114 protein-coding genes and 2 tRNA genes (2 of these 116 only partly in view) are annotated in these 111025 nt (G+C 69.2%); 48 read left to right on the forward strand and 68 right to left on the reverse strand.

All coding sequences use genetic code 11. From position 1 onward, the window contains the following. Positions 1–1136, reverse strand: partial view of an MFS transporter gene (locus AB0B91_RS39260; RefSeq protein ID WP_358331087.1) — the 5' portion only. It extends 127 nt beyond the left edge of the window; only the first 1136 of its 1263 coding nucleotides appear in the window; it begins with the start codon at positions 1134–1136; its stop codon lies off the left edge, out of view. Positions 1137–1207: 71 nt separating this feature from the next. Here AB0B91_RS39260 and AB0B91_RS39265 point away from each other — a divergent pair, with 71 nt between their 5' ends. Beyond that, on the forward strand, positions 1208–2155 hold the full coding sequence (locus AB0B91_RS39265) for a helix-turn-helix domain-containing protein (RefSeq protein ID WP_358331090.1): 948 nt from the start codon (positions 1208–1210) through the stop codon (positions 2153–2155). Positions 2156–2320: 165 nt separating this feature from the next. Here AB0B91_RS39265 and AB0B91_RS39270 read toward each other — a convergent pair whose 3' ends face one another. Genes AB0B91_RS39270 through AB0B91_RS39280 form a run of 3 tightly spaced genes read right to left on the reverse strand, consistent with a single transcriptional unit; the run spans position 2321 to position 5260 of the window. Continuing rightward, the gene (locus AB0B91_RS39270) at positions 2321–3085 is read right to left on the reverse strand and encodes a class II aldolase/adducin family protein (RefSeq protein WP_358331093.1); all 765 of its coding nucleotides are present in this window, start codon (positions 3083–3085) and stop codon (positions 2321–2323) included. A 25-nt stretch (positions 3086–3110) separates the two neighbouring features. Then, positions 3111–4598, reverse strand: a complete 1488-nt coding sequence (locus AB0B91_RS39275) for an FAD-dependent monooxygenase (RefSeq protein WP_358331096.1) — start codon at positions 4596–4598, stop codon at positions 3111–3113. After that, positions 4595–5260, reverse strand: coding sequence for a TetR family transcriptional regulator (locus AB0B91_RS39280; protein ID WP_358331099.1), 666 nt, complete (start codon positions 5258–5260; stop codon positions 4595–4597). Before AB0B91_RS39280 ends, AB0B91_RS39275 begins: the two co-directional genes overlap by 4 nt. A 586-nt stretch (positions 5261–5846) precedes the next feature. Here AB0B91_RS39280 and AB0B91_RS39285 point away from each other — a divergent pair. Next, a complete protein-coding gene (locus AB0B91_RS39285; protein WP_358331102.1) occupies positions 5847–6554 on the forward strand; it encodes a hypothetical protein in 708 nt (235 codons plus the stop codon). Between the two features lie 156 nt (positions 6555–6710). On the opposite strand, the gene AB0B91_RS39290 is transcribed toward AB0B91_RS39285, so the two are convergent. The 4 genes from AB0B91_RS39290 to AB0B91_RS39305 form a co-directional block, all read right to left on the reverse strand. Further along, entirely contained in the window at positions 6711–7160 is a 450-nt protein-coding gene (locus AB0B91_RS39290; protein WP_358331104.1) for a group II truncated hemoglobin, read from the reverse strand. A gap of 121 nt (positions 7161–7281) precedes the next feature. Continuing rightward, on the reverse strand, positions 7282–8196 hold the full coding sequence (locus tag AB0B91_RS39295; protein ID WP_358331107.1) for a hypothetical protein: 915 nt from the start codon (positions 8194–8196) through the stop codon (positions 7282–7284). A gap of 89 nt (positions 8197–8285) precedes the next feature. Continuing rightward, a complete protein-coding gene (locus tag AB0B91_RS39300; protein ID WP_358331110.1) occupies positions 8286–8912 on the reverse strand; it encodes a hypothetical protein in 627 nt (208 codons plus the stop codon). After that, positions 8909–9745, reverse strand: a complete 837-nt coding sequence (locus AB0B91_RS39305; protein WP_358331113.1) for a hypothetical protein — start codon at positions 9743–9745, stop codon at positions 8909–8911. The genes AB0B91_RS39300 and AB0B91_RS39305 overlap by 4 nt, the downstream gene beginning before the upstream one ends. 148 nt (positions 9746–9893) lie before the next feature. Here AB0B91_RS39305 and AB0B91_RS39310 point away from each other — a divergent pair, with 148 nt between their 5' ends. The 3 genes from AB0B91_RS39310 (at position 9894) to AB0B91_RS39320 (ending at position 11879) form a co-directional block, all read left to right on the forward strand. Next, positions 9894–10622: a DUF2625 family protein gene (locus tag AB0B91_RS39310; RefSeq protein ID WP_358331116.1), complete on the forward strand. Its 729-nt coding sequence runs from the start codon at positions 9894–9896 to the stop codon at positions 10620–10622. A gap of 256 nt (positions 10623–10878) precedes the next feature. Further along, a complete protein-coding gene (locus AB0B91_RS39315; RefSeq protein ID WP_358331119.1) occupies positions 10879–11412 on the forward strand; it encodes a nucleotidyltransferase domain-containing protein in 534 nt (177 codons plus the stop codon). Then, complete coding sequence (locus AB0B91_RS39320; protein ID WP_358331122.1) at positions 11409–11879, forward strand: hypothetical protein; 471 nt, start codon at positions 11409–11411, stop codon at positions 11877–11879. Before AB0B91_RS39315 ends, AB0B91_RS39320 begins: the two co-directional genes overlap by 4 nt. A gap of 302 nt (positions 11880–12181) precedes the next feature. Here the strand turns inward: AB0B91_RS39320 and AB0B91_RS39325 are convergent, their stop codons facing one another. The 4 genes from AB0B91_RS39325 to AB0B91_RS39340 form a co-directional block, all read right to left on the reverse strand. Continuing rightward, entirely contained in the window at positions 12182–12391 is a 210-nt protein-coding gene (locus tag AB0B91_RS39325) for a hypothetical protein (RefSeq protein WP_358331124.1), read from the reverse strand. Between the two features lie 218 nt (positions 12392–12609). Continuing rightward, positions 12610–15648, reverse strand: coding sequence for a S8 family serine peptidase (locus tag AB0B91_RS39330; RefSeq protein WP_358331127.1), 3039 nt, complete (start codon positions 15646–15648; stop codon positions 12610–12612). A gap of 135 nt (positions 15649–15783) precedes the next feature. Further along, positions 15784–16677, reverse strand: a complete 894-nt coding sequence (locus AB0B91_RS39335; RefSeq protein WP_358331130.1) for a CU044_5270 family protein — start codon at positions 16675–16677, stop codon at positions 15784–15786. After that, positions 16674–17309 carry an RNA polymerase sigma factor gene (locus tag AB0B91_RS39340; protein ID WP_358331133.1) on the reverse strand — a complete coding sequence of 212 codons (636 nt, stop codon included), beginning with the start codon at positions 17307–17309 and terminating at the stop codon, positions 16674–16676. The genes AB0B91_RS39335 and AB0B91_RS39340 overlap by 4 nt, the downstream gene beginning before the upstream one ends. Positions 17310–17810: 501 nt before the next feature. Between AB0B91_RS39340 and AB0B91_RS39345 the strand changes: the two genes are divergently transcribed. Further along, positions 17811–18731: an ABC transporter ATP-binding protein gene (locus tag AB0B91_RS39345; protein ID WP_358331462.1), complete on the forward strand. Its 921-nt coding sequence runs from the start codon at positions 17811–17813 to the stop codon at positions 18729–18731. A 175-nt stretch (positions 18732–18906) separates the two neighbouring features. Here AB0B91_RS39345 and AB0B91_RS39350 read toward each other — a convergent pair whose 3' ends face one another. Both AB0B91_RS39350 and AB0B91_RS39355 read right to left on the reverse strand, forming a co-directional pair. Beyond that, complete coding sequence (locus tag AB0B91_RS39350; RefSeq protein WP_358331136.1) at positions 18907–19374, reverse strand: SRPBCC family protein; 468 nt, start codon at positions 19372–19374, stop codon at positions 18907–18909. Continuing rightward, entirely contained in the window at positions 19371–19583 is a 213-nt protein-coding gene (locus AB0B91_RS39355; RefSeq protein ID WP_358331139.1) for a hypothetical protein, read from the reverse strand. The genes AB0B91_RS39350 and AB0B91_RS39355 overlap by 4 nt, the downstream gene beginning before the upstream one ends. A 218-nt stretch (positions 19584–19801) precedes the next feature. Between AB0B91_RS39355 and AB0B91_RS39360 the strand changes: the two genes are divergently transcribed. Further along, entirely contained in the window at positions 19802–20269 is a 468-nt protein-coding gene (locus AB0B91_RS39360; RefSeq protein WP_358331142.1) for a hypothetical protein, read from the forward strand. A gap of 739 nt (positions 20270–21008) precedes the next feature. Here AB0B91_RS39360 and AB0B91_RS39365 read toward each other — a convergent pair. Next, positions 21009–21623, reverse strand: a complete 615-nt coding sequence (locus AB0B91_RS39365; RefSeq protein ID WP_358331145.1) for an MBL fold metallo-hydrolase — start codon at positions 21621–21623, stop codon at positions 21009–21011. A gap of 401 nt (positions 21624–22024) precedes the next feature. Here AB0B91_RS39365 and AB0B91_RS39370 point away from each other — a divergent pair, with 401 nt between their 5' ends. Together AB0B91_RS39370 and AB0B91_RS39375 are read left to right on the forward strand one after the other, a co-directional pair. Beyond that, on the forward strand, positions 22025–22258 hold the full coding sequence (locus AB0B91_RS39370; RefSeq protein WP_358331148.1) for a helix-turn-helix transcriptional regulator: 234 nt from the start codon (positions 22025–22027) through the stop codon (positions 22256–22258). 180 nt (positions 22259–22438) lie between these two features. Next, positions 22439–23263, forward strand: a complete 825-nt coding sequence (locus AB0B91_RS39375) for an alpha/beta fold hydrolase (RefSeq protein WP_358331151.1) — start codon at positions 22439–22441, stop codon at positions 23261–23263. Here AB0B91_RS39375 and AB0B91_RS39380 read toward each other — a convergent pair. After that, positions 23260–24441, reverse strand: coding sequence for a hypothetical protein (locus tag AB0B91_RS39380; protein ID WP_358331154.1), 1182 nt, complete (start codon positions 24439–24441; stop codon positions 23260–23262). The genes AB0B91_RS39375 and AB0B91_RS39380 overlap by 4 nt on opposite strands. A 501-nt stretch (positions 24442–24942) precedes the next feature. Here AB0B91_RS39380 and AB0B91_RS39385 point away from each other — a divergent pair. Further along, positions 24943–25413, forward strand: a complete 471-nt coding sequence (locus AB0B91_RS39385) for an ATP-binding protein (RefSeq protein WP_358331157.1) — start codon at positions 24943–24945, stop codon at positions 25411–25413. 59 nt (positions 25414–25472) lie between these two features. On the opposite strand, the gene AB0B91_RS39390 is transcribed toward AB0B91_RS39385, so the two are convergent. Further along, entirely contained in the window at positions 25473–25742 is a 270-nt protein-coding gene (locus AB0B91_RS39390) for a hypothetical protein (protein ID WP_358331159.1), read from the reverse strand. A 361-nt stretch (positions 25743–26103) separates the two neighbouring features. On the opposite strand from AB0B91_RS39390, the gene AB0B91_RS39395 reads away from it, so the two are divergent. Further along, positions 26104–26457 carry a hypothetical protein gene (locus tag AB0B91_RS39395; RefSeq protein ID WP_358331162.1) on the forward strand — a complete coding sequence of 118 codons (354 nt, stop codon included), beginning with the start codon at positions 26104–26106 and terminating at the stop codon, positions 26455–26457. A gap of 644 nt (positions 26458–27101) precedes the next feature. On the opposite strand, the gene AB0B91_RS39400 is transcribed toward AB0B91_RS39395, so the two are convergent. From AB0B91_RS39400 to AB0B91_RS39415, 4 genes are all read right to left on the reverse strand, one after another. Next, positions 27102–27174: transfer RNA gene (locus AB0B91_RS39400), tRNA-Ala, on the reverse strand. A gap of 156 nt (positions 27175–27330) precedes the next feature. Continuing rightward, the gene (locus AB0B91_RS39405) at positions 27331–28851 is read right to left on the reverse strand and encodes a von Willebrand factor type A domain-containing protein (RefSeq protein WP_358331165.1); all 1521 of its coding nucleotides are present in this window, start codon (positions 28849–28851) and stop codon (positions 27331–27333) included. Positions 28852–28945: 94 nt separating this feature from the next. After that, the gene (locus AB0B91_RS39410) at positions 28946–29449 is read right to left on the reverse strand and encodes an isoprenylcysteine carboxyl methyltransferase family protein (protein WP_358331168.1); all 504 of its coding nucleotides are present in this window, start codon (positions 29447–29449) and stop codon (positions 28946–28948) included. Beyond that, positions 29446–30501, reverse strand: coding sequence for a 3-oxoacyl-[acyl-carrier-protein] synthase III C-terminal domain-containing protein (locus AB0B91_RS39415; RefSeq protein ID WP_358331171.1), 1056 nt, complete (start codon positions 30499–30501; stop codon positions 29446–29448). The genes AB0B91_RS39410 and AB0B91_RS39415 overlap by 4 nt, the downstream gene beginning before the upstream one ends. A gap of 6 nt (positions 30502–30507) precedes the next feature. Here AB0B91_RS39415 and AB0B91_RS39420 point away from each other — a divergent pair, with 6 nt between their 5' ends. Continuing rightward, positions 30508–31482 (forward strand): helix-turn-helix domain-containing protein, encoded by a 975-nt coding sequence (locus tag AB0B91_RS39420; protein ID WP_358331174.1) that lies wholly within the window; start codon positions 30508–30510, stop codon positions 31480–31482. Here the strand turns inward: AB0B91_RS39420 and AB0B91_RS39425 are convergent. Together AB0B91_RS39425 and AB0B91_RS39430 are read right to left on the reverse strand one after the other, a co-directional pair. After that, positions 31479–32576, reverse strand: a complete 1098-nt coding sequence (locus tag AB0B91_RS39425) for a class I SAM-dependent methyltransferase (protein WP_358331177.1) — start codon at positions 32574–32576, stop codon at positions 31479–31481. The genes AB0B91_RS39420 and AB0B91_RS39425 overlap by 4 nt on opposite strands. Before the next feature lie 15 nt (positions 32577–32591). Next, entirely contained in the window at positions 32592–33257 is a 666-nt protein-coding gene (locus tag AB0B91_RS39430) for a helix-turn-helix domain-containing protein (RefSeq protein ID WP_358331180.1), read from the reverse strand. Between the two features lie 52 nt (positions 33258–33309). On the opposite strand from AB0B91_RS39430, the gene AB0B91_RS39435 reads away from it, so the two are divergent. Beyond that, positions 33310–33717: a hemerythrin domain-containing protein gene (locus AB0B91_RS39435; protein WP_358331183.1), complete on the forward strand. Its 408-nt coding sequence runs from the start codon at positions 33310–33312 to the stop codon at positions 33715–33717. Here AB0B91_RS39435 and AB0B91_RS39440 read toward each other — a convergent pair. Continuing rightward, positions 33714–34235: a helix-turn-helix domain-containing protein gene (locus AB0B91_RS39440; protein WP_358331186.1), complete on the reverse strand. Its 522-nt coding sequence runs from the start codon at positions 34233–34235 to the stop codon at positions 33714–33716. The two genes, AB0B91_RS39435 and AB0B91_RS39440, sit on opposite strands and share 4 nt — an antisense overlap. A 79-nt stretch (positions 34236–34314) precedes the next feature. On the opposite strand from AB0B91_RS39440, the gene AB0B91_RS39445 reads away from it, so the two are divergent. Further along, entirely contained in the window at positions 34315–34995 is a 681-nt protein-coding gene (locus AB0B91_RS39445) for an SDR family NAD(P)-dependent oxidoreductase (RefSeq protein WP_358331189.1), read from the forward strand. Between the two features lie 27 nt (positions 34996–35022). Here the strand turns inward: AB0B91_RS39445 and AB0B91_RS39450 are convergent, their stop codons facing one another. The 3 genes from AB0B91_RS39450 to AB0B91_RS39460 form a co-directional block, all read right to left on the reverse strand. Further along, positions 35023–35415, reverse strand: coding sequence for a DUF3224 domain-containing protein (locus tag AB0B91_RS39450; RefSeq protein WP_358331192.1), 393 nt, complete (start codon positions 35413–35415; stop codon positions 35023–35025). A 36-nt stretch (positions 35416–35451) separates the two neighbouring features. Next, positions 35452–36180, reverse strand: coding sequence for an LLM class flavin-dependent oxidoreductase (locus tag AB0B91_RS39455; protein ID WP_358331195.1), 729 nt, complete (start codon positions 36178–36180; stop codon positions 35452–35454). A 90-nt stretch (positions 36181–36270) separates the two neighbouring features. Beyond that, entirely contained in the window at positions 36271–37473 is a 1203-nt protein-coding gene (locus AB0B91_RS39460) for an FAD-binding protein (protein ID WP_358331199.1), read from the reverse strand. Positions 37474–37590: 117 nt separating this feature from the next. On the opposite strand from AB0B91_RS39460, the gene AB0B91_RS39465 reads away from it, so the two are divergent. Next, entirely contained in the window at positions 37591–37935 is a 345-nt protein-coding gene (locus AB0B91_RS39465) for a PLDc N-terminal domain-containing protein (RefSeq protein WP_358331201.1), read from the forward strand. Here the strand turns inward: AB0B91_RS39465 and araA are convergent. The 9 genes from araA to AB0B91_RS39510 form a co-directional block, all read right to left on the reverse strand. Further along, on the reverse strand, positions 37932–39386 hold the full coding sequence (gene araA / locus AB0B91_RS39470) for an L-arabinose isomerase (protein ID WP_358331203.1): 1455 nt from the start codon (positions 39384–39386) through the stop codon (positions 37932–37934). The two genes, AB0B91_RS39465 and araA, sit on opposite strands and share 4 nt — an antisense overlap. Further along, positions 39383–40030, reverse strand: coding sequence for an L-ribulose-5-phosphate 4-epimerase (locus AB0B91_RS39475; RefSeq protein ID WP_358331205.1), 648 nt, complete (start codon positions 40028–40030; stop codon positions 39383–39385). Before AB0B91_RS39475 ends, araA begins: the two co-directional genes overlap by 4 nt. Then, positions 40027–41673, reverse strand: coding sequence for a ribulokinase (araB, locus tag AB0B91_RS39480; RefSeq protein WP_358331207.1), 1647 nt, complete (start codon positions 41671–41673; stop codon positions 40027–40029). The genes AB0B91_RS39475 and araB overlap by 4 nt, the downstream gene beginning before the upstream one ends. 42 nt (positions 41674–41715) lie before the next feature. Beyond that, positions 41716–42699, reverse strand: a complete 984-nt coding sequence (yjfF, locus tag AB0B91_RS39485) for a galactofuranose ABC transporter, permease protein YjfF (protein WP_358331209.1) — start codon at positions 42697–42699, stop codon at positions 41716–41718. Then, the gene (locus AB0B91_RS39490) at positions 42696–43709 is read right to left on the reverse strand and encodes an ABC transporter permease (protein ID WP_358331212.1); all 1014 of its coding nucleotides are present in this window, start codon (positions 43707–43709) and stop codon (positions 42696–42698) included. Before AB0B91_RS39490 ends, yjfF begins: the two co-directional genes overlap by 4 nt. Then, positions 43706–45217: a sugar ABC transporter ATP-binding protein gene (locus AB0B91_RS39495; protein ID WP_358331215.1), complete on the reverse strand. Its 1512-nt coding sequence runs from the start codon at positions 45215–45217 to the stop codon at positions 43706–43708. The genes AB0B91_RS39490 and AB0B91_RS39495 overlap by 4 nt, the downstream gene beginning before the upstream one ends. Positions 45218–45278: 61 nt before the next feature. Beyond that, complete coding sequence (locus AB0B91_RS39500; RefSeq protein WP_358331218.1) at positions 45279–46256, reverse strand: ABC transporter substrate-binding protein; 978 nt, start codon at positions 46254–46256, stop codon at positions 45279–45281. A 74-nt stretch (positions 46257–46330) separates the two neighbouring features. Beyond that, complete coding sequence (locus AB0B91_RS39505) at positions 46331–47314, reverse strand: LacI family DNA-binding transcriptional regulator (protein WP_358331465.1); 984 nt, start codon at positions 47312–47314, stop codon at positions 46331–46333. Positions 47315–47641: 327 nt separating this feature from the next. Continuing rightward, positions 47642–48649 carry a LacI family DNA-binding transcriptional regulator gene (locus AB0B91_RS39510; RefSeq protein ID WP_358331221.1) on the reverse strand — a complete coding sequence of 336 codons (1008 nt, stop codon included), beginning with the start codon at positions 48647–48649 and terminating at the stop codon, positions 47642–47644. A gap of 124 nt (positions 48650–48773) precedes the next feature. Here AB0B91_RS39510 and AB0B91_RS39515 point away from each other — a divergent pair, with 124 nt between their 5' ends. The 6 genes from AB0B91_RS39515 to AB0B91_RS39540 all read left to right on the forward strand — a co-directional run bounded on the left by AB0B91_RS39515 (position 48774) and on the right by AB0B91_RS39540 (position 58196). Continuing rightward, positions 48774–50039 (forward strand): sugar ABC transporter substrate-binding protein, encoded by a 1266-nt coding sequence (locus AB0B91_RS39515; RefSeq protein ID WP_358331224.1) that lies wholly within the window; start codon positions 48774–48776, stop codon positions 50037–50039. Continuing rightward, entirely contained in the window at positions 50036–50950 is a 915-nt protein-coding gene (locus AB0B91_RS39520) for a sugar ABC transporter permease (RefSeq protein WP_358331227.1), read from the forward strand. The genes AB0B91_RS39515 and AB0B91_RS39520 overlap by 4 nt, the downstream gene beginning before the upstream one ends. Next, on the forward strand, positions 50947–51711 hold the full coding sequence (locus tag AB0B91_RS39525; protein WP_358331230.1) for a carbohydrate ABC transporter permease: 765 nt from the start codon (positions 50947–50949) through the stop codon (positions 51709–51711). The genes AB0B91_RS39520 and AB0B91_RS39525 overlap by 4 nt, the downstream gene beginning before the upstream one ends. Next, positions 51704–53914: a beta-L-arabinofuranosidase domain-containing protein gene (locus AB0B91_RS39530; RefSeq protein WP_358331233.1), complete on the forward strand. Its 2211-nt coding sequence runs from the start codon at positions 51704–51706 to the stop codon at positions 53912–53914. Before AB0B91_RS39525 ends, AB0B91_RS39530 begins: the two co-directional genes overlap by 8 nt. A gap of 20 nt (positions 53915–53934) precedes the next feature. Beyond that, positions 53935–57942 carry an Ig-like domain-containing protein gene (locus AB0B91_RS39535; protein ID WP_358331236.1) on the forward strand — a complete coding sequence of 1336 codons (4008 nt, stop codon included), beginning with the start codon at positions 53935–53937 and terminating at the stop codon, positions 57940–57942. 65 nt (positions 57943–58007) lie between these two features. Continuing rightward, entirely contained in the window at positions 58008–58196 is a 189-nt protein-coding gene (locus AB0B91_RS39540; RefSeq protein ID WP_358331239.1) for a DUF4236 domain-containing protein, read from the forward strand. A gap of 51 nt (positions 58197–58247) precedes the next feature. Here AB0B91_RS39540 and AB0B91_RS39545 read toward each other — a convergent pair whose 3' ends face one another. Beyond that, positions 58248–58493, reverse strand: coding sequence for a hypothetical protein (locus AB0B91_RS39545; RefSeq protein ID WP_358331242.1), 246 nt, complete (start codon positions 58491–58493; stop codon positions 58248–58250). A 149-nt stretch (positions 58494–58642) separates the two neighbouring features. Here AB0B91_RS39545 and AB0B91_RS39550 point away from each other — a divergent pair, with 149 nt between their 5' ends. From AB0B91_RS39550 to AB0B91_RS39560, 3 genes are all read left to right on the forward strand, one after another. Continuing rightward, the gene (locus tag AB0B91_RS39550; protein ID WP_358331245.1) at positions 58643–60025 is read left to right on the forward strand and encodes an amidase; all 1383 of its coding nucleotides are present in this window, start codon (positions 58643–58645) and stop codon (positions 60023–60025) included. 173 nt (positions 60026–60198) lie between these two features. Continuing rightward, positions 60199–60579 carry a ChbG/HpnK family deacetylase gene (locus AB0B91_RS39555; protein WP_358331468.1) on the forward strand — a complete coding sequence of 127 codons (381 nt, stop codon included), beginning with the start codon at positions 60199–60201 and terminating at the stop codon, positions 60577–60579. A gap of 13 nt (positions 60580–60592) precedes the next feature. After that, complete coding sequence (locus tag AB0B91_RS39560) at positions 60593–61111, forward strand: hypothetical protein (protein WP_358331248.1); 519 nt, start codon at positions 60593–60595, stop codon at positions 61109–61111. A gap of 6 nt (positions 61112–61117) precedes the next feature. Here AB0B91_RS39560 and AB0B91_RS39565 read toward each other — a convergent pair whose 3' ends face one another. Further along, positions 61118–61834, reverse strand: a complete 717-nt coding sequence (locus tag AB0B91_RS39565) for a phytanoyl-CoA dioxygenase (RefSeq protein ID WP_358331251.1) — start codon at positions 61832–61834, stop codon at positions 61118–61120. Positions 61835–61924: 90 nt separating this feature from the next. Here AB0B91_RS39565 and AB0B91_RS39570 point away from each other — a divergent pair, with 90 nt between their 5' ends. Then, entirely contained in the window at positions 61925–62434 is a 510-nt protein-coding gene (locus AB0B91_RS39570; RefSeq protein WP_358331254.1) for a type II toxin-antitoxin system prevent-host-death family antitoxin, read from the forward strand. A gap of 2 nt (positions 62435–62436) precedes the next feature. On the opposite strand, the gene AB0B91_RS39575 is transcribed toward AB0B91_RS39570, so the two are convergent. After that, entirely contained in the window at positions 62437–63294 is an 858-nt protein-coding gene (locus AB0B91_RS39575) for an intradiol ring-cleavage dioxygenase (protein WP_358331257.1), read from the reverse strand. A gap of 185 nt (positions 63295–63479) precedes the next feature. Here AB0B91_RS39575 and AB0B91_RS39580 point away from each other — a divergent pair, with 185 nt between their 5' ends. From AB0B91_RS39580 to AB0B91_RS39595, 4 genes are all read left to right on the forward strand, one after another. Further along, positions 63480–64292 (forward strand): SAM-dependent methyltransferase, encoded by an 813-nt coding sequence (locus tag AB0B91_RS39580; protein WP_358331260.1) that lies wholly within the window; start codon positions 63480–63482, stop codon positions 64290–64292. Positions 64293–64339: 47 nt separating this feature from the next. After that, positions 64340–65083: a hypothetical protein gene (locus AB0B91_RS39585; RefSeq protein ID WP_358331263.1), complete on the forward strand. Its 744-nt coding sequence runs from the start codon at positions 64340–64342 to the stop codon at positions 65081–65083. A gap of 345 nt (positions 65084–65428) precedes the next feature. After that, positions 65429–66100, forward strand: coding sequence for an aquaporin (locus AB0B91_RS39590; protein WP_358331266.1), 672 nt, complete (start codon positions 65429–65431; stop codon positions 66098–66100). Positions 66101–66193: 93 nt separating this feature from the next. Then, positions 66194–66727, forward strand: a complete 534-nt coding sequence (locus AB0B91_RS39595; protein ID WP_358331471.1) for a GtrA family protein — start codon at positions 66194–66196, stop codon at positions 66725–66727. Here the strand turns inward: AB0B91_RS39595 and AB0B91_RS39600 are convergent. Then, positions 66705–68600, reverse strand: a complete 1896-nt coding sequence (locus tag AB0B91_RS39600) for a protein-arginine deiminase family protein (protein WP_358331269.1) — start codon at positions 68598–68600, stop codon at positions 66705–66707. The two genes, AB0B91_RS39595 and AB0B91_RS39600, sit on opposite strands and share 23 nt — an antisense overlap. A gap of 79 nt (positions 68601–68679) precedes the next feature. On the opposite strand from AB0B91_RS39600, the gene AB0B91_RS39605 reads away from it, so the two are divergent. Next, a complete protein-coding gene (locus AB0B91_RS39605; protein WP_358331272.1) occupies positions 68680–69297 on the forward strand; it encodes a TetR family transcriptional regulator C-terminal domain-containing protein in 618 nt (205 codons plus the stop codon). Positions 69298–69396: 99 nt separating this feature from the next. Here AB0B91_RS39605 and AB0B91_RS39610 read toward each other — a convergent pair whose 3' ends face one another. The 4 genes from AB0B91_RS39610 to AB0B91_RS39625 all read right to left on the reverse strand — a co-directional run bounded on the left by AB0B91_RS39610 (position 69397) and on the right by AB0B91_RS39625 (position 71907). After that, a complete protein-coding gene (locus AB0B91_RS39610) occupies positions 69397–69759 on the reverse strand; it encodes a DUF1304 domain-containing protein (RefSeq protein ID WP_358331275.1) in 363 nt (120 codons plus the stop codon). A gap of 10 nt (positions 69760–69769) precedes the next feature. After that, the gene (locus tag AB0B91_RS39615; protein ID WP_358331278.1) at positions 69770–70033 is read right to left on the reverse strand and encodes a hypothetical protein; all 264 of its coding nucleotides are present in this window, start codon (positions 70031–70033) and stop codon (positions 69770–69772) included. A gap of 76 nt (positions 70034–70109) precedes the next feature. Continuing rightward, positions 70110–71453 carry an MFS transporter gene (locus AB0B91_RS39620; RefSeq protein ID WP_358331281.1) on the reverse strand — a complete coding sequence of 448 codons (1344 nt, stop codon included), beginning with the start codon at positions 71451–71453 and terminating at the stop codon, positions 70110–70112. Between the two features lie 28 nt (positions 71454–71481). After that, a complete protein-coding gene (locus AB0B91_RS39625) occupies positions 71482–71907 on the reverse strand; it encodes a hypothetical protein (protein ID WP_358331283.1) in 426 nt (141 codons plus the stop codon). A gap of 353 nt (positions 71908–72260) precedes the next feature. Between AB0B91_RS39625 and AB0B91_RS39630 the strand changes: the two genes are divergently transcribed. Next, complete coding sequence (locus AB0B91_RS39630; protein ID WP_358331286.1) at positions 72261–74054, forward strand: helix-turn-helix domain-containing protein; 1794 nt, start codon at positions 72261–72263, stop codon at positions 74052–74054. 80 nt (positions 74055–74134) lie between these two features. On the opposite strand, the gene AB0B91_RS39635 is transcribed toward AB0B91_RS39630, so the two are convergent. From AB0B91_RS39635 to AB0B91_RS39650, 4 genes are read right to left on the reverse strand one after another with little or no spacing between them, the layout of a single operon-like run. Then, positions 74135–75349 carry an SGNH/GDSL hydrolase family protein gene (locus AB0B91_RS39635; RefSeq protein ID WP_358331289.1) on the reverse strand — a complete coding sequence of 405 codons (1215 nt, stop codon included), beginning with the start codon at positions 75347–75349 and terminating at the stop codon, positions 74135–74137. Positions 75350–75362: 13 nt separating this feature from the next. Next, positions 75363–76667, reverse strand: coding sequence for an FAD-binding oxidoreductase (locus AB0B91_RS39640; RefSeq protein WP_358331292.1), 1305 nt, complete (start codon positions 76665–76667; stop codon positions 75363–75365). A 21-nt stretch (positions 76668–76688) separates the two neighbouring features. Continuing rightward, on the reverse strand, positions 76689–77393 hold the full coding sequence (locus tag AB0B91_RS39645) for an SDR family oxidoreductase (protein WP_358331295.1): 705 nt from the start codon (positions 77391–77393) through the stop codon (positions 76689–76691). Then, positions 77387–77839 carry a carboxymuconolactone decarboxylase family protein gene (locus AB0B91_RS39650; RefSeq protein WP_219532075.1) on the reverse strand — a complete coding sequence of 151 codons (453 nt, stop codon included), beginning with the start codon at positions 77837–77839 and terminating at the stop codon, positions 77387–77389. The genes AB0B91_RS39645 and AB0B91_RS39650 overlap by 7 nt, the downstream gene beginning before the upstream one ends. Before the next feature lie 205 nt (positions 77840–78044). Here AB0B91_RS39650 and AB0B91_RS39655 point away from each other — a divergent pair, with 205 nt between their 5' ends. Together AB0B91_RS39655 and AB0B91_RS39660 are read left to right on the forward strand one after the other, a co-directional pair. Beyond that, positions 78045–80888 carry a tetratricopeptide repeat protein gene (locus AB0B91_RS39655; RefSeq protein ID WP_358331298.1) on the forward strand — a complete coding sequence of 948 codons (2844 nt, stop codon included), beginning with the start codon at positions 78045–78047 and terminating at the stop codon, positions 80886–80888. 186 nt (positions 80889–81074) lie between these two features. Then, positions 81075–81923 carry an LLM class F420-dependent oxidoreductase gene (locus tag AB0B91_RS39660; RefSeq protein ID WP_358331301.1) on the forward strand — a complete coding sequence of 283 codons (849 nt, stop codon included), beginning with the start codon at positions 81075–81077 and terminating at the stop codon, positions 81921–81923. Between the two features lie 17 nt (positions 81924–81940). On the opposite strand, the gene AB0B91_RS39665 is transcribed toward AB0B91_RS39660, so the two are convergent. After that, entirely contained in the window at positions 81941–82330 is a 390-nt protein-coding gene (locus tag AB0B91_RS39665; RefSeq protein WP_358331304.1) for a hypothetical protein, read from the reverse strand. A gap of 33 nt (positions 82331–82363) precedes the next feature. Here AB0B91_RS39665 and AB0B91_RS39670 point away from each other — a divergent pair, with 33 nt between their 5' ends. Both AB0B91_RS39670 and AB0B91_RS39675 read left to right on the forward strand, forming a co-directional pair. Next, positions 82364–82741 carry a hypothetical protein gene (locus AB0B91_RS39670; RefSeq protein WP_358331307.1) on the forward strand — a complete coding sequence of 126 codons (378 nt, stop codon included), beginning with the start codon at positions 82364–82366 and terminating at the stop codon, positions 82739–82741. An 87-nt stretch (positions 82742–82828) separates the two neighbouring features. Next, positions 82829–83515 carry a Pr6Pr family membrane protein gene (locus tag AB0B91_RS39675; protein WP_358331310.1) on the forward strand — a complete coding sequence of 229 codons (687 nt, stop codon included), beginning with the start codon at positions 82829–82831 and terminating at the stop codon, positions 83513–83515. Positions 83516–83608: 93 nt separating this feature from the next. On the opposite strand, the gene AB0B91_RS39680 is transcribed toward AB0B91_RS39675, so the two are convergent. The 4 genes from AB0B91_RS39680 to AB0B91_RS39695 form a co-directional block, all read right to left on the reverse strand. Beyond that, entirely contained in the window at positions 83609–84544 is a 936-nt protein-coding gene (locus tag AB0B91_RS39680) for an NADP-dependent oxidoreductase (RefSeq protein WP_358331313.1), read from the reverse strand. A 97-nt stretch (positions 84545–84641) separates the two neighbouring features. Then, on the reverse strand, positions 84642–85241 hold the full coding sequence (locus AB0B91_RS39685) for a TetR family transcriptional regulator (RefSeq protein ID WP_358331316.1): 600 nt from the start codon (positions 85239–85241) through the stop codon (positions 84642–84644). Then, on the reverse strand, positions 85241–86251 hold the full coding sequence (locus tag AB0B91_RS39690) for an aldo/keto reductase (protein WP_358331319.1): 1011 nt from the start codon (positions 86249–86251) through the stop codon (positions 85241–85243). The genes AB0B91_RS39685 and AB0B91_RS39690 overlap by 1 nt, the downstream gene beginning before the upstream one ends. A 675-nt stretch (positions 86252–86926) precedes the next feature. Then, positions 86927–86999, reverse strand: a tRNA-Ala gene (locus tag AB0B91_RS39695). 76 nt (positions 87000–87075) lie between these two features. On the opposite strand from AB0B91_RS39695, the gene sigJ reads away from it, so the two are divergent. Next, a complete protein-coding gene (sigJ, locus tag AB0B91_RS39700) occupies positions 87076–87969 on the forward strand; it encodes an RNA polymerase sigma factor SigJ (RefSeq protein WP_358331322.1) in 894 nt (297 codons plus the stop codon). Between the two features lie 7 nt (positions 87970–87976). Here sigJ and AB0B91_RS39705 read toward each other — a convergent pair whose 3' ends face one another. From AB0B91_RS39705 to AB0B91_RS39715, 3 genes are read right to left on the reverse strand one after another with little or no spacing between them, the layout of a single operon-like run. After that, positions 87977–88507 carry a Clp protease N-terminal domain-containing protein gene (locus AB0B91_RS39705; protein WP_358331325.1) on the reverse strand — a complete coding sequence of 177 codons (531 nt, stop codon included), beginning with the start codon at positions 88505–88507 and terminating at the stop codon, positions 87977–87979. Positions 88508–88511: 4 nt separating this feature from the next. Next, a complete protein-coding gene (locus AB0B91_RS39710; protein ID WP_219532065.1) occupies positions 88512–88727 on the reverse strand; it encodes a helix-turn-helix domain-containing protein in 216 nt (71 codons plus the stop codon). 53 nt (positions 88728–88780) lie between these two features. Next, complete coding sequence (locus tag AB0B91_RS39715) at positions 88781–89200, reverse strand: MarR family transcriptional regulator (protein ID WP_358331329.1); 420 nt, start codon at positions 89198–89200, stop codon at positions 88781–88783. A gap of 48 nt (positions 89201–89248) precedes the next feature. Here AB0B91_RS39715 and AB0B91_RS39720 point away from each other — a divergent pair, with 48 nt between their 5' ends. Beyond that, complete coding sequence (locus AB0B91_RS39720) at positions 89249–89995, forward strand: dienelactone hydrolase family protein (RefSeq protein WP_358331332.1); 747 nt, start codon at positions 89249–89251, stop codon at positions 89993–89995. Here the strand turns inward: AB0B91_RS39720 and AB0B91_RS39725 are convergent. From AB0B91_RS39725 to AB0B91_RS39750, 6 genes are all read right to left on the reverse strand, one after another. Continuing rightward, the gene (locus AB0B91_RS39725) at positions 89982–90806 is read right to left on the reverse strand and encodes a metal-dependent hydrolase (RefSeq protein ID WP_358331335.1); all 825 of its coding nucleotides are present in this window, start codon (positions 90804–90806) and stop codon (positions 89982–89984) included. The genes AB0B91_RS39720 and AB0B91_RS39725 overlap by 14 nt on opposite strands. Continuing rightward, positions 90803–92041 carry an MFS transporter gene (locus AB0B91_RS39730; RefSeq protein WP_358331338.1) on the reverse strand — a complete coding sequence of 413 codons (1239 nt, stop codon included), beginning with the start codon at positions 92039–92041 and terminating at the stop codon, positions 90803–90805. Before AB0B91_RS39730 ends, AB0B91_RS39725 begins: the two co-directional genes overlap by 4 nt. A 126-nt stretch (positions 92042–92167) precedes the next feature. Next, a complete protein-coding gene (locus tag AB0B91_RS39735; RefSeq protein ID WP_358331341.1) occupies positions 92168–92803 on the reverse strand; it encodes an SRPBCC family protein in 636 nt (211 codons plus the stop codon). Between the two features lie 31 nt (positions 92804–92834). After that, complete coding sequence (locus tag AB0B91_RS39740; RefSeq protein WP_358331344.1) at positions 92835–93215, reverse strand: hypothetical protein; 381 nt, start codon at positions 93213–93215, stop codon at positions 92835–92837. Continuing rightward, positions 93212–93574 carry a hypothetical protein gene (locus AB0B91_RS39745; protein ID WP_358331347.1) on the reverse strand — a complete coding sequence of 121 codons (363 nt, stop codon included), beginning with the start codon at positions 93572–93574 and terminating at the stop codon, positions 93212–93214. The genes AB0B91_RS39740 and AB0B91_RS39745 overlap by 4 nt, the downstream gene beginning before the upstream one ends. A gap of 10 nt (positions 93575–93584) precedes the next feature. Beyond that, on the reverse strand, positions 93585–94274 hold the full coding sequence (locus AB0B91_RS39750; protein ID WP_358331350.1) for a TetR/AcrR family transcriptional regulator C-terminal domain-containing protein: 690 nt from the start codon (positions 94272–94274) through the stop codon (positions 93585–93587). Positions 94275–94328: 54 nt separating this feature from the next. Here AB0B91_RS39750 and AB0B91_RS39755 point away from each other — a divergent pair, with 54 nt between their 5' ends. Beyond that, entirely contained in the window at positions 94329–95513 is a 1185-nt protein-coding gene (locus AB0B91_RS39755) for a DHA2 family efflux MFS transporter permease subunit (protein ID WP_358331353.1), read from the forward strand. Continuing rightward, on the forward strand, positions 95483–95977 hold the full coding sequence (locus tag AB0B91_RS39760; protein WP_358331356.1) for a DUF523 domain-containing protein: 495 nt from the start codon (positions 95483–95485) through the stop codon (positions 95975–95977). Before AB0B91_RS39755 ends, AB0B91_RS39760 begins: the two co-directional genes overlap by 31 nt. Here the strand turns inward: AB0B91_RS39760 and AB0B91_RS39765 are convergent. Beyond that, the gene (locus tag AB0B91_RS39765) at positions 95953–96333 is read right to left on the reverse strand and encodes a hypothetical protein (RefSeq protein ID WP_358331359.1); all 381 of its coding nucleotides are present in this window, start codon (positions 96331–96333) and stop codon (positions 95953–95955) included. The genes AB0B91_RS39760 and AB0B91_RS39765 overlap by 25 nt on opposite strands. An 81-nt stretch (positions 96334–96414) precedes the next feature. After that, a complete protein-coding gene (locus tag AB0B91_RS39770; protein ID WP_358331362.1) occupies positions 96415–96669 on the reverse strand; it encodes a hypothetical protein in 255 nt (84 codons plus the stop codon). 312 nt (positions 96670–96981) lie between these two features. Between AB0B91_RS39770 and AB0B91_RS39775 the strand changes: the two genes are divergently transcribed. The 4 genes from AB0B91_RS39775 (at position 96982) to AB0B91_RS39790 (ending at position 101695) form a co-directional block, all read left to right on the forward strand. Continuing rightward, complete coding sequence (locus AB0B91_RS39775; protein ID WP_358331365.1) at positions 96982–97659, forward strand: response regulator transcription factor; 678 nt, start codon at positions 96982–96984, stop codon at positions 97657–97659. Continuing rightward, positions 97656–98957, forward strand: coding sequence for a HAMP domain-containing sensor histidine kinase (locus tag AB0B91_RS39780; protein ID WP_358331368.1), 1302 nt, complete (start codon positions 97656–97658; stop codon positions 98955–98957). The genes AB0B91_RS39775 and AB0B91_RS39780 overlap by 4 nt, the downstream gene beginning before the upstream one ends. A gap of 41 nt (positions 98958–98998) precedes the next feature. Further along, positions 98999–100018 (forward strand): lytic polysaccharide monooxygenase, encoded by a 1020-nt coding sequence (locus AB0B91_RS39785; RefSeq protein WP_358331474.1) that lies wholly within the window; start codon positions 98999–99001, stop codon positions 100016–100018. 174 nt (positions 100019–100192) lie between these two features. Continuing rightward, positions 100193–101695 carry a M28 family peptidase gene (locus tag AB0B91_RS39790; RefSeq protein WP_358331371.1) on the forward strand — a complete coding sequence of 501 codons (1503 nt, stop codon included), beginning with the start codon at positions 100193–100195 and terminating at the stop codon, positions 101693–101695. Between the two features lie 35 nt (positions 101696–101730). On the opposite strand, the gene AB0B91_RS39795 is transcribed toward AB0B91_RS39790, so the two are convergent. Next, entirely contained in the window at positions 101731–102378 is a 648-nt protein-coding gene (locus tag AB0B91_RS39795; protein ID WP_358331374.1) for a TetR/AcrR family transcriptional regulator C-terminal domain-containing protein, read from the reverse strand. Positions 102379–102633: 255 nt separating this feature from the next. On the opposite strand from AB0B91_RS39795, the gene AB0B91_RS39800 reads away from it, so the two are divergent. From AB0B91_RS39800 to AB0B91_RS39815, 4 genes are all read left to right on the forward strand, one after another. After that, on the forward strand, positions 102634–103503 hold the full coding sequence (locus AB0B91_RS39800; protein ID WP_358331377.1) for a hypothetical protein: 870 nt from the start codon (positions 102634–102636) through the stop codon (positions 103501–103503). A gap of 187 nt (positions 103504–103690) precedes the next feature. Next, positions 103691–105487 (forward strand): Na+/H+ antiporter NhaA, encoded by a 1797-nt coding sequence (gene nhaA, locus AB0B91_RS39805; protein ID WP_358331380.1) that lies wholly within the window; start codon positions 103691–103693, stop codon positions 105485–105487. Positions 105488–105551: 64 nt separating this feature from the next. After that, positions 105552–106046: a hypothetical protein gene (locus AB0B91_RS39810; RefSeq protein ID WP_358331382.1), complete on the forward strand. Its 495-nt coding sequence runs from the start codon at positions 105552–105554 to the stop codon at positions 106044–106046. 2 nt (positions 106047–106048) lie between these two features. Next, positions 106049–106819, forward strand: a complete 771-nt coding sequence (locus tag AB0B91_RS39815; RefSeq protein ID WP_358331385.1) for a hypothetical protein — start codon at positions 106049–106051, stop codon at positions 106817–106819. On the opposite strand, the gene AB0B91_RS39820 is transcribed toward AB0B91_RS39815, so the two are convergent. Beyond that, positions 106806–107258: a hypothetical protein gene (locus AB0B91_RS39820; protein ID WP_358331388.1), complete on the reverse strand. Its 453-nt coding sequence runs from the start codon at positions 107256–107258 to the stop codon at positions 106806–106808. The two genes, AB0B91_RS39815 and AB0B91_RS39820, sit on opposite strands and share 14 nt — an antisense overlap. A gap of 45 nt (positions 107259–107303) precedes the next feature. Between AB0B91_RS39820 and AB0B91_RS39825 the strand changes: the two genes are divergently transcribed. After that, entirely contained in the window at positions 107304–108275 is a 972-nt protein-coding gene (locus tag AB0B91_RS39825; protein WP_358331391.1) for a YafY family protein, read from the forward strand. A gap of 49 nt (positions 108276–108324) precedes the next feature. Here the strand turns inward: AB0B91_RS39825 and AB0B91_RS39830 are convergent, their stop codons facing one another. Both AB0B91_RS39830 and AB0B91_RS39835 read right to left on the reverse strand, forming a co-directional pair. Continuing rightward, positions 108325–109260: a GNAT family N-acetyltransferase gene (locus AB0B91_RS39830; RefSeq protein WP_358331394.1), complete on the reverse strand. Its 936-nt coding sequence runs from the start codon at positions 109258–109260 to the stop codon at positions 108325–108327. Positions 109261–109377: 117 nt separating this feature from the next. Beyond that, on the reverse strand, positions 109378–111025 hold the 3' portion of the coding sequence (locus AB0B91_RS39835; RefSeq protein WP_358331397.1) for a beta-galactosidase. The gene runs 1196 nt beyond the window's last position; 1648 of the gene's 2844 nt are visible here — the last part of the coding sequence; the start codon falls outside the window, past its right edge; the stop codon is at positions 109378–109380.

Genomic DNA, 111025 nt, shown 5'->3' on the forward strand with positions numbered 1-111025 from the left:
GCGAACGCGGCGCCGATCTGGTGCGCGCCGAACACCCAGCCGAACACCACCGCCCCGTCCGCCCCGTAGATCCGGCGGCACAGCGCCACGGTCGGCGGCACGGTCGCCACCCAGTCCAGCCCGTAGAACACGATGAAGATCAGCATGCTGGGCTCGGTGGTCGCCGCGAACAGGCCGGGCAGCACCATCAGCGACAGGCCGCGCAGCCCGTAGTAGACACCGAGCAGGACCTTCGGATTCACCTTGTCGCTGAGCCAGCCGGAGGCGATCGTGCCCGCGACGTCGAAGATCCCGATGACCGCGAGCAGTCCCGCCGCGACCGGCTCGGCCATGCCATGGTCGTGCGCGGCGGGGATGAAGTGGGTGCCGACCAGGCCGTTCGTGCTGGCCCCGCAGATGGCGAAGCCGCCCGCCAGGAACCAGAACGCCCGGGTCCGCGCCGCCGACCTGAGCACCGTGACCGCTCTGACGGCCGCGTTCACCTGGACGGGCGGGGTACGGACCGTGCCGGGCTCCGCCCCCAGCGCCGTGGTGCCCACGTCCTCCGGATGGTCGCGCAACAGCCACCACACGAACGGCACCACGGCCAGCGCGGCTCCCGCCACGGTCAGCGAGGCCACCCGCCAGCCCGGCCCTTCGGCCAGCTGGGCGAGCAGTGGAAGGAAGACCAGCTGCCCGGTGGCGCCCGCCGCGGTGAGCACGCCGGTGACGAGCCCACGGTGCCTGACGAACCAGCGGTCGGTCACCGTCGCCACGAACACCAGCGCCATGGACCCCGTGCCGAGCCCGACGAACACGCCCCAGAACAGCAGCAGCTGCCAGCTCGCCGTCATCAGCACCGTGAGCCCGCTGCCGGCGGCCACCAGCAGCAGCGCCAAGGACACCACTCGCCGCATCCCGAACCGGTCCATCAGCGCGGCCGCGAAGGGCGCGGTCAGCCCGTAGAGCACCAGGTTCACCGACACCGCGAGCGAGATCGTGCCCTTGGTCCAGCCGAACTCCTCCTGGAGCGGGTTGATCAGCACGCCGGGGGTGGCGCGGAACCCGGCGGCGCCGAGGATGGCCACGAACGCGACGGCCGCGACGAACCAGGCCCGATGCAGCCGCCTGGTACGGGTGGTGGTGCTTATGGTCATCCGCTAATCCTGATTTATCCTCACCTGGTGCCGCGAGTGGCCGGAAAGCCAATATATGCAAGAATCCGGCCATGGCCCATCGCATCGCGGTCCTCGTCCTGAACCACTTCGCCCCGCTCGACCTGGGCGTTCCCGGTCAGGTCTTCTGGTCGGCGGAGTCACCGGCGGGCGAGAAGCTCTACGAGGTCGTCACCTGCTCCCCCGGTCGCGAGCCGGTCCGCTGCACGGCCGGATACAGCGTCCTGCCCGACCACGACCTGGACGTGCTGGACACGGCCGACACCGTTCTGGTCCCCGGCATCCACGCGGGGCGCGCGATGAAGGACGGCACGATCCCGCCCTACCTGCGTGAGGCGCTGCACGGCCACGAGCGGATCATGTCGATCTGCACGGGCGCGTTCGTCCTGGCCGCGGCGGGCCTGCTGGACGGCCGCCCCGCCACCACGCACTGGCGCGAGGCCCCCCGCTTCGCCGAACTGTTCCCCAAGGTCAAGCTGGACCCCTCGGTCCTGTTCATCGACGACGGCGACGTCCTCACCTCGGCGGGCGTGGCGGCCGGCCTGGACCTCTGCCTCCACGTGATCAGGCGCGACCACGGCACCGAGGTGGCCAACCGGGCGGCCCGCCGCTGCGTCATGCCTCCCTGGCGGGAAGGCGGCCAGGCCCAGTACATCGACCGCCCCTTCCCCGGCCCGGCGGGCACCAGTACGGCGCCGACCCGCACGTGGATGCTCGCCCACCTGGACCAGCCGCTCGACCTGGAGGCCCTGGCCGAGCACGCGAGGATGAGCGTCCGCACCTTCACCAGGCGCTTCCGTGAGGAGACCGGCATGAGCCCGTCGCGATGGCTGACGAAACAACGCGTCGACCACGCCAGGCACCTCTTGGAGACCACGGACGCGGGTGTGGAAGAAGTGGCCCGCAGTGCCGGTTTCGGCACCACGGTCTCGCTCCGGCAGCACCTCCACGCCGCGGTCGGGGTCGCCCCGCTGACCTATCGGCACACCTTCCGGCGCTAGGGAAGCCACGGTCAAGTGGACGCACGTAACGGCGGCCGGCCCCGTGCGGGTTCAGCGGCCGTTTTCCTGGAGGCCCTCAGCCACGTGCGGCGGGTGGCGGTGGGGGCGGCTTTGCCGTAACGGAAAGAAGGGGTTTTCCAGAAAGCCCAGCCACGTGGGGCCGGATCACTCGAAGAGATCGGGCTGTTCGCGGGTGATCTGGTCGTGCAGGGGCTGGTAGTTGATCCAGCCGACCAGGTCGTTGCCGATCTGCCGGTGGGTGAGCGCCGCGTTGTCCGGCTCGATGGGCACCACCTGCCCCGCCGCCTGAGCGACGAGCTGCACCTGCGCCGAGCGTTCCATCGTGATGAACCACCACGCCGCCGCGTCCACGCTGTCGCCCACGGTCAGCAGCCCGTGGTTACGCAGGACGACGGCCTTGTTGCCGCCCAGCGCGGCGGCGATGCGCTTACCCTCCTCCAGGTCCGTCACCACACCCGTGTAGTCGTCGAAGAGCGAAACGTCACCGTAGAAGGCACAGGCGTCCTGCGTGATCGGCTCGATGACCCGCCCGAGCGCCGACAGCGCGCGCCCGTACACGGAGTGGCTGTGCGCGGCCGCCACGACGCCGGGCCTGGCCTGGTGCACCTGCGAGTGGATGGCGAAGGCCGCCTCGTTGACGGGGTAGCGGCCCTCGACGACCTTGCCCTCGTGGTTGACGAGGATCAGATCGCTCACCCGGACATGCTTGAACGACATGCCGAACGGGTTCACCCAGAAGTGGTCGGTCAGCTCGGGGTCGCGGGCGGTGATGTGCCCCGCGACGCCCTCCTCGAAGCCGAGCTTGCCGAAGATCCGCAGGGCGGCGGCGAGACGTTCCTTGCGATGCCGCCGCTCCTTCTCGACCGTCTCGAACGTCGGCGGCAGGCGAAAGATCAGGTTCTCCGGCATGAGCCCTCCTAGAGTCCGGATCAGGTTAACCGAACCAGGTTCTGACGGCCTCGTCCAGCGAGTCGTCCGGGGTGCCCGCCCAGGCCACGTACCCGTCCGGGCGGATCAGCAGCGCGTCGGCGGGCGGCGCCACGCACTTGGCCGTGACCACGTCGATCCGGTCGCCCCACGTGTCCGCCCGAAGCGGACCTCCGGCGAGGTCGAGCAGCAGCGGCCGGCCCGTCCGCATGAGCGTGGCGAGGGACACCGGCTCCAGCTCAAGGTCCGGGACGAATCGGCCGGTCAGCGGGTGCGCGTTGGCGGCCGTGGGATAGGCGACATCGGCACCCGACATAAGCGCAGATATCCGGCTACGGGCGCTCTTGTCCTGAAGGAGCTCACCGAACACCTCGCGCAGCGCCGTCACCTCCGGCCCCGGCGACATGAGCGCGAGCTGGGCCTTGCTGTGCATGGTCACCCGTTCGGCGGCCAGGTGGCGCTCCCGCTCGTAGCTGTCGATCAGGCCGGGCGGCGCCGTGCCGCGCACCGTGGCCGCCAGCTTCCAGCCGAGGTTCGCCGCGTCCTGGAGGCCCAGGTTCAGCCCCGGTGCGCCGATCGCCGCGTGCACGTGAGCGGCGTCCCCGGCCAGCAGCACCCGGCCCGCGCGGAAGCGGTCGGCCACCCGGGTGTTGCGCCCGGATTGGCGGCGCAGCAGGTGCGGCCCCGGGCCCGGCGGGGCGGCCATCGGGATGTCGGCCCCCACCACCCTGGCCAGGCTCTCGCGCAGCTCGCCGAGCGTCATCTCGACCTCCTCCCCGGGATCGTCGCCGCCCCATTCGACGGAACTGATCGTCAGAACCTCGGAGCTCATCGGCAGCAGGGCGTACGCGCCACGCTCGGTGCGATGCCAGGCGTAGAGACCCATCGTGCCCACACCGGGCAGGTCGAGCTCGGCACGGTCCATCCGGATCGTCGCGGTCGGTAAGACGACGTGGGCGGCACGCGAGGTGACGGCGGCCGAGTTCACGCCGGGGAAGCCGATGCCCGCCTGCTTCCTGACCGTGCTGTGGGCGCCGTCGCAGCCGACCAGGTAGCGGGTGCGCAGCTGCTCGCCGCCGTCCAGTTCGAGCGTCATGCCCTCCTCGTCCTGGGTGAACGCGGTCAGCTCCCGCCCACGCCTGATCTCGACACCCAGCTCGCGGGCCCGCTCCTCGAACAGCTCCTCCAGGCGGGCCTGCTTGACGCCCATGGCGTACATCGTGTTGCCCTCGATCCCGGCCAGGTCGAGCGGCAGCGCGCCGAACAGGAACATCGGAATCGGCCGTGGCGGCTCCGTGACACCCAGGAAGCGACGGTAGAGGCCGCGCTGGTCGAGCAGCCTGACGACCTGCCCGACGATGCCGTTGGCCTTGGGCGCCTGACTCCGCTCCGGCAGACGCTCCAGCACGATCGGCCGTACTCCGGCCAGGGCCAGCTCACAGGCCAGCATCAGCCCGTTGGGGCCACCACCGGCGATGACAACATCCGCGGTCATTGGGGCTCTCCTTGTCCTTGCGTCGTCGGGTCGGGCTGTGTGGATCGACCGGGCTGTGCGGACGGGTCGGGGAGGCCGGCGGCGAGTTGCCGCAGCGCCTCTTCGATCAGGGGCAGGAGCGGCACGGCGGGCTCGGCGCGCAGCCAGTGGCGGACGGCGGCCTGCGTGGCCACGATCACCGCCGTGGCGACCAGCTGCGGGTAAAAGTCGCGTTCGGGGTCGGTCCCGGTGCGCTCGGCGACGGCCGCGGCCAGCTCGCCGTCGGCGGAGAAGAGCAGCCGCAGCGACTCCCCCTCCATGGCGGGCGCACTGGTCAGCAACCGCAGGGGCTCCCGCACCTCGGGGCCGGGCGGCAGCGTGGTGCGGCCCGCGCCCTCCCACGGCGCCAGCATGGCCCGCGTCAGCGCCTCCCACAGCGGCTCGCCCGGCGGCCTGTCGCGCAGCACCTGTGCCGAATGCCTGGTCCGGTCGGTGTGGCGGGCGGCGAGCGCCTCGTACTTGCTGGAGAAGTAGTTGTTGAACGTCCGCGGTGACACTCCGGCCGCCTCGGCGATGTCCTCGACCCGCACGTTGTCGAGACCACGCTCCAGAGCGAGCTGGAGCGCGGCCGTCATCAGAGCGTCGCGGGTCGCCTGCTTCTTGCGTTCGCGTAGCCCGGTCATGGCTCCCAGGCTACAGAATTTTGCGGACTAGGCAAGTTTTCTGAGTACGCAAAATTTTGGTCGTCGCGGGGGTGCCTGGCACCAGACGGCGTCACGGCGACAGGACCCCTCAAGACGGAGGGTGGCCCGGCGGCTGAGATCAATAGGCAATCTTTCGATCACAAAGAAGCGGGAAAGGGTATTCCCGAACATCAACGTGAATGAAGCTCACCCTCGCCACCCATGTCACACCTGGCACCCCAGAGGACATAACCACCCAGTCGACTTCCTCTCCCGCAAACGCGAAGAGATTACGCGATACATATGCGATCATCGGCTAGGATCAAGCGTCACTTCATTAAACCGTGAAGAATGACGCTTTATAAGCACATGGGCGAACTATGCACACATTACCTTGGTGTCCATTTTGTTCGCATACGCAGATGATCGACAGAATGCCATTCTAGGAGATGGACATACGCCCCACCAAGGGGTGGATTTCCACAAAACGGGACAGGCGCGCTAACCAACTCGGCCGCTTCGGAGTCGGCGCCTGGGGGGCCTGAACAGCCGGTCAGTACCACTACGAAGATCGAAAGGCAGCCTAGTGGCCATCACCTCCCGATGCCTTGGAACGCCAAGGAAAGAGAATCTCGGGCCGACAAAGCTCCACCGCGAGCAACTGGAGCAGCTCGCCAAGATATTCGAGCAGACCGGGGCCTATTCCAGCATCTGGACCGACTCCAACTACGTTGTGTACGAATCCACCTCCTCGGCGGACATCGCCGACCTCGGTTCGAAGATGACCCCGAGCCTGAAGATAGTGAGGATGATCCGGCGCGACCCCGTGACCAAGGACAAGATCATGGACTTGACGCTCTCCTCGGCGACGGCTCTGCTGCTCCGCTACCGAGTGGACGAGACGGCCAACGACGCAGCCCGGATCAGGGAGATCTGCAAGGAGAGAAAGCGCACCTGGGCGCAGTTCGCCCATATCCCCGGCCTGGCCGTCGGAACTGTCGCGGCGATCGTCGGCGCGGCGATCGCGAGCCGCTTCCTCGGCTCGTCCTCGAGCCCGGTGTGGTTGAGCCTGCTCCCGGTCACGATGGCTCCGCTGGCCCTCGGGCTGGGAATCAAGTACCTGTGGAAGCGGCTCGGGGCCGGCCTCACGCAGGCGGTCATCATCAACGTTCCGGAAGGCTCGCAGGGCGGGCTGCTGTCACGGAAGCGCGATGACCTGATCGTCGCGGTGACCATGTTCATGCTCAGCACGGCCACCAACGTGTTATTCACCCTGCTGCTACAGCGCAGGTAGGGTTCGCGGCGAAGGCCACGGGCTCTGCGCTGATCGCAGTTGCGCGGAAACCCCCCGCCCAGGCCCCGTCCTGGGCGGCTGCCACCCTTTCGACGACTTCTCAAGAGAGCTATTCACCTACCGCTCAGGTGACGGAAGAACTGGCGACAGTCGAAACTACTGACTCGGCTCGGACCACCCCCACTGCGGAACCTCCCGAAGCGGGTGAAGCTGGTCGTCGGTTTCGGCGTGAGAGTTCTGCATCGCCACCTTCGACCCGAACTCCACATGGGACCGCAGCGCCTCCCGGAAAGGCACGTCGTCGGGCAGCCCCGCCTGGTCGGCGGCCGCCATGTACAGCTCGACGAACCGCCGACGCTGCGCCTCCGTGATCTTCAGCCCCCGATGCGCATCGATCAGCATCGAAAACCCGCCCATTTCCAGGGAGAAAGTGTCGGGCCCGCCGAAGGTCTCGGCGGTGAAGGCCGTCAGATGCGCCACGTGTTGCGGAAGTCCCTCGCCGAACAATGGCTGGAGTAGTGGGTCGGATAAGAGACTTCCGTAGAAGATGTCGATGAACCTGTGGAGCCCTTCTTGGCCGCCTGCGTGCTCAAAGAGAGTTTCCATGATTACATCATTACACGACCCTTAGCCCAAGCGCTAGATTGGTCTCGGACTTGCGGCGATGCCCCAGAGACTGCCGTACGGAGCAGGCGGTCGAGCCCATCGCCTGCCAGGCGGCCCGCGCTCAGCCCACTTCGTCGAACAAGCCTTGAAGGGTCTGGGTGGTGGCCGCTCGGGCAAGCCACGTTTCGAGTTGGGCAAGGTCCGCGCAGGTGGTGATCCGGTCGCGAATGTCGTCGGGAACGTTGAAGCCACGGGCAGCCAGCACGAGCAGCACCGACCTGCCAGCCTCTTCCGCTTGACCCTCTGCCTTGCCGCGGCCGAAGTGCTCGCGGGCGAAGGGGCTGTAGACCGGCCATTCGGTGGACGCGGACTTCATGATCTCCTCCATCAGACGGCGGATCTCGGGCGCGGACATACTGTAAGCGTATTCGAAGTAATCCGGAGCGTGTTCATCGGTCACGTCCGCCAGCGCGGTGGCGAACGCCTCGACGACCTTACGGTTGTGGCCGTGGACCATGACCGACATGGCCGCGAGCTCCGGGTGGGCGGCGGCCTCGTGAGGGTCGATGATGGCCGGGATGCTATCCGGCCCCAGCACCCAGGGCCGCAGGCGATAGCCGGTCAGCCCGGACTCGACCGGCTGCGCGTAGTAGTCCGCCACTATCCGGCTGGGGCAGATGACCAGGACCGAGACGTCGCAGCCCAGCATCAACCACAGGGCGGCGGCGTAGCGGGCGAACTGCCGGGGTTCCTTGGACTTGTCCTGCTGGATCTCCACGATGATCGCGTGGGCGGGCGGCCGTGGTGGCCCCAGCACGACGACCAGGTCGGCCTCGATATCGTCGGAAGGGCGGGTGTTGAAGGTGCTCTTCTCCACTCGGACCAGCGGGGTGTCGGGCAGGTTCACCCCCAGGAAGTCACGCATGATCTCCACCGCCAGTTGAGGGCGGTAGGAGAACAGCTTGACGAGGGTGTCATGTGGGGGGGATGGCATGACGCTCATTGTTACACTACGAACACGGAAAGTGATGGTCATTCGCATACCTTCGGCCCGGCGCCTGACCGGACATCGAAGCTACCGCAGCGTGGCGACTATCCCCTCGCTGATCAAGCCCCTTCCACCCACTAACGCGAAGCGCTGGGAGGCGAAGCCGATGGTGACCCGACAGACCGCACCCTGATCTCGCCGAGTGTGGCGTGGCTGGCCCGGATGTCGGAGATCAGCACATACGCGACCAGCAACAGCCCAAGACAGAGGGCATCGGCCGCCCACCAGGGGATCTCGGCGAGCAGCAGATAGCCGTCACCGTCGCTCAGCGACCTGATCACCACCGTGACCGCGGCCACCACCACGGTGACCATCAGCCAACTCCGCAGCCGCGGCAGATTCCCGTTGTTCCACAGCCGGATCCGCCAGGTCATGAACACGGTGAGCACACCGAGCAGAGCGCAGAACCCGATCAGCCACCAGGGCAGAGCGAAGGCGGTCTGCTCGGCGATCTGCGCCTGTGTGGTGCGGAGCTCGGCCTCGGCCTTCTGCCTGGCCACCACGGCGGCGTCGAGTTGCTTCTTGAGCTGGGCCACGCTCTTCTCCTGCCGCGCGGGCGGCGAGGCGACGTCCGTCGGCAGCATCCGAGCCACGACGGTCAGCATGATCGCCACGAAGGACAGTGCCAGGACGATGGCCATGAACAGGTCGATGAAGCGCAGGTCGAGCGGCGGTGCGAACGATCGGACGGGTCGCTTCCTCACTTCTCCCTCACCAGGGTGTACTTCTGCGGCCGGCTCTCGGCGGCGCTCAGCCGTTCCACCGCGGTGCGCAGCGCGTCCAGGCCTTTGACGAGCTCTTCGGTCCTGCCTCTGGACTGGGCCAGTTCCTGGGTGAGCCCGTGCATGGCGGGAGCCGCCTGCTTCGCGGGCAGGCGCGCGATATAGATGAGGAACACCTCATCGGCGGCCACCACACTGGCCCGCTCCGCCCGTTCGGTCAGGGCCATCGCACCGAACGCGAGCACGCTCAGGAACAGCGCGATCAGGGTGACGCCGAACGCGGACGCCAGCTCGGGCAGTACGTGCTGCTTGAGCGCGGTGATCAGTACGCCGGGGTCGCCCTGGCTGTCCAGGGCGTTCGAGAACGCGCTGACCATCGCGGCCATCGTCAGGGCGGTGCCGATGAATCCGAACACCGGCAGCGCCCAGATGAGCGCGTGGTCCAGGTGGTGCTTGTTGGCCATCTCACTGTCGTCCAGCGCGGACCGGGCGCTCAGCACCGCCTCGCAGTCGTTCCCGGCCTCGGCCGCCTCCTTGAACAGCTTGAGCCGCCGCCCCACCAGCGTGTCCTCGGTCGGCTTCACCGCCTGGACGTTCGCCACGGCCCGCGCCGTCGCGGCACTCTCCCGCCGGATGTCCGGTACGGCCCTGGCGATCCTGAGCACGGTGGTCACGAACACCGCGAAAATAAGCGTGACCACGAGCTCCGCGGCCGGCGGGGCCGTGGTCGCGCCCACGGACTCCAGCAGGGCTCCCACCACTCCGGCCATCAGCAGCAACGCGGAGAGCAGCAAGCCCACCACAGGCGCGAACACCGTGTGACGCCAACCGTACCTTGACACCCTTTAACCCCACTCCGGCACACAAACTGTCAAAGGTCCACCTAAGCACACGTAGAGCAATTATTGGTTACGGTGAGGTCAGGTTGGCCACCTGTGCTTCGAGCGGTGCGACGATGTGCGGATGCGGGAGCTCAGTGAACTGATCCACGGGGACGATCCGGCGTGGCCGGTGTTGCAGAAGGAGTTCGCAACCACATCCGTGCCGCTGAAGGTGCTTCCCGGCGATCCTGAGCAAGGTCGTTCCTGCTTGTTACAGCTTCAGGTCAGCGTGGAGTCGTATCTCGGTGCGCTGGCTCTGCACTCCGGTGGGTTGATCTTGGACGGAGGATGGCTGCGGGTGTTCGGCGGCTCGACGATGACTGGTGCTGATGCGCTGCCTGGCCTGGCCCAGGTGAATCGTTTTCCTGCCGCCTTTGACCCGGAATGGCGCCCCGCCAACGGACTGATCGTGGGACAGGACGTCCTCGGCGGCGTCTTCGCGCTGAACGGGCACGATGCGGCCGAAGCTGGGCGACCGGGTACTCCTGGGCAAGTGATCTACTTCGCTCCGGAATCCCTGGAGTGGCAGGCACTGGAGATGGGGTACGGCGCGTGGCTGACCTGGCTGTTGACCGGTCGCCTGGAGCAGTTCTATGGCAGCCTGCGCTGGCCCGGGTGGCGAGCCGAGGTTCGCGCGTTGCCCCCGGCTCAAGGGATCGCCTTCTACCCTTTCCTGTGGTCCGACGAGGCCCATGCCAACCTGGCAGCCACCAGTAGAAGGCCGGTCCCAGCGAGGGAACTGCTCCGCATGAGCGCTGACTTCTGTCAGCAACTTGGGCTGAAGAGTCCGGGTTTTCTCGGCAGCGCCTAACCCCAATGGTTGAACGGATTCGGAGCCGCGTCCAAGTGGGTCCCTGAAAGCGATCACGAGTTGCAGACCAGTCAGGGGCCACTCCGTCCTAGCCATCGACCAGGTAATCTGTCAAAGAGTCAGAATATCCTGGCTTTTTGACAGTACTCTACTGAGCGTGATCAGCCTGTCACGCATGCCTCTGACGAAGGACCCAGGCATGCAACAACCACCGCCGTCGATCTTCCCGATCTTCCGGTCTCGGATCACATGTGCTGTGCTGACGCACACATACGTGGGCGATGCGGAGAACTCCGTCGGCGAGCTGGCCGAGGCCGCCGGGACCGACAGCGGCACCATGGCCCGCGAGGTGTCCCGGCTCGAACAAGCCGGCGTCCTCAGTTCGCGTCACGTGGGACGCACCAAACTGGTCCGGGCCAACCAGACGGCCCCCTTCTACGGGCCGCTGCGCGACCTGGTCACCATCATCCTGGGTCCCGCTCAAGTCCTCGCCGAAGAGCTGTCCCACCTCAACGGGATCGAGGAAGCCGCTGTCTTCGGCTCGTGGGCGGCACGCATGCGCGGGGAGCCCGGCCCCGCCCCGGTCGACATCGACCTTCTCGTCATCGGCCGTCCCGATCGCGACGATCTCCACGAGGCCACCGCCCGCGCAAGGTCCAGACTCGCACGCGAGGTCAACACGGTGGTCATCACTCGCGCCCGGTGGGAAGCCAACGAGGACGGGTTCATCCGCGAGCTGCACAACCGCCCGCAGGTGCCTGTACCGATCCCCCCAGGAGATGGCGAATGACGAGTTGGGCGCGCGGGAGAGACGAGATCATCGGCATGCTTCAACGACGCGAACTCACCCAGGTCGTCGCGAATGCCGAACTCGCCGAGCGGATGCTCTCGACCGCCCGGCAGCACCTGGTCAGCGCTGAAGCACTTGCCCGCACAGATCCGTATCTCGCATACGCGGCCCTGCATGACGCGGTCCGCAAGTCCTTGGCGGCGCTTCTCCAGATCCAGGGCCTGCGGGCGACGACAACCGGTGGCCATGTGGCGGTGCAGCATGCCGCCCGTGCGCAGTTCGGCGCTTCCATGGGAGCGATCCTCCGGCCGGTTGATCGCATCCGTACGACCCGACACGAGAGCGAGTATCCGACTACGACGACCTGGATCGACGAGGACAGCGTCCGCGATGACCTCCCGGCCGCGACCGCGGTGGTAGACGCGGCAGACAAGGCACTTCATCACCTGTCCCCGTTCGTCCTGTGAAACCGTTCACCGAGCTATCAATGATCCTCGGTGATTCGTCCGTTGCAGGGCGAAGGTCCCCGTCTGACCCTTGCCGACCAAGAGGCCCTTCACCGATTTCCCCCAGCACTCACACGCTGGGCAACAAACAAGCCACAGAGGTTGCGAAGCGCTGGAATCCCGGGCGGTGAAGTTGTTACAGGCGTTTGGAACCCTTTGCGGACATCCGGAGAAGTACAGTCGCGAGAAGGCGGTTCGCGAGTTAATGTCCCTTTGGTCGCTTGCGCTGCGGGAGGAGAGCTGGTCACGGGCTCGTTGCCGGGCTACGGGCGCGGCTGAGTGAGCAATCCCGGCTCGGTCTCCGCGGGAATGCCGAGGCTGACCAGGCGTTTGAGCTTGGCGCGGGTGTTCTCGATGTTCTCACGCTCCAGGGGCAGGTCCAGGGGCAGGCAGAGGTCACGTGCTCGCGTGGGCTGGCCGATGCCGGTCACGAGGGCGAGAATCTGCTGGTAGACGGGGTGATCAGGGACCACGGGAGCCGATCCGGCACCGGTGCCGGATCGGGCTCGGCGGCAAGGACGCGCAGGGTCTTGCGGGCGATCCGGAGGTGATCGAGATCTTGATCGAGTTCCCGCAGGCGACTGGCCAACTCCTCGATCTAGGCTTGAGTCTGTTCGATCTGGCTGGTCAGGGCCTTCTCGCGGCTTGCCGGAACGGTGAGGCCGCCTCGGGGCGCCCTCACCGTTGCGGATCAGCCGACGGCGTACGCGCGGGTGATCGTCTGGGTCACCCCGTCGCCGGCGGAGTCGGTGACCGTCGCGCGGAGGGAGACGAATCCGGCCGCGGGAGGGTTCGTCAGCATGGCGGTCCAGCCCGAGCCGGTGCGGGTGACTGGGACACCACGCCAGGTGGCGCCGTCGTCGGCGGACATCTCCAGCCGGATCGATTTCACCCCCGCCTTCGGGGAGCCGGGGTTGCGCTCAACCCACACAGGCATGCGGGTCGTGCTGCCCGGCCTGGCACGGTTGAAGTCGTCCAGGCCCTCGGGGCTGTAGCGGACGGCCATCAGGGGCAGCGGCTGTTCCTCGGCCGTGGTAGCGGATGGGAACGTCCAGACCGATTTCACCTCCGTGGAGAGCGTGGCCTGCCGGCGCATCGACGCCGTCAGCGTGTAGGTGCCGGATCCGGCGGGCAGGTTGGCGCGCAGTTCGCAGCTCTGCGGCTGGTGGGCGTCGCAGTTGGCGAGGTCGGCGGTGGCCAGCACCTTGCCGTCCTCGGCGAAAGTGGCAGTGCCGTTGGCGGCGGCGTCCGAGCCGGTCCTGCCCGGCTGCCCGTCGGCGAACATCCCCGTCCCGGCGAAGGTCAGGCTGTCGCCGGTACGGTGGCCGGCCGGCAGCAGGAACGACGGCCCGGTGACGGCGGCGTTCCACACTTCGCTGGTGTGACCTCGCTTCATGAGCTTGCCGCCGTCGGAGGTCAGCGCGGTGCCGACCTCGAGGGCGCTCTCGAAGACCAGACCAGGGGTCCGATAGTGGACGAGCCGGCCGGGCAGCGCGATGCCGCCGACCGACGATACCGGGAAGGCTCCCAGCGAACCGCCGACATGCAGCCCGACCAGGAAAGCGCCCGTGGCAGCCGCTCCGGAGGCCCGGTTGGTCGCGGTGACCTCGGCCAGCTCCTTCTGCTCGGCGTGGTAGGTGGGATCGTCCGGAAGACCGCCGCTGCGCCGGTCGACCAGGGTGTAGACGTACGGGCTGGGCGAGACGTCCTTGCTGAGCCACGTGGTCGCCAGGGTGTAGGTCAGACCTGGTGACACGGCGGGAATGACGAAGACCTGGGAGTTGGCGTCAAGGCCGAACACGTGGGTCCAGAGGCCCCACGCGCCGTGGTCCAGCCCGAGGGAGAGAACGCGCTGGAGTTGGGCGCTCGGATCGTCGATGGTGGTTTTCGTCGGCTTGCCCTGACGCGTGTCCACGGTGAACCGCTGGTCGCTGCCGTCAACCTTCAGCGGGGAGTCGGCGATCGTCAGCACAGGCTGCCCGTCGATCTTCTCGCTGGTGCTGGTATAGAGGTTCCAGTCGCCTTTGGGCAGTCGTACCGTAGCCTTCCCCTCCTGGAAGGACAGCGCGTGGAGGGCCCCGGTCTCGGCGTCGTAGACCTCTCCCTCCTGGGGGTTCACCGGCAGGCCCTGCCTGCCGACGACGGTGATGGTGACGTCGTAGGACTCCTGCTCGACGTACGCGCCGGCCAGCGTGCGGATCACCGTCTCGCCCGACCTGGCGGTGACCGTTCCCGGGTAGTCACCCGGGGCCTGCCTGCTCGCGTCGATGGCGAGCGTGACCGACGCCTCGCCCATGGCCGGGACAGTGACCTGGTCGGACGGCAGTTTCAGCACCTCACTGTCCGCCGACAGCTCGAGGGTGACCGGTGCGTCGCCCGCGTTGGCGTAGGTGATCGTCCTGGTCGCCGTCCGGCCGCCGGTGCCGTTCCAGGGGAAGGCCGCCCACACGTTGGCCTGCTTGGGCACGACCTGCTGCCGCAGCGCGCGTACCAGGTCGATCGTCCCGGCACCCTGCTGATAGAGCGTCGCGTCCTGGACCGGGGCGGCGCTGCCGATCAGCGCCGACTTGATCTGCGCGCCGGTCCAGTCCGGGTGGCGCTGGGCCAGGATCGCCCCCGCTCCCGCCACGTGCGGAGTGGCCATCGAGGTGCCGCTCATCACCCGGTAGCCGCCCCCGACGGCGGCGGCCGTGATGTCGACCCCGGGCGCGGTCACGTCGGGTTTGATCGCGTGGTCGCTCACGCGCGGCCCCTGGCTGGAGAAGCCGGCCATCCGGCCCTGCTTGTCCACCGCGCCCACAGTGAGTGCCGCCTCGGCGCTACCGGGACTGAGCACACTGGCCTCGATGCCGTCGTTTCCCGCCGCCGCGACGAACAGTGTGCCGGTCTGTTCCGACAGCGTGTTGACCGCCTGCTCCAGCGGATCCAGCCCGGGGCCGTCGGGACCGCCGAAGCTCATGTTGACGATCTTGGCCTTCACCTCGACGGCGGCCCACTCCATACCGGCAAGGGCCTCAGATTCGGTCAGGCCCGCAGCTCCGCCCACCTTCCCGATGGCCAGGCTCGCCTCCGGGGCCACGCCCCGGTACTTCTCGCCTCTGCCCGCCACGATCGAGGCGACGTGGGTGCCGTGGCCGTTGTTGTCGCTCATGTCCGGTTCGTCGCTGAAATTCCCCTCCCGTACGACCGCGTCCTTCAGGTCCGGATGGTTGGGATCGTAGCCGGAGTCGAGGACCGCGACCGTGACGCCCTTGCCCGTGAAGCCCTGCTGCCACGCCTGCGGCGCGCCGATCTGCTTGACGCTCTCGTCCAGCGAGAAGCTCCTGCGGCCGTCCAGCCACACCTTGGTACGGCCCGCGGCCAGGGTGCGGGCTCCGGTGAGAGTCCGCCAAGTCTGCGCGGCGTTCGCCTTGGACACACGTGCCGCGCTCATGCCCAGACTGGATAACCGCCGCACCCGCGCGGAACCCAGTGACGTGGTGATGCCCTGTTCGATGACGGGAATGTCGGGGGTGCCGGCGTCGCCGTACCCCCAGGCCAGGAGCTGGGTGACGTCGAACAACCGCTGGTCCAGCACGCCCTGCGCGAGCAACGGCGCGGCGTCCGACGGGATCACATACAGGTGGCCCCTGCGCACCTGGCTGGAGAAGCCGACCTGCCTGCCAGGCCCTGGCTCAACCCGATGCCCCTGACCGGTGACCACCACCCGGTCACCGGTGATCAGGGTCACCCCGTTCACCTGCTGAGATGGAGTCGGTGATGCCGGTGCCTGTAGGGGTGTGACACCGATCGTTCCCGCCAGCCAAGCGGCGAGGAGCGACTTGCCTAAAGTCATGATCTACCTCACGTACGTAGGAGAAGGGCCTTAGCGGGGAAGCTGGTCCGTCCAACCTGTGGTCAGCTTGATGAGGCCGTCCTTCGAACCCGCCACCCCTCCGTCAGCGGTGGGGAGCCGATTGGTACGGATCACCCGGGAAGTCGCGGGATCAACGACCAGCCTGACCTCCCGGCCGCCGTTGATGACCATCAGCTCCTCCCCGCCCTCGACCGTGCCCAGCCGCTGCACGCCCGGGAGTTCGGCGAGCGCGCGGAACGCCGCCGAGCGCACGTCCGCGGGCGCGGGCAACTCCGCGATCAGCGAGAGCAGCGGCAGGAAGGCGATGTCGTAGTCCCCGATGGGACCACCCGTCTGCATCTCGGCGACCTTCTGCCGCAACGCCGCGGGGTCTGTCGGCAACTCCTCGAGATCCTCCATGGAGACCTTGGTATCGCCGTCCGCGGGCCCGAGCCAGAACGCGCCCGAGGGCTCCTTCACCACGCCGGGCCCGCTGCCCAGCATGCCCCTGCTCCACCGCTGCCCGTCGCGCGTGGTCCAGCTCTCGCCCCAGAAATGCCGGCCATCTTCGCTCTCCCGTTTGATGTGCCAGTACGTCCCAGAACCCTGTGGCGCACGCTCCGCGCTGGCGGCGGCCACGAGCAGGATGTTCCTGGCAGAGGTCATCGGCAGGACGTCACCGGCAGAGGGCGGTGGCTTGGCGGGCGCGGCGGCCTGACCCATGGCGATCACGACGGCGACGGCCGCCGCGACCGCGGTAGCGGCAAGGCCCGTGACACGCACGGTCAAAGGCCGCCGGGACCGCCGAGGAGCCGCCGTGCGGGCCATCACGGCCAGCAGTCGCCCCCGCGCGCCGGTCAAGGCGTCCGGGTTGGTTTCCGCCACCTCCGAGCGCAGATGCTTGATCAGCTCAAGGTCGTTCATCGTTCGTCCTCTCTCGTCTCAACCGGATTGACGCCGCCCAGAGCGCGCGCGACCTTGCGGCGGGCGCGTGACAGGCGTGATCGGACCGTGCCGATGGGCACCCGCAGCGCCTGTGCCGTCTCCTCGTACGTCAGATCGCCCCAGGCGATCAGCAGCAGCACGTCCCGCTCACCGCGGCCGAGTCTCGCCAGCGCGGCGGCCAGGTGTTGCCGGGTGGCCGATGCGGAGACCCGCGCGGCCACCCGCTCGTCGAACGCCGCGACAACCGGATCCTCACCCGTGCGGGCCAGGGCCCGGTAACCGCGCATTTCGGCACGCCGGTGCAGGCCGATGACGTTCGTGGTGATGCCGTACAGCCAGGGCAACGCCTCTGTACGGCCGAACTCGTACCGGTGGCGCGTCTCGAAAGCCCTGGTGAACGCCTCGGCCACCACGTCTTCGGCCTGGTCGAGCCCAAGGCGCCGCGCGGCGTAGCGGTGCAACGCGGCGGCATGGCGATCGAAGAGCGCGGCGAAGCACCCCGGTGTGCGCAGCGATGCTTCGATGATGGAGGAGTCGTCCCGGTCGTCCGCCAGCCCCGTTTGTCCGCCTACCGATAGCTGATGGCCACTTGGAAGTGGGGGGTCCGTCAAGACGAGCTCCCGTTCTGAGGTGGTTGTCACGACCGTCTTTATCCGTAGGGCGCCTCAGAGTTCCCGGTAGACGTTCCGAACGGGTCGAGGCCGTCCCCAGGTGCCCGTACCGATCCCCATTGGAGACGGCGAATGACGAGTTGGGCGCGCGCGGGAGAGACGAGATCATCGACATGCTTCACGACGCGAACTCACCCAGGTCGTCGCGGATGCCGAACTCGCCGAGCGGATGCTCTCGACCGCCCGGCAGCACCTGGTCAGCGCTGAAGCACTTGCCCGCAAAGATCCGTATCTCGCATTCGCGCCCCGTAGATGCTCGCCAGGCCAGGGTGCTGCCCCTTGCGCTTGCCGGTGGGGATGATCAGGTCCGGGCGGATGTCCTCCACCGGCTCGCCGTTCGCGGCGGAGCACGGTGTGCAGCATGTCGTCGGTGATTACCGGCGGGCGTCCGCCGTGGTTTCCTTGTGGGTGCGGCATTCAACGGCGGATCGGACAGTGAGGATGTTCGGCGGTGGATCCGGTGAGCTCACCGCCCCCGCGCAGAGCCCGACGGCTCTGGAGGCCATAAGGCTCGCCAAGCGATATCGGGGCACGTGGGCGTTGCGCGACTGCACGTTGTCCGTCCCCGTCGGCCGGGTCGTCGCACTCGTTGGACCGAACGGCGCGGGCAAGTCCACGTTCCTGCACGTGGTCGCCGGACTGATCGCCCCCACCCGGGACAGCGTGCGTGTCTTCGGCGAACCGGTCGGGCAGCGCGCTGCGGCCCTCGCGCGGGTGGCGTTCCTGGCCCAGGACAAACCCCTCTACAACGGCTTTACCGTCGCTGAGATGCTCCGGTTCGGACACCATCTCAATCCGGGGTGGGACGACGCCCCAGCCCGGCAGCGACTGGCGGAACTGGACATCCCGTTGAACCGCAAGGTCGGCAAGCTTTCTGGAGGTCAGCAGGCACAGGTCGCGCTGACCATCGCCGTGGCCAAGCGGCCGGATCTGCTGGTCATGGACGAACCGCTCGCCAACCTCGACCCAGTGGCCCGGCACGACGTCATGCGCTCCCTGATGGCGGCGGTGGCCGAGACTCAGATGACCGTCGTGTTGTCCTCCCATGTGGTGTCCGACCTGACCAACGCCTGCGACTGGCTGGTGGTGCTCAACCGCGGCCAGGTCCAGATCAGCGGCGAGGTCGACGAGCTGCTCGCCACCCACCAGATGCTGTCCGGCCAGGCCGAGCTCGCCGACGGGATGGCGGCCCGGATGCCGGTGATCAGCGACAGCCGCAGCGAACGGCAGGCCGACCTGCTGGCTCGCACCGGCCCGGGAACTCCGTTGCACGACCCGCGATGGAGCGCGTCCGGCGTGAGCCTGGAGGAGCTGGTGCTGGCCTACCTGCGCCGCCCCGACACCACCTCACTGCCGCCCTGACCATTTCCTGATGTCGGCGTACAGGCTCAAGTGCAGAGGCGAGTACGACTAAACGTGCAGAGATGATCTGCGAGTCGGTCGCAATGACGAGTCTTTTGAGCGGGGGGCCTTGCCCGGGGTGGTGCTGAGCACCTCGGAGCGGCTCCGAGGTGCTCGTCCCTGGCGATGCGCCCGTTTACGACTGGGCGGCCGCGCTCGGTGGCCGGGCCCCGAGATGGCGGGCGATCTCCTCCTCCCACGACTGCAGGAAGTCCGGATAGCGCTCGGCGAACTCGTGCAGAGGCCCCTGGCTCTCTGGCGTGAGTGCGGTCAGGGCGTACGTGACCCGTACCGTGCTGCCGCCCTGCCCATCCGCATCCACCTCGACGGTGACGGTCCCGGCCCGGGAACCGGGTGTGACCCTGGCGTACGAGACGCGCCGTTCAGGCTCGCGCTCGACCACCACCCAGATGGTCCGCTCGCTGTGCGCGCCGGTTTCGAAGACCGTGCCAGGGGCGGAGTCGTCATGGGTCTTCACCGGGAAACGGGGCTGCCACCCGGCCACCCACTGCTCCTCGCCGCGCGGCGTGAACAGCGTGAATGCTTCCTCGGGCGGCAGCGCGACCGCCAGCCGACCGGTGAGCGTGTATTGCGCGCCGCTCATCGCTCGGTCAGCCGATGCGCGTCGGCGGATGTCAGCGTCAAGCCGTACACGGCCTTGAGTTGCTCGATTTTGTCGAGGGTTGCGGGCGTGAAGGGCGCCTTGCCGTCGAAGGAGTGCAGCGCGATGCCTTCCACCAAGTCGCCCAGCGAGATGTCGAGGTATTCGGCCAGTCCCTTGAGTACCTTGAGCACGTTCTTCTCGAGCCGCAAGCCTGTCTGTGTGCGTTCGACTGTTACCATGGTAACAATGTACACCTGTCGGCGACGCTACACGGCGCGGCACGCTCCCGTGATCCGCCCGAGGGAGGCCGCGATGCGCTGCAGGTCGTTGCCAAGCACAGTGCTTCTGGCAGCTCTGCACGTTTACTCGTACTCGCCCCTGCACATCAGGCAGTACGCCGACACCTGACCGCTAAGGAGACATAGAAGTGTTGTGGCTTACCTGGCGGCAGCACCGCATGCAGGTGCTCCTCACCACGGCGCTGCTGGCCGTCCTCGGCGTAGTTCTGCTCATCAGCGGTCTGGGCGCGGCCGACTTTGCCGCCCAGAACGCTCCGGCGACCGACTGCGTGACCGACACGCCCGCATGCAGCTCTTACATCGTGGGGATGAACGAGCTCATACGGCCGGTGGGTGAACTTCTCGGATGGCTTCCGCTGCTGGCCCCGGCGATGATCGGCGCCTTTTGGGGCGCTCCGCTCCTGGCCCGGGAGTTCGAGCACGGCACGCACCAACTGACCTGGACCCAGTCGGTGACGCGGCGCCGCTGGTTGGCGGCCAAGATCGTCGGGCTCGGTGTTTCGGTCACGCTCGGCGGGCTGGTGCTGGCTGGCATCGTCACCCCGTGGCTGGCCGCCTTCGACGTCCCCCCTACAACGTTGACCACTTCGACTTGAAATGGTTCCGCGTTGTAGGCATCCTTCCGCCGGCGTGGTGGCTGTCCGCCTTCGTGCTCGGCATGGCCACGGGCGCGCTGTTCCGGCGGAGCCTGCCGGCGATGGCGGTGACCCTGGCGGTGTGCGCGTTAGCATTCTTCGGACTCCTCAGAGCGCCATCCTCCTATGCGACGCCGGAGCGAGTCGTGCAGACCAAGGTCATGGACGAGCCCCCACCAGTCCCTGTACGTGAGCAGCTACTGGATCGACAGAAGCGGCGTGAGGTTCACCTCTCAGGAAAGAGCGCTTGCGCTCGCCAGCCCTTGTGGGACGGACGAGACGACCAAGAAATACGACAAGTGCTCATTCAGCCACGGCTATCGACAGATCACCGAATTTCACCCTGCGAACAGGTTCTGGCAGTTCCAATGGACCGAAGCGGGAATCCTCCTCATCCCCGCTCTCGCATTGGGCGGCGTCGCCGTCAGGCGCACCCTTCGGCCCCGCATCTGAAACCAATCGTCCCCTCATCACGGTGACGGGACGGCCTGGTGCGGGAACCGTCACCGCCTTCTGCAAGGCGGTCCCCCAGAGGGCGAGCAGTGGATCATGCAGGTCCCCGAGAGCAACGAAAGTCGTGCATGGTTGGGGCCCTCGGGTCGAAAGCACCCCCAGGGGGAGAGGAGCTGCGGGTCCGACCCTTGGATCGGTGCCCCTGTGGGAGAGGGAGAACGGAGAGCGAACGTTCGTGGCCATCCCACTAGAGATCGACTGAATCGCCTACCGGGAGGCGGGCGTAGTTGGTCTCCTCCTCAAGCCATGCGTCGAAGTATTCCAGACCGACCTTGCTGAGCTGGATGTCGTGGATCGGGAACGCGCGGGCCGGCCGGACGCCTCGGACGAAGGTGATGGCCTCGCCGATCTTCACCCAGGGGCCGGCCGCCGGGACCAGCAGGGTGTCGACCTCGTCGGTGGGGACGAACAGGGAGTCTCCCGGGTGGTAGAGGCCATCCACGATGAACCCGAGGTTCGGGCAGCCGGGCAGTCCGTCGATGACCTCGGCGTGCACGCCGCCCACGGCCTTCACGGTGAAGCCGGCGGCGGTGAAGGTCTCGCCCGCGGCGACCGCGACCGCTCCCTCGCCGAGCTCGGCGGCCAGTGCCGCATGGGTGTGGACGGTCAGGGCGGGGTTGGCCGCCCGAGCTGCCTTGAGCGCCTCGACGTCGACGTGGTCGGGGTGCTCGTGGGAGACGAGCACGGCCGTGGCTCCGGACAGCGCCGCCTCCGCGTCGGAGAAGGTGCCCGGATCGATCACCAGCACCCGATCGCCGTCCTGGACACGCACACAGGCGTGCCCGAAATGCGTCAGTCTCACCGGATCACTCTATCGGCCGGCCTCGGCGTAGACGCCACCACGATCACCGCCCAGCGGCCCCGGATCGTCTCGTGCCTGCCCCGCTCCTGCTGTCCATCAAGGGGAGAATCCCTTACAGACAAGAAACCGAGGCAGGACAAAACCCGAGACTGCTACGCCCACCGCCGGCGAAGGTTCGTGGTCAGCGCACCAGTCGGCTACCAAGTCCTCAACGTCCCCACACGAGCGGGAACACCGAGTCCCGCACAAAGCAGATCGCACTTCAGCTGCGCCATTCTGCTTGTCGCCGGGACAATCCGTGAGCAGCCCGCCGCCCCCGACCGCTGGCACGGCAAGGCCATCCGGCAACCTGAAGAGCCGTACCAGAGCTATCTGATCGAACCCGCCGAGGAGGAAACCCGATGACCGGCTTCAAGAAGTGGAGCGATGTCCGCGAGGAGCATGTCGCGCGCGCTGGAGGAGAGGAGGAACTGGCCAAGACCCGGCGCATGATCGAGGCGTACGTGCATGCCTGGCATCTGGCCGAACGGCGCAGGAACGGCGGACTCACGCAGTCCGACGTGGCCGAGAAAATGGGCGTGACCAAGATGCGCGTGTCCCAGATAGAGAACGGCGACGCAACCGCGGCCATGTGACCCGGTCAGGTTCTTGAACGCTCCCCAGCTCTCAATACATGCTCGCTGAGGGTGGCCTCACAATCCGCGATCTCGGGGCCCTTGCTGATCAAGCTGCTACCTCGAACGCTCACGCCGGGCGACAAGCAAGCAGATCACTGAGGTGGGACCATAGCGTTTTCCATCACCTCCAGGAGCGCCATGCATGTCCAAAGCTCGTCCGTCACCGTGCGCACCCTCGACGGCCTCCACCTCGCCGGAACGCTGGTAACGCCAGGCGAATCGACCGAATCCGCGGTTGTCCTCGTCCATGGCGGCGGCGTTACTCGCGAGGAGGGTGGCTTCTTCACCCGCCTGGCGGCCGGGCTCGCTGAAGCCGGGCTGGCTTCGCTCCGCTTCGACCTGCGCGGCCACGGTGAGAGTGAAGGCCGCCAGGAGGAGCTGACCCTGGCCACGATCCTTAACGACATTCGGGTGGCGCTGCGCCATGTGCGCGAAGCGACCGAGGCGAACCGGATCAGCCTGCTCGGCGCCAGTTTCGGCGGCGGGATCTGCGGTTACTACGCCGCCCACCGTCCTGAGGAAGTCCAGCGGCTGGTACTGCTCAACCCACAATTCGACTACAAGAAGCGCACCATCGACAGCAGGCCGTACTGGCACGACGACTATCTGAACGAGCAAACCGCCCAGCAGCTCACCGAGCAGGGGTTTATTCCCTTCACGCCCAGCCTGAAGCACGGCCGTCCGCTGCTCAACGAGGTCTTCTGGCTGCAACCGCACACGGTTCTGGGAGAGATCAAGGCGCCGACGCTAATCGTCCACGGCACCGGAGACACGCTGGTGCCCATCGAGTCCTCACGCGCGGCAGTGCCCCAGTTCACCGTCCCCTGCACCCTGGTGGAAATCGAGGGATCACAGCACGGTTTCGCCGTCCACGACGACCCGCAGTATCTCAATCCCCAGAGCCAGGTCTGGCAGGCGTCGGTGATTCAGACGGTGGCGGAGTGGGTGCGCGCCGGAGATTAGGCAGTTCGACCCTCGTGCAGAGCCTCCCGCAGTTCCCGAACGTGCGGCCGGGCACCCCAGCGGCTCAGAGTCTGCATCATGTCCGTCAGCACGATAGTCGTCCGCTTCGAGCGCGTGGCGTGGGCGATCCGCGCTGCCTCCAGACCCAAGATGGCCGCCTGGCCGGGCTTGCCCGCCTCGGTGTAACACGCGGTGCTACGCAGCCGGAGAGTGCTGTCGGTGAAGACCCCACCGAGCATGTCGGCCTCTTCGCCCGTCGAGCGTGCGAGCAGTTGCCGGGCGTCATCCAATTTCTGCTCGACCATGCGCAGCGGTTCGCCTAGCATGGCAAAGCCCAAGGCCTCTTGCTGCAGAACCTCGGCGCGAACTCTGCTCGGAAGCCGGGCGGTGCTCCGCTGCGCCGCTTCGGCCAGGGTGAGCACCCGCAGCGCGTCGCGTCGGTCATAGGCCAGTTGGGATTTCCGAAGCAGCACATAGCCCTGCATGGCGTTGTCGTCGGCTTCCTGCGCCCACTCGATCGCCCGGTCATACCAGTACGTGGCCGTTCTCAGATCGCGGAGGTCGCGGTATAGCCAGCCCACGAACTCCGCGCCATCCGCTCCCACTGTCAGCAACGCCCGCCGGACATCGGGCTTCACCTCTCGGACAGCGTGCTGCATAGCGCCGAGCATCTTTAGCACCTGCGGCAGGACTGCGGCTGGACCAAGTCTGCCGTCGTCGGCCTTGCCTTCATCGAGCTGCTGACGCAGGACCTCCACAACGGGCCCGTCGACATAACGGCGGGCATCGGTCAGGAAAGCTTCATCCGGTGGTAGCTCATCGACACTGAAAACTGCCCGGGCAGCATGGACGATGTTCGAGCGAGCGTGCCCTGTTGCTCCTGGGAAGAACTGCGGTGCGGTCGTCTCCGTCTTCTCCGGCATCTGGAACCACAAGCGAGCAGGCGGCATGCCCAGCAGCCGTGCCCAGGTGATCAGACGTGTGAGGTCCTGGACGGGCGCTCCGGATTCGACGCGGCTGAGCTGGGCCTGGCTGAGACGCAACCACCCAGCCACGCGTTCCTGGGAGAGCGGCCTCCCGTGCGAGGGATGGTGACGGTACGCCCAGATAACCCGCCCGATGTGCCGTGAGGCGAACGCTTGCTGCAAGGCGTTGTCAGCCCAGAAGGCCGGCGGCACGGCTGGCGGCTGCGCGCCGGGTTGATCTCGTCGGCGCTGGCAGGGGCCGCATCGGATACTCCGGTTGTCGCCAGCCAGGCGCGTCCCGCAGGCCTCACAAGATCGGGGACTCTGCCGTGTCGTCATGCTTGTCCCCTCGTGTGGAGCCTGGCCCGAGAACCTGCCCAATACACCCAGTCAAGCGGTAATTTATCCAATTCGGATTAGGGCGAAACGGAATAAGCTGGCAAATGGACGCTTGGACAGGTATTACGGCCAATTGTAAACCACCCTCATACGCTTCGTAAGCGGCTATGCATGGGATGCATAAGCGCCTCATGCGGGAAGTGGCATAGCCCTCTTGACCAGGTTCAGGGCAAAGTCACGTGGCGGGGATTTCCCGGTCCCCGACAAACCGGAGCGCAGAACGACCCTCTCGCTTTCTGCGTGCCGGTCTGACCTCTCACGGACCGCACGACTGGCGGGCGTAAACAACAGCAGCAAAGGAAGCGTCGGCCAGTCGTGCACCAGCAGTTGCGAGGCATTATGGCCGAGACTCCCCAAGATCAGTTCGTAAGCTGCATCCCACTTCCCGCGATGGCCTCGTCCATAGCCACGGCGCGGATGCACACCAGGCTCCTGATGAACAAATGGCACCTGTTGTCGGTAGTCGATGATGCTGAACTGGTCGTCAGCGAGATAGTGACAAACGCAATCAAGGCCACCAACATCATTCCACCTCAGGCGCGCTACCCGGATTTGTACGACCGCATGGAGGTCGTCTGCCTGTGCTTCTACCGGCACGCTACTGAACTGGTAATCGAAGTGTGGGATCCCAAACGGGAGCCGCCACAGCGCCGCGACGTGACCCTTGACGATGAAGGCGGCCGTGGCCTCTTTCTGGTCGAAGCGTTATCTAAGCGGTGGGGCACCAGGTGGCCACCGACTGGCGGTAAATTTGTTTGGGCTTTGCTTTCGCTCGATATCGCGTGAACGACCTCATATGCCGTGCCGCAGAAACGCGGCTACACAGGTTGAATTCGTAGGGTCGGTTATGGGTTTGCCGAGGTGTCAAGGGTGAGGCCAGTCTGGAACGGGCATTCGGCGAGCAAGCGGGGCCGGTACTGGATCTTCTTCAGCTTGCGTTTGACGATCCGGACGAGCCCGGTCAGGTCGGTGACGACGAAGTTGGCCAGAGTCAGCCGGACCAGCGACCAGACACCCTCAACGGGATTCGACTCAGGCGCGTAAGTCGGTAACTGGACAAGACAACCAGTCGGTGTGCTCGGCGGCGAAATCGGCGAACTGACCGGACAGGTCATTCAAGTTGTCCCAGCACCACACTAGCGGTGCGCCCAGGTGCTGACGGGTAGCCACGATCAGATCCCGCTAGTCCGTCCAAGAGAAGGACTTGAGCTCCCCCGCGCGTCTCGAGCCCCACACCACCAGCCGTCCATGTTGTGGGAGAAAAAACCCACTTAGTGAATACCCGATGCACCGAACCCAACGAGCCCGCTGGGACATTTTCAATGTCCGCCAAATGACCCGTCACTGTCCTGGACCGATGTGATCGAATGCTGAAGCATCGTAAGCATCATCGCACCACCATTCGGACGACCCACGGAGGTTCCCTTGGAAACGATATCGAGACACCGTCGCCCTGTCCGTCGGCGCGTAATGGGTGTGACACTCAGCGTTCTCTTCGCCGGCATTCTCACGGCCGCTGTCGCGTCACCCGCTTCGGCTGGCAGAAACGGCAACATGTGGATCGGCGTGAATACCGACCCGGCCGGCACCGCCCGGGTCGACGTCCAGCAAGTCGCCGGAGTCAGTGGTACCTACCACATAGACATCTGGTACGCGGCGACCGGGGCGCGGTACGGCGGAACCGGTGACTACAACTACAACGGCGGCACCAGGGAATTCCTGAAGGGCAGGAAATCGGACGTCGCCGGTAAGCGGCTCTGCGCCCAACTCTGGTACCACAAGCCCGGCGGCGGCTATGAGTCGCAAGGCCTTCCCTGCCACGATTACTGATATCGGCAACATTGAACAGCCCGCCGGAGATGCACGCCGGCGGGCTGTTCAATGTCTAGTCCATCATTATCTGGGGTTGTCAAGCGAACTACGTAAACCTCGATGACCTCGAACGTCTGGCTCGACGGGTGAGTATTCACCCCTCCACGCTGGAGCATGGGCGACGCGACTGCGGCCAGGTGACCCGGTTAATGCTTCCCAGCTCTCCATACATGCTCACTGGGTGGTCTCACAACCCGCGATCTCGTGCCCCCTACTGATCAAGAGGCTCTTCCAGCGACTCCGAATACTTACGCCGCCGGGTGACAGGCAAGCCATTCAGGAAGGGCTATTGCAGCATGCGCAGGCGAAGCCTGCGCCCAGATAAGGACGTCCGAGCGAAGCGAGGCCCTCCAGGGGTCGGGACTGGGCCCGACTGGAAGCAACGACTGAGCCTCCGCAAGCGCGAAGCGCCCAAGGCGAAGGCCTTTGTGGACGGGTGGGCGTCAAACGGCTAACCACCCAGACGGGCAACGGGTGGGTGGCCCCAGGAAGAACGCCCGGAGCGAAGCGAAGGTCCTCCAGGGGTCGGGCCCTTGGCCCGACTGGAAGAAACGTCTGAGGCCCCTTGAGCGCGAAGCGCCCCGATGAAGGCCTTTGTTGTGTGGAGCTATGGGGATTCGAACCCCAGACCTCCTCCATGCCATGGAGGCGCGCTACCAACTGCGCCATAGCCCCTCGAACCGTCCACAAGTCTATCCGACTCCAGACCCACCCACGTCCCAGCCAACCGCCCACAGGCATTGGGCCGCTTCCGAAGAAGCGACCCGGCCTGCGGAGAGCACCCCAGCCAGAAGAGCGGCCCAGCGAGAAGAGCGATCCAGCCGAGAGCGGCTACCCGACCGAGCGGGCCTTGTCGATGAGTCCCGCCAGTTCCGTCACCATCGGGTCCTCCGCCGCACCCGCCAGCCGTCTGGCCTGGTCCCCCAGTGTCGGCAGGTCCATCCCGAACGCCTTCCGGTCCCGCATGTAGACCGCGAAGGCCGCCGCCACCACGTCCACCTGCAGTCGCATCGGTGCCTTCTCCCACACCGACGCGTTCAGCGCGCCCACGTCCACCGCCTTGCTCGTCTCGGAGGGGTTCCTGGTGTCGGGGTCCTGCCAGCGTACGGTCGCCTGGGCCAGTTGTCCCGTAGCGCCGGACTTGAGGCGTACCGCGTAGAGAGCCGTGACCGAGTGGCCGGGGCCGACCTCGCCGCCGTCGTGGCTGTCGTCGCGGAACTCCTCGGTGGTCAGGGCCCGGTTCTCGTACCCGATGAGCTGGTATCCCTCCACGACCGACGGGTTGAACACGACCTGTGCCTTGGCGTCGCGCGCCCGCAGTTCGATCGTGGCCGGGAGCTGGGCGGCGAAGACCTTGTCCGCGTCCTCCTGCGTGCTGACGTAGACGGCGGCGCCGTCGCCGTTGTCGGCCAGCTGTTCCATGAGCTCGTCGCCGTAGTCCCGGCCGACGCCCACGGTCAGCAGGGTGACCTGCCGCCCCGCGTACTCCTTGACCCGGTCCAGGATGGAACGCCACTCGGTGCTGCCCTGGTTGGCCAGGCCGTCAGAGAGGAGGATGACCCGGTTGGTGGCCGCGGGGCGGAACGCCTTGGCCGCCTCCTCATAGCCGGTGACCAGCCCGGACTCCAGGTTGGTGCTGCCGGCCACGGCCAGCTGGTCGACCGCCGCGTGCAGCTCGGCACGTGCGGCCAGCGGCGTCATCGAGGCCAGGAGCTTGGCCTCGTCGCTGAAGGAGACGATCGACACCTGGTCGCCCGGCGCGAGCTGGTCGATCAGCGTGTGCAGGGACTGCTTCACCAGGTCGAGCCGGCCGGGCTCGGCCATCGAACCCGACACGTCGACCACGAACGTGAGGTTGGCGGGCCGCCGCGCCGCCGCGTCGGAGCCGCGCGTCTGCAGCCCGACGCGCAGGACGGCCTGGTTGCGTGACGGCATCCTGGCGCCGTCGACGTGGACGGTGAACCCATCGTCGGCCGGCTGCGCGTAGTCCTGCCGGAACGCGTTGACGAACTCCTCCGGCCGGATCTGCCCCGGTTCGGGCCAGCGTCCTTCCTGGAGGGTACGGCGGGCATAGGTGTACGAAGCGGTATCCACGTCCAGGGCGAACGTCGAGATCTGCGCCGCGGACGTGTCCTCCTGAGTCTCCGGAGAGGCAGACGTCCGAGGCTCAGGCAGAGGCTTGCCATCCGCGGGCGATTTGGCCCCGGACGTAGCCGACGCTCTTGGTGCTGCGGGACCGGTAGCGGGCGCCCGCGCGGCGGACTCCTGGTGGGATCCCCCCGAGCCGCCACAGGCGGCCAAAGTCAGGAGCCCAACGACCCCGACGCTGGCTACTAAAGGACGAAATTTCATCGCAACCACCTCCGGCCCTATGACGGCTTCCGGAAATGGCGTGGCCGGGCCGGTGACGCAAGCGAGCGCAAACCGCGATCAACACGTGATCCGCTCAGCCGGCCAGCGCCGCCTCCTCCACCCGGACCCGGACCGCGAGCAACACCCCGTTCACCAGCGTGAACACCAGCGCCGTGAGCCAAGCGGTGTGTACGAGCGGCAGCGCCACCCCTTCCGCCACCACGGCCACGTAGTTCGGATGACGCGACCATCTGTACGGCCCACCACTGACCAGCGGCATCCCGGGCACCACGACGACCCGTGTGTTCCACCGCCGCCCCAGGGCGGCGATGCACGACCAGCGCAGCCCCTGGGCCACCAGCACGATCGCCAGCATCGGCCAGCCGAGCGCCGGGATGAAGGGCCGGTCGAACAGCCACACCTCGGCCGGACAGGCCAGCAACAGACCGGTATGGGTCAGGACGATCCAGCGATAGTGCCGCCTGCCGTACTCGATGCCGCCCTTCGACCTGGCCCAGGCCAGGTTGCGGCGGGCCACGGCGAGTTCGGCCAGCCGTTCGGCGGCGACCAGCCCGATCAGGATCGTGTAGGGACTCACCAGTGCAGCAGGAGAAGTTCGGCCGAGAAACCGGGTCCGAGGGCGAGGAGCACGGCCGGCTGGCCGGGACGGCCGCGTGTCTCCTGCAGGACGTGCAGGACGGAGACCGACGACATGTTCCCGTGCTCACGAAGAGACCGCCGCGTGACCTCCAGAGCCGACGGTTCCAGGCCCAGCCGCTCCACGATCTTGTCGATCACCTTCGGGCCGCCGGGGTGGCAGATCCAGGTGCCGACCTGCTCCGGGGTGAGCCCGTTGTCGGCGAGGAAGGTCCTGATGTCGCCCGCGAGCACCTTCTCCACGAAGCCGGTGAGCTCGGCGTCCAGGATGAGGTGGAAGCCTCTCTCGCTCACCTGCCAGCCCATGAGGTGCTCGGTGCCGGAGTACAACCTGCTGCGCGTGGCCACCACCTCCGGGCCCTGGCCGCGTCCCATCGCGACGACGGCCGCCGCGCCGTCGCCGAACAGGCCGCTGGCGACCAGGTTCGCGATCGAGGTGTCGTCGCGCTGGATGGTCAGCGAGCACAGTTCCACGCAGACCAGCGCCGCGACCTGTTCGGGCCAGCCGCGCAGGTAGTCGTTCAGCCGCGACAGACCAGACGCTCCCGCCGCACAGCCCAATCCGAACATCGGCACCCGCTTGACGTCCGGCCGCAGCCCCACCCGCTGCAGCAGCCGCGCGTCCATGGACGGCGTGGCCAGGCCGGTTGTCGAGCAGAACACCAGGTGATCCACCCGCCGCGGGGATACGCCCGCCTTGTCCAGCGCGCCACGGAGTGCCCGTTCGCCCAGGTCGAGCGCTATCTCGAGGTAGATGTCGTTGGCGCGGCCGAAGGAGTCGAGCTTGGCGTAGTCGGCCAGCGGGAGCGCCAGGTTCCGGCTGTGGACGCCGGTGGCCTCGTGGAAGCGTTCGAGCTGGTCGTGGTCGGCCTCGGTCAACCGGGAGAATGCCTCGGTGATCTCCGCCTGCGCGTAGCGGTAATCGGGCAAAACGGTCTGTACCCCCGAAATGTGCATATATCTCTTCTGCCGCTGAGAGCGGCGGGCTAACATGCGGCCATGCTCATGCCCGTACGCGCTGGACTGCCGAGTGTCGCCGTGCTCGCGTTCGATGGGATGTCGCCGTTCGAGCTGGGGTGTGTGGTGGAGATCTTCGGGCTCCCCCGGCCCGAACTCGGCGTGCCCTGGTATGACCTCAAGGTCTGCGCCGAGACGCCCCAGCCGCTCCGGGCGGTCGGCGGGTTCACGCTGCAGGCGGCGCACGGGCTCGACGTGCTGGTCTCGGCCGACACCGTGATCGTCCCCGGCGTGGCCGACGTACGCGGGCAGGTCTCCGGCGAGCTCGTCGCGGCGCTGCGGCTGGCGCACGAGCGGGGCGCGCGCATGGTGTCGATCTGTTCGGGGGCGTTCGCGCTGGCCGCCGCCGGGCTGCTCGACGGGCGCGAGGCGACCACCCACTGGAAATACGCCGACCTGCTCCAGGAGCGCTTCCCCAAGGTGTCCGTCAACGCCTCGGTGCTGTACGTGGACGACGGCGACGTCCTGACCAGCGCGGGCAGCGCCGCCGGGCTCGACCTGCTGATCCACCTGATCCGCGGCGACCACGGCCCGAACGTCGCCAACGCGGTGGCCCGCCGCCTGGTCATCGCGCCGCATCGGGAGGGCGGGCAGGCGCAGTTCATCCAGGCCGCGGTGACGCCGGTCGAGGACGACGACGCGGTGGCCAGGGCGATGGCCTGGGCCATGGACCACCTGGCACAGCCGATCAGCGTCGGCGACCTGGCCGGAGTGGCGCACATGTCGGAACGCTCGTTCATCAGGCACTTCAAGCGGCAGACCGGCACGAGCCCGCTGCGCTGGGTGATCTCCCAGCGGGTGGCGGCCAGCCTGCCGATGCTGGAGGGCACGGCCGCGCCGGTGGAGGAGATCGGGGCCGCCGTGGGGTTCGAGAGCCCCGTGACGTTCCGGCACCACTTCACCCGCGCGATGCGTACGTCTCCTTCAGCCTACCGGCGCGCGTTCAGCGACACTTAAAGCGCAAGCCGCCACAGGGACGTCACCTCGGCGGCCCGCGCGGCGCTGAGCGGATCAGTGCTCTCCGACGCGCGCCGATGACGTGGCCGGGTATCGAGCCGGTCCACGACCCGCAGCCCCGCCGCCTCGAAGGCGGCCATCAGGTCGGCACGGGAGCGCAGCCCCAGGTGCTCGGCCAGATCCGACAGCACCAGCCAGCCCTCGCCACCCGGCTCCAGGTGCTCGGCCAGGCCGTCGAGGAAGCCTTGGAGCATGCGCCCGCCGGGGTCGTACACGGCCTGGTCGAGCAGTGACGACGGCTTGGCGGGCAGCCAGGGCGGGTTGCACACGACCAGCGGCGCGCGGCCCGGCGGGAACAGGTCGGCCGCCACCACCTCGACCCGATCGGCCAGGTCCAGCCGGGCCAGGTTGTCGCGGGCGCAGGCCACCGCGCGCGGGTCGAGATCGGTGGCCACGACCCGCTCGACGCCCCGCTTGGCCAGCACCGCCGCCAGAACACCGGTGCCCGTGCCGAGCTCGAAGGCCAGCCGCTTGTCGGGCAGGGGCGCCTGAGCCACCAGATCAACGTATTCGCCGCGAATCGGGGAGAACACCCCGTAGTGCGGATGGATCCGGGCACCCAGCGCCGGGACCTCGACGCCCTTCTTCCGCCATTCGTGCGCCCCGATCAGGCCGAGCAGCTCGCGCAGCTGGCCCACCGCCGGGCCCGCCGCCGGGCCCGCCGCCGGGCCGTAGACCTCCTCGCACGCCTGCCGTACGTCGGGAGCGCGGGCGAGCGGGATGCGGTGGCCTTCGTCGTACGGGATCAGCAGCATGCCGAGCGTGCGCGCCCGCTGGCCCTGGGCCTGGCGGTACTGGTAGAACGTGGCGCCGGGATCGGCCGGCCGGCACCGGCGGCCCATCGCCTGGAGCAGCTGGCGGGCGTTCTGGAAGTCGCCGCGCCACAGCAGGGCGGTGCCCTCGCAGGCCAGGCGGTAGGCGGTGTCGGCCTTCATCCGGTCGTCGGCGATCACCACGCGCGTGGGTGGCGGCGCGCCCAGCGCGGAGCGCCACGGCGCCGAACGTTCCTCGCCCGCCTCAGTCCATCGGATCATCAGACCCCGACCGTTTCATGAACGGCCGTCCGTGGCGAATCGGTTTGTCAGGAGCCCCGCGACGAGCGCACGCAGGCCCTCACCATAGGTGTCGCGCGCGGTGAGCTCCTCCCACCGATCTCCCACCGCCGCGAGGCGCGGCAACGCCTCGGCGTCGAGGTCGGCGAACACCCGCCGCCGATAGGTCGGCCCGCCCTCCTCCCGTCTGCGCCGCGCGGCCGCCCGCGCGGTGATCTCCCCCGCCGTGTAGTGCCAGATGATCCGGTACGCGTCCACGGCCCGTTCCAGGGTCAGCCCGGCGCGTACGGCCGCGTCGATGATCGTCTCCGGGTACCACAGCGCGTGGACCGAGAGCAGGTCGTCCGCCCTGAGGACGTCCACGACCCACGGGCGGCCCGCCAGCGCGTCGTGCAGGGCGACGGCCGCCGCCGCCATCCGCTCGGCCGGTTCGTCCGGGAACTCGGGCCGGGGCGTCGCCGCCGCGTAGTCGTCGAGCAGCAGCAGCAGGAGTTCTTCCTTGTCGTGCACGTGGTGGTAGAGGGCCATGGGCGTGGTGCCGACCTCACGGGCCAGCCTGCGCATCGTCAGACTCTCCGTCCCTTCGGCCTCGATGATCCGGTGGGCGGCGGACACGATGTCCGCTCTGGAGATCTTGGGTGGTCGTCCTGTGCGCGCGGGCATTCTGCCATGCTACTTTCTATACGCGTATAGAAACTTGCTCGGAGGGAGCGACATGACCGCCGAACGACTCATCGCCATGGGTGACGAGCTGGTGAAGCTGCACGACGGGTTCCGGCGGGAGCTCACGGAGCTGCGGCGGGCATCCGGCTCGCGGCCTCAGCTACGGGAGCACTGCCTGACGTTCTGCGACGCGCTGCACGCCCATCACACCGGCGAGGACGACGTCCTGTTCCCGCATCTGGCGGGCGCGCATCCCGAGCTGGCGGAGGTGCTGGCCCGGCTGCGCGCCGAGCACCAGGTGGTGGCGCGGCTGCTCGCTCAGATCCGCGAACTGCCGGATGGGGGCCACGGCGCCGAGCTCGATCGGCTCTCCCGCGAGCTCGAGGCGCACCTCGACTACGAGGAGGAGCAGCTCGTGCCGTTGCTCAACGCGATGACCGAATTCCCCGAGGGACTCTAGCCCGCCTTCAGGGCATCGAGCATCAGCGTGAAGTGGCGCCGCCACTGGCCCGGCGCGGCCTCCGCCACGCGTGAGTTGGCCATCATGAAGAACACCAGGTCGAGCGGGCCGACATCGGCCCGCAGCGCCCCGGCCCCCTGCGCCCGCTCCACGAGCCGATGGATCAGCCCATTGATCTCGGCCCCGTCGTCCTGATGGGACAGGCAGGCCAGCTCGGTGAACGCCCGGTCGGCGGCCTGCAGCTCGCACGTACGCTCCAGGAACCCCGCCAGCCCCCGCCACGGATCGTCGGCGGCGAGCGACTCGCGAGCCAGGTCGGCCCAGGCCCGCGTCTTCTCGTCGAGTAGCGCGTCGACCAGGTCGCCGCGCTCGGGAAAGTGCCGGTAGAGGGTGCCGATCGCGACGCCCGCCCGCCGGGCCACGGCCTCCAGTGGCGCGTCCACCCCCCGCTCGGCCAGCACCTCACGGGCGGCCGCGACCAAGGCCTCACGGTTGCGCTGGGCGTCGCGGCGAATCACCCGCCCATCCTACCGAAGTCGAGGCATGCCCTCATGTTTCTGTTAACCTGAGGATCACCCTCGACTTAAGGAGTCCGACATGAAGCTCGCGATCATCGGCGCGGGGCCGGACATCGGCCTGGCGGTGGCCCGCAGGTTCGGCCGGGAAGGGTTCGACGTGGCGCTGACCGCCCGGGACTCCGGGCACCTGGCCACGCTGACCAGCGAGCTCGCCCGTGACGGCGTCGCGACGTCGGCGCATCCCGCCGATCTGACCGATTTCGCCTCCCTGACGGCGGCCCTCGACCGCGTCGGCCCGGTCGACGTGCTCGTCTACAACGGCGCCGGCGTCGCCGGCTCCCTCACCTCCGCGCTGGAGGTGACGCGGGAGAGCGCGCAGGACGCCTTCGACGGGGCAGTGCTGGGCGCGGTCACCGCCGTCCGCGCGGTGCTGCCCGGGATGCTCGAACGCGGCTCCGGCACGCTGCTGTTCACCTCGGGCATCTCGGCCGTCCACCCGATCGACTTCCTGGGCAACGTCGGCATCGCCGTGGCGGGGCTGCGCAACTATGTCCTCGCCCTGGCGCAGGCGGTGTCGGACCGTGGCGTCCATGTGGGCCACGTCCCCATCGGCGCCGCCATCGCCCCGGGCTCACCGGCCGCCCCCGAGGCGGTGGCCGAGACCCACTGGCGCCTGCACACCGACCGGGACCGCAACGAGGTGATCCTGGGTGACCTGGCGACGGTCCAGGCCGCGATCAACGGGCTGAAAGCCTCGTAGGACGGTTGTCATCCATCCGGCCGCTGTTCAGAGCCGGTAGTCGAAGACGTACGAGTGCGAGCCGTCGGGGGCGATGAGGATGTCCAGCTCGCCCCTGAGGCCGCTCAGCTCGCCGGTCCCGGAGTCCGGTACGACCGCGACGCGCAGCGACTGCTCGCCCCGGTCATCCACCGCGAAGTGCTGGAGCACGAAGCTGCCCGACCTGCCGTCCAGGCTGCCCACGACCCGTTCCATCGCCACGTACGCCCGCGAGGTCTCCACCGGGGTCCCCGCCACGATCAGATGGACCACGCTGGTGCCGGTCAGGTCGCCATGGAAGGTCTTGCCCATGGTGACGTGGCCGAGCGAGACGCCGTCGGCCTCCTCGTACGGGGGCTGGGCGTTCCAGTCGGCGGTGTCGAAGGTTCCTTTTGCTGCCATGCGTCCTATCGTGCCGGGCATACCTGTCAGGAACGGTCAGGTACCGCTGAGCCTGGCCACAACGGGGGCGAAGTCGTCCATGGATCGCGCGTCCACTGTCACGTACGAGATGCCGAGCTTGTCCCTGCGCTCGCGCAAGGTGGCGGCCATCTGGTCCGGGGTTCCCGTGAGCACCCCGGCGCCCGTGTACGGGCTCTCTCCCACGGCGGCCACGCGCATGCTGAGCTCCAGGTGGTCGTAGCGGTCACCGGCCAGCTCGTAGAGCTCGTCCAGCATCGCCGCCACCTGCGTCTCGGCGCACCATGGCGGCAGCCGGAGATCCACCGTGTCGGCCTTCTCGGCGGCCACCCTGAGCACTCCACTGCAGGACGCGGCGATCAGGATCGGCACATCGCGTACGGCGTCGGCGGTCCTCGCCAGTCGTCTGACCTGCTCGGCGGGCGTGTCGCCCGTCACCGGCGGGGCCGCGCCCAGGCCCAGCTCGAACCGGCCGCCGCTGAACGCGCGTAACCCGGCCACCTCCCGCGCCACGCTCTCCGGCGTCCACGAAGGAACGTCCACGACGTACGTCCCGACGCGCAGGGTGGTCGTGGCGGCGACGACGACAACCGCGGCGGCGAACGGAGACTGCACACCCGACACATGGTCGGGCACCAGCAGGGTGGTGAAGCCGCGGCCCTCCGCACGGCGGCCCAGCTCGCCCCAGCCGTCGGGAGGGAGATCGTGACCGGCGACGGCGCCGAATCTGAACGGGTGCGTGGTCATGCTCCCACGATCGGCCACCGGCCCCCGCGAGACATCGTCCCCGAGACCGGTGATCCACTACCCCGCCGGGCGCACGCCCGCACGGCCCGCCTACTCCCCCAGCAGTATCCGCACGAAGTCGTTGCGGAACTTGCCCGCCGGGTCGTAGCGCCCCACCAGGTCACGGAAGCGCTCCGGGCACGACGGCCACCGGGTGAACAGTTTGCCCCAGTGCGGCCGGGGATCGAACGGCGCCAGCCGCTCCTCGACCAGCTCGATCACCGGCAGCACCGCCGCCGTGTCCTTGATCCAGGTGAAGTGCAGGCCCACCGTGTCGCGGCCGTTGTAGGGGCTGAGCCACAGGTCGTCCGCGGCGATCGTGCGTACCTCGGAGATCTGCAGCACCGGCCTGACGCGGTCGCCGATGGCCCGCAGCTCGCGCAGCGCCTCGGCCGCGCGCGCCCTGGGGAGCAGGAACTCCGACTGCAGCTCGTCGCCCGCGCTGCTCGGCGGCGAGTCGGCCCGGAAGTGCGGCAGCCTGTCGTACCACGGACCGGGCACGCCGAGCTGCTCGGTGCAGCTCTCGGCCGGCATGCCCGGCACCGGATGGCGGGGGCCGTCGGCCGCGCGGGTGCCGTGCCAGTCGCCGGCGGGCAGCTCGGTGCGGCGCTTGAGCCACACGCGGGTGGACAGCCAGTCGGTGAACAGGCTGACGCTGTATCCGGCGGACATGACGGCCTCGAAGTCGAAGTCGTCGGGCAGGTCCTCCCGGACGTACTGGCGCAGTTCGAAGGCGGGGACGAGGTCGAGCGTGACCGAGGTGACGACCCCGAGCGCGCCGAGCGCCACGACCGCGCCGGGGAAGTCGGCCTCACCCCGCCGGAGGGTGATCAGGGAGCCGTCGGCGGTGACGAGGTCCAGTGCCGCCACGGCCGCCGACAGGCTCTGGTTGCCGCCGCCGGAGCCGTGCGTGCCGGTCGCGCACGAGCCCGCCACCGAGATGTGCGGGAGCGACGCCAGGTTGCCGAGCGCGAACCCGTTCGCGTGCAGGACGGGCGCGAGCTCCGCGTACGTCGTCCGCGCGCCGACCCGCACCCGCGCCGCGGCGCTGTCGATCTCCACCTCGGACGGCAGGCGGTCCAGGGTGACGAGGTCGCCCGTCGTGTCGGCGACGTCGTTGAAGGAGTGGCCGCTGCCTAATGCCCGGATGTTGGCCGTGTCGGCGACCAGGTTCTGGAGCTCGTCGAGGGTGGAGGGATGGTGGACGGTTTTCCCCTGAAAGGCGATATTTCCCGCCCAATTCTTCAGCGTCACCGCTTTACCCTTCCATACCTCTTGTCGGCGCCGCGAGCGGGCGCTAGTTTCGAGTGCCGCGACGAAAGCGCCGACGACCAAGGCGCTCCTGACGAGGGCGTCGCCAAGGAGAATTCCGTGCTCTACCTGTCCGAGGCTCTCGGCCTGGCCACGATGGTGCTCTGGCTGTACTGCCTGTTCGACGCGATCACCACGCCGGAAGAGGCGTGCCGTAACCTGCCGAAGATCCTCTGGGTGCTCGTCGTGCTGCTGTTCCCGCTGGTCGGATCCGTGATCTGGCTGGTGGCCGGGCGGCCGCAGGCGGTCCAGGCGGCGCGGCCGACCGGGTTCCCCGAGTACGACCGGCCGGGGCGCGCGACCGCGACCAACCCCGACGACGACGAGGAGTTCCTGCGCCGCCTCCGCGAGCGAGCCGAGGAACAGCGCAAGAACGCCCCGAAACCACCCGAAGAAGACGCCTAGAAGCCCTGCGCCAGCCGGTAGTACGCCTGGTTCCAGCGCAGTTCCTTGGCGAAGCTCCGGGCCGTCGTGTCCGCGTCGATGATCAGCAGTTCGACGCCGAGCATGTCGGCCAGGTCCGTCAGCTCCTCGGCGCCCACGGCCGTCGAGAGCACCGTGTGGTGCGGCGCGCCCGCGGTCAGCCAGGACTCGGCGGAGGTACGCAGGTTCGGGCGGGGCCGCCAGACCGCGCGCGCCACCGGCAGCTTGGGCAGCGGGTGCGGCGGCGCGACGATGTCGATCTCGTTGGCCACCAGGCGGAACCGGTCCCCCATGTCGGCGAGCCCGATGACGATGCCGGGCCCCGGCTCGGCGTCGAACACCAGCCGCACCGGGTCCTCCCGGCCGCCGATGCCCAGGGGGTGGATCTCGCACGTCGGAGTGCCCGTGGCGATCGACGGACAGACCTCCAGCATGTGCGCGCCGAGGATGAGCTCCTCGCCCGGCGTCAGGTTGTAGGTGTAGTCCTCCATGAACGAGGTGCCGCCCGGCGCCATGGCCTTGAGCGTGCGCAGCAGCACCGAGGTCTTCCAGTCGCCCTCGCCGCCGAAGCCGTACCCGTCGGCCATCAGCCGCTGCACGGCCAGCCCGGGGAGCTGGCGCAGGCCGCCGAGGTCCTCGAAGTTCGTGGTGAACGCGCGGAAGCCGCCCGCCTCCAGGAAGCCGCGCAGGCCCAGCTCGATCCGGGCGGCGTAGCGCAGCGACTCGTGCCGCTCGCCCAGCAGCTCCGGCGCCACGCGGTAGAGCTCCGCGTACTCCTTGACCAGCGCCGTCACGTCCGCGTCGGAGGCCGCGTCCACGACCTCGACCAGCTCGTTGACGCCGTAGGTGTTGACCGAGACGCCGAAGCGGAGCTGCGCCTCGACCTTGTCGCCCTCGGTGACGGCGACGTCGCGCATGTTGTCGCCGAACCTGGCGAGCTTGAGCGTACGCACCTCCGCCAGGCCCGCCGCCGCCCGCGACCAGGCGAGCACGCGGTCGGCCACGAACGGGTCGCTGACGTGCCCGGCCACGGTCTTGCGCGGCACGCCCAGCCGGGTCTGGATGTGGCCGAACTCACGGTCGCCGTGCGCGGCCTGGTTGAGGTTCATGAAGTCCATGTCGATGGAGCTCCACGGCAGTTCGACGTTGGCCTGCGTGTGCAGGTGCAGCAGCGGCTTGCGCAGCGCGTCGAGCCCGGCGATCCACATCTTGGCCGGGGAGAAGGTGTGCATCCAGGCGATCACGCCGGCGCACGAGTCGTCCGCGTTGGCCTCCAGCATCACGCGCCTGATCGCGGCCGCGTCGGTGAGCACGGGCTTCCACTCGACGGTCACCGGGAGTGCGGCGGCGATCCGCTGCGACTGCTCGGCGACCTGGCGCAGCGTGTCCTCGCCGTACAGCCCCTGGCTGCCGGTCAGAAACCAGATGTTCAACGCGGGCTCCTCTGTCCGTAGACGTTCTGATAGCGGTCGTACAGGCGGTCGATGTCGTCCTGGGGGATGGCCAGCGGCTGGCCGAGCTGCCGCGCCACGTGCACGGTGCGGGCGACGTCCTCGCACATCACCGCCGCCTTCACCGCCGCCTTGGGGGTGGGGCCGATGGTGAAGACGCCGTGGTTCTGCATCAGCACGGCCGGCGAGCGGTGTCCCTTGAGCGTCTTGACGATGCCCTGGCCGATGGAGTCGTCACCGATCAGCGCGAACGGCCCGACCGGGATCTCGCCGCCGAACTCGTCGGCCATGGCGGTCAGCACGCACGGAATGGCTTCACCGCGCGACGCCCAGGCGGTGGCGTAGGTGGAGTGGGTGTGCACCACCCCGCCGACCTCCGGCATGGCTCGGTAGACGTAGGCGTGCGCGGCGGTGTCGCTGGACGGCGCGTGCTCGCCCGCGACCAGGTTGCCGTCGAGGTCGCAGACGACCATGTTCTCCGGGGACAGCTCGTCGTAGGAGACCCCGGAGGGCTTGATGACGAACAGGTCCTCACCGGGGATGCGCCCGGAGACGTTCCCGGCGGTCCACGCGACGAGGTTGTTGCGCACCAGTTCGGCGTGCAGGTCGCAGACCGTCTTTCTCATGCGCTCGCCTCGTTCCTGATCGCGCGCAGCTTGTGCAGCATCCGTCCGTCCCCGAAGTAGTCGTGCAGTGTGCGGTATTCGGCGTAGAGCCGGTCGTAGGCGTCGGCCCGCTCCGCGTCGGGCACGTAGGCGTTCTCCTGCCGTGCGCCCATCGCGGCCGCGGCCTGCTCGATGTCGTCGTACGCGCCCGCCGCGACGGCCGCGTGGATCGCCGAGCCGAGCGCGGGGCCCTGCTCCGAGACGATGACCGAGAGCGGCCTGCGCAGCACGTCGGCGTAGACCTGCATGAGGAAGCGGTTCTTCAGCAGGCCGCCGGCCACCACGAACTCCGCCACCGGCACGCCCGACGCCTCGAACGTCTCGACGATCACCCGGGCGCCGAACGCGGTGGCCTCGATGAGCGCGCGGTAGACGTCCTCGGGCCTGGTGGCCAGGGTCTGACCGACGATCACGCCGGACAGGTCGTGGTCGACCAGCACCGAGCGGTTGCCGTTGTGCCAGTCGAGCGCGACCAGGCCGTGCTGCCCGACCCGCTGCGCGGCGGCCAGCTCGGTCAGGTAGTCGTGCACCGACTGGCCCCGCTCCTCGGCGAGCCGCGCGTACGAGGCGGGCACGGCGTTGTCGACGAACCAGGCGAAGATGTCGCCCACGCCCGACTGTCCCGCCTCATATCCCCACAGCCCCGGCACGATCCCGTCGCGGACCACGCCGCACATGCCGGGCACCTCGGCGAGCTGGTCGGACGGCATCACGTGGCAGGTGGAGGTGCCCATGATCGCGACCATCTGGCCGGGCCGGACCGCGTCGGCCGACGCGGAGGTGACGTGCGCGTCGACGTTGCCGACCGCGACCGCGATGCCCTCTGGCAGCTTGGTCCACTCGGCGGCCTGAGCGGTCAGCCGCCCGGCGAGCCCGCCCAGCGGCGACAGCTCCTGCCCCAATTTGCCGACAAATCCAGAAAAGTCAGGGTTGAGCGCGGCCAGGAAGTCTTCGGAGGGGTAGCTCCCGTCCTGAAATATCCCTTTGTATCCGGCGGTGCAGACGTTGCGCGTCTCGACCCCGGTGAGCTGCCAGATGATCCAGTCGGCCGCCTCGACCCAGCGCTCGGTCCGGGCGTACGTCTCCGGGTCCTCCTCAAGCAGCTGCAGGCCCTTGGCGAACTCCCACTCCGAGGAGATCTTGCCACCGTAGCGCGGCAGCCAGCTCTCCCCGCGCCGGGCGGCCAGCTCGTTGATGCGATCGGCGTGCGCCTGCGCCGCGTGATGCTTCCACAGCTTGGGCCAGGCATGCGGCCGCTCGGGCGTCTGGAAGCAGAGCGGCGTGCCGTCGCGGGTGGTCGGCAACACCGTGCACGCGGTGAAGTCGGTGCCGAGGCCGACCACCTGCGCGGGGTCGATCCCCGCGGCGGCCACGGCCTCCGGCACGGCGGTGCGCAGCACGTCCAGCCAGTCCTGCGGGGACTGCAGCGCCCAGTCGGGTCCCAGCCGGATCTCGGAGCCGGGCAATCGCTCCTCGATGACGCGGTGCGTGTACTCGTGCACGGCGGTGCCGACCTCGGCGCCGTCGCCCACTCGCACCACCACGGCGCGGCCGGACAGCGTCCCGAAGTCGACTCCGATCACGTAGGTGTTGTTAGCGTTCACATAATCTCCCTTGAATCCGCCACGACGGGGTCGCCCCGGAGGTCAGGCTCGGCGTGCCGAGAATAGGCGCTGAAGCAGGATGAAGACGAACAGCAGGAGGCCGATGAAGATCTTGGTCCACCAGGAGCTCAGCGTGCCCTCGAAGCTGATGACCGTCTGAATCAGGCCAAGCACCAGCACGCCCAGCACGGTACCAAGCAGGAATCCTGAGCCACCGGTCAGGAGGGTACCTCCGATGACGACCGCCGCGATCGCGTCGAGCTCCATGCCGACGGCGTGCAGGCCGTACCCGGAGAGCATGTAGAACGACAACAGCACCCCGCCGAGCGCCGAGCAGAACCCGCTGATCGTGTAGACCGTGATCTTCGTCCGGGCCACGGGCAGGCCCATCAGCAACGCGGACTGCTCGCTGCCCCCGGTGGCGTAGACGGAGCGGCCCAGGCGCGTGTAGTGCAGCACGTACGCCGCCACCAGCACCACCACCGCGGCGATGATCACGCTCGGCGAGATCCACAGATCGGCGAACAGGTCGATCCTGGTCTGCGCGAACGCCGTGAACGTCGGGTCCTCGATCGGGATCGAGTCGGTGCCGATCGTGTAGCACAGCCCCCTGGCCAGGAACATCCCGGCCAGCGTGACGATGAACGGCTGGATCTCGAAGGTGTGGATGATGTACCCCATCACCATCCCCAGCGCGGAGCCGATGAGCAGCACCAGCGGGATCACCAGGTACGGCGGCCACCCGGGCCCCTTCATCAGGCTCGCCGAGATCATCGTGGACAGCGCGACCACCGAGCCGACCGACAGGTCGATGCCCCCGGTGAGGATCACGAACGTCATGCCGACGGCCACGACCAGCAGGAAGGCGTTGTCGATGAAGACGTTGAGTATCACCTGCCCGCTGGCGAAGCCCTCGTAGCGGATGCCGCCCGCGACGAACATCGCCACGAACAGGCAGCCGGTCACCAGGACGGGCACGTACTTGGCCGGGATCGTCCTGAGGCCGTTGAGCGTCACGGTCGTCATGCCGTCACCCGGACCTTCTCCTCCGCCGCCGGGCTGGGCGGCACGGCTCGGCGGCGTCGGCCGAACACCTTCTCGCGGAACGACTTCGACTGGATGAGGCAGACCGCGGTCACCACGAGCGCCTTGAACAGCAGCGTGGTCTCCGGCGGCACGCCGATCGAGTAGATGGTGGTGGTCAGCGTCTGGATGATCAGCGCGCCGAGCACGGTGCCGCCGAGCGAGAACCGCCCGCCCGACAGCGAGGTGCCGCCGATCACCACGGCCAGGATGGCGTCGAGCTCGACCCAGAGGCCGGCGTTGTTGCCGTCGGCGCTGGACACGTTCGAGCTGATCATCAGCCCGGCGACGCCTGCGCAGAGCGCGGCGAACGCGTAGACCATGATGATGATGCCGCGCGACCGGATGCCGGCCAGCCTGCTGGCCTCGGCGTTGCCGCCGACCGACTCGATCAGCATCCCGAGGGCCAGCCTGCGGGTGAGGAACACGGTGATCGCCAGGACCACCGCGACCAGCAGGATGCCGAAGGGCACGGTCAGCCAGTAGCCGCCACCGATGATCTTGTACGAGGGGCTGTTGATGGTGATGATCTGCCCGCCGGTGATCAGCTGGGCCAGGCCGCGCCCGGCGACCATGAGGATCAGCGTGGCGATGATCGGCTGAATGCCGACCACCGCGACGAGCAGGCCGTTCCACGCCCCGAGCAGCACCGACAGGCCGAGCGCCAGCACCACGGCGGTGAAGACGCCGGCGTCCTGGCTGATCTGCAGGCAGGCCAGCGCCCCCGAGATCGCCACCACCGAGCCGACCGACAGGTCGATGCCGCCGGTCGCGATGACCAGCGTCATCCCGAGCGACACCAGGATCAGCGGGGCGCCGAACCGCAGGATGTCGATCAGGCTGCCGTAGAGGTGGCCGTCGCGCATCTGGATCGAGAAGAAGTTCGCGGTGAAGAACACGTTGACGATGAGCAGCAGGGCCAGGATGACGGCCGGCCAGAGCAGGCGTCTCATTCCGCGCGGCCTCCGCTCGCGATGGTCTCCATGAGCACGTCCATGGTGAGGTCGTCGTCGTTGGGCAGCTCGGCGACCAGCCTGCGGTCACGCAGGACGCCGACCTTGTGGCTGAGCCGCAGCACCTCCTCCAGCTCGGCGGAGATGAACAGCACCGCCATACCGCCGTCGGAGAGCTGGGCGACCAGGCGCTGGATCTCGGTCTTCGCGCCGATGTCGATGCCGCGGGTGGGCTCGTCGAGGATGAGCAGCCGGGGCTCCAGGATCAGCCATCTGGCCAGCAGGACCTTCTGCTGGTTGCCGCCGCTGAGGTCGCGTACGAGGTGCTCGGGGTTGGGCGGGCTGATCTTCAGCGCGGTGATGTACTTGCCGACCAGCTCGTCCTGCTGCTCGCGCGGGACCGGCCTGGTCCAGCCCCTGGTGGCCTGCAGGGCCAGGATGATGTTCTCCCGGAGCGTGAGGTCGGGGATCAGCCCGTCCGACTTGCGGTTCTCCGAGCAGAACGCGATCCGGTTGTTCATCGCGATGCGCGGCGTGCGCAACGAGACGGCCGTGCCGTCCACGGTCACGTCACCGGCGCTCGCATGGTCGGCGCCGAACAGCAGCCGCGCGACCTCGGTACGGCCCGAGCCCAGCAGCCCGGCCAGCCCCACGACCTCACCCTCGTGGATGCTCAGCGTGAACGGCTCGATCGCCCCGGCCCGGCCGAGCCCGCGCGCTTCGAGGAGCGGCCGGTCGAACACCTTGGCCTCGCCGTGCAGCTTCTCCAGCGCGGCGAGCTCCTGGCCGATCATCTTGGCGACCAGCTCGATCTGGCTGAGCTCCTTGGTGAGGTACTCGCCCACCAGCCTGCCGTTGCGCAGGATCGTCATCCGGTCGGAGATCTCGTAGACCTGGTCGAGGAAGTGCGACACGAACAGGATCGCGATGCCCTCCTCCTTGAGGCTGCGCATCACCTTGAAGAGCTGCTCGACCTCGATCGCGTCGAGACTGGAGGTCGGCTCGTCGAGGATCAGCACCCGGGCCTCGATGTCGATGGCCCGCGCGATGGCGACCATCTGCTGGATGGCCGGCGAGTACGTCGACAGGGGCGCCGAGACGTCGAGGTCGAGCTCCAGCCGGGCCAGCAGCTCCGCGGCCCGGGCCCGCATCCGGGGCCAGTCGATCCGGCCCCAGCGGCGCGGCTCGCGGCCGACGAAGATGTTCTCGGCGACCGAGAGGTTCGCGCAGAGGTTGACCTCCTGGTAGACCGTGCTGATGCCGGCCCCCTGCGCCGCCAGCGGGCTGCCGAAGGCGACGTGCTCGCCGAGCAGTTCGATGGTGCCGGCGTCGATGGGGTGGACGCCGGTCAGCACCTTGATCAGGGTGGACTTGCCCGCGCCGTTCTCGCCCATGAGCGCGTGCACCTCACCCGGCAGCAGTCGCAGGTCCACGCCGTCGAGAGCCTGCACGCCGGGGAACTGTTTGCCGATTCCGCTCATCCGCAGAACCGGCGCGGGTACCGCCATCTCGGCGCCCCTCTCCTCCTCTTGAGAGTGGGCCGGCCCCGCGGGCCGGCCCCGTCAACGATCAGTACTGGCGGTTGGGCAGCGCGGCCTTGGCCTGCTCCTGGTTGAACACCGTCTCCTCCGTGATCACCCGGGTCGGTACGGTCTCGTTCTTGACGACCTTCTTGGCCAGGTCCATCAGCTGCGGGCCGAGGAGCGGGGAGCACTCGACGATGTAGTTGATCTTTCCGTCGGCGAGCGCCTGCATGCCGTCCTTGACGGCGTCGACCGTGATGATCTTGATGTCCTTGCCGGGCACCTTGCCCGCGCCCTCGATGGCCTCGATCGCACCCAGCCCCATGTCGTCATTGTGCGCGTAAAGGACGTCGATGTCCGGAGTGGACTTCAGGAAGGCCTCCATGACCTCCTTGCCCTTGGCCCTGGTGAAGTCGCCGGTCTGCGAAGCGACAATCTTGAACTTGGGATCGGCCCCGATGACCTCCTGGAAGCCCGACTTGCGGTCGTTGGCGGGGGCCGAGCCGGTGGTGCCCTGCAGCTCGACGATGTTCACCGGGTCCTTGCTGTCCTTGTACTCATCCACCAGCCACTTGCCGGCCTTCTTGCCCTCCTCCACGAAGTCCGAGCCGAGGAAGGTCTTGTAGAGCGTGGTGTCCTTGGAGTCCACGGCCCGGTCGGTGAGGATCACCGGGATCTTGGCGTTCTTGGCCTCTTTGAGCACCGTGTCCCAGCCTGACTCCACCACCGGCGAGAAGGCGATGACGTCCACCTTCTGCTGGATGTAGGAGCGGATCGCCTTGATCTGGTTCTCCTGCTTCTGCTGGGCGTCCGAGAACTTCAGGGTGATGCCCGCGGATTTGGCCGAGTCCTGCACGGACTTGGTGTTCGCGGTGCGCCACCCACTCTCCGCGCCGACCTGGGAGAAGCCCATGGTGATCGCGCCACCGCCGGACGCGGCACCGCCGCCGCCACTGCTACCGCATCCGCCCACCGCCATCGCGGTGAGCCCGGCGAGCATCAATGCCGAGATCCTCTTCAACACGTGGGGTCCCTTCTGGTGTGAGCGCTAACATCGAACCGCGTCGTGTCAGCGCCGCCCTGTCTCTCGTGTACGGGCTACCGCCGGGCCGTACTGGCCCGGCAAATGAGCGAGGGCGGGACCACGAGACGTTCGCGCTCGTGGGAGCCTTCGCCCTCGATCTGCCGAAGGAGCACCTCGATGCTGTGCCTGCCCACCGCGCCGAAGTCCTGCCTGATGGTGGTGAGCGGCGGCGAGAAGAACTCCGACTCGGGGATGTCGTCGAAACCGACGACACTCACCTGATCGGGCACTCTCACCCCCTGCTCGGTGAACGCCCGCAGCACGCCCAACGCCATCTGATCGTTGGCGACGAACACCGCTGTGACGTCCTTCATGCTCGCCAGGCTGCGCCCCGCCTCGTATCCCGAGCGTGGGCTCCAGTCTCCGGCGAGCGGCTCCGGGGCCGGACGGCCCGCCTGCTCCAGCGCGGCCCGCCACCCGGCCACGCGTCCCTCGGCCTCCAGCCAGTCGGAGGGGCCGCGGATCTGCCAGACCGTCTCGTGTCCCAGGGAGAGCAGGTGCTCGGTGGCCAGCCTGCCCCCCTCGACCTGGTCGACGCAGACGACCGAGGCCTCGCCGGCCTCGCCACCCTCGACGGCGACCGTGGGCACCCCGAACGGGAGCTCGGCCAGCGCCTGGGCGGCCGACCGCTGCGGCGCGACCACGACGATGCCGTCGACGCCCTGATCCGTCAGGTAGTCGAGGGCGTCGTTGACGCCGAGCTTGTCGATGGACTTGAGACTCACGATGCTGACGAAGTAGCCGGCCGCCCGGGCCGCCTGCTCGATGCCGTAGACCGTGCTGGCCGGGCCGTACAGCGTGGTGTCGAAGCTGACGACGCCGAGCGTCCTGGAGTGCTTGGTGACCAGAGCGCGAGCGACGAGATTGCGGCGGTAGCCGAGCTTGTCGATCGCCTCCTGCACCCGCGCGCGGGTCTCGCTGCGCACGTTGGGATGCTCGTTGAGCACGCGTGAGACCGTCTGGTGCGACACCCCGGCCTCTTTGGCCACGTCGGCCATGACCGGCGGTCTACGCCCCTGGGTCGATCCCACTGCGTGCTCCCTTCCTGGCTTGGCATGACTGTGAACGTTAACAACAGGTTCCGTCAAGAGGTCGCTCGATTACGGTCGCGTCACACGAGGTCTCTTGACGTCGCGGCGCGTTCCTCTTAACTTGGCGACCATCCTGGTGGTGAACATTCACCTAAAATGTTAACGCTAACAGAGCTGAGGTGCCTCCGGCCATGTCACGAACGGTGTTATCCCCGCTGTTCAGGGGCCCGCCGGCGACGACCTTGTGAAAGGCCCGTGCCCGGGCGGGGACCTGCCCTTCCCGCCCGGGCACGTTCACGACGACGACGCCGTGGAGTCGCGGATCACCAACTGGCAGGGCATGCGGTGGACGCCCGGCGTCGCCCGCCCGTCGATGGCCGCGAACAGGTGCTGGGCTGCCGTCCTGCCGAGGAGCTCCAGGTTCATGTCCACGGTCGTCAGGGCCGGGCGCGTCTCGGTGGACAGCACCTCCCAGTTGTCGTAGCCGATCACCGCGATGTCGTCGGGCACCCGCCGCCCCCGCTCGCGGGCGCCCTCGACGAAGCCGGCCGCGATCTGGTCGCTGCCGCAGAACACCGCGTCGATCTCCGGCTGTGACATCAGCAGCATCTCCGCCGCGTGCCGCCCCCACCGCTGCGACCACGCTCCCCAGAGCGTCTCCCCCGCCTGCGTGAGACCCGCCTCACCCAGCGCCAGCTCAACCCCTTCGACACGGTCGCGCGCCGCCTTGTAGTGGGCGGGCCCGGTGACGTGCGCGATCCTGCGCCGGCCCAGCGCCACCAGATGCTGTACGGCCATCGCCGCCCCGCCCACGTCGTCCGGCACGAACGACACGTCCTCGGGATCGTCGGAAGGCCCGTAGGCGTACACCACGGGAACCGGCAGGTCCCTGCTGACCGAGGACCGCGGGTTGGTGCTCTCGCCCACCACGATCAACCCGTCGACGCGGCGCGACAGCAGCGCGCGCAGGTGGTGCTGCTCCCGGATGGCGTCGCCGCGGGCGTCGCAGAGCAGCACCGCCATCTCCCCGGCGCCGAACGCGTCCTCCGCCCCGAGCAGCACCGGTATGCCGAACCGGCCCGCGCTGTCGGAGGTGAGCAGTCCGACCGTGCGCGTCTGCCCGGACAGCAGCCCCCTGGCCAGCGCGTTCGGCTGGAAGGAGAGCTCCTCCGCCGCGGCGAGCACGCGCTGCCGGGTCGAGGCCCGCACGTCCTGCCGTCCATTGAGCGCCTTGGAGGCCGTGGCGATCGACACCCCCGCCAGGGAGGCCACGTCGTTGATGGTCGCGCGCCTACCCGCCATATTTTCGAAACCCTTTTCAGTAACCGATATCTGGGTCAAACCCTAACACCCATTGACAGGCCCGGATGTTTCTTCTACGTTTCCGAAAACCTTTCAGTTCACGGGGGTCCCGAAGGAGACAACCATGAGACTACGGCTGGCTGGGATCGCCTTCCTCGGATTGTTAGCGCTCACAGCCGCCGCCTGCGGCAGCGGTGGGAGCGATAAGCAGCCACAGGCGGCAGGCCCGGTCACGATCACCATGTGGACCCGCGCGGCGACGCAGGCCCAGAGCGAGCGGCTGGTGAAGGCCTACAACAGCAATCACAAGAACCAAGTGAAGCTGACCGTCATCCCGACGGACAACTACCAGCCGCGCATCGCGGCCGCGGCGGGGGCGAAACAACTGCCGGACGTGTTCGCGGCCGACGTGATCTTCGTCCCGAACTACACCTCGCAGGGCCTGTTCATGGACATCACCGACAAGGTCGGCGCCCTGCCGTACAAGGACAGTCTCGCGCCCTCCCACATGAAGCTCGGCACGCTGGACGGCAAGTTCTACACCCTCCCGCACACGCTGGACCTGTCGGTCTGGTTCTGGAACAAGGACCTGTACGCCAAGGCCGGGCTCGACCCGGAGAAGGGGCCCAAGACGCTGAAGGAGTTCGCCCAGCAGGCCACCACGATCCAGCAGAAGCTGGGCAAGGACGGCAAGGTGCACGGCACGTTCTTCGGCGGTAACTGCGGCGGCTGCTACGTCTTCACCTTCTGGCCCTCGGTCTGGGCGGCCGGCGCCCAGGTCATGAACCCCGAGGGCACCACCTCGCTCAACGACCAGCCCGCGATGACCGAGGTGTTCAAGACCTACCGTGACCTGTACGAGAAGAAGGTCACCGGCCCGACGGCCAAGGAGGAGCAGGGCCCGACCTGGACCGGCTTCTTCCCCAAGGGCGAGATCGGCGTCATGCCCATGCCGTCGACCACGCTCGGCACGATGCCCGCGGACATGAAGATCGGCGTCACGCCCATCGCCGGTCCCGACGGCGGCGAGTCGACCTTCGTGGGCGGCGACTCGATCGGCATCTCCTCGACCTCCAAGAACGCCGACGCGGCCTGGGAGTTCCTGTCGTGGACCGTGTCCGATGAGGCGCAGGTCGAGGTCATGGCGAAGAACAAGGACGTGCTCGCGCGTACCGACCTGTCCAGCAACAAGTACTCGGCCGAGGACCCGCGGGTGGTTCTGATCAACTCGCTGGTCGCCAAGGGGCAGACACCGTTCGCGCTGCGCTTCGGCCAGACGTTCAACGACCCGCAGGGCCCCTGGCTGCGGTTGGCCCGTGAGGCGGTGTTCGGCGACGCATCGAAGGTCCCCCAACTGAACGCCGAGATCACAAAGTCCCTCCAGCAATGACGTTGACCCTCGGCAAGCCCAAGCGGCGGGCGGCACACACGGTGCCGTCCGCCCGGTGGCGGGGAAGGCAGGTCCAGGGCTGGCTGTACGCCGCGCCGACCGCCGTCATCGTGGGCGTCCTGTTCATCGCGCCGCTGGTGCTGGTCGTCTGGATGTCGCTGAACCGGTGGCCGCTGCTGGGCCAGGCCGTGCTCAACGCCCCGGACAACTACACCAAGATCCCGAAGAACCCGCTGTTCTTCGACGCGGTGCTCTTCACGCTGAAGTACACCGCCATCACCACCGTCCTGCTGTCGGCGGTCGCGCTCGGCCTGGCCCTGCTGGTGCAGGAGCGCAGGCCGGGGGTCGCCTTCTTCCGCACCGCGTTCTTCCTGCCGGGAGCCGTCGGTTTCGCCGCCGCCGCGCTGCTGTTCTACGGCATGCTGAACAACGACTTCGGCCCGATCGACCCGCTGCTCCAGACGCTGGGGATCACTCACGAGCCGGTGAAGTGGATCGGCACGCCCAACATGGCGTTGTTCTCCACGATCGCGCTCGTGCTGTGGCGCTTCGCCGGGTTCAACATGCTCATCCTGCTGACCGGCCTGCAGCCGATCCCCGTCGAGGTGTACGAGGCGGCCAAGAGCGACGGTGCCAACCGCTGGCAGATCTTCACCAAGATCACGCTGCCGCTGCTGCGCCCGACGCTGGCGCTGATGCTGATCCTCAGCATCACGGGCTCCTTGCTGGCCTTCGACCAGTTCTTCATCTTCACCAACGGCGGCCCGGACAACAGCACGGTCTCGATGGTCATGGTCGTCTACCGCGACGCGTTCTTCCGCTTCGACCTCGGCGGGGCGGCGGCGCTGTCCGTCGTGCTGCTGGTCGCCCTGGTCGGGTTCAACACCTTGCTGATGCGGAGGCTCAAGTGAGGTACTACCCCACTGTCACGGCGCTGGCCATTCTGTTCCTGTTCCCGCTGCTGTGGAGCGGCTGGGCCTCGCTGGAGGAGCCGTCCAACTACCTGAAGATGGCCCAGTTCGGCGAGGGCGTCGGCACCTACGCCACCAACAGTGTGCTGGTGTCGTCGATGACCGTCGCCGGGACGCTGATCGTCTCCGCGCTCGGCGGCTACGCGTTCGCCCGGTTCGACTTCCCCGGCAAGAACCTGCTGTTCCTGGCCACGCTGGCGATCCTCATGGTGCCCTACGCGACGATCCTCATCCCGCTCTACGTGCTGCTCGGCTACCTCGGCCTGCAGAACTCGCTGCTGGGGCTGTCACTGGTGTTCGTGATGTTCCAGTTGCCGTTCGCGCTGTTCATGATGCGCAACGCGTTCGAGGCGATCCCGCGCGAGCTGGAGGAGGCGGCGCTGGTCGACGGCTGCGGCACCTTCCGGGCCTTCTCCCGGATCCTGCTGCACGCCGTACGGCCGGCCCTCGTCACGGTCGGCCTGTTCGCCTTCCTCGCCTCGTGGAACGACTTCTTCGCGCCGCTCATCCTGCTCAACGACGGCTCCTCGTTCACCCTGCCGGTGGCCGTGGTCAGCATGACCCAGGGCACGTTCGGCGCCATCGACTACGGCATGCTCCAGGCCGGCGTCATGGTCATGGCCCTGCCATGCCTCATCCTGTTCGTCATTCTGCAGCGCCACTACGTGCGCGGATTCATGTCGGGAGCTCTGCGTGGCTAATCCTGTCCTGCCTTCATCGGGCGTTCTGTCCCCCCTCGGCCTGGACGCGGTACGCCCGGCGCCCGGCTTCTGGGGCGACCGCATCGCCCTCAACCGGGACGTCACCATCGCCCACTGCCAGGAATGGGAGGAACGCGAAGGCTGGATCGGCAACTTCCGCGGCCGTCTCCCCCGCAAAGGCAGGGAGTTCAGCGACTCGGAGACCTACAAGCTGCTGGAGGCGATGGCGTGGGCCGACCACCCGGCGCTGCCCGAGCTGGCCGAGACCGTGGCCAGGGCCCAGGAGGGTGACGGCTACCTCAACACCCGCTGGACCGGCAACCGCTACACCGACTTCGAGTGGGGCCACGAGCTGTACTGCTATGGCCACCTCATCCAGGCCGGGGTCGCCAGGCTCCGCATGCACGGCGAGGACCGGCTGACCGAGGTGGTCCGACGGGCGGCGGACCACATCTGCCGCCGCTTCATGGACACCTCGGAGACCTGCGGCCACCCCGTGGTGGAGATGGCGCTGGTCGAGCTGTACCGGGCCACCGGCACCGACCGCTACCTGGAGATGGCCCGCCGCTTCGTCGAACGCCGTGGCCTGCCCGCGCTGGGCGAGATCCCGTTCGGCCGCGCCTACTTCCAGGACGACGTCCCGGTCCGGCGGGCGCGGTCGTTGCGCGGGCACGCCGTACGGGCGCTCTACCTGGCCAGCGGCGTCGTGGACGTGGCCGTGGAGACCGGAGACGTGGAGCTGCTGAAGGCCGTCGAGGCGCAGTGGGAGCGCGCGGTCGCCAGGCGCACCCACCTGACGGGCGGCATGGGCTCGCGGCACTCCGACGAGTCCTTCGGCGAGGACTACGAGCTGCCGCCGGACCGCGCCTACTCCGAGACCTGCGCGGGCATCGCGTCGATCATGCTGTCGCACCGGCTGCTGCTGGCCACCGGCGACGCCCGGTACGCCGACCTGGCCGAGCGGACGCTGTACAACGTGCTGGCCACCGGGGTGGCGCTGGACGGACGGTCGTTCTTCTACGCCAACCCGCTGCGCGTACGGGTGCCGGCCGAGCCGCTGAACGGTGTCAACCACGCCGCCGAGGGCGGGCTGCGGTCGCCGTGGTTCGACGTGTCGTGCTGCCCGCACAACATCGCCCGCACGCTCGCCTCGCTGGCGGCCTACGTGGCGACCTCCGATGCGGGCGGGTTGCAGATTCACCACTTCACGCCCGGCGAGATCACCCACGGTTCGCTCGGGGTGCGGGTGGAGACCGGGTATCCGTGGTCGGGCGGGGTGTGCGTGCGGGTGCTGTCGGGCGGCAGCGGGCGGATCTCGCTGCGCGTCCCCGCCTGGGCGAAGGGCGCGACGCTCTCGTACGGGCCGGCCGCGCCGGGCGGTGCGAACGGACCGGGCGGGGGGCCGGTCGCGGGGCCCGGCTCGCGTCTGGGCGTCGGGCTGGGCGCGGCCACGTCCGGCATTTCGCATATGTCGGGTGCTCGCGAGGTCGAGCCCGGGTACGCCGTCGTCGAGGGTGACTGGCGGCCCGGTGACGAGATCCGCCTCGAACTGCCCATGGCTCCCCGGTGGACCTTCCCCGACCGGCGCGTGGACGCGCTGCGCGGGAGCGTCGCGGTGGAGCGCGGGCCGCTCGTCTACTGCGCGGAGTCCGTCGCCGACGAGCCCCCGCTCGCCGACGTGGCCGCCCGCGTCTCGTCCCCGCCCACCGACCACCTGACCGACCATCCCACCGACCACCTGACCGACCATCCCACCGACCACCTCACCGGCCATCTGGCCGACTCTCCGGCTGGGGCGCCCGCAGCCATCCCCGCGCCGGAGGCGGCCGGTGCCGAGGCGGGCGCGCCCGTTCCCGTCGCGGGCGCGCCCGTCGACCCTGCGGATCCCGTCGCAGACACACGCAGCGGGCCCGTGACGCCCGGGGATCCCGTCACAGACGCGCCCGGCGGGTCCGCGACGCCCGCGGATCCTGTCACGGGCACGCCCGGCGGGTCGGTCGGGTCCGCTGGGCCCGAGGGTGACCCCGTCGTCGAGGTTGAGGTCGCCGTTGTGCTCGGCGCGCCGGATGCCAATGGCTGGCCGTACGGGCCGGTGCCCGACTCGGTGGCGGGCGTGGACACCGTGCTGCGGCTGGTGCCGTACCACCGGTGGGGCAACCGCGGCCCCGCCACCATGCGCGTCTGGCTGCCCGTCGCCGAGTAACACCCCCTATGGAGGACTCTGTGCGCAGAACCCTGCCGGGCCTGGTCGCGTTAGCCGTCGCGGGCAGCCTGCTCGGCGCCGCTTCCCCGGCCACGGCGGTCCAGGACGATCTCGGCATGCCGGTCTTCACCGGTGAAGATCCCGTCCCGGCCGAGCCCGTCCGCTACGAGCCGCGCAAGATGATGGCGGAGATCTACAAGAAGGAGAAGGGCGGCGACTCGTACTGGATCGACCGCATGCTGGCCCGCCCCGGCGACGACCCGGCGGGGACGTGGCTGATGTCGCGTGGCCGGGCGCTGTTCATGAAGGAGCACGACCCCTCGGTCATCGGCTTCGGCGGCAGCGTGGCGTACTGGGAGAGCATCGACAACCGCGGCGCCTACGCCGTGTCGCTCGGCACGGACCTCAAGGAGGACGTGAGCAAGCGGTTGCAGATGCCCAGCCACTGGACCGGCCAGTACGCGGGCGGCGGGCTGGCCGTGACCGTCAAGAAGTTCATCACGCAGGAGAACGTGGCGGTCACCACGCTGGCGGTCACCAACACGGGCACCGCGAAGGTGGACGTACCGGTCACGGTGACGTCGCCGTACACGAAGACCGCGGACGGCGACCGCGAGCTGACCGGCGTGGTGGCGGCCAAGAACCGGCTGACCACGATCTTCCCCCGGCTCAGCGGCGACGGCCTGAAGGTCGCGGACGGCGCGCTGAAGGGGACGCTCGCCGTCGAACCGGGCAAGACCGTGCGGACCAAGGTGCAGATGGGGTTCGTCACCGAGGAACTGGCCGGGTCGCGGCCGGAGTACGACGGCTACAAGGGGCGCTCGCCGGAGAAGGCGCTGCGACGCCAGCTCCAGGACTACAACGCCTGGTGGGCGGAGAACCTGCCGTACATCGACGTGCCGGACGAGAACATCAAGAAGTTCGTCTACTACCGCTGGTGGTTGATGAGGTTCAACTTCCTCGACGCCGACATCCCGGGCAACGACTTCCAGTTCCCGACGTCGGTGGAGGGGGCGCTCGGCTACAACAACGCGATCGTGCTGACTGTGCCGATGTTCTTGCAGGACCTGAAGTACCTGCGGGATCCGATCTACTCGTACGGCCCCTGGGTCTCGGCCGGAGAAGTATCACGTAACTCGAAATATACGGATAACCCGGGCGACCCGGAGAACTGGTCGAACAGCTACACCCAGTACATCTCGGCTTCGGCGCTGGAGAGCTACCAGCTCCACGGCGGGCAGCCCGCGATCCTGCGCAACCTCGCCCGCTACGCGGAGAAGGACGTCTACGGGCAGCTCAACGCCTACGACTCCAACAAGAACGGGGTCATCGAGTACGACTGGGAGGCGATGACCGGCAACGACGCCGACGCGGTGTCGTTCCACTACTACAACCGGGCGAACGAGCGGCTGGAAGGCGCCTACGTCTACGCCAACGCGATGGCGGCGGCGCAGGCGTACACGCTGATCGGCGACGCGGCGAAGGCCACCGAGCTGCGCGGCGTGGCCGACAAGGTGAAGAACGGCATCCTCACCCTGCTCTGGGACGACCAGAACAAGCTGTTCAAACACCGCGACCTGCAGACCGGCAACCTGATCCCGTGGAAGGAATCCAACAACTACATCCCCTACGCGACCGGCCTGGTCCCGACGGACGACCCGAAATATCGGGAAGCGCTCCGCCTATGGGCCGACCCTGCGGAATATCCAATTTTCCCGGCCTATACGGCTAACCAGAAGGACAAAGCGGAGGCCGCCGCGCAGGGCCATCCGGGGTCGAACAACTTCTCGCAGATCAACTCGACCCGGAACTTCTCGCTGTTCTCCAAGGCGCTGCGCGAATACACCTCGCCGTACATCACCGCCGAGCAGTACAAGCGGTTGCTGTACTGGAACGCCTGGTCGCAGTTCGTCGGCGGCGACACCCGCTACCCGGACGCCAACGAGTTCTGGTCGAACTGGAACCCGAGCACCAAGTCCATCGACTACCGCTCGTGGATCCATCACACGATCCTCGGCAGCAGCAACTGGACGGTCATCGAGGACGTCATGGGGCTGCGCCCGCGTTCCGACGGCAAGGTGGAGCTGTGGCCGGTCGACATCGGCTGGGACCACTTCACCGTCAACGGCATCAACTACCGCGGCAGCGACCTGAGCATCGTCTGGGACAAGCCCGGCGACGGCGCCACGCACTACGCGGGCGTGCCCGAGGGCTACTCGATCCTCATTGATGGCAAGCGCAAGGTCACGCTGTCCGGACTCGCGCACGCCGTATGGGACCCGGCGACCGGCAAGGTCGAGGGCGGCACAGTGCTGTACTCCGAGGCGGCCCGGTCGATGAAGGCGCCGGCCGAGGTGAAGCTGTCGGGCGACCGGGTCGAGGACCTGTTCCAGAAGGCCGGGGTCGATCTGGGCTCCACGCGCCCGAACCTGGTCAAGTCCGCCACCGCCTCGCACGGTGACCCGGCGGGCGCGGTCGACGGGTTCACGATCAACGAGCCGTACTGGGGCAGCAAGGGCTCCGGCCAGGCGCGGGACTGGCTGGAGGTGGATTTGGGCTCGGCCCGGCCCGTCGACCTGCTGCGGCTGTACTTCTTCAACGACCGCAAGGCCGGCGGCTACAGCGAGCCCGCCCTGTACTCGGTGCAGTACCTCGACGGCTCCACCTGGAAGGACGTGCCCGGGCAGGCCAAGGAGCCGGTCTATCCGCGGGCCAACCTCAACGACGTCCGCTTCCGGTCCGTCGTCGCCCAGAAGCTGCGCGTGCTGGTCACTCACCGGCCCGGCTACTCGACGGGCTTGAAGGAGGTGCAGGCGTACTCGACCGGCTCGGCGCCGCCGTCCGCGGGCAACCGGGCTCCGTACGTGCTGGCCGTACCGGATGCCACCTTCAACCGCCCCGGGCAGGCCAAGCTGGACGCGGTCGTCAAGGACGACGGGCTGCCGTCGGGAACGCTCAGCATGCGGTGGAGCGTCGTCGACGGGCCCGGGGAGGCGATCTTCACCGATCAGGCGAGCCCGGCCACGGTCGCGGCGTTCAGTGAAGCGGGCACGTACCACCTGCGGCTGACCGCCACCGACGGCGCGAAGTCGTCGTCCGGCACCGTCGCGGTCACGGTGGGCGAGATCGGCGCGCAGGTGAACGTGGCGCCGTACGCGACGCCGACCGCCTCCTACACCTCCCCCTGGGAGAAGGTGACGGCGATCAACGACGGCATCGACCCGCCGCGCTCCAACGACGGCGCCAACCCGCGCTGGGGCACCTGGCCGGAGCAGGGCACGCAGTGGGTGCAGCTCGACTGGCCGTCGCCGGTACGGGTGAACAAGGCGGAGGTGTACTTCTTCGACGACGACGGCGGCGTCCGCGTCCCGGCGTCGTGGAAGATCCAGGCGTGGGACGGCGACTCGTTCGAGGACGTGACCGGCGCCGCTTCCTACCCGGCCGCGGTCGACGCCTACAACACGGTCTCGTTCGACACGGTGAAGACGACCAAGCTACGCGTCGAGCTGGTGTCCGGGCAGGCGTCCGTCGGGGTGCTGGAGTGGAAGGCGTACGCGGTACCGCCGGACTCGGTGCGGCCCGTGCACGTCCCCACGGTGGCGGGCACGCTGCCGCGGCTTCCCGCCACGGTCGAGACGCTGTACGCGGACGGCGGCGGAGGCCAGGCGGCGGTGACGTGGCAGCAGGTGATCGCCGACCAGGTCAAGACCGGTGGCACCAGCTTCAAGGTCGCCGGGCTCGCCGAGGGCCTGCGCTCGCCCGTCGAGGCGACGGTGTACGTCAGGACGAGTCCGGCGGTGACCATCACCTCGATCGCCGAGGAGGCGGTACGGACCCGGGCGGGCACCGCGCCGTCGCTGCCCGCGACCGTCGTGGCCACCTACAACGACGGCTCCAAGGACAGCTCGGTCGCGGTCACGTGGGCGGCGATCGACCCCGGCTCGTACGGCTCCCCCGGCACGTTCTCGGTGACCGGGCAGGTGGCGGGGACCACGGTCCTCGCGAAGGCGACGGTGACAGTGGAGTGATCCGGTAAATATTTCGCTATTTTTCGGGTAGCTGGAGGCCCTCGCGATCTCATGGAGGGAACTCGATGGGCTGGAGCTACCGAAAGTCAATCAAGCTGGGGCCGTTCCGGCTGAACCTGTCACGCGGTGGCGTCGGGCACAGCTGGGGCAACCGGTTGTTCCGGGTCACCCGCACGGCGGACGGCCGCCGTACGGTGTCCGTCAACCTGCCCGGCGGTTTTCACTGGCGCAAGACGACAAGCCGGCGTGACTAGCCGGATATTCGAAGGGCCGGAGGCGATCGCCTCCGGCCCTTTCGCTTGCGCTCACTCCGAGATCGCATTGACCAGCCGGGTCCAGAACTGCGTGAGCTCCGGGCCGGTGTAACGGCGGAAATGGATGCGCTCGTGTCCCCGATAGACGGCCACCTCCGTTATCGGCGCATCCTCCTCGTCGAAGCTGGTGTAGAGGCTCGTCCAGTCGTCGGGACCGGCTTGCCAGTCCGCGAAGGCCAGGTGGGCCGCATGGTCTTGGAGCGCTTCAACCCAGCGTTCCTCCCCCGAGGAGTGCATGAATTTCACCTTGCCAGGAGAGGCCCCATGACCAGGCAAAACACCCTATTTCTCGACCTAGGCGGCTGAAGCGTCCCGAAAACACAAGACTGCCTCTTTCTCGTGAATCCCTCTAGATTCCTCGGCACCGCTACCCCGAGGAGAACGTTGTGGCTGAACTATGGGCACTGCCCGCCGGAGAGCTGGCACGGCTGGTCGGCGCACGGGAGGTGTCGAGCCGTGAGGTGGTCCAGGCGCACCTGACCCGGATCACCGAAGTGAACCCGCACGTCAACGCCATCACGGTGGTGCTGGACGAGCAGGCGCTCGAAGCCGCGGACGCGGCCGACCGCGCGCTGCGGGACGGCGCGGCGCCGGGTCCGCTCTGCGGCGTCCCCATGACGGTCAAGGAGAACGTCGACGTGGCCGGCTCGGCGACGACACTCGGCATCGTCGCCCTCCGTGACGCCGTCGCACCGCGCGACGCCCCGCACGTCGCCCAGCTGCGCGCGGCGGGCGCGATCCCGATCGGCCGGACGAACCTGCCGGAGTTCGGCATGCGCTGGCACACCGACAACGCCCTGCGCGGCGCGACCCGCAACCCCTGGTCGGCCGGCCACACGCCGGGCGGCTCCAGCGGCGGTGACGCGGCCGCGGTGGCGACCGGCCTGACCCCGCTCGGCATCGGCAACGACGGTGCGGGCTCGCTGCGCTGGCCCGCCCAGTGCTGCGGCGTCGCCGCACTGAAGCCGTCGCTGGGCCGGGTCGCCCACAGCGGACAGGCGTCGCCGTTCGGGTTCCAGCTGCTGGCCGTGCACGGTCCGATCGCGCGGCGCGTGGCCGACCTGCGCCTGGCCTTCGACCACATGTGCGGCCACGCGCCCGGCGACCCCTGGTACGCCCCGGCGCCCCTGCGGGGCCCCGCCCCGGCGGCCCCGCTGGGCGTGGCCGCGGTCACCGGACTCGACGCCGACCCCCAGGTCACCGCCGCCGTACGGCAGGCGGCCAAGCTCCTCGCCGACGCCGGCTACCAGGTGACGGAGAGCCTGCCACCGGCCCTGGACCGAGCCTCCGAGATCTACACCCAGATCATGTCCTCGTACGGCCGCGTCCACGAGGAGCAGCCGCCCGTCGAGACGATCGCCTCCGAGGGGTTCGTCCGGTTCTGGACCGCGTTCGAGGAGCCCTGGACGCGAGCGGCCGGCCGGGCCGCCTTCGACCCGATGATGGAACGCGCCGCCATCGCGCGGGCGTGGGACGACTGGACGGCCTCGGCCCCGCTGGTGCTCGCGCCGATCTGCACGCTCCCGGCTTTCCCGGTCAACGCCGATCTCGATCCCGAGTGGGTGGCCGGGTGGCCGGCGGCTCTGCGCATGAGCGTGGTGGCCAACCTGCTGGGGCTGCCGTCGGTCGCCGTGCCCACCGGTCATGCGGGCGGGCTGCCGCAGGCCGTACAGATCATCGGGCCGCGCTTCCGCGAGGACCTGTGCCTGGACGCGGCCGCCGCCATCGAGGCCGGAACCCCGAGCCTGACGCCGATCGACCCCCGATAATCGTTGGACGCGTGCTCCATGCTGGACTCATGGAACACACGCCATGGAGTCGCTCCGCCGGCACGCGGAGATCCCCTTCGGGATCCACCTCACGCTGTTCTGCGACACGGTGGACGACAGGTGGGGGCCGCTGACCGCGCCTGGCCGACGGCGGCCGGGCCGACATCTTCGACCTGACCGTGGCCCTGGCCGACGAGTACGGCCTGGCGGTGCGGGCCTGGCTCGACCCCGCTCGCCAGAAGCTGCGGCGGCGGGGCCTGCCGGTCGTTGAGCACGACTTCCTGGACAGCTTCGGCCTCGACCTCGACGACAAGCCGGCCCAGTACGCCAAGCTGCTGCGCGAACTGCCCGCCGGGCTGAGCGAGTGGGCGATCCATCCTGGTCTGGGCGACGAGAAGGCGCGGGCCATCGACCCCGGCTGGCGCGTACGGCGTACCGACTACGAGTTCCTGACCTCACCAGAGGCCCGCGAGCTCATCCGGCAGGAGGGGATCACCGTGATCGACTACCGGCCGATCCAAAAGGCCTGGTCGCAGACCGACCGATCGAGCTAGCATCGTGCGATCTATGCGGCGCATCCTCGTAGCCGGCATCAGCGGGGCCGGCAAGTCCACCATGGCACGGGCCCTGAGCACCCGACTCGCGGTGCCGTACCACGAGATGGACGCCCTGCACTTCACCGGACCCGGCTGGGCCGTGAACGACGAGTTCGTCACGCAGGTGAGGCGGATCGCCTCGTCACCGGCCTGGATCTTCGACTCCTACGGCTATCCCGAGGTCCGTGACCTGCTCTGGGAGCAGGCCGACACCGTGGTCTGGCTGGACTATCCCCGGCGGGTCATCATGCCCCGGATCCTCAGGCGATCGCTCCGCAGAACCCTCCTGCGTGAGCGGATCTTCGGCGGTAATCGCGAGACCCTGACCGACTGGTTCCGCCGCGATCACCCCGCCTGGTGGGCGTGGTCACAGCACGGGGTTCGGCGGGCGGACATCCAGCAGCGCGTCCACGATCCGCGCTTCGCCCCTTTGCAGGTGATTCGCTTCAGCACTCCGGAGGAAGCCGCCGGCTGGTTGCGGAGTCAGTGACAGGTCTCAGCGGAGGGCGCCGGCCAAAGGCGTGTCCGCGGCCGGGTCCAACGGCGGCGCCAGCATGAACGGCATCTGCGCCATGAACCTGGGCCGTTCACCGAGGTGCTCCTGCGCGGCGTGCACGGTCAGCGGGTGCACCAGATAGGCGTCTCCCGGCGAGCCGGTCGCCAGGGCCACCGGCCGGTCCCGGCTGGCCGCGTCCACCAGCGCGCCCGCGCTGACATGGTCGTGCACCTGCTCGCCCAGCGCCCCGAGGCTGTCACGCTGCGATCCCACTCTGACCCGGGTCGGCGCGTCCAGCTCACCGACCTCCGAGAACAGCATCAGCACCAGGAGGTTGTGCGCACGGACGGACACCCCCCAGGTGCCGTCGGGCCGCGGCAGGTTGAGGTCGAGGTGCCAGCCGCGGTCGTCGGCCGGCGGCAGGTGCGGGAACCGGATCGGGATGTTGCCCGCCGAGCCACGCGGCTGCCAGCCGCCCTTCCCGCACACCGCGTCCAACCCGGCCGCCAGCACGGGCGACCTGACCAGCTCACCGAACGGCCCCCGCCCGGTCATGTCCGCGGCCCACACCACCGGCTCGCGCCAGCCCTCGGGATCGTCGGGCGACAGGCCGATCTGCTGCCACAGCAGCTCCTGCGCCGCCTCTCCCTGCTCGCGCGTGCCGATCGTCAGCTTCACGAAGCCGTCCCGTACGAACGACTCCACCAGTTCATCCATGGCGATCACGCTATTTCGGGCCGCAACTGGTTTTCGGGTATTTTGTAAGGCGGCTTGCACTATTTCGGTAAGGTGCCTTACGTTCGGTGGATGCCCGACATTCCGTACACCGAGCTCGTCGCCCGGCTCGGCCCCCCGCTCGGCGTCGAGGAGGCTCGCGCCCAATGGGGCCGGCTGGTGCGCGCCGCCCAGGACGGCGAGACCACGCCGATCACCCGCGAACGCTGGGAGTGGGCGGCCCTGATCCCGCTCTCCGAGGTGTCCGGCCCGCTGACCGGCCTGCCCGCCCTCCCGCTGTCAACGGTCCGCCGCAAGCTCGGCGACCTCGTACGGCAAGCCGCCCAGCCGTACGAGAGCGGCCCCGTACTGCTCACCCGCCACCGCACCCCCGTGGCCGCCCTGGTCGGCGCCCGCCACCTGGTGGACAGATCTCGTCCAACGCCGGAGGACCTGCTCCGGGACGGCCACACCATCCTGCTGACCCACCTGCCGGAATCGGCCTACTCCGCCGTCGCCCGCGACCCCGACGGCAACCCGATCGCCAGGGGCGAGGGCGACAGCGTCAACGAGGCACTGCGCCGCCTGCGCCCACCAGCCTGAGATCACTTGCCGTCCTTGTCGGAGTCGGCCGAGAAGACGATCACCCCCAGGTAGCCGTCGTCCTCCTCGGTGACCTTCAGGAGCATGCTGTCCTTGTAGATGTTGTCACCGTCGTTGAAGGTGTCCCGCCCGGTGTGCGCCGAGTACGGCAACTTCGTGAAGACCTTGGTGTTGAGCGCCTCGTCGAACATCACCTGGGTCGTGAGCACGCGCGCGTTGCTGAAGTGCACCATCGCGTGGATGTGCACGGTACGCCCCCGGTACCACCCCGGCCAGATGGTGGTGAACTCCACGATCCCATCGCTGTTGGTGACCTGGGCCCCGCGCAGGTAACGCTTGTCGTCCGTCGGGGTCAGGTCGTTCGCACTGGTCTCACCTGTCGGGGCGCCCGTGGGCGGGGCGCCGGTCGGTGGATTACCGCTGGGCCGGCCGCCGCCCCCTCCGGTCGACAGTGACTCCGCCCCGGAGTAGAGCCCGGCCGCGTCGCAGTGCCAGATCTCCACCACGGCGTTCCCCAGCGGCTTGCAGCTCTCGCTGTCCTGGACCTTGAACATCAGGCGCAGCCGCGTACCCTTCCGATCCTCGCGGATGTCGCTGCGGACCTTGTCCGCGTCGAAGTAGTAGGGGCCCTGCGTGGTGGTGGCTGTCAACGTGCACGTGTTGGCTTCGGCGAACAGGGCGGTGACGTCCTTGGCCGTGGTCGTCATCGTGGCCGTCGGAGACACGGTCGCCCCTGTGGAGGTGGTCACCGCCGGCGCGTCCTGGCCGCAGGCGGCGAGCAGGCTACCGAGCCCGAGCGAACTGACACCGGCGATCAACCGCCGCCGACTGACCCGCTGACCCTCGTGATCGTGTCCCACGTGACTGCCTTCCAGAAGGGTGTTCTTGCTGACGAGGCAAACGTACGATCCATGCCTTGGCACCCCATTTGCGGCAAATGAACTTTTCATGAGCCACAGCCCGTACAAAATAGGACAAGGCTCCATGGATGGTCATGGGGTTGCTACTGTCCTCATAACCGTGTGGGGGAACGAGGAGACGACGAATGAGTGACGCACCCCGACGGCCAGGTGTGTCGGCCGGTGTTCCCAGCGTTGCCCGGATGAACGACTACTTCCTGGGCGGCAAGGACAACTTCGCCGCCGACCGCGAGGCCGCGGCGAAGGTGCTGGCGTTGATCCCGGACGCCAAGGAGATGGGCGAGTACGTCCAGGAATTCCGGGAACGGGTCGTGCGCTACCTCGTCGAACAAGGCATCAGGCAGCTCATCCACGTCGGCTCCGGACTGCCCACCAAGCAGAACGTCCACGAAGTGGCCCAGTCCCTGGAGCCCGACGCCCGCGTCGTCTATGTCGCCGACGATGCGGTCGCGCTCAACCACGCGCGGGCGCTGCTCGCCACCAACGCGCGAACCGGAGTGGTCGAAGGCGACATCCTCCACCCCGACGCCATGCTGGACGATCCCGCCCTGGGACAGCTGATCGACCTCGACCAGCCCGTCGGCGTCCTGATCATTGGCTCGCTCCAGTACATTCCCGATGAGAACGGCCCGTTCGAGAACGTGGCCCGGCTGTGCGAGCGACTGGCGCCCGGCAGCTTCCTCTGTCTCACCCACGCCGTCTTCGACGGCCGCCCCGAGATAGCCGAGCAGATCGCCGACGTCTTCCGTGAGGCACTCAACCGGCCCAAGGGCGGTCCGCGCAACCGCGACCAGGCCCTGCGCTTCTTCGACGGACTGGACCTCGTCGAGCCCGGCTTCGTCTACGTGCGCCAGTGGCGCTCCGACATTCCGGTCTCCAAGCAGGAGGAGAAGAGAGCCTGGGTCCTGGCCGGAGTCGCCCAGAAACCCCAGGCCTGAAGCGATCGTGCCCTGCTCGTGATCCGCTTGCGCCATGATCACGGCTCATGAAGAAGATGATCACCGCCCTGGCGGCCTGCGGCGCTCTGCTGGTACCCGCCACCCCCGCGCAGGCCGCCGCCCCCAAGGATCCCGTCCAAGCCCTGAAGAGCAAGCTGGTCTCCGGGCACGGTGTGCGGTTCACCGAGACCACCACTCTCTCGGGCGACGACAAGGTCAAACTGCAGGACCGCAAAGGTACGTTCCAGTTCAACGCCAGGGGCATCGCGGCCTCCGACATCAAGACCAACGCGCTCAAATCCGAGCCCGAGCGGAGTATCAGCGTCGGCAAGGTCGGCTACACCTCGGGCGGGCTGTTCAACGACCGCCTCCCGGAGGGCAAGACCTGGCTCAAGAGCGGCGGCATGTTCGGCGGCGCCGGCGGCTTCTACGGGCAGGTCATCAACCCCGCAGAGCCGAAGACCTTAGCCACGCTGATCAAGAAGGGCAGGCTGACCAGGAGCACCATCACAGGAAAGATCACCTTCGATGAGCTCGAGAAGGTGTCGCCCTGGTTCGGCGCGTCGATCCCGCTGCGCATGCACAACGAGAAGGTCACCTATACCCTCACACTCACCTCCGCCGGGCTCGTGAGCAGGGTGAAGAGCTCGTACGCGGCGACGGGGGTGTTCGACAAGAGCGAATTCGACGGCAAGACCATCACGATCGACAGCCGCTTCACCGGCTGGGGCACCAAGGTGTCGATCAAGGCACCGGACCCCGAAACGGTGACCAGCAAGATGAACAACTGACCATTCCGTTCGCCCTCTCGCGGGGCGGGTCTCGGGCGGTCCTACGGGGCGATACATCTGCTTCCACACGCGGCAACCCGGGTGCCGCCGGCTGCCGTGCGGGGTTCAGCAGGGCGCCCGGGTCTCGAGCCGATCGGCGCCTACGGGCGGGGTGTGAGTGATGGCCCCACAGCAGATGCGGGGCCATCATGCAAGAGTCCGCATGTCCGGTTTGGCGCGCCGCAACGGACCGTAAGAGACCGTAAGCAAGCCCGCGATTTCCCGCGGTCAAGGATCATGGCACGATCTGGATGCGCTGCCGCAATGCGTGATCAATCTCGGTTCCACAAGCTGAGAGGACAGTCCATGCGCAGCTACATCACGGAGTTCATCGGGACGTTCTTCCTGGTCTTCACGGTCGGCGCCACGGTTTTGACGAAGACACCCCTGGCGCCTGTGGCCATCGGAGCGATCCTGATGGTCATGGTGTATGCCGGAGGGCACATATCCGGCGCCCACTACAACCCCGCCGTGACCTTGGCCGTGCTGCTCCGCGGCCGGATCAGCCGGGCGGACGCCGTGGCGTACTGGATCGCCCAGGTGGCCGGAGGCGTCATCGCCGCGCTCACCGCCTCCTACGTGATCGAACCCGGCAGCGTGTCGGCGCTCTCACCGTCGGGGCGTGGGCTGTGGGTCGCGCTGCTGGCCGAGGCACTGTTCACCTTCGCGCTCGCGTACGTGGTGCTGAACGCGGCCACCAGCAGTGACCATCCGGGCAACAGCTTCTACGGTCTGGCCATCGGATTCACGGTGATGGCCGGGGCATTCGCGGTCGGCGGCATCTCCGGTGGTGCCTTCAACCCAGCGGTCGCCATCGGCGCCGCCTCCATGGGCCTGTTCGCCTGGTCCAAGATCTGGATCTGGCTACTGGCCGACCTGGCGGGCGGCGCGATCGCCGGGGCGGCCTTCCTCGCACTCAACCCGAAGGACCGCGTCCCGCTGGAAGGCTCCCCAATGGCATCCGGCCACCCCGCCTGACCTGCCCGTCTCCGCCGACACTTCTCAGGCGACGTTAATCGTCAGATCACGCTCGCTCAATGGCGGCCGGACATCGTCATAGCCGTGAGCACGATGACGGGGACGGTCCTTCGGGACGAGGCGGCGGGAAGCCAACCGGCCGAGGGGCCGGTTGGCGGGTATGACGAGCAGCGAGTACAGGTTTCCCATCGGGCGTATTCCTTCGTGGCCTGGGTCCGGCAGGCCCTGATGCCCGCCGGGATGGCCCGCCAACTGCCGGCATACCTGGCCATCGGGTTCATCAGCACGCTCGCCTACCTGCTGCTGTTCGCGATCCTGAGCATGGTCGTGTCCTCCATCACCGCCAACGCGACTGCGATGGTCCTCACCACGATCGCCAGCACGGCGGCCAACCGCAGGTTCACCTTCGAGATGACCAGCCGGGCGGGCGCGGTACGCACCCACCTGGAGAGCATGCTCGTCCTCTGCGTCGCCCTCGCGATCACCACCGTGAGCCTGGACCTGCTGCCTTCGGTCACCTCGCCACTCGCCGAGCTCGCCACCGTCATCCTGTCCAACGGCCTGGCCGGCATCGTCCGGTTCGTACTGTTGCGGACCTGGGTGTTCAACCCCCGAAGGGCATCGTGAGCAGTGCCGTCGAACGCGCCGAGTATGCCCACCAGCGGGCGGTCGAGCGGGTGTCGCGCAGGGCGTTGGTGGCGCAGTGCACCTCGCCGCCGAGCAGGTGCGCCCATGAAAGGTCCGCCACCCAGCGTACGTGCACGCCCTGAGCCGCCAGCGCGCTCCGCGCGGCCCGCCGGAACAGATCGTGCCCGCCGACGACCGGGCCGTAGGGGGCGGGCGCGGCGAACTCGCGGGCCGTCAGCGACAGCCCGTTGGGGATACCGGGCGTGTACGCCTTCAGCAGCGACGGTTCGGCCTCGCTCGCACTGAACAACACCGGCACCCGTACGATCTCCGATCGCCCCAGCCCCGTCGCGGCCAGCATGGTGTCGAGCTGCGCGTCGATGTGCCCGGCGGCCCTGTCGTTGGCGGCCATCAGCGCCCGGTCGCCCAGCAGCCCGGCGACCGTGGGAGAGCCGGGGAACAGCCGGGTGCCGCCGGCACCGGCGGCCTCGGCCCGGCGCAGCAGCCGCGCGGCCATGCGGGGATCGGCGATCATGAGGGTCCATCCACGCGCATTACGTGCGCGTACGACGTGCATGGTCTCGTCCACGTGGCCGACCAGCAGCCAGCCGGTGTCGAGCACCACGGGCGGTTGGAGGCCCTGCCCCATGCCGGTCAGCAGGCGGACGAAGGCGGGGTCGGGGCGCCGGGTCCGGCCGGTGCCGTACAACAGCCGTCCCTGCGGGTGACCGGCGTACGGCGGGAGCGACTCGACGTTACCCGTGGAGTTGCGCAGGTCGGTCAGGCGGTCGCGGCGGGTGAGGGTGAGTTGCTGCACGACGGCAACCCCGGGCCCGCGCAGGTCGCGGAAGAGCAGCCGGGCCATGGGCCGGGGCGTGGGCGCGCTCGCCTCGCCCAGGTCCAGCACGTTGCCCGACCTGACCAGCACGCGCATGGTCCGGACGCCGCCGGGCATCGGCATGGTGGCGGTGGTCGGCTCGAAGATGTCCTGCCACCAGGTGTCCTTCCACCACTGGGACGTGCCCGCGACGAATCTGGGCGAGCGCACTCCGGCCGCGTGTGTGGCGCCGCGCAGGTCGCGGGCGAACTCCTGCCACCCTCCGGGCAGGCCATCGGGGAAGGGCAGCGCGGGCGGCGACCCGGGGCCTGTGCCGGGCTTGCCGGCCAGCACCTCGACGGCCGGCTGCAGGTCGTTCTGGAGCAGCAGAGGGGCCTCACGCATGCGGACGCGGGCGACAGAGCGCCGGCCGTGGTCGGTCACCGTGAGCGTGATCGTCACCCGGCCGTCCCACCGGCTCGCGTCGCGTACGACGTCGCGCCCCTCGACGCCGAACTCCAGCCCGGCACGCAGCTCCGCCGCGGTCAGCAGGCCGTCGCCCTCGGGCAGCGCGGGCCGGAAGCCCGAGGGCAGGCGGTCGCCGTCGCGCCGGGCGAAGATCCGCACCTTGTCCGGGGCGTCGACGCTCAGCAGCCCGGTGGCGGCGTCGCCGAGGCCGGGCATGGCAGGCAGCCGCAGCCGCGCCAGGTCGGCCGCGTCGGGCTCGCCGTTCACCCGGGCGTCCGCGGCGTCGTCGCACGCGGCCAGCCGAGCGTCGGCCGCGCCACCGGGAGCGTCCAGGTCGGCATCGGCCACCCGGCAGCGGCGCTCGCTGTCGTCGAGGTTGGGCAGGAAGACCGCCTCCCCGGCCGCATCGCCGCCCGCCGGCCCGGCGTTCACCTCGCCGTCGTGATCGGTGTCGGCCAGCAGCACTGGCGTGGCGGCGGCTGTGGAGCCGGGGGTTGGCTCGGCGGCGTGGACGGGGGCGGCGAGCGGCCAGGCTCCGGTGAGCGTGGCCACTGACGCGCAGACGGCGGTGATCCTTCTCGCGGGCATCGTGGCAGCCTCCTGCTGAACGAGGATTTATCACAGGTGAGATAAATCCAACGTATCACAGGCGTGATATAAACGTGGCATGCCGAAAGTGGTCGATCCCGTCGAACGCCGTCGCGAGGTGGTGGACGCCCTCTTCAGGGTCGTCGTACGCGACGGCCTGCAACGCGCGTCTCTGCGTACGGTCGCCGCCGAGGCCCAGCTCAACATCGGCTCCCTGCGCCACTACTTCGCCACGCAGGAGGAGCTGATGCGCTTCGCGATGACCTCGATGATCGAACGGGTGACCCAGCGGTTGCGGGCAGCGGTCGAGGAGGCGGGCGATCTGGCGGCGCTGTCCACGCGGGAACGGCTGGAGCTGTCCGCGCGACTGCTGGGTGAGCTACTGCCCCTCGACGAGCGGCGTCATGCCGAGGTCACGGTGTTCCTCGACTTCGCCGCCGCCTCCAGAACCGACCCAGCGCTGCGAGACCTGGCCGTGCGGGTCGCGGTGGGCACGCGTGGGTTCGTCGGCCGCGTGCTCGAACGCCTGGAGGCGAGGGGCGACCTGCGCCCGGGGCTGCGGCTCGACGTGGAGACCGAGCGGCTGTCGTCGCTGGTCGACGGCCTCGCCATGAACGCCGTACTGCGGCCCGAGTTGGTGAGCGGACCCGACTGCCTGGAAGTCGTACGCACCCACCTCGGCGCGCTGGCCGCGTAGGGTCACCGCCCACGCGGTCCGGGCCGGGCGACCACGATCGCCGGGGCCGGCCGCACCACAGGCCAAGAAGCCGCCCAGTCGCCTTCCGTGTGGCCGGCTTCAGCGGGCCAGGAGTACCAGCGCCAGCGCGACCAGGGCCGGGACGGTCTGGACAAAGAGGATCTTGCGCGACGCCGTCGCGGCACCGTACAGCCCGGCGACGGTGACGCAGGCAAGGAAGAAGACCCTCACTTGGAAACCGGTCGGATCAGGAGCAAAGGCGCCCCACAGAAGCCCGGCCGCAAGAAAGCCGTTGTACAGGCCCTGGTTGCCGGCGAGCACCCTGGTCGAGGCCGCGAACTCCTCCGTCGTACCAAAGGCGGCCCTCGCCCGGGAACCGGTCCAGAGGAACATCTCCAGGACCAGGATGTAGACATGCAGCAGGGCGATCAGAACTACCGCGACTATGGCGATGATGGACATCCCGCACACATTACGTCACAACCGCCGCGATCAGCCGGGCCGGGCGTCGAAGAGGACGTCGAATAACGACCCACTGGCCGCTCGAGAATGTGCGCACAGTATCCAGTAGTTCGGGGTGGAAGATCTCCTCGCCGCCGTAAACTCTCGAAGCCTGGAATACGGCGCGCTGTCGGGAGCCGGCTCGTTGTCTGGTGCCGATCACGGTCGCGCCGCCCCAGCGGGCGAGCTGGGCGGCGAGGGTGCCGACGCCGCCGAGGATGCCGTGGACCAGCACGGTCCGCCCCGTCACGGGGCCGTCGCCGAATACCGCCCGATGAGCGGTGATCCCAGGAATATCTCGCCGTGGTCGGCTACCTGGCAGATCGCACAGCTGCGCTCATGCGGCGGACGCCTCCGTACGCGGCGACACCGCGCACGGGCGCGGTCTCCGGCATCCACCACAGCACCGGAAGGATGACCACCGCGACAACGGCGACCAGGACACCAGGCGCGGGGGCCCAGCCGCTCGCATGGGTCATGGCCTGCGCCAGATACGGGGTGAGGCCGCCGAACACGGCGGTCGCGGCCGTCGCACCCACGGCCAGCCCGGAGAGCCGGACGGCCACCGGGAACTGCTCCGCGGTGGCGGCCGTGCTGACCGCGCTGATACTGCCGGCCAGCATGGCCAGCACCACGGTGCCGGTCACCGCACGCAGCACGGTGGGGTCGGCCATGAAGGCGAACATCGCCACCGGCAAGGCCAGCGACAGCACGCCGAACAGCAGCAGCGCGAACCGGCGCCCTACCCGATCGGACAACGCGCCGGCGAACGGGGTGACCACGATGACCACGGCCACTGCGATGGTCGAGAGCCACAGCGAATCCCGCTCGGCGAAGCCCCCCACCGAGCTCAGATAGGTCGGCGCATAGGTGATACCGACGTAGTAGGTGATCGACGCGAGCGCCGAGATCGCGAACGTCCGGTACAAGCCGGGGCGCTGGGTACGCAGCATCAGCCACAGCGGGGCACGACGATCGACACGGGCTCGTTTCTCCTGCTCGAACGCCGGGGACTCGCGCATCATCGATCGAGCCGCCAAGGTGGCGACCGCCAACAGCGCGCCGAACAGGAAGGGCAGGCGCCAGCCCCACGTGTCCAGGGCGTCGCCACCGAACAGCGAGGTGGTGACCGCGGCCACGGCCACGGCGAGCAACGCACCGATCTCGCCGGCCGCCGCGGCCAGCGAGACGACCAGGCCACGGCGACGGGGTGGCGCGCCTTCGAGCAGGTAAGCGGTGATTCCGCCGTACTCGCCGCCGACGGAGAAGCCCATGAGGCAGCGCAACGCCAACAGCAGCGCCCCCGCCCCGGATCCGATCTGGGCGTGAGTCGGCAGCAGGGCGGTTTCGAGCATCGCGACCGCCATGACCGCCATCGAAGCGAGCAGGACCGTGCGCCGGCCGTACCGGTCGCCGATGTGCCCGAAGAAGAGCGCACCCAGCGGCCGCATCAGATAGGCGATGGCGAACAGGGCAAGGGTGGTGAGCACCGAGGCGGCACCTTCGCCGAAGAAGACGCGGGCGATGACCGTGGTCATGAACAGGTACAGCGTGAAGTCGTACCACTCCACCACCGCGGACAGGGCCGCGACGACCATCGACGCCTTCGGTATGCCCGCCTGATCCGAGGCGGTCCGCCTTGGAGACAGGTCCATGCTCATCCCTCCGGGCGAGGTGCTCATGTCAGCCGGCGCCGACCATCTCGGCGGCCCGCTCGCCGATGACCGGATACGCCTTCTCGGTGGCCATGTTGATGGCGTAGGACCTGCCGGTCGGTGGAATATGGCCGCCCTTGCCGTCGGGCATCGGCCGGGTGAAGGTTCCGCGCATGACTCCGATTACGGCGGTGAATTCGTTCATGGCGCCGCGAATCGGGTGCTCGAGAATGCGGGTGTCCGGGGCCCGGACGAACAACGCTTTCATGTCCGCGATGTGGCGATCGAGGCCGTCGGTGCAGTGCCCCGACAACGCACGACGATGGATCACAGCGGTCTCCGATCTGTACTCGGGGAATGTGGTTTGACGTGACAACGGCCGTGGCGAAGGAAGGGCCGGGGACCGGCTGTCGATGCACATGGTGTGGGCGATATTCCTGAGGCCGATGGACACTGCCCGGTTCGAACCGGGGCACTGGGAGAGCTATTGCGGTCGCTCACTAAGTGTGTGACCGTATTGCCGGTTTGCACTGTGCCGATTCGGAACAGTGCAGGTACAGTGAGCGCAATCCCATTCGGAACAGTGCGAATAGGGTGAGGTCAATCCTGTTGGCTGAGCGGCCGCGCCTGGACATGGCGTCAGCTCTGCCGCGGTCGGGCTACCAAGTGCCCCCCATCGGGCCAATCGCCCGATCCCATACGACGTGGGCGAACGCGCGATGTAGACAGCGCATAACCGGGACAGATGCCCATAGCGCCAAGCTCCCTAAATGAGGACATTCAGATCATCAGTAAGGAAAGACGATCATGAAGTCTGGAGATAGTGCCAAAAGTCTCCAGGTCGCGCGTCATGCTCTGGTCAGTGGCGGCCTGTTGACCACCGCCCTTCGCTCGAGCGACGTGCGGCCGGATATCCTGCGAAGCTGGCGGCGGTGCGTGTCGGCCTCAACCCCGTCGGAGCGGATCCGCACGCGCCGCATCGAGCGCGGCAACGCGTCTGACTTGCTCACCCGCGCAGCCGCGCCGATTCTGGATCACCTGGAAAGCGAACTCGCTGATCTCGGCGTCGCCGTCCTGATGAGCAACCGGTCGGGCCGGATCATCGCCCGTCGGGCCGCCGACTTCCGGCAGCGCGACCTGCTGGACGAAAACTGCGTCCTCGAGGGATTCGACTACTCGGAGTCAACGGTCGGCACCAACGGTCTGGGAACAGCCCTCGAAGAGAAGCAGGCCGTTTCGGTACACGGCGCCGAACACTTCAACGACGCGCTCCAGGTCTTCGCGTGCGCCGGCGTACCGATCCTCAGTCCTCGAAACGGTGTCGTGGCCGGATCCCTCTCGCTCGCGGCGACCGCGGCCGCGTCCAACCCGATGATGATGTCCTTGACCAAGCTCGCCGTGAGTCAGATCGAGCAGGCACTGAAGGAACTGGTCTGGGCGCGCGAGGCCACTCTGGTCTCAGCATTCCAACGGTCCAAAGCCCACAGGGGCCTGTCGATGCTGCTCACCGACGACAGCGTGCTGGCCGACAACGCGCTGCTGCCGCTGATGATTCCGTCCACCTACGTTGCGCTATGGGAAGCGGCCCAGCGGCAGGCCTGGACGGACGGCACGGCCGTGCTGGACATCACGCTCGGCGACGTCGCGCTGTCCGTCGAGGCGCGGCGGGTCGAGGATGCCGACGGGCCCGCTTACCTGCTTGAATTCCCCGCCGAACCGCTTGGTCGTCACCGTCCCGGTCCGGCCGCCACCGCGCAGCGCGGTAAGCCGGCGCTGGGGGTTCACGCGGTCCCGGAGGTCAGCGACCGCGTTCTGGCCGCCGCCGCGGCTGCCGACGTACTCGCGTTCAACGGCCCGCCGGGCTCGGGGCGGCTACGGACCGCGTCGCGACTCGCGTCGGCCGAGGGCCGCGATCTGCTGGTGCTGAACGCGACCACGTTCGACGCGACGTCGTTGCACGAATGGCTTGCCCGCGCGGCCCGCGGGATAGCCGCGGGCAGTCGCGTGGTGATCCGGCACGCGGAGCAGCTGCCGGTCAGCGCCATTGCCGCGGTGGAGTCGATCCTGTCGGATTCGGCGCGGCAGACGAAGCAGCGGCGGGGGCTGCTCGTCGCGACCGTCGACCGCACACGCGCGCCCCAGGCGGTCAACGACCTGCTGGATCGCCTGGCGGTGACGATCGACCTGCCATCCTTGGCCGAGATGCGCGAATGCGTTCCGGGCATCGCCGAGGAGATACTCCAATCGTTGAGCGACGGGCGGACCCGCTGGCGGCTGTCGTCCTCGTCCTTGCAGGCGTTGCTGCGCTGGAATTGGCCGGGCAACGTCCGAGAGCTGCGGTCCGTCCTCCAGGCAGCCGCGTCCACCGCGCACGGCGCGGTCATTCAGGTCGACGATCTGCCGCCGCGCATCACCGAAGCACATCGCTCAGCATCGCTGTCGGGCATCGAGCGAGCCGAACGGACCGCCATCGTCACGGCCCTGGCGAAGTGGCGGGGTAACCGGTCACGGGCGGCCGAAGAGCTCGGCATCGGCCGGACGACGCTGTACCGGAAAATGCGCGAACTAAAGATCACCAACGACGGGAACTGGCTTGAATAAGCTGGTCCGAGCTGACCACCCCCGGCACGCCGGTAGGCGACCGTCCTGACATCGATCGTCGGCCGAGGCCGACGATCGACTCACAGGGCGTGCAGGTCGAGGGCGTCGGCCATCGCCTGGTAGCCAGCCGGGTTCGGGTGGAGGTGGTCGCCGCTGTCGAAGGCCGGGCGGATCCGGTCGGGGTCGGCGGGGTCGGCGACGGCGCGTTCGAAGTCCACGGCCGCGTCGAATTCGCCGCTGGTCCGGATCCACGCGTTGACCGCGTCACGGATCCGCTCGACCTCATCGGAGTGGTACGCGTACCCCTTGGTCGGCAGGAGGGTGCCGCCGATGATCCGGACGCCGCGGGCACGGGCAGCGCGGATGAGCTGCCGGTAGCCGCTGATCAGATCGTCGGCGCCGACCTTGGTCGCGGGGGTGGTGCACGGCGTGGGCTCCTGCAGGCCCAGGAGGACGTCGTTGATGCCTTCCAGCACGATCACCGTCTTGACGCGAGGCTGGTCGAGCACGTCCCAGCGGAAGCGTGCCAGTCCCCGTTCACCCAGGCATGCCGAGTCGCTGAGCAGGCGGTTGCCGGCGATGCCGAGGTTGAGCACCGGCCGCCGGCCGCCCAGCCGGCGGGCCAGCGCGTCCGGGTAGCGGTTGTCGGCGTCGAGGGTGGCGCCGTATCCGTCGGTGATGGAGTCGCCGAAGGTCGCCACCGCGGGCCTGCCGCCGTGCACGTCGACTCCGGACAGGTAGAACCACGAGCTGTTGGTCTCGGCGAAGGCGGCCCCACCGAGGTCGCGGGTGTGGTCGCCGACGGCCCGGTAGGAGGTGGTCTGGGCGAGGTTGTGGTACGTGGCGGGGCCGGTGGCGCCTTGGAAGTACAGCGTCACCGTCAGCCGTTCCCCGGCCTTGACAGCGAGCCGGACGGGATCGCTGGCGGCCTGCCGGCCGGTGGGGAGGTTCACGGAGGTGGCGTGCGCGAAGGTCAGCGGCCGGAGGGTGCCCGCCTGCACGGCCGCCCCCGCGCCGGCCTTGGCCACGCTCGCGCCGGTGAGCCGAACAGGGCCGCCGTAGGCGTTGGAGAGCCGGATCTGAAGCGTGGAGCCTCCCGCGGTGACCCGGACCACCTGGCGGACGGAGTGGTTGTCGAAGCCCTTTTCCGCCCAGGTGGGATACCAGACGTCGGCCGACGGCTGCTGGGCGGCGGTCGCCCAGGCCGGCGTCCACCTGCCGGTCTCCGCGTCGGCGGACGCCGGTGCCGTCGTCAGGGCCGCGATCAGGGCGGCGGCGGTCGCGATTTTCAACACGTCGGTGCTCTTTTCAGTCCAGGACCGGGAAGTTGGCGCGGAAGGTGCCATAGGGGTCGCGGCGGCGCTTGATCTCGCGCAGCCGAGTCAGGGCATCGGCGGGGAAGGCTTGGGCGGCGTTCTCCGTCGGTGCGAGGAAGGTGTACGGCTTTCGGCCGCTGACCGCCTGGCCCAGCGCCTCGACCAGGGCACTCTGCTTGGCCCGCACCGCATCGACCAGGTGAGGCAGCCTCAGGCCGAGCAGGTAGAGCATGTACGGTTCGGCCAGCTCCCCACCTGCGCCGCCGGCGGGATCGGCCTCGGCCAGCGCCCCGCCCAAATGCCGGATCTGAAGGTTGAGCAGCGGCGCGAGCTCCGCGCCGCTGAGCGTCTCCAGCGTCGCCCCATCCAGGCCGGTCAGCAACTCGGTGCGGGCCAGCATCGGGCTGGGCTCGACCGGCTCGGCCGCGATCGTGCCCAGGCCGGCGATGTCCATCAGCCCGCGGCTGTCGGACAGGCTGCCACCGAGCTCCTCCAGCGGCGCCAGCAGAGCCTTGGCCTCGGCCTGGTCGCCAAGGTAGGTCACGTCCAGGGTGACCATCGGCGGCGCGGGCGGCGGCGGGGCCATCCGGTTGATCCACACCGACAGCTCGCGCGGCGCGTCCGCGGTGATCTTACGGAAGGCGTCGAACACCTCGGCGGTGCGGGCCGCAGGCCAGACGATCCGTCCGCCGTACAGGCTGGGCGCCGGGTACAGCGCCAGCTCGATCGAGGTGATCAGCGCATAGTCGCCGCCACCGCCGCGCAGCGCCCAGAACAGCTCGGCATCGGACTCGGCGGTGACCCGAACCTGCTCGCCGCCCGCGTCGACGATCTCGAAGGCACGTACCGAGTCGGCGGCCCAGCCGTAGCTGCGGCCGAACCACGAGATCCCGCCGCCGGCGACAAAGCCGGCCACTGTCACCGCCGGGCTGCTGCCTGCCGGGCCGGTGAGGCCGTGCTCGCCGGTCTCGGCCAGCACCCGGCCCCAACGCGCGCCGGCGCCGACCCGGGCGATGCGCGCTTGCGCGTCGACCTCCACCCGGTCGAGGCGGCCGGTGCGTAGCAGGATCACGCCCTGCACGTCGCCCGAGGCGCCATGGCCCGACGGCTGGGCGGTGACCGTCAGCCCGGCTTCACCGGCGTAGCGCACCAGCGCCGCCACATCCGCGGCGTTCTCCGCCTCCACCACGGCGGCCACCGGCTGGTGGACGCCGACCGCCCACGGTCGGGCCGCCTCGTCGAACCCGTCCTCTCCGGGAAGCAGGACACGCCCCCGGACGGTATTACGCAGATCCATATCCGTTGTCTCCTTCGGGGACTACCAGGGAAGGGGGCCTTCGTGCTGGACGAAGGTGGCGGTGGGGCCGTCGGCGTCCAGCACCGCCATGGCCACGATCGGCGCGGCGCCTTCTTCGGGCGTCTTGATGCCTTCGTTGTGGTTGATGTCGGTCTTGACCCAGCCCGGGTCGACCGTGTTGACCTTGATCGGGGTGTCCCACAGCTCTTTGGCGTAGGACACGGTGATCATGTTCAGGGCGGCCTTGGACGAGCAGTAGACCAGGTTGAGCATCTGCCACAGCGGGTGATCCCGGTCCAGCGTGCGCCCGATCGAGCCCCGCTCGCTGGAGACGTTCACGATGCGTCCCGCCGGCGAGCGGCGCAGCAGCGGCAGCATCGCGTTGGTGACCTCGATGACGCCGAACACGTTCGTCTCGTAGACCTGGCGGGCCTCCTCGGTCGTGCTCTGGCTGGGCGGCCCGTCCGGGAAGGTGATCCCGGCGTTGTTGACCAGGATGTCGAGCTTGCCGTACTCCTGCTGGATCCACGTGGCCGCAGCTCGGACACTGGCCGCGTCGGTGACGTCGAGTCGCACGTACGGCAGGCCGAGCCGCTCGGCCGCCGCGCGCCCCCGCTCCTCGTCGCGGGCACCGATGATCGCGGTGATGCCCAGGTCGCCGAGCCGGCGCGCGACCTCGAAACCGATGCCCTTGTTCGCACCCGTGACCAGGGCGGTGGTCACCATGCCGCACCCGCGATCTGCCGGGTGGTGGCGTTCAGCCGGTTCCACAGGTTGACGGAGGAGATGGTCATGATCAGCGCGGCCAGCTCGGTCTCGGAGTAGTGGTCGGCGACCTCGTCCCACACCTCGTCGCTGATCTGGCCGCCGTCGGCGAGCCGGGTGACCGCCTCGGCCAGTGCCAGCGCGGCGCGCTCGGCCTCGGTGAAGTACGGCGCCTCGCGCCACGCCGCCACGGCGAACAGCCGCTCGTCGCTCTCGCCCGCCTTGCGCAGGTCCTTGGCATGCATGTCGACGCAGACGCTGCAGCCGTTGATCTGGCTGGCCCGAAGCAGCACCAGATCCGCCGTGATCTTGGGCAGTCCGGCCTGATCGATGGCCTTGGCCAGGTCCATGAGCGCTTTCATCGCGCCGGGCAGAGCCACTGCGGGGTTCTTCATGCGTGCTTGCATGGTCTGTCTCCTTCGAGGGGTCTGATCGTCGTCACCTCTGTGACGGAGGGGAGCGGGGTGAGGTAACCGCCGCGCCGTACGACCAGCATCACGGGGGCGATCAATACATCCGCGATGCATCGACGATGCGATGATCCGCCGCGGCTATAGACTCCTGCGCATGCTCGGCGGGAATGTGCGCTTTGCGATCCTAGGAGCGGTTGAGGTGTCGGCCGAGGGTCGCGAGCTTCCCTCTCTCGCCCCGCGTCACCGCGCCTTCCTGGGCTACCTGCTGCTGCATTCCGGCACGGTGGTGAGCGTCGAGCGGCTGATCGAGGCGATGTGGGGGCCGACGCCACCGGACACCGCCCGAGCACAGGTGCACGCCGCGCTGACCGCGATGCGGCGCACGCTGCGCGCGGCGGACGCGGCCCACCTGGTGCGGACCCGGCCGGCCGGATACCTGATCGCTCCGGAGGCGGGGCGGCTCGACCTGCAGGAGTTCGCCACGCTCGTGGCCGAAGCGGAGTCGGAGCCGGCCCTGGCCGTGCCGACGCTGCGCCAAGCGCTCGCCCTGTGGCGCGGGCCCGCCTTCGCCGGCGTCCAGGCCCATTTCGCCGACAGCGCCAGGGCACGGCTGGAGGATCGGCGGCTGGCCGCGGTCGAACGGCTGGTGGAGCTCGAACTCGCCGCCGGAAGGCACGCCGAGCTCACTGATCAGCTGGCCGCCGAGCTGACCGCGCATCCCTTGCGTGAACGGCTGGCCGGGCAGCTGATGCTGGCCCTGTATCGCGCCGGGCGCCAGGTGGACGCGCTGGCCGTCGGCCGTGAATACCGCCACAGACTGGCCGATGAGCAGGGGCTGGACCCCGGCCACGGCTTCCTGGCCGTCGAGGAGACCGTCCTGCGCGGCGAGCCGCCCGCGGCCGCCCTGGTCCTGCCTGGCGAGCCACCCGCGGCCGCCCTGATCCGGCCCGCACAGTCCCAGCCGCCCGACGCCGCCCTGATGCGGCCCGCACAGGCCGGGCCGGCCGAGGCCGCCACGGCCAGGCCGTTGGCGGCCTTTCTGCCCTACGACGTCGCCGACTTCGCCGGCCGCTCCGTCCAGGTGGAGGAGCTGTGCGGGACCGCCTCCCAGGCGGTGACGATCTCCGTGATCGACGGCATGGCCGGCATCGGCAAGACGGCACTGGCCGTCCATGCCGCGCACCGCCTCGCCGGACGCTACCCCGACGGTCAGCTCTTCATCGACCTGCACGCCCACACGGCGGGCCAGCGGCCGCTTGAGCCCGCCGAAGCACTGGAGGTGCTGCTGCGGCAGCTCGGGGTGGCGACCGAGCGCATCCCCGCGTCCATCACCGAAAGGGCCGCGCTGTGGCGAGGCGAGCTGGCCGGCCGCCGGGTGCTGCTGGTGCTGGACAACGCCGCCGACGCCGCCCAGGTCCGAGCCCTGCTGCCGGGCGCGTCGAACAGCCTGGTGCTCATCACCAGCCGCCAGCGGCTCACCGACCTCGACGGCGCGCGGGCCATGTCCATGGACGTGCTGCCCTTACCCGACGCCGTCGCGCTCTTCACCGGCATCGTGGGTGAGCGCGCGGCGGCCGAGTCCGAGGCGGTCGCTGAGGTCCTGCTCCTGTGCGGGTTCCTGCCGCTGGCCGTCCGCATCGCCGCCACCCGCCTGCGGCACCGCCCCCGCTGGAGCGTGGCCCACCTGGCCGAACGCCTGCGGGACGAGCGCCGCAGGCTCACCGAGCTGGCCAGGTCGGAACGCGGCGTGGCGGCGGCGTTCACCCTGTCGTACCGCCAGCTCACCGTCGACCAGCAGCAGGTGTTCCGCCTGCTCGGGCTGCATCCCGGCCGCGACATCGAACCCCACGCGGCCGCCGCGCTCGCCGATCTCCCCGTGGAGCGCACCGAGGACCTGCTGGAGGACCTGCTGGACGCGCACATGCTCCAGCAGCGCGCCTTCGGCCGCTACGTCTTCCACGACCTGCTCCGCCAGTACGCCGCGCAGCTCGCGGCCGAGCAAGAGCCGCCGCGGGCCGGGGAGGCGGCGATGACCCGGCTGCTCGGCCACCAGCTGACCACGGCGTCGGACGCCATGGACCTGCTCTATCCCGACAGCGCCCACCGGCGGCCGCGCATCGAGCGATCCGCGTGCCCGCCGGTGCCGCTCCACGACGCGCCGCGGGCGCTGGCCTGGCTGGAGGCCGAACGCGCCAACCTCGTCCTGGCCGCCGATCGCGACCTGACGCACACCGGCCTGCTGGCCACCACGTTGTACCGCTATCTCTACGACCACGCCTACCACGACGATGCTCTCACCCTGTACGGCAAGGCACTGCACGCCGCCCGACGCCGCGAGGATCTGGCCGGTGAAGGCCGGGCGCTGACCGATCTCGGCTGGGTGCATCAGGTCCAGGGAAGTCATGACATCGCCCGCGAGCACTTCGACCGGGCCCTGGCCGCCTGCCGTACGGCTGAAGACCTACGAGGTCAGGCCCGGGCGCTGGTCGGCCTGGGCCGGGTGAACACGGACGAAGGCGACCACGAGCCGGCCAAGGAGGCGAACCTGCGCGCCCTGGAGTTGTTCCGCGACATCGGCGACCGGCTCGGCGAGGCCGTGGCGCTGGACTACCTCGGCATCGTCCACGAGCGGCTCGGCCAGTACGCACAGGCGGCCGACCTGCATCGCCAGGCGCTGGAACTGTCCCGGGAGATCGGCAGCCGAGGCGGCGAGGCCGACGCCCTGGACAACCTCGGCGTGGCCTGCACCCGGCTGGGCCGGCACGCCGAGGCCCGCGACCACCACGAGCAGGCGCTGGAGTTGTATCGGCACTTCGGCTACCGACGAGGCGAGGCCAAGGCCCTCAACAGCCTGGCCGAGATCGCAGCGACCCTGGGCGACCCCGGCCAGGCCGTACACCTGCACACCACCGCTCTTGATCTGGCCGTGGAGCTGAGCAACCGGAGCGAGGAACGCCGTGCCCGCGAAGCCCTCGCCCGGCTTCGCGTCCAGAGAATCTCGCTCGGGTCGGTCGATCCCCTCCAGGCCACACGACTGCCCTGAGGACATCCTGGCAACCGGCGAACATGGCCGTTTCCTGAACGGCCTCGCGTGGAGTTGCTCAACACTTACTCGAACACCGCGCCACTGGTCGACGAGAATGACTCCATAAACGACTTGATCATAGTGGGCGGCCCGGCGCTAAATATGCGGTTGACTGGAAAGACATAGCCGGTTAATGATCACCGGATGGACATCGGTATCGCTGTTTACTCCAATTGCCACGGTCTGACACCACCCGAACTCGGTCGGGCCGTTGAAGAACGTGGCTTCGAGTCCCTGTTCTGGACCGAGCACACGCACATTCCGGTGCACAGCCGACGCTCCTCCGGCGGTTCGACCCGAGGCTACGCCGAGACCATCGACCCATTCGTCGCGCTGGCCGCGGTCGCCGCGGTCACCACCACCCTCACTCTTGGCACCGCGGTCTGCCTTGTCGCCCAACGGGATCCGATCATCACGGCGAAGGAGGTGGCCAGCCTCGACCAACTTTCCGGCGGGCGCTTCCAGTTCGGCGTCGGCGGTGGGTGGAATCGCATGGAGATGGCGAACCACGGCACCGATCCGCGCACCCGGATGGCCCTTCTCGCCGATCGGGTCCGCGCCATGCGGGAGATCTGGACTACCGAGGAGGCCGAGTACCATGGCGAGTTCGTGGACTTCGACCCGGTCTGGTCCTGGCCGAAACCCGCGCAAAAGCCGCACCCACCCGTACTGGTTGGCGGGAACGGGCCTGGCACGGAGGACCGGGTACTGGACTACGGCGACGGCTGGCTTCCCCAGGTGGACATGATGGACGTCGACGAGCTCACCCGGCGAGCCTCCGCGCTCCGCGCCCGGGCCGCCGACGCTGGGCGGGGACCAGTGCCGATCACGTTGTTCGGCGCGATCCCGGAGGGAGGCCCGATACCCGAGCCCGGCCGGCTCGACGCGTACGCCAACGCGGGTGCCGATCGCAGCCTGTTCACCCTGCAGTACCAGTCGGCCGACGAGGCGCTGTCCACGCTGGACCAGTGGGCCACACTCATCCCCCGCTGACGTTTCAGGTCATGGAGTCATCGGTCGTACCGCCGTTCTTGTGAGCGGCGCTCCCCGATCTGACGTCCTAACGCCGATTCACGTGGCAACGCAGACGCAAGCTGTTCAAGTTGCTCGATAGCCGCGGGCAGGTCATCGGCGAGGGGATGGACCAGCACATGGTCGGCACCGGCGTCGAGTTGCGCTTGAACGCGCGCGGCGATGGCACCCGGAGTGCCCCACGCGACCAACGCGTCGATCAGCCGATCACTTCCCCCGCCGGCAATGTCCTCCTGGCTGTAGCCGAGACGCAGCCAGTTACGCGTGTACGGCGAATCGGGGTTGATCTTGCCTCGGTACCGCCGGGCGATGGCACGAGCTTGCTCAGGATCGGGTTCGATGACGAACGCCTGCTCGGGGATGAGCACTTGTCGGCTCCCAGGACCTCACGAACAAGAGCGGTGTGTTCGACCGGAGCCGAAAACGAATGGACGGCCGCCAAGCTACAGACTGAGCGTTCGCCCCAGGAAGCGCTCGTGGCCTGGTTGAAGCTCTTCGTCAACCACCTCATGACGTATCGGGGGCTGGCGGCAAGCGTCGCCACCGCGCTCCACGACGAGACGTCGCCGTTGTACTCGGCCTGCCGTGCCATGCGCGCCGCGGCATCCGAACTCGTGGCAACGGCCCAGCGCAACGGCGCTGTCCGGGATGACATCGACACCTCGACGATTCTGCGTCTCGCCGCCGGTGTCGCTTGGGCCACCGAGCAGTCGCCGGCTGACCCGGCCCGCGTCGAGCAAATGCTGGCGGTCCTCACGGACGGACTGCTTCGCAGTTGATCCCGGTGAATCAACGCTGCGACGGTTGAACCGCTTGGGTGGGCGTTCTTCAGCCGATGTGATGCGCCTTGTGGGACCATGATCGCCATGCTCTGGGCGACGGCGTACCGCTTGATGCTGATCCTGGCCGCGGTGGTCGGCCTGATCTACACCTGGATGGCCCTGGGCAGCCCGCTGAACCCGCTCGTCCTCTTCACCGTGCAGAGCAACCTGCTCCTCACCGGGTTCTACGTCTGGCAAGTGGCCGGCGGATGGCGGCGCCCGCCCACCCAGCTCAAGGGGGCGGTGACGCTCTACATCGTGATCACTGGCCTGGTCTGGCATTTTCTCCGCATGCGCGGAGCCAGTCCCTTCGAGCACCTCTCCCTTCGCGGCCACGGCCTGGGCAACTTCCTTCTCCACTACGTGACGCCCGTCCTGGCCGTGATCGACTGGCTGTTCTTCGACCGCACCGCCCCTCGGCCGAAATGGACGGCCGCTCTCACCTGGCTGGTCTACCCCCTGGCGTATCTGGCCTTCGCCCTGGTCAGAGGCGCCCTGTTGCCGCCACATGCGTGGAAGCGCTATCCCTATCCGTTTCTGGACGTGGACACATTCGGGTACGGCGGGGTGGCCCTCGTCGCGCTGGCACTGGCCGTCTGCTTCGCGCTGCTCGGCTACGGGCTGATCGCCCTGCACCGCCTGGTCGACCATGCCCGTCGTACGACCACGGCCTCCGCACCCTCACCCGACGAACAGGAACCGCACCTGAAGCCAAGCCCGCACGGCCCGTGACGGAACCGAGGCCGATGCATCCATGGACGTCTTCAACGCCATGGCCGAGATCCGCATGGCCGGGCGTCATGTGCGGCCCTCCGCGAGGATCGGTCAGCCGAACCGCAGGACGAACCGCCCGCGAACGCCGCGCCGTTCGAGCGAGCGATGCGCGTCGGCGGCTCGGGAGGCCGGCAGTTCGCCGGCCACGCGGACGGTGAGCCGTCCTTCACCGGCGAGTTCGGCGAGCCGGTCGAGCTCGGCCGCGGCCTCGACGTAGTCGCGGACGAAGATCGGGGCGACGCGGACCCGGTCGGTCCCGTCGCCCTGGTAACCGCGGACGGTGACGACGGTGCCGCCGTCCTTGACGGCAGGGAGCACGGCGGCCTCCAGCACGGCGGCGTCGACGAGCCCGTCGACGCCGCCCGGGTGGTGGCGGCGGACCATTGCGGCGAAGTCGTCCCCCCGCGGCACGACCTCGTCGGCTCCGCACTCGCGGACGAAGGTCTCGTCCTGCCGGGCGGCGTCGGCGACGACGACCAGCCCGGCCTGCTTGGCGAGCTGGACGAAATACCCACCGACGGTGCCGGCGGCGCCGGTGACGGCGACCGTCGCGCCGGCCGGGAGCGCCAGCCTGTCGAGGGCGAGCCGGGCAGTGAGCCCGTTCATCGGGATGGTGGCGGCCTGAACGTCCGAGAGCCCGGCCGGGATCTTCGCGACCGAGCGTGCCGACATGACGAGGTCTGCCCGATAGCCGCCGTGCGCGCCTGAGGGCACCACGATGGCCATGACGGCGTCCCCGATCGCGAACGGGCGGTCGACGGCGGGGCCGATCTCGGTGATCACGCCGGCGACCTCCATGCCCGGCACCCGCACCGCGTCCGCCTCATCCTGCCGCGGACGAGAACGGATCATCGCGTCGGTCGGGTTCACCGTGGCGCTGGTCACCCGGATCCTGACCTGACCGGGACCGATCGGTTCGGCCACCAGGTCGAACTCGCCGAGAGCGTCCGGTCCGCCGGGCTGCGTCACTCCGATTGCTTGAACCATGGTCGTTCGTCACTCCTCGTTCGTTGCCGCCTGGGTGGCGACGGGCAGGGCCGACCGCGCCGCTGACGAGTCGCGGCGTGTGCTCGACCTGGTTCGGCTACGGCGATGTGGGGGCGCGAAGGCCCTCGAGCAGCAGGCTGCACACCTCGTCGAGTTCGGCGCCGATGCCGGGGGTCTGCCATTCGGCCGCGTGGGCGAGGTGGTTGAACTTGGCGGTGGCGTTGAAGACCACGCGGGCGGTGGCCTCCGCGTCGTCGGTGCGGAGGCTGCCGTCGGCGGCGCCGTCGGCGATGATGGCCGCCAGCTGGCCCAAGAGGTCGGCGACGTGGTCGGTGGCGACGCTGCTGTGCGCGGCCGCGAGGATTCCATAGGCGGCGAACAGCTCCGGGTCCTCGCGAATCTTGGCCTGCTTCACGGCCAGGACGGCGTGCAGCCAGGTACGCAGTCGCTGCACTGGCGGGACCGCGCTGTCGGCGGCGATGACGGCGAGGGCGTCGCGGTTGCGGTCGAGCCAGCGCCGGGTCACGGCCTCGCGCAGCGCCTGCTTGGAGGGGAAGTGCTTGTAGACGGCGGCGTGGCTGACCCCGAGTGCCCGGGCGACGTCGACAACGGTTGCCTTGTCCGGCCCGTGGCGGCGCAGGATCTCCTCGGTGGCCGCCAGGATGGCGTTCGCATCCAGCGGGGTTCGGGCAGGCATCAGCGCCTGCCGCCCGTTCGCTCGCTGTCCAGGAGCGCGAGCAGAGCGGGGGCGTAGCGTTCTCCCGCGACCGCCCCTCGGGGGACGGCCTGCTCGATCGCCTCCAGGTCGTCCTCGGTCAGCCGCAGGCCGGCGGCGTCCACCGCCTCGGTGATGCGGTGCGGTCGGCTGGCTCCGACCAGCGCGACGATGTCCCGGTGCACGCGGCCCTGCGCGAGCACCCACGCGATCGCGAGCTGTGCGACCGTGGCGCCGCGGGAGGTGGCGATCTCCCGCAGCCGCTCGACCAACGCGAGGTTGGTCTCGATGTTGCCGGCGGCGAAGCGGGGCAGGTGCCCGCGATGCCGTGCGTCACCGGCCGACGGTCGCCACGTCCCGGTCAGCATTCCTTGGGCGAGCACCCCGTAGGCGGTGACGCCGATGCCCAGCTCGCGGCAGGTGGGCAGGATCTCGTCTTCGACGCCGCGGCTGAACAGTGACCACTCGATCTGGACGTCGGTGATCGGGTGCACGGCGTGGGCGCGGCGGATCGTCTCGGCGCCGACCTCGGACAGCCCGATGCCGCGCACGTAGCCCTTCCGCACCATCTCGGCGACGGCGCCGACGGTCTCCTCGATCGGGACAGCGGGGTCCAGCCTGGCCGGGCGATAGATGTCCACGTAGTCGGTGCCCAGCCGCTGCAGCGAGTAGCCCAGGAAGTTCGGGATCGCGTCGGGCCGGCCGTTGATGCCGCGCACGCTGCCGTCCACACCGAACAACGCGCCGAACTTCACGCTCACCACGGCGCGGTCGCGATCGGCGGGTCGCAGCGCCTGCCCGATGAGCGTCTCGTTGTGCCCCATCCCGTAGTGGTCGGCCGTGTCGATGAACGTGATCCCGGCGTCGAGCGCGTTGCGAAGCGTCGCGATGCTCTGCTCGTCGGCGCTGCGTCCGTACGCGCCGGACATGCCTGCACAACCGAGCCCGACCGCCCCCACACAGACGTCGGCGCCGAGTGTTCTCTGCTCCATACGAGAAACGCTAAGCGGGTTGGTTACAGATGTCAAAACTTGTAACTTGCCACCTTGGCCGTGACGGGTCCCACACCCGGTCCGGGCCGCAGTCGGCGGGCGTCCGCACCTCCGGCCCGTCCCGCAACTGCGGCACCAGCATGAAGCGCGGTGTGCGGTACTTCGGTGCGACCTTGCCACCCGGGGTCCGGCAGACGCCGCCCGCCGACGCCTCACACGTCCTCCGTTGGTTCGAGCGGCCAACGGGGACGCGCGGGCGAAGCCCGCGCCCAAGTAAGGCGTCCGAAGCGAAGCGGAGGACGCGGCTCCGACGCGACTGAAGGCAGCGCCTGAGCCCCCGGCCAAGCCGAAGCCCGTTGCACAAGGGCGGGCAGCAGATGGCCAACCACCGAATCGAGTAACGGGCGGGTCGCCCAAGAAAAACCGCCCGGAGCGAAGCGAAGGCCCTCCAGGGGTCGGGACCAGGCCCGACTGGAAGCAACGCCTGAGCCAATCAGCGCGAAGCGCCCCGAGGCGAAGCCGATTGTGGCCAAAAAAGAAACAGCCCGAGCGAAGCGAGGCCCATTGGCCCGACGCTGGGGGTTCGGGGGTTATCCCCCGATATAACCAAGGAGGATGCCCGGGGAGCATGCCCCCCGAAGGGGGGACACGCGACCAAGTCAACCCCATCCGACGTGGAGCTATGGGGATTCGAACCCCAGACCCCCTCCATGCCATGGAGGTGCGCTACCAGCTGCGCTATAGCCCCTTGATGCGGATCCAGTGTATCGGAATCCTAGGGCGCCCGTGTCACACACGATCCCCCGTGATACGTCTTAAGTCCTATGTCGACCTTCGAAGACCACCGAACCCTGCTGACCGGCGTCGCGTACCGAATCCTGGGCAGCATGGCCGACGCCGAAGACGTGGTGCAGGAGGCGTGGCTGCGCTGGTCCGGCGTGGACGAGACGACTGTCGCCGACCCCAAGGCGTACCTGATCAGGATCACGTCGCGGCTGGCCATCGACCGGCTGCGGTGGGTGAAGTCGCGGCGGGAGTCGTACGTCGGCCCGTGGCTGCCCGAGCCCATCAACACCACGCCCGACGTGGCGGAACACGCGGAGCTGGCCGACTCCGTCGAGCTGGCGCTCCTTGTGGTGCTCGAGACGCTCTCGCCGCTGGAGCGGGCGGTGTTCGTGCTGCGGGAGGCGTTCGACATGCCGTTCTCCGAGATCGCCGAGGTCATCGGCCGGGCCGAGCCCGCCACCCGGCAGTTGGCCAGGCGGGCCCGCGATCACGTACAGGAGAAGCGGCCCCGATTCGACGCGGACCTCGGCGAGCGGCGGCGGATCACCGAACGCTTCCTCCATGCCTCCACCAGCGGCGATCTGGACGGGCTGATCGGCCTGCTGTCCAGTGAGGTGACGCTGGTCAGCGACGGCGGCGGCAAGGCCCGCTCCCCGCTGCGCGCCCTGACCGGCGCCGAGAACGTGACGCGCTTCCTGGTCTCCATCACCACCCCCGAGGGCATCGCCAAGTTCATGGCCTCGATCGGTGTGGGGGACTTCGCCACCATGTCGTACGGCCTGGCGAACGTGAACGGCGCACCCGCCATTGTCATCTCGGCCGCGGGCCGGGTCGTCACCGTCATCTCCCTGCTCATCACGGACGGCAAGATCGACACCATCTACCTCCTCGCCAACCCGGAGAAGATCGGCCACCTCGATGTCCCCTCCTGACGCGAGTTCAAGCCGTCCGAGCCATCGGCATCCCCGTCTCCTCCACCAGCGCCCGCAGATCCACCCCACCGGCCCGCAAGATCCGCCCCGCCCCGTTCGAGTAGTCGGCCAGCAGCCCCCACAGCAGCCGTTCGCCCGTGACCGCCCCCGGCTGCCACATCGCCACCTCCATCACCTTCCGCGCGTGCATGGCGAGCGGAACCGAACCCAACGGCCCGTGCAGGGTGACCCGCAGCGGCTTGAGGCGCGACCGCGTCAACCGCCACCGCGCAGGATCGGAAGTCCCCGCCCTCGTACGGCGGTGCACCTCGGCCAGATCGATCCCCAGGGTGGCGAGCAGCTCACGGCGGTCACCGAGATCGACCTGCCCTCGAACGTCCTCAGCCGTCACGGTGAAGCCGGCCAGCGAGAACGGCCGAATCTCGGCCAGGGCGAGCAGCAGCAGGTCAGGGGTGAGCGCCGGACGTCCCGCGTCGAGGGCCAGCGTGCCGGCCCTGATCAGCACGCGGCGGGCGGAGTCGGTGAATCTGGCGAGCATGCGGTTACCTTCCGATCCTGCGGGCGTGCTTACGGTGGGCGGACTGCCGCCTGACCCCGAGGGCGTCGGCGATCTGCTCCCAGGACCACCCCTGGTCCCGGGCGTTGGACACGTGCGTGGCCTCAAGCTCCTCCAGCAGAGCCCGCAGCGCGGCGACGGCCGCCAGGCCCACGCCGGGGTCGCGATCAGTGGCCGCGTCGGCCAGCTCGTTGACCTTCATGGTGTCAGCATGCGCTGACAAGCGGCCACTTGTCAACAGATGCTGACAGAGCATCAGAGGCGTTCCGCCAGGGTGACCAGGATGGGCAGAGCGGCGGCCAGACGACACCGTTCCTCCTCGGTGAGCGTGTCGACAACCGCGGCCAAGCGCTCAGTGATGACCTGTTCGCGGCTGTCCAGCGCGCCACGCCCGGCATCCGTGATCACGGTGATGACCCGCCGCCCATCGACCGGGTCAGGCCCGCGCGACACCATGCCACGGCGATGCAACCCGCCCAGCACCGTGCCGATCGCCTGGGCGGTCACCTTCTCCAGGTTGGCCAGTTGGGCCGAGGTGTGCGGCCCTTCCCGCTCCAGCCGCGACAGGACCGCGAGCTCGGTGAAGGAAACATCATCGTCCGAGGCATTTGTGTACAGCTGGCGGATACGCCGGGCCAACCGCCCGACCGCGAGCCGCAGATCTTTCGCGAGCATAAAGCAAGCCTAGCTTTATCAATCTGGCTTTGGTAATTTCACCGCACCATGTGTTACGACAATGACGCGAAACCGCCTGCCCACGCCGCCCCCATCACCGGCACGACGGCCTCCGGCACCAGGCTGACCTCGGCCGACGGCACCACGTTCGCCGCCTACGAGGCTCGGCCCGACGACGTCCGCGGGCCGGGCGTGGTCATCCTGCCCGACGTACGCGGGCTGCACGACTTCTACAAACAGCTCGCCCTACGACTGGCCGAACAGGGCCACCCGGCCATCGCCATCGACTACTACGGCAGGACCGCCACCGACGACGAGCGGGGCGATGGCTTCCCCATCATGGAGCACGTCTCCAAGCTCGGCAGGCAGACGATCCAGGACGACATCATGGCCGCGGCCGATCGGCTGGGCAGGCCGGCGGTGGCGCTCGGGTTCTGCATGGGCGGGCGCAACGCGTTCTTCGCATCGGCGCCGCGCTTCGGGTTCGCGGGCGTGATCGGCTTCTACGGCGCACCGGGCATCGCGGGCCCGTACGGCCCAGGGCCGACCCAGCACGCGGCCGAGTTGAGCGCGCCGATCCTGGGCCTGTTCGGGGGCGCCGATCACGGGATCACGGGTGAGCAGGTGCGCGAGTTCGGTGCGGCGCTGACGGAGGCGGGGGTGGAGCACGAGCTGATCACCTACCCGGGCGCCCCGCACGGCTTCTTCGACGCCAGCGTCGCCGAGCACGAGGAGGCCTGCGCGGACGCGTGGAAGCGGGTGTTGGCCTTCCTGAAGGCCCTCAAAGGGAGCTAGTGGTGCGCATGGTCAGCGCGGCATCCTCCAGAGACAGAGCGACCGTAACGGCCCCGAGCTCCCCCGCACGCCGAACATGCGTACCGCCACACGGGATCGACGTCTCGCCTTCCGGCAGCGCGCAGTGCCACGTACGGCGGGCCGTCAGCCCGGGCCCCGGCACGTCGAGCCAGACCGCCGCGTCGGCCGCGACCCACGTCTTGAGCCGGTCGTTCACGTCCGCGGCGACCCGCGAGAGCTCCAGCCCGTCGGCGGAGAACCCCTTCTTACGCAGGGACTTGCCGAGACGGTAGACATCCTCGCTGCCGAAGGGGGAGATCCGCGACGAGGTGATCGCGCTCTGGTCGAAGTCCGGGTGGCCGAGCCCGTCCGGCGCCACCGGCTTGCGCCAGTGCCCGGCCAGGGCGGCGTTGAGTGCGAGCGCGGCCAGGTGGCAGGCTGTGTGCCCGGCCGACAGCGCCGCCCGATGGCCGGGGTCCACCTCCAGCGCCACCTCGGTCCCCACGGGCAGCGGGGTATCGGTCACGTGGACGACCAGCCAGGCCCAGCCCTCGGTGCCCCGGCGTACGGGGATGTCGGGGCCGAGGAAGATCTCGCCGGTGCCCGACTGGGCCCCCGTGACGCAGTCGGCCACCGGCAGCCCGCCGATCGTGCCCCGGTCCGCCGGTTGGTCCGGCCAGGTGTGATCAAGCGGGTGGAACGGAGTTTCGGCGACGACGAGGCCGTGCCGGCCCCCCGCCGGCACGACCCCGACGATCTCCGAACGGCCACTGACATGACCGTCGGGGAAGGTGACGACTGTCGAATTCATCCGCCTATTGTGGCAGGCACGCGCTCGTCGTTCAGCGACGAGGACTCGTCCTCGAGGTAGCGGTTCCGTCCCGCGTACAGGCCGGTGAAGAGCTGCACGACCAGCACCCCGAAGATCAGCGCGTACGGCAGCGTCCACCCACCGGTCATCTGGTGCAGCACCCCCACGAGCAGCGGCCCCGCACCCGCGATCAGGTACCCGGCGCTCTGCCCGAACGCCGACAGCGCGGCGGTGGACTCCGGCGTACGGGTGCGCAGGGCGAGCATCATCAGCGCCAGCGGGAACGACCCCATACCGATCGCCACGAACGTCACCCAGACCGGCGCCGTCGAGATCGGCGCGAGCCACAGCCCGGCGAAGCCGACGGCGTAGCAGGCGACGAGCCCGACGACGACGGGCCGCTGGTCGGCGAAGCGCGAGGCGATGACGGGCACCAGGATCGAGACCGGGATGCTCAGCGCGGTGAACACACCGAGCACCAGCCCGGCCTGGCCGGTGGTGTAGCCGCCTTCGGTGAGGATGGTGGCGAGCCAGCCGAACATGATGTACGCGATCATGGACTGGCTGCCGAAGTAGAGCGCGACCATCCAGGCCAGCTTGCTCCGGGCAAGCCGGCGAATGCCCGCGTCCCCCCGGCCGGTGTGCCGCTCCGGCTCACTGCGCAGGAGCGCAAGCCACGGAATGGCGGCCACGGCGGCCAGGGCCGCCCACACGCCGAGCGCGATGTGCCAGTCACCCGACGCGCGCTCGATCGGCACGGTGGCCGCGGCGGCGAGCATGGTGCCGACGGCGAGCGCGACGGTGTAGACGGTGGTCATGATCCCGGTTCTGGCCGGGAAGTGGCGCTTGATCAGCGTCGGGATGAGCACGTTGCCGACGGCTCCGCCCGACAGCGCGACCGCGCTGGTCAGCAGGAACACCGGTGCGGAGTCGACCAGCGACCGCACGAGCATGCCCGTGCCGAGCGTGACGAGCGCGAGCAGCAGCAGCCGGTGCTCGCCCACGCGCCGGGCCAGCGTGGGCGTGACCGCGCCGACCGTGGCGAAGGCCAGTACCGGCAGCGTGGTCAGCAGGCCGGTGCCGACGCTGGACATGCCGAGCGCGCCGGCGAGCTGGTCGAGTAGGGGGCCCACGCTGGTCACGGCGGTGCGCAGGTTGAGCGCCGCGAGGACGATACCCAGCACGAGGAGCCAGACGAGGGATCTGCCTTTGGTCTCTTGGGCGAGCACACTCATGCGGGGGCGTTTCCTCCACTCATCAAGTCATGGGATGAATCGCCATCTTAACAGGGCCGAAACGCACATTTATTCCAGACCATGACGAAACCCCCCGAAACGCTCGGGGGGCTTGTCGTCACACCGTCAAAGGACGGGCGGCGGCTGCTCGTTACGCGGAGGCGGCGGGCCGGGCACCGGGCCGGGCGGCGGGAGCGTGGCGCCCCCGGGGAACTCGCCGCCGCCGCCGATGGTGCCGGGCGGCAGCTGGCCCCCGGTCCCGGGCGGCACCGGCTGGTCGCCGGGTTCGTAGCCGGAGCCGCTCTGGTGCGGTCCTGGCACCTCGCCGCGCCAGCCGCCGGTCTCGCCGCCGCGCGACTCGATGAACGACTTGAAGCGTTCCATGTCGTTCCTGATGCGCAGGCGGACGATCTGCAGCCAGTCGCCGGCCGTCTCGATGAACCCCTCGGGGTCGTACTCCATCTGGAGCGTGACCCTGGTCGTGTTCGGGTCGAGGTGGTGGAAGGTCACCACACCCGCCTGGTGCGGACGGTCGGTCGACCGCCAGGCGACCCGCTCGTCCGGATGCTGCTCGGTGATCTCGGCCTCGAACTCGCGCTTCACTCCCGCGATCTCGGTCACCCACGCCGTACGCGTGTCGCTGAGTTGCTTGACGGATTCGACACCCTCCATGAACTCGGGGAAGCTCTCGAACTGCGTCCATTGGTTGTATGCCACCCTGACGGGGACCTGGACATCCACTGAGTGCTCGATCGTGCTCATGGGGGTGGCCCCTGCCCAGGCCCGCAATCGGTTAACGCCTGCGCAACAGCCAGTAGAGGCCGACGAACGGCAGGACCAGCGGGATGAACAGGTAACCCTTCCCATAAACCGACCAGACGGTTGCCTCGGGAAAGGCGGCCGGATCGAGGACGCTGGCCGTGCCGATGAGCAGCACGCCCGCCAGCTCGACGCCCAGCGCCGCCAGCGCGAGGGTGCGCGCGCCACGGATCAGCGCGACGGTCAGCAGGATGTAGACCAGCGCGGCGAACGCCGACAGCGTGTAGGCCAGCGGCGCCTCCCCGAACCGGGTGATGATCTGCACCGTGGCCCGCGAGCCCGCGGCGAGCGCGAAGAGCCCGTAGACGGCGACGAGCGCCCGCCCCGGCCCGCTGCCGAGTGACGGCGCGGTCACGGGAGGCCCTGCCAGATCTGCAGCAGCCGGCCCGTCATCACCGCGATCGCGAACCCGGCCACGACCAGGATCGCCGGCCCCCACCGGCTCCGCTCGGCCAGCGCGAGGAAGACCCCCGCGGGCGGGATGACCGCCTGGCCGGCGAGGTAGCCGTAGAGCGTGGCCTTCGCGGCCGGACCCTGGCCGCCGACGACCGCGGCGATCACGATGCCCGCCTGGACCAGCACCGCCACCTCCAGCACGGCGAACCCGATGAGCAGGATCATGCCCATGGACCGGTTGCGGATCGCGGTGATCAGGCTCGCCAGCGCGAGCAGCAGCGAGCCGACGATCACGATCGTGGCGACGGTGGTGTTCATCGGGAAAAGGTTATCGCCCGGGTAGGTCGCCCTCGATTCCGTCCAGCAGCCAGTTGAGCCCCCGCTCGTAGGTGTCGTCGGCGCCCGCCACGCCGCCCTCGATCAGCGGCGCGAGCCGGGGGAACGCGCCACTCGCGACCAGCTCCCCTATGTAGGGCTCGGCGATGGCGGCCCGCTCGGCGTCGTTGACGCCCATCGTGCGGGGCGCGGCGCGCTCCAGCGACTCGCGGATGATGTAGCCCAGCGAGTAGTCGTCAACCGTGGCCAGGATCCGCCACTTGGTCAGCTGGTCCACCTCCAGCCCGTCGAGCGCGGCCAGCGACTGCTCGACATGGCGCAGGCCGTTCGGCCCGACGGAGACGCGCTGGGCGACCAGGTCGACCCGCCACGGATGCCGGCGTACGACCTCCCGCTCGCGCCGGGCGATGGTCAGGATCGCCGCGCGCCAGTCTTCCGGCAGCGGCTCGTCGATCAGCACCTCGGCGGCGACCTCGTCGGCCATCAGGTCGAGCAGGTCTTCCTTGCGCTCGATGTAGGAGTAGAGCGTCATCGCGCGGGCGCCCAACTCGGTGGCCACCCGCCGGATCGAGACCGCCCCCAGCCCTTCGGCGTCGGCGATCACGATCGCGGCGGCCACGATCGCCTCCCGGGTCAGCGCGGGACGTCGCTGCGGCGCGGGCCGCGACCAGACGGAACTCACGGGCTCAGTCTAAGCGAGGCGATACACCGTACGATTGGTGTTACGGTGTACGTTATGCGATACAGCGTACGAGATCCCCTCAAGACGACCGGCCTGGTGGTCCTGCTGGGTGTGATCATGACGATCCTCGACACGACGATCATGAACGTGGCGGTCAACGCCCTGGCCCGCGACTTCCACACGACGCTGTCCACCATGCAGTGGGTGATCACCGGCTATCTGCTGGCCCTGTCCATGTCGATCCCGGCCACCGGTTGGGCGGTCGGCCGGTTCGGGACGAAGGCGGTCTGGCTGACCTCGCTGGCGCTGTTCGCCGGCGGCTCCGCCCTGAGCGCCGCGGCCTGGTCGGTGGGCGCCCTGATCGCCTTCCGCGCGGTGCAGGGGCTGGGCGGCGGCCTGCTCATGCCGGTCGGCCAGGCGATGATCGCCCAGGCCGCGGGCCAGGACCGGATGGGCCGGGGCATGGCCATGATCTCGGTGCCCGCGATGCTGGCCCCGGTGCTCGGGCCCCTGCTCGGCGGCGTGATCGTGGAGAACCTCGACTGGCGCTGGCTGTTCCTGGTGAACCTACCCGTCTGCGTCATCGCCCTGCTCGCCGCGATCAAGCTGCTGCCCGGCGGGCGCCCGAGCGGTGACAGCCGCCTGGACGTGCTCGGTCTGGCGTTGCTCTCCCCCGGCCTGGCCGCGCTGGTCTTCGGCCTGTCGGAGGTGGGCAACGGCGCCTCGCTCGCCCATCCGGCACTGGGGGGCGGGCTCGCGCTGGTGGCGGTGTTCGCGGTGCGGGCGGGGCGGACTCCGGGCGGGCTGCTGGACCTGCGGCTGTTCGGCGACCGGACGTTCGCCGCCGCGGTGGCCGCGCTGATCTGCTACTCGGCCGCGCTGTTCGGCGTGACCGTGCTCGTCCCGCTCTACAGCCAGCTCGCCCAGGGCGGCGACGCGCTCGACGCGGGGCTGCTGCTGGCGCCGATGGGCGCCGGCGCCGCCCTGACCATGCCGATCGCCGGCAAGCTCACCGACCGGAGCGGGCCGCGCGGGGTCGGGGCGGCGGGCGTGGTGCTGGCGTCGTCGTTCGGCGTGGCGCTGCTGGCCGTGCTGCTGCAGGTCTTCACCAGGGCGGGCGTCGCGGAGCCGTTCACGTACGCGTTCGGCTGCGCGATCGCGCTGGCCGCCGTCTCGCTGGTACCTATCGCGCTCATAGGATCGTCAGTATGGAAAGAGTCCTCGTCAGCGCCTGCCTGATGGGCCGGCGGGTGCGCTATGACGGCGGCGCCAAGACCAGCGCCGACGCGCTGCTCGCCGCCTGGCGCGAGGAGGGCCGCCTGGTGCCGTTCTGCCCCGAGGTGGAGGGCGGGCTGCCGGTCCCCCGCCCGGCCGCCGAGATCGAGGGCGGGGTGAGCGGCGCGGCCGTGCTGTCGGGGGCGGCCCGCGTGCTCACCGCCGACGGGTCCGACGTCACGGCCGAGTTCCTGTCGGGCGCGCAGTCGGCACTCGCCGTCGCGCGGTCCTTCGGCGTACGGGTGGCGGTGCTGAAAGAGGGCAGCCCCTCGTGCGGCGCGCTGACCATCTATGACGGCACGTTCCAGGGCCGCCGCACGCCCGGCCAGGGCGTCACCACGGCGCTGCTGGAGCTCCACGGGATCCGCGTCTTCACCGAGGACCACGTCGCCGAGGCCGACGCCTACCTGCGCAGCCTGGACGTGTAGAGCGCGCCGGCCAGGCCCGCGATGAGCAGCGTCGCCATCGTGCGGTGATACCAGGTGTTCAGCGCGGTCGTCTCGGCCGCGCCGAACGCCAGCGCGAGTATCCCCATCAGCACCCCGGCCAGCGCCGCCGCGTGCGTGTAGATCAGCCCGTCCCACGCCCACGGCCGGCCGGTCAGCGCGCCACGGGCGCCGATGAGCAGGACCACGCCACAGAACGTCTCCACGATCGACGCCGGTACGATCACGGCGTCCTGCAGCGGGCCGAGCCTGAGCCCGGTGTGCAGCAGCGCCGCGCAGAAGAAGATCAGCGCATAGGCCACCGAAAGGGCTCCCAGCGCTTTCCGCAGTGCGTCCATGCCCTAACGCTGGCACCTCGCGCGGTGACCGGAATCGGCCCCAGGTCGATGGCTCGGCTACGCCGTCCGCAGTAGCGAGCGTCAGTACTCCCAGGTGTCCGTACGCTGCTCGCCGCTGATGCACCACACGCCCGAGCCGTGCTCGCCCTTGACCAGGTCCACCCTGATCCAGCCGGTGTTCCTGGCGACCTTGGCCGTGTAGCCGCCCCTGGGCGTGGCCGACACCAGCCGGCAGCCCTCGGGGCCCAGCGTGAACGCCACCTCCCCGCCCTTCACCGACACCACCCGCAGGTTCTTCGGAGTCCTCGTGGGTGCGGGCGCCGGCGTGTTCCGCACCGCGGGCTTGGTGCGGGTTGGGGTTGGGGTGGGCGACTTGGTGCTAGTCAGGGTGGATGTGGGCGTCTTGGTGCGCGTGGGGGTTGGGGTGGGCGTTTTGGTGGGTGTGGGCGTTGACGAGGGAGTACGGTCGCCGTCCGAGACCGCCTGCGCCACAAACGGCTCAACTTGGACATCGTCCACGAACTCGGTACGCAAGACGCCGCGCACCCCGAACCACGACACTGAGATCGCGACCAAGGTGGCTCCACACCAGATCACGACGTATCTAAAGGCGCGACGCATGACAAGGATTATGTACGGGTGGGGTGAATGGCGACGGTTCTTGTAGTCGAAGATGATGAATTCGTCCGATCGGCGATCATCCGCGAGCTGGCCGGCCGGCAGCACGTGGTGCGCAGCGCGGGCTGCGCCCTGGACGCGCTGCGGGAGATCTCGCAGCACCCGCCGGACGCCGTCATCCTCGACCTCGGCCTGCCCGACCTCGACGGTTCGGAGGCGCTGAAGATGGTGCGCGGCATCTCCGACGTACCGGTCATCGTGGCCACGGCCCGCGACGACGAGACCGAGATCGTCCGGCTGCTGGAAGCGGGCGCCGACGACTACCTGGTCAAGCCGTTCTCCGGCGGGCACCTGGGCGCCCGGCTGGACGCCGTGCTGCGCCGGGCCAGGTCCGCGCCACCGCCGCAGGTGCTGCGCGTGGGCGGGCTGGTCGTCGACGCCAACCGGCGGGCGGCGGAGCTGGACGGCGGGCCGCTCACGCTGACCAGGCGCGAGTTCGACCTGCTCGCCTACCTCGCCGCGCGGGCCGACCGGGTCGTCACCCGCAAGGAGCTGCTGACCGAGGTCTGGCACCAGGCGTACGGGGACGATCAGACCATCGACGTGCACCTGTCGTGGTTGCGCCGCAAGCTCGGCGAAAGCGCCTCGAACCCCCGCTACCTGCATACCGTCCGAGGTGTCGGCGTCATGCTGTCCGCACCCCGATGAGGCGGGCCCTGGCCGTGCTGATGGTCGCCGTCACCTCGATGGTGGCGCTGGCCTTCCTGGTGCCGCTCGCCCTGATCGTCAAGGAGACCGCGCGGAGCAGGGCGGTGGCCGGCGCGGAGCGCCAGGCGTCGGCGCTGGTCCCCGTGCTGGCCCTGACCACCAAGACGGAGGACCTCGCCCACGCGATGGCCCGCACCGACGCGGGCCGGCGCGGCCTGCTCGCCATCCATGTCAAGGGCGGCCCGACCGCGGGCACGTCCCGCGCCCCGGCCGCCGACGTGGCGCGGGCGGCGGCGCAGACCAGGGCCGGCACCGTCGAGCTGCCGGCGGGCCAGGTGCTGCTCCGGCCGGTCGCGCTGGACGGCGACCGGGGCGCGGTGATCGAGGTGTTCGTGCCGGCCGACGACCTGAACCGTGGGGTCGGCACGTCCTGGGCGGTGCTGACCGGCGTGGCCGTGGTGCTCGTGCTCGGCTCGGTACTGGTCGGCGACCGGCTGGGCGCCCGCGTGGTCCGCTCGGCCCGCCGCCTCGGCTCGGCGGCCACCGCGCTGGGCGCGGGCGACCTGAGCGAGCGCATCCATCCCGAGGGACCGCCGGAGCTGGTCGCGGCGGCCACGGCGTTCAACGCGATGGCCAACCGGGTCACGCACCTGCTCGCCGCTGAACGCGAGCTGGCCGCCGACCTGTCCCACCGGCTGCGTACACCGCTCACCGCGCTCCGGCTCAGCCTCGACCAGCTCGGTACGCAGGCCGAGCCGAGCAGGCAGGCGCTTGCCCGGCTGGAGGGCGAGGTGGACACGATCATCTCCGCGGCCAGGCGGCCGTCGCGCGCCGACCGGGCCTGCGACGCGGCACAGGTGCTGCGTGACCGGCTGACGTTCTGGTCGGCGCTGGCGGAGGACCAGCAGCGGCCGTGGCAGCTCATCGGCGCGACCCTGCCGGTACGGGTGCCGGTGCCCGCGGCCGAGCTGACGGCGGCGGTGGACGCGCTGCTCGGCAACGTGTTCCGGCACACCGCCGAGGGCACCGCGTTCAGCGTGTCCCTGCATGAGGGCAAGGACACGGTCGGCATCCTGATCTCCGACGCCGGTCCCGGCATCGCCGATCCGGAGGCGGCGCTGGAGCGGGGCACCAGCGGCGCGGGCTCGACCGGGCTCGGCCTCGACATCGCCCGCCGGCTGGCGGAGTCGTCCGGCGGGTCGCTCCGGCTGGACCGCTCGTCGCTGGGCGGGGCCCAGGTGCAGGTCTGGATCCGCCGTACTGAAAAGCCGCCTAAGCCAACCTTAAGAGCTGTTTAAAGAGCATTTTTCACCCTTTTTCATGCTTCAGCGTGATCTACATGCAGATCAACCGCAAGGCCATCGCCGCCGCCGTCCTGACCGCGCCCACGCTGTTCGTCCTGACCGTCGCGCCCGGCGCCGCCGACGCCCACGGCACCATGAACAACCCGCCCAGCCGGACCATGGTCTGCTTCAGCGAGAACCCGGAGAGCCCCAAGTCCGCGGCCTGCAAGAAGGCCGTGGAAATCGGCGGCACCCAGCCGCTCTACGACTGGAACGAGGTCAACCTGGCGAACGCCGCGGGCAGGCACCGCGAGATCATCCCGGACGGCAAGCTGTGCAGCGCGGGCCGCGACAAGTACCGCGGCTTCGACCAGGCGCGCGCCGACTGGCCCGCCACCGGCATGGCGAGCGGCGCGTCGTTCACCTTCCGCTACCGGGCCACCGCTCCGCACAAGGGCTCCTTCGACCTGTACGTCACGAAGGACGGCTACGACCCCTCGAAGCCGCTCAAGTGGTCGGACCTGGAGTCGAAGCCGTTCCTCACCCAGCGGGACCCCGCTCTGACGGACGGCGCCTACACCCTCCAGGGCAAGCTCCCCGCCAAGCAGGGCCGCCATCTGATCTACGCCATCTGGCAGCGCAGCGACAGCCCCGAGGCGTTCTACTCCTGCTCGGACGTGACCTTCGGCGGCGGCACGACCACCCCGACGACGACGCCCCCGACCACAGCGCCGACCACCACCGCGACGCCCACGACCAAGCCCACGGCCGCCCCGACCGGCGCCCCTCCGGCGCAGCAGCCCGGTGGCATCGCCGTGTCGGCGATCAACGCGGGCGCCGGAGTCAGCCCCGCCTCGGTCAGGGTGGGCCGGCAGGTGACGGTCACGGCGGTGTGCGGCGGGTCCACGGTCCGCGGCGTGGCCTCCGGCGCCCTCAGCCCGCGCAGGGCGGTCGCCCCGGCGTCCACCGTCGCCTGGACGCCGTCGTTCAAGGCCGTCCGAGCAGGCACGTACTCGGTGGTCGTCTACTGCCAGAACGGCGGCCAGGCCCGCGCCGTCCTCACCGTACGGGCCTGAGGCTCGGATTGAGCGTGGCTGGACAGTTGTGACAAATGGGTCTTCTCAGGATGAGGTCCGCTCGTTACGTTCAGGCAGCGCGGCTGTTTACGGGGCTGTCCGCGCTTGCCCAACGTCCCAGACCGGGATCTACCGAGCGATCTCCCCTCTGTCCACCCCCCACGGAGGCACCCGATGAAGCTCCTCGCAGCATTAGGCGCACTCGCACTGGCCTTGCCCCTGGCGCTCAGCGCGCCCGCGTCAGCGGCCGTCGCGGCCGCCCCGCCGAACATCTCCCTCACCAACGTCAAGGCCCACCTGGCACAGCTGCAGACGATCGCCACCAACAACGGCGGCACCCGCGCGCACGGCCGGCCCGGCTACCTGGCCTCGGCCAACTACGTCAAGGGCCAGCTCGACGCCGCCGGGTACACCACGACGCTGCAGTCCTTCACCTACAACGGCGCCACCGGCTACAACGTGATCGCCGACTGGCCCGGCGGCGACCCCAACGACATCCTCATGACCGGCTCCCACCTCGACAGCGTCACCGCCGGCCCCGGCATCAACGACAACGGCTCGGGCTCGGCGTCGATCCTGGAGGTGGCGCTGGAGGTCTCACGCCAGGCGCTGCAGCCCACGAAGCACCTGCGCTTCGCCTGGTGGGGCGCCGAGGAGCTGGGCCTGCGCGGCTCACAGTTCTACGTGAACAACCTGCCCGCCACCGAACGCGCCAAGATCAAGGCGTACCTGAACTTCGACATGGTCGGCTCCCCCAACCCCGGCTACTTCCTCTACGACGGCGACAACTCCGACGGCGTCGGCTCGGGGCCAGGCCCGGCCGGGTCGGCGGAACTGGAGCAGACCCTGGCGGCGTACTTCTCCTCCATCGGCGTCCCGACCCGCGGCACCGACTTCGACGGCCGCTCCGACTACGGCCCGTTCATCGCCGTCGGCATCGCGGCGGGCGGCACGTTCACGGGCGCGGAGGGGATCAAGTCGAGCGCGCAGGCGCAGCTCTGGGGCGGTACGTCGGGCCAGGCGTTCGACGCCTGCTACCACCGTTCCTGCGACACGAGCGCCAACATCAACGACACCGCGCTCGACCGCAACGCCGACGCCATCGCGTACTCCGTCTGGACGATCGCCACCGCCGTACCGCCCACGACCGTCTGGTCGGACACGTTCGAGACCGCCTCCGGCTGGGTCACCAACGCCGGCGGCACCGACACCGCGACCACCGGCCAGTGGGAGCGCGGCGACCCGGAGGCGACGACGTCCAGCGGCGCCAAGCAGCTCGGCACCACGGTGAGCGGCACCAACGACCTGGTGACGGGCCGGCTCGCGGGCACCGCCGCCGGTGACTTCGACATAGACGGTGGCACCACCTCGATCCAGTCGCCGGCGATCACCTTGCCGTCCGGCGGGACGCTCAGGCTGTCGCTCTCGTGGTATCTCGCGCACGGCAGCAACGCCTCCACCGCCGACTTCTTCCGCGTCAGGGTGGTGGGGAGCACTACCAGCACGGTGTTCCAGCAGTTGGGGGCCGCGAGCAACCGTGACGGAGCCTGGAGCACGGCCAACGCCGACATCTCCGCCTTCGCCGGGCAGAGCGTCCGCATCCTAATCGAGGCCGCCGACGCGTCAGGGGCGAGCCTGGTCGAGGCGGGCGTGGACGACGTCAAGATCACCCGGTAATGACCCAATGAGCCCGGGCCGCGCGGGGCCCGGGCTCATTGCCTTCCAGCGTCAGGGAGGCCCGCGGCCGTGCCGTCGATGAGGACGCCCAGCCCATGTTCGAAGGCTTCCTCACCGAGGGGGTCGCCGCCCTCCAGCAGGGCCGCGATCAGCGGGGCCGACGTGCCGCCGTCGAGCTGGTCGGCGAGCAGGTCCGCCGGTGCAGCCGAAGAACGCTCGCCCTGCACCTGGAGGACGAACCCGTTGACATAGTGGGCGACGCTGGTGATCGTCCGCAGCGCCAGCACCGGAGTGAATCCGCGGCCCACCATGCCGGCCACCTCCTGGTCGAACATCCGGACCGTCGCCGGACCGAGCTGAGCCGCGGTGCACACGATCCGGGCACCGTCGCGGTGGGCGAGCAGCGAGTCGCGGTAGGCGCGGGCGCGGCGGCCGAGCCACTCCTGCCAGGACTCGCCGTCGTGCGGCGGCCCCATCCCGGCGCCCAGGATGATCGCGTCGGCCATCCCGTCGAGTAGCTGCTGTTTGGTGCGGATATGCCAGTAGAGCGCCGGCGACTGCACGCCGAACTCGGCGGCGAGCCGGCGCACCGTCAGCCCTTCCAGCCCGACCTCGTCGAGCAGCCGCAGCGCCGTCTCGATCATCGTCTCGCGGCTCAGCCGGGGCCGCTTGTCGCTGTCCATCGACTGCCAGCTTAGCGCTGCTAAGTCGAATAGAGCCGGTTTCAAGCGGTACAGGTGGGCAGCGAGCCTCGGATGCGGCAGTCGTCCGGTTTACTCCCGGTTTAGACCGGCCGGGATTGAATCGGAACAACTCAGCTGGAGGACATAGTGACGCCAACGAGTTCTGACCAACCAAACGACGAACCATCGATCGCACCAGACGAGCCACGCAGGCGCGTCCCACGGTCGCTGATCGTCACCGCGACCATCGCGCTGGTGGCGACGGGCGGGATCGGAGTGTCCGCGGCGGCGGCGTCGGGAACGGCGACGACACCGACGGAATCGCCGACTCCCACGGCGACGGTCAGCGAGACCCCCACCGAGACGCCCACGGAGACACCCACGGAGACACCGACCCCGTCACCCACCACGCCCGCATTACCGCCGATCAGCCCGTGGGGCTTCGTCGGCGCGATGCACGGCGAGTTCGCGGTGGCGACCAAGGACGGCTGCGGCGTCATCACGCTGCTCGCCCAGACCGGCCAGGCGACCGCGGTCGCTGAGGACTCGATCACCGTGAAGAGCCAGGACGGCTTCGAGAAGGTGTACGCGATCGACGAGTCCACCCGGACGATCGCGGGCCGCCGCGGCACCAGCGCGGTCAGGGAAGGCGACTGGGTGTCGGTGACCGCCACCATAACCGCCCCCACAACCACCACCCCCACCGAGACTCCCACCGAAACCCCGACCCCCACCGCCACCGAAACCCCCACCACTACTCCCACCGAAACCGCCACCACCACCCCTACCGAATCCGTCACCCCCACCCCCACCGAATCCGTCACCCCCACCCCCACCGAAACCCTCACCCCCACGCCCACGGCCGGCACCGGCGAGACGGCGGCCACGGCCGCTTACGTCTTCGACCTGTCGCGGCCCACCAAAATGTCCTGGCGCAACCGCGACTGGTGGCCGCCGAAGCAGTGGTTGACCGGCCAGCCGAAGTGGCGAACCCCGGCCGTCTGCCCCACCCCCACAGAGACCGTGACCCCGACAGAGACACCGGCAAAAACCCCGACCCCCGACCCGACGACCTCGGTCTCGGAAACCCCGACCCCCACCCCCACACCCACCCCGAATTCATGAGCATCCGGTAGCGGCGCGATCCCGTCCCGAGCAGCCCCTCTCCGGAAGCGCTCGAACCAACGGCTCGCCGCTCCACCGCCTGAAGCGCGGTGGAGCGGCGGAGGCAGGGGCCATCAGCGGTCCGGTTTGTCCCCATAGCGACCCGAGTAGGCCGTGGAGCCTATGATCGGGCTTCGGGGGTCGGACCATGTTGCGGGCATTCTTCAAGACCGAGACGGGCAGCACCAGCGTGCTGCTGGGGGCAACCCTGCTCGCCCTGCTGTGGGCCAACTCGCCCTGGGGCGACACCTACGAATCCTTCTGGCACACCACCATGGGCCTGTCGTTCGGCAGCGCCTCCTTCGACCTCGACCTGCGCCACTGGGTCAACGACGGCCTCATGACCGTCTTCTTCTTCGTCATCGGCCTGGAGATCTCGTACGAGGCCCGGCTCGGGCAGTTGCGGGATCGGCGGCTGATCGGCGTGCCGGCCGTGGCCGCGCTGGGCGGGATGATGGTGCCCGCCGGTGTCTACCTGGCCCTGAACGCGGGTGGGCCCGGGGCCGGTGGGTGGGGAGTGCCGATCGCCACCGACACCGCGTTCGTGCTGGGCATGCTCGCCATCGTGGGGGCGCGCTGCCCGGAGCCGTTGCGGGTGTTCCTGCTGACGCTGGCGATCGTCGACGACGTGCTGGCCATCATCATCATCGCGATCTTCTATACCGAGAGCCTGGACGTCGTCTCGCTGGTGGTCGCGGCGGGGCTGCTGGCGGCGATCATGACGTTGCGGTGGCTGCGGATCTGGCGGCCGCCCGCGTACATCGTGCTCGGGTTCGCGCTGTGGGTGGCCACGCTGGAGAGCGGCGTGCATCCGACGCTGATCGGCATCGCGCTGGGCATCCTGGTGTTCGTGTACGCGCCCACCGACACCAAGTTGCTGCGCGCCGACGAGGCCGTGCACGAGTTCACCAACGACCCGAGCGCGGAGGCGGCCAGGGAGGCGACGCGCACGCTGCGGCGCGCCGTGTCCGTGAACGAGCGGCTGCAGCTCCTTCTCCACCCGTGGAGCAGCTACGTGATCGTGCCGATCTTCGCGCTGGCCAACGCGGGTGTCCGGTTCGACGGTGAAGCGCTGCGCACGGCCATGACGTCGCCCATCACGCTCGGGGTGGCGGCCGGGCTGCTGCTGGGGAAGTTCGTCGGCATCTCGCTGGGCACCTGGCTGCCGCTGAAGTTCGGCTGGGGGATCCTGCCCGGAAACCTCGTATGGGGGCAGTTGCTGGGCGGGGCGGCGGTGTCCGGCATCGGGTTCACGGTGGCGCTGTTCATCGTGGACCTGGCCTTCGACGACCCGGCGGTGCAGAGCCAGGCGAAGATCGGCATTCTGGCCGGATCGCTGCTGGCGGCGCTGCTGGGTGGGGTGATCTTCCGGCTGGCCTGGGACCGGGGCGGGGTGTGCGCGCCGCCCGACGCCGAGCCCGAGGAGGAGCTGCCCGAGTTGCTGACCGAGCCCGTGGGACCGGACGACCACGTACGGGGACCGGCGGACGCGCCGGTGACGATCGTGGAGTACGGCGACTTCGAGTGCCCCTACTGCGGACGTCTCCATCCGATCCTGGACGAACTACTGCAGAAGAACAGCGACGTGCGGCTGGTCTTCCGGCACTTCCCGCTCCGCACCATCCACCCTCGGGCGTATCCCGCCGCGCTGCTCGCCGAGGCCGCGGCGAAGGAGGGCCGGTTCTGGGAGATGCACGACACCCTCTACGACAACCAGCGCTTCCTGACCGACACCGACCTGGCCCGCTACGCCGACGAACTGGACGTCGAGCCGTGGTCCGACATACCCGCGCAGGCGGCGCCGATCACCCGGGACGAGGAGTCGGGCCGCGCGAGCGGCGTCCGCGGAACGCCCACGCTGTTCCTGAACGGCGTCCGCTACCAAGGCGACATGGATCTCCGCTCGATCACCAAGGCAGTGGAAAGCGCGCGCCAATCCACGTAACGTCGCGTCTCGAACATATTGCGCGAAAGCCGAAACTTACGTGACAGAGCTGAAAGACGGGAACATGGCACTCTCGAGTGTGTTGTACGTCATCCTCGCGCTGGGGATGATGGCCCTGCTGGTCGTGGGCGTCGTGCTGATGGTCAAGGCGAAGGCGGAGCACGGCAGGGCGGCTACCTTGGGGCTGTTCGGCTGCGTCGTGCTCCTGCTCGGCGAGGTGTACAGCATCGTGCGCATCTTCGCGATACCGAGCCTGGTCGGGGCACTCGGCGCGGACGCGTTCGGCCCGGTGGTGTTCGTGATCGACCTGATCGGCATGCTCTTCACCGCCGCGGGCGTGGGGTTGCTGATCTGGGCCGTGGTCGCCCGCCGCACCCCGGCGCAGCAGCCGCAGGCACCGGGCTGGCAGCAAGCCCAGCAGCAGTACGGCGGCTGGCAGCAGCCGCAACCCCAGGCACCGGCCGAGTGGCAGCCGCAGTCCCCGCCTCAGCCGTCCCCGGCCCCGCAGCCGGGCTGGCAGGACCCTGAGCGGCCGGGCTGGCAGAATCCGCAGGGCTGATCATGACTCAAGAGCCGCCGGACCCACCCGGCCCCGACCCCAACCGGACCATCAGGCACCGCTGGCCACAACCCGGGCCACCATCCCAGGAACCCGACCCCGCCCACTCTCCCTACACCCAGCACCTGCCGTACACGCCCGACATGCTCCCCGACGTCCCCCAGTTCGAGGCCAAGCCACCGAAGTCGAGCTGGTGGTGGGTGATCGTGGTCGGCGGGATCGCGATCCTGGTGGCCGCGGTGGCCGTGGCAGCCCTCTTATGGGGCAGGAGCACCGCCGAGCCGCCCGCCAAACCGGGCTCGCAGGAGCCGGCGCGGATCACCGACACCAAGGCGCAGGTGTCCTACCTGATCCCGGCGGGCTGGAAGAAGGCCGACCGGCCGTCGTACACCTCGGGCATCTCGGCGGGCGGCGCGGTCGTGGTCGCCTTCCCGCAGCAGCAGGGCGGCATCGGCGGCGCCGCCGCCACCTCTGAGCAGTTGCAGGCCAGGGCCGACGCCGTGGCGCTGGACACGGCCCGGCGGCTCCTGCCCGACCTGGGCAGCCGGGACGGGCTGCGTACCCGGGTGCTGGAGGTCGGCGGCCGGCCGGCGGCCACGGCGTCGTTCCGGGTGGTGTTCAAGAGCGCCACCAAGGATCCGGCTTATGTCCGCATCGTGGCGGTGCACACCGGCGACGGCGGTCTCTCGTACGTGTACGGCAGTACGGTGCCCGACGGCGACGCCGCCCGCCGCGCCCTCGACGACGTCCTGGACAGCGTCACGCCCGCGTGAAGTCCATGGTCCAGTTCGTCTCCCAGGTCTGCTCGCCGTCCGCCGAGAACGCCTGCTCCCACCGGCAGGCGTCCGGGCCGTGCACGGTCCAGATGAACCGGCAGCGTACCGACGTGCCTTCGTGCTGCTCTTCGCCGTAGAACTCGCCCCGGTCACCGTCGAAGCGGCCGACCATGGGCGTCGGGTCGAGCGAGCCCCTTGAGGTGCTCGCCCAATAGATGGACCACTGCTCGGTCGCGGGATTGAAGATCCGGATGGTCAGCCCGGTGAAGCCCCTGGTCGGGCACTTGATCTCGTCGAAGCTCGCCGCGCCGTCGAAGTGGCGGCTGGCCACGCTGGTGCCGGGGAACTCGTCCCACTCGTCGCTGCCGGTCAGCGGCTTGACGAGTCTGCGGTTGACGACGTTCCAGGAGCCGGGCAAGAAGTCGAAGTCGTTCATGCGGCCGAACGTAGTCCTGGGTCACTGACAGGTAGTGTCAGTGAAATGCGTGCTTCCCGGCTGGTCTCCCTCCTCCTGCTGCTGCAGACGCGCGGGCGCATGACGGCCCAGGAGCTGGCCGACCGGCTCGAGGTCTCGGTGCGGACGATCTACCGCGACGTCGAGTCGCTGCACACCGCGGGCATCCCGCTCTACGGCGACGCCGGGCCGAAGGGCGGCTACCAACTCCTCGACGGTTACCGCACCAGGCTCACCGGGCTGACCACGGACGAGGCCGAGTCGCTGTTCCTGGCCGGGCTGCCGGGCCCCGCTGCCGAGCTGGGGCTGGCCGCCGTGGTGACGGCCGCGCAGCTCAAACTGATGGCCGCGCTGCCGGTCGAGCTGCGCGACCGGGCCGGGCGGGTCCAGGAGCGCTTCCACCTCGACGCCCCGACCTGGTACCGCGACCCGCAGCCGGTGACACACCTGCCCGCCGTGGCCGACGCCGTGTGGAACGAGCGTGTCCTGGAGGTCAGATACCGCCGCTGGAAGGCGCCCCAGGAGGTCGAGCGGCGGCTGGAGCCGTACGGGCTGGTGGTCAAGGCCGGGCTCTGGTATCTGGTGGCGCGCTCCGCTGACCAGGTGCGCACCTACCGGGTGTCGCAGATCCTCAGCCTGCACCCGCTGCCCGAGCGCTTCACCCGGCCCGGCGACTTCGACCTGGCCGCCTACTGGCAGGCGTATCTGGCCGAGTTCGAGGCCCGGCTGCGGTGGGGCGAGGCGGTGGTCCGGCTGTCGCCGCAGGGGATGCGGCTACTGGCCAACCTGATGACGCCCGGCGTGGTGGCGGCGGCGAAGGAGACCGCGCAGCCGCCCGACGGCGAGGGCTGGACCCGGGTGACGGTCCCGATCGAGTCGATCGACCACGCGACGGGCGAGTTCCTCCGGCTCGGCACGGACGTCGAGGTCCTCGCCCCCGCCGAGCTCCGCGAGCGCATCGCCGCGACGGCCGGAGAACTGACCCGCCGCTACGGCTGAGCCTGCCGGCAGTGCGTCCAGCGCCCCTCGCCCGCGTGGCCGCCGATGGTCACGCCGACCGCCTCATCACGTGGAAGCGCCTGGTGACCTGGTAACCGGCCCTGGTGTAGAGGTGGCCGGCCGGGCTGGTCTCGCCGGTCCACAGGAACCAGGAGCTGTGCAGGGCTTCGGCCCGCATCATGGTCATGGTCAGGTGGAGGAGGATCTTGCCGAGCCCGGTGCCCCGCTCCTCCGGATCAACCCCGAACGGCCCGAACCGCTCAGGAATCCCCCGGTAGGCCCCGTATAACGCGAACCCAACCATCCCCTTGTTCTTCGCGATGATCATGCGTTTGGTGTCGCGGTGCTGCCTGATCGCCTCGCCCCAGTCCGGGTTGAAGACACCGGCCGCGAAACGGATGAGCTCCGGCAATTCCCCCTCGTACGGGCTGCGGAACTCGTACCCCTCGCTCTCACGCTTGGCCAGCAGCGCGCGCACCTCGTCCGGCGTCGCGTAACCGACCAGGGTGCGGTCCATCGCGACCGGCGAGTAGAGCGTCTCGAACCCCAGCCCGCTCAGCAGCCGGAACCCGTCGGGGTAGAGCTCGGCGTCGGCTCCCGGCAGCACGTAGTTGGGCGTGTAGGAGGAGAAGTCGATCCTGGTCCTGCCCTGGGCCTCAAGGAAGGCGATCGCCTCACCGAGCAACCGCCGCCCGAGCCCGGTCCTCCGCTGCTCGGGCGCGACGAAGAAGAACGGGATCCAGCCCGTCTCCGGCTCCAGGTCGGTGCCCGGGGCGAGCGGGGTGAGCCGGCGCACGGCGTACGCGCAGCCGGCCACCCGCCCGTCGATCACGGCGACCCGGAGTCCCTCGGGGTCGAAGTTCGGATCGAGCAGTACGCAGTCGCGGAACCAGCCGGAGGTGGTCGGATCGCCTGGCATGCTCCGGTTCCAGGCGTCGATCAGGGAGGTCTCATCCCCCGAGGCGAACGCGCGAACTGTGACCATCGAGGGGGGTCCTTTCACCCTGGGCTCTCCTGTACCAGAGTTGCCAGTGATCACGGACCAGGTCAATATGCGTCAGGAAGAAATTTTCCCTGGCACCATCCCGCTAAAAACTTTCTTTCACTTGCGGGCGCCACCTCGGACGTTGCCCGCCGTGACCAGGCTCACCGGGCCCAGGGCGGTGCCGGTGGCCGTCGTGACCGCGAGCGCGAGCGTGTTGTCGCCCAGGGGATCCAGTACGCCCTCGGGCAGGGAGAAGTCCCGCTGCGGGCCGAGATCGCCGGAGTACTGGCCGAGGTTCCAGCCGTTCAGGAACACCAGCACCCGTGCACCGACCGGAAGCTCGCCACCGAACCGCAGGGCGATGGGCGTGTCCTGGTCGCCGGGCAGGTTCAGCCCGAACGTGGTCCGATACCACCGCACACCAGGGGTCTGGGCGGACGGCGTGGACGTCTCCTGCCATGAGCCGTCCCGGTATCCGGGCAGGTGCCAGCCGGCCCGCTCGCCGTACAGGCCGCCGGTGTTGAGCGGACCGCGTGCGGGATCGACCAGTTCACGGCCGCCCCGGGCACCCTGGATCTTCCAGGAGATCGCTGCCGAAGACCCGCTGACGGCCGCGCCGAACAGGCCGCGCGGCTGCTTGAACCGGTTGTCGTCGGCGGTCCAGTCGTCGTTGTGGCCCATGTTCTGCACGAGGACCGCCAGGACGGCCTGCTCGCCCGGCTTGAGGAGCCCTGCGGGGATGGCGAAGTTCCCGGGGCCGGGATCTGGGTTGCGGGTGTCGGAGTCCGCCTGGGTGCCCCCGGCGGCCGAGCCCAGGTAGTGACCGTTCAGCCAGGCCAGGTACGTCCCGCGCCGGCCGGTGATCGCGTTGAGCGCCACCTGGGTCTCCGTGCCGGTGGCGGTGAACCTGCCCCGGTACCAGACGTTCCCGTAGTCGAACCCGTACTCCTCGGCGAACAGGACGGGCTGGGTCTTCGGCGCGTACGGGATCGCGGTGGTGGTGTGGTCGGCCACGGTCCAGGTGGAGTCGTCGAAGCCGGGCACCGCCTCGGGCGCCTCCGCCATGGTCCGCCAGCGGGTCAGCGCGGGCAGGCGAACCGGTCGGGGGCCGGGCAGGGACCCCAGCAGGGAGCCACTGGGCGTGCTGGTGGCCGCCACCTTCTCGCCGTTGACGACGAGAGCGCGAGCGGTGCCGAACACCTCGACGTCACCGGCCCGCGCGCTGTCGACGCGCAGGCTGACGGTGTCCCCGCGCACGTCCGCCGACCGCAGCAGCGAGGTGCCGCGCACGAGGACCGAGCCTGCCTGCCAGAACGTCGCCGCCCGCGCCTCGGTACCGAGCAGGAGCAGCAGCGGACGCCGGCCGCCACCGGTGATCAGCACCCGGGCCAGGCCGGTGTGCGTGTAGTTCAGGGTGAGATCGCCCGAGGCGTAGGCCGAGGTGACCGCGCCGTCGAGGACCTTGACCACGGGAGCGGAAGAGTAACGCAGCACGGTCCGGCCCGCGGACCCGTCGCTCCCGTACAGCACGGCGAGGTCCCGGCCGCCCGTGGTCAGGTGGGTCATGATCTCGGAGGTGGAGTAGACGAGCCGCTGCCCGCCGAGGTCGTACCCGGCGACCAGGACCTTCGCCTCGCGCCCGCGCACCTGGACGGGCACGGAATAGCCGCCGTCGGGCGTGGTCCAGGCGAGCGTGGCCGCGTCGGTGGAGCCGGCGGCGCGGTCGGCGTGCCGCACGAGCACGAACTGGGTGCCGGTCCCGGGA

The organism is Nonomuraea sp. NPDC049141 (assembly GCF_040648415.1).
Taxonomy (GTDB): domain Bacteria; phylum Actinomycetota; class Actinomycetes; order Streptosporangiales; family Streptosporangiaceae; genus Nonomuraea.

Bases quoted from the DNA above. Each gene is read 5' to 3' on its own strand.
- AB0B91_RS39265 (WP_358331090.1), top strand. From the start codon at position 1,208: ATGGCCCATCGCATCGCGGTCCTCGTCCTGAACCACTTCGCCCCGCTC.
- AB0B91_RS39270 (WP_358331093.1), bottom strand. From the start codon at position 3,085: ATGCCGGAGAACCTGATCTTTCGCCTGCCGCCGACGTTCGAGACGGTC.
- AB0B91_RS39275 (WP_358331096.1), bottom strand. From the start codon at position 4,598: ATGACCGCGGATGTTGTCATCGCCGGTGGTGGCCCCAACGGGCTGATG.
- AB0B91_RS39280 (WP_358331099.1), bottom strand. From the start codon at position 5,260: ATGACCGGGCTACGCGAACGCAAGAAGCAGGCGACCCGCGACGCTCTG.
- AB0B91_RS39290 (WP_358331104.1), bottom strand. From the start codon at position 7,160: ATGGAAACTCTCTTTGAGCACGCAGGCGGCCAAGAAGGGCTCCACAGG.
- AB0B91_RS39295 (WP_358331107.1), bottom strand. From the start codon at position 8,196: ATGACCATCACTTTCCGTGTTCGTAGTGTAACAATGAGCGTCATGCCA.
- AB0B91_RS39310 (WP_358331116.1), top strand. From the start codon at position 9,894: ATGCGGGAGCTCAGTGAACTGATCCACGGGGACGATCCGGCGTGGCCG.
- AB0B91_RS39320 (WP_358331122.1), top strand. From the start codon at position 11,409: ATGACGAGTTGGGCGCGCGGGAGAGACGAGATCATCGGCATGCTTCAA.
- AB0B91_RS39335 (WP_358331130.1), bottom strand. From the start codon at position 16,677: ATGAACGACCTTGAGCTGATCAAGCATCTGCGCTCGGAGGTGGCGGAA.
- AB0B91_RS39345 (WP_358331462.1), top strand. From the start codon at position 17,811: ATGTTCGGCGGTGGATCCGGTGAGCTCACCGCCCCCGCGCAGAGCCCG.
- AB0B91_RS39350 (WP_358331136.1), bottom strand. From the start codon at position 19,374: ATGAGCGGCGCGCAATACACGCTCACCGGTCGGCTGGCGGTCGCGCTG.
- AB0B91_RS39370 (WP_358331148.1), top strand. From the start codon at position 22,025: ATGACCGGCTTCAAGAAGTGGAGCGATGTCCGCGAGGAGCATGTCGCG.
- AB0B91_RS39375 (WP_358331151.1), top strand. From the start codon at position 22,439: ATGCATGTCCAAAGCTCGTCCGTCACCGTGCGCACCCTCGACGGCCTC.
- AB0B91_RS39390 (WP_358331159.1), bottom strand. From the start codon at position 25,742: ATGACCTGTCCGGTCAGTTCGCCGATTTCGCCGCCGAGCACACCGACT.
- AB0B91_RS39405 (WP_358331165.1), bottom strand. From the start codon at position 28,851: ATGAAATTTCGTCCTTTAGTAGCCAGCGTCGGGGTCGTTGGGCTCCTG.
- AB0B91_RS39415 (WP_358331171.1), bottom strand. From the start codon at position 30,501: ATGTTAGCCCGCCGCTCTCAGCGGCAGAAGAGATATATGCACATTTCG.
- AB0B91_RS39420 (WP_358331174.1), top strand. From the start codon at position 30,508: ATGCTCATGCCCGTACGCGCTGGACTGCCGAGTGTCGCCGTGCTCGCG.
- AB0B91_RS39425 (WP_358331177.1), bottom strand. From the start codon at position 32,576: ATGATCCGATGGACTGAGGCGGGCGAGGAACGTTCGGCGCCGTGGCGC.
- AB0B91_RS39430 (WP_358331180.1), bottom strand. From the start codon at position 33,257: ATGCCCGCGCGCACAGGACGACCACCCAAGATCTCCAGAGCGGACATC.
- AB0B91_RS39435 (WP_358331183.1), top strand. From the start codon at position 33,310: ATGACCGCCGAACGACTCATCGCCATGGGTGACGAGCTGGTGAAGCTG.
- AB0B91_RS39445 (WP_358331189.1), top strand. From the start codon at position 34,315: ATGAAGCTCGCGATCATCGGCGCGGGGCCGGACATCGGCCTGGCGGTG.
- AB0B91_RS39450 (WP_358331192.1), bottom strand. From the start codon at position 35,415: ATGGCAGCAAAAGGAACCTTCGACACCGCCGACTGGAACGCCCAGCCC.
- AB0B91_RS39455 (WP_358331195.1), bottom strand. From the start codon at position 36,180: ATGACCACGCACCCGTTCAGATTCGGCGCCGTCGCCGGTCACGATCTC.
- AB0B91_RS39475 (WP_358331205.1), bottom strand. From the start codon at position 40,030: ATGAGAAAGACGGTCTGCGACCTGCACGCCGAACTGGTGCGCAACAAC.
- yjfF (WP_358331209.1), bottom strand. From the start codon at position 42,699: ATGACGACCGTGACGCTCAACGGCCTCAGGACGATCCCGGCCAAGTAC.
- AB0B91_RS39490 (WP_358331212.1), bottom strand. From the start codon at position 43,709: ATGAGACGCCTGCTCTGGCCGGCCGTCATCCTGGCCCTGCTGCTCATC.
- AB0B91_RS39495 (WP_358331215.1), bottom strand. From the start codon at position 45,217: ATGGCGGTACCCGCGCCGGTTCTGCGGATGAGCGGAATCGGCAAACAG.
- AB0B91_RS39505 (WP_358331465.1), bottom strand. From the start codon at position 47,314: ATGGCCGACGTGGCCAAAGAGGCCGGGGTGTCGCACCAGACGGTCTCA.
- AB0B91_RS39510 (WP_358331221.1), bottom strand. From the start codon at position 48,649: ATGGCGGGTAGGCGCGCGACCATCAACGACGTGGCCTCCCTGGCGGGG.
- AB0B91_RS39515 (WP_358331224.1), top strand. From the start codon at position 48,774: ATGAGACTACGGCTGGCTGGGATCGCCTTCCTCGGATTGTTAGCGCTC.
- AB0B91_RS39520 (WP_358331227.1), top strand. From the start codon at position 50,036: ATGACGTTGACCCTCGGCAAGCCCAAGCGGCGGGCGGCACACACGGTG.
- AB0B91_RS39540 (WP_358331239.1), top strand. From the start codon at position 58,008: ATGGGCTGGAGCTACCGAAAGTCAATCAAGCTGGGGCCGTTCCGGCTG.
- AB0B91_RS39545 (WP_358331242.1), bottom strand. From the start codon at position 58,493: ATGCACTCCTCGGGGGAGGAACGCTGGGTTGAAGCGCTCCAAGACCAT.
- AB0B91_RS39560 (WP_358331248.1), top strand. From the start codon at position 60,593: ATGCGGCGCATCCTCGTAGCCGGCATCAGCGGGGCCGGCAAGTCCACC.
- AB0B91_RS39565 (WP_358331251.1), bottom strand. From the start codon at position 61,834: ATGGATGAACTGGTGGAGTCGTTCGTACGGGACGGCTTCGTGAAGCTG.
- AB0B91_RS39570 (WP_358331254.1), top strand. From the start codon at position 61,925: ATGCCCGACATTCCGTACACCGAGCTCGTCGCCCGGCTCGGCCCCCCG.
- AB0B91_RS39580 (WP_358331260.1), top strand. From the start codon at position 63,480: ATGAGTGACGCACCCCGACGGCCAGGTGTGTCGGCCGGTGTTCCCAGC.
- AB0B91_RS39585 (WP_358331263.1), top strand. From the start codon at position 64,340: ATGAAGAAGATGATCACCGCCCTGGCGGCCTGCGGCGCTCTGCTGGTA.
- AB0B91_RS39590 (WP_358331266.1), top strand. From the start codon at position 65,429: ATGCGCAGCTACATCACGGAGTTCATCGGGACGTTCTTCCTGGTCTTC.
- AB0B91_RS39595 (WP_358331471.1), top strand. From the start codon at position 66,194: ATGACGGGGACGGTCCTTCGGGACGAGGCGGCGGGAAGCCAACCGGCC.
- AB0B91_RS39600 (WP_358331269.1), bottom strand. From the start codon at position 68,600: ATGCCCGCGAGAAGGATCACCGCCGTCTGCGCGTCAGTGGCCACGCTC.
- AB0B91_RS39605 (WP_358331272.1), top strand. From the start codon at position 68,680: ATGCCGAAAGTGGTCGATCCCGTCGAACGCCGTCGCGAGGTGGTGGAC.
- AB0B91_RS39610 (WP_358331275.1), bottom strand. From the start codon at position 69,759: ATGTCCATCATCGCCATAGTCGCGGTAGTTCTGATCGCCCTGCTGCAT.
- AB0B91_RS39620 (WP_358331281.1), bottom strand. From the start codon at position 71,453: ATGGACCTGTCTCCAAGGCGGACCGCCTCGGATCAGGCGGGCATACCG.
- AB0B91_RS39630 (WP_358331286.1), top strand. From the start codon at position 72,261: ATGAAGTCTGGAGATAGTGCCAAAAGTCTCCAGGTCGCGCGTCATGCT.
- AB0B91_RS39640 (WP_358331292.1), bottom strand. From the start codon at position 76,667: ATGGATCTGCGTAATACCGTCCGGGGGCGTGTCCTGCTTCCCGGAGAG.
- AB0B91_RS39645 (WP_358331295.1), bottom strand. From the start codon at position 77,393: ATGGTGACCACCGCCCTGGTCACGGGTGCGAACAAGGGCATCGGTTTC.
- AB0B91_RS39650 (WP_219532075.1), bottom strand. From the start codon at position 77,839: ATGCAAGCACGCATGAAGAACCCCGCAGTGGCTCTGCCCGGCGCGATG.
- AB0B91_RS39660 (WP_358331301.1), top strand. From the start codon at position 81,075: ATGGACATCGGTATCGCTGTTTACTCCAATTGCCACGGTCTGACACCA.
- AB0B91_RS39675 (WP_358331310.1), top strand. From the start codon at position 82,829: ATGCTCTGGGCGACGGCGTACCGCTTGATGCTGATCCTGGCCGCGGTG.
- AB0B91_RS39680 (WP_358331313.1), bottom strand. From the start codon at position 84,544: ATGGTTCAAGCAATCGGAGTGACGCAGCCCGGCGGACCGGACGCTCTC.
- AB0B91_RS39685 (WP_358331316.1), bottom strand. From the start codon at position 85,241: ATGCCTGCCCGAACCCCGCTGGATGCGAACGCCATCCTGGCGGCCACC.
- AB0B91_RS39690 (WP_358331319.1), bottom strand. From the start codon at position 86,251: ATGGAGCAGAGAACACTCGGCGCCGACGTCTGTGTGGGGGCGGTCGGG.
- sigJ (WP_358331322.1), top strand. From the start codon at position 87,076: ATGTCGACCTTCGAAGACCACCGAACCCTGCTGACCGGCGTCGCGTAC.
- AB0B91_RS39705 (WP_358331325.1), bottom strand. From the start codon at position 88,507: ATGCTCGCCAGATTCACCGACTCCGCCCGCCGCGTGCTGATCAGGGCC.
- AB0B91_RS39710 (WP_219532065.1), bottom strand. From the start codon at position 88,727: ATGAAGGTCAACGAGCTGGCCGACGCGGCCACTGATCGCGACCCCGGC.
- AB0B91_RS39715 (WP_358331329.1), bottom strand. From the start codon at position 89,200: ATGCTCGCGAAAGATCTGCGGCTCGCGGTCGGGCGGTTGGCCCGGCGT.
- AB0B91_RS39720 (WP_358331332.1), top strand. From the start codon at position 89,249: ATGTGTTACGACAATGACGCGAAACCGCCTGCCCACGCCGCCCCCATC.
- AB0B91_RS39725 (WP_358331335.1), bottom strand. From the start codon at position 90,806: ATGAATTCGACAGTCGTCACCTTCCCCGACGGTCATGTCAGTGGCCGT.
- AB0B91_RS39730 (WP_358331338.1), bottom strand. From the start codon at position 92,041: ATGAGTGTGCTCGCCCAAGAGACCAAAGGCAGATCCCTCGTCTGGCTC.
- AB0B91_RS39735 (WP_358331341.1), bottom strand. From the start codon at position 92,803: ATGAGCACGATCGAGCACTCAGTGGATGTCCAGGTCCCCGTCAGGGTG.
- AB0B91_RS39745 (WP_358331347.1), bottom strand. From the start codon at position 93,574: ATGAACACCACCGTCGCCACGATCGTGATCGTCGGCTCGCTGCTGCTC.
- AB0B91_RS39755 (WP_358331353.1), top strand. From the start codon at position 94,329: ATGCGATACAGCGTACGAGATCCCCTCAAGACGACCGGCCTGGTGGTC.
- AB0B91_RS39760 (WP_358331356.1), top strand. From the start codon at position 95,483: ATGGAAAGAGTCCTCGTCAGCGCCTGCCTGATGGGCCGGCGGGTGCGC.
- AB0B91_RS39765 (WP_358331359.1), bottom strand. From the start codon at position 96,333: ATGGACGCACTGCGGAAAGCGCTGGGAGCCCTTTCGGTGGCCTATGCG.
- AB0B91_RS39775 (WP_358331365.1), top strand. From the start codon at position 96,982: ATGGCGACGGTTCTTGTAGTCGAAGATGATGAATTCGTCCGATCGGCG.
- AB0B91_RS39780 (WP_358331368.1), top strand. From the start codon at position 97,656: ATGAGGCGGGCCCTGGCCGTGCTGATGGTCGCCGTCACCTCGATGGTG.
- AB0B91_RS39785 (WP_358331474.1), top strand. From the start codon at position 98,999: ATGCAGATCAACCGCAAGGCCATCGCCGCCGCCGTCCTGACCGCGCCC.
- AB0B91_RS39790 (WP_358331371.1), top strand. From the start codon at position 100,193: ATGAAGCTCCTCGCAGCATTAGGCGCACTCGCACTGGCCTTGCCCCTG.
- AB0B91_RS39795 (WP_358331374.1), bottom strand. From the start codon at position 102,378: ATGGACAGCGACAAGCGGCCCCGGCTGAGCCGCGAGACGATGATCGAG.
- nhaA (WP_358331380.1), top strand. From the start codon at position 103,691: ATGTTGCGGGCATTCTTCAAGACCGAGACGGGCAGCACCAGCGTGCTG.
- AB0B91_RS39810 (WP_358331382.1), top strand. From the start codon at position 105,552: ATGGCACTCTCGAGTGTGTTGTACGTCATCCTCGCGCTGGGGATGATG.
- AB0B91_RS39815 (WP_358331385.1), top strand. From the start codon at position 106,049: ATGACTCAAGAGCCGCCGGACCCACCCGGCCCCGACCCCAACCGGACC.
- AB0B91_RS39820 (WP_358331388.1), bottom strand. From the start codon at position 107,258: ATGAACGACTTCGACTTCTTGCCCGGCTCCTGGAACGTCGTCAACCGC.
- AB0B91_RS39825 (WP_358331391.1), top strand. From the start codon at position 107,304: ATGCGTGCTTCCCGGCTGGTCTCCCTCCTCCTGCTGCTGCAGACGCGC.
- AB0B91_RS39830 (WP_358331394.1), bottom strand. From the start codon at position 109,260: ATGGTCACAGTTCGCGCGTTCGCCTCGGGGGATGAGACCTCCCTGATC.